Source organism: Synechococcus sp. W70.1, from assembly GCF_047461515.1.
Lineage (GTDB): Bacteria > Cyanobacteriota > Cyanobacteriia > Thermostichales > Thermostichaceae > Thermostichus.
Genome location: NZ_JANSHH010000032.1, coordinates 110597 through 202408 on the forward strand (window position 1 = coordinate 110597; position 91812 = coordinate 202408).

Sequence of the window (91812 nt, forward strand, 5' to 3'; positions counted from 1 at the left end):
CCCCCTCGCCCAGGCCGTAGGCTTCCAGCTCCTCGATCACTTGGGTGGCTGTGGAGTGCAGCCGGGAGAGGATCCAGCGATCGGCCAGCTCCAGCGCTTCCGGGGTAGGGGATCCCAGTTGGGCGGGGGTCTGTCCCTCCAAGTTCATCAACACAAAGCGGGAGGCGTTCCAGATCTTGTTGGCAAAGTTGCGGGCTGCCTCCACGCTGGCACTCTCGCCGGTCTTGCGGTCGTAAGCCAAGCGGATATCCTGCCCGGCCCCCACCACTTCCCTGACCAGAGCGTAGCGCAGGGCATCGGTGCCGTACTTGTCCAAGAGCTCGATGGGATCGATGCCGTTGCCCTTGGACTTGGACATCTTCGCCCCGTGCTCGTCCCGCACCAGGCCGTTGATGTAGACATCTTTGAAGGGGATCTGGCCGGTAAACTGCACCCCCATCATGGCCATGCGGGCCACCCAGAAAAAGATGATGTCGAAGCCCGTAGACATGAGGGAGGTGGGGTAGTAGCGCTTGAAGTCCTCCGTCTCCTCTGGCCAGCCCAGCGTGGAAAAGGGCCACAGAGCCGAGCTAAACCAGGTGTCCAAAACATCGGGATCCCGCTCCAGCCGCTCAACTTCTGGACCAAACTTCTCCCGCGCCTTGATCCAGGCTTCTTCGGCATTGCGAGCCACCACAAAAACCTGGGGATCCTCAGGGATCTGGCCGTTGATGACCGGATACCAGGCTGGGATCTGGTGCCCCCACCACAGTTGTCGCGAGATGCACCAGGGGCGCAGCTTCTCCAGCCAGCCCGTGTAAACCTTGGTCCAGCGCTCCGGAATAAAGCGGGGGTTGTGGTGTTCCCGCTCCTCCTGCAAGCAACGAGCTGCCATCCCCGAGACATCGCAAAACCACTGGATGGAGAGCAAAGGCTCAATGGGCACACCCCCCCGGTCGCTATAGGGCACGGTGTGGGTGTACTCTTCCACCTTCTCCAGCAGGCCGTGCTCGGCAAACCACTGCACCACCTTCTCGCGGGCCACAAAGCGATCCAGGCCGGTGAAGGGATCCCCGTTCTCGTTGAGGGTGCCGTCCTTGTTGAGGATGTTGATCAAGGGCAACTGGTGGCGCTGGCCCATCTCAAAGTCGTTGGGGTCGTGGGCTGGGGTAACCTTGACGCATCCAGACCCAAAGGTGGGATCCACATACTCGTCGGCAATGATGGGGATAAGGCGATCCTTGATGGGCAGCCGGACAAACTGGCCGATGAGATGGCGGTAGCGCTCGTCTTGGGGGTTAACCGCCACGGCTGTATCCCCCAGCATTGTCTCAGGGCGGGTGGTGGCCACCACCAGGTACTGGCTGGGGTCGGCGGCCAAGGGGTAGCGGAAATGCCAGAGGTGGCCCTTGACCTCTTTGTTGTCCACCTCGATGTCGGAGACCGCCGACTGGGTGGCCGGACACCAGTTGACCAGATACTCGCCCCGATAGATGAGCCCTGCTTCGTAGAGGCGGACAAAGGCTTCCGTAACGGCCCGGCTCAGCCCCTCATCGAGGGTAAAGCGATCCCGTGTCCAGTCCAGCGACAAGCCCAGCCGCCGCAGTTGGCTTTTGATGGTGCCCTGCGACTTCTCCTTCCAAGCCCAGGCCCGCTTCAGAAAAGCCTCGCGGCCCAGGTCAAAGCGGCTCTTGCCCTCCTGGCGCAGTTGGTTTTCCAGAATGGTGTGCACGGCAATGCTGGCATGATCCGTGCCCGGCAGCCAGAGGACGTTGTAGCCGCGCATGCGCTTGTAGCGCACCACCACATCCGGCAGGGTAAAGGCAAAGGCATGGCCCATGTGCAGGCTGCCCGTAACATTGGGCGGGGGCAGGACCATGCTGAAGGCTTCCCCCGGCGCCTTGGGATCCGCCACGTAAAACCCCTTTTCCTCCCAAAAGCGCTGCCACTTGGGCTCGGTCTCAAAGGGGTTGTACTGGCTAGGCAGGTTGGCGAGGGAAGGTGCAGCAGTCATGCGGGGGCTGGGTTGCTCAAAGGACTACCCTAACTAGGTTAGCAAGCTTACTCCCAGCCGTCGGGCTCTTTTGGGGAGGTGGGCTTTCTGGGGATCCCTCTTGACCTTGTAGTTAGCTACAGGGTTTAGACTAAGAGAGCTTCTGGAGAGAGGGTAGAGAACCCGGCATGTCTGAGCTGCTGCGGGTGGGTCAGGTAGCCGAGAAGTTGGGCATCAGCCCCCAAACCCTCTACTTCTACGAGCGCCTGGGGCTCATCCCCAAGCCCCGTAGGACAGAGGGGGGCTACCGCCTCTACGGAGAAGCTGAGCTGGAGCGGCTAGCTTTCATTGCCCGCGCTAAGGCTTTGGGACTTACCCTGGCCGAGATCAAAGAATTGCTCCTGCTTCAGGAGAACGGGCAAGCCCTGCCCTGTTGGCAGGTGTACGTAAAGCTAACCGAAAAACTAAGACAAATCGACAAGTCAATTGCCCATCTCCAGGAACTTAGAGGGGAGTTATCGACACTCATTGAAAAGTGTCAACAAAAATTTTCTGAGCAGGAGAAAAGTTCCTCTTGCGCTATCTTTCAACAGCAACAGCTTAATAACCCATGACAAGAGAACCCTTTTTCCCATTTTCTGCTAAAGCTTGGCAGCCCTTGTGTCCAAAGAGCGGGGAGCAAGGGATCCCGGTTCAACTGATTACGCTGAAGAGCCTTCTGTCTTGTCAGGCTTTGGAGCAACTTAATGCTAACGCCAGCTATGCGTTTTGTCGGGATCCCCTTTGCCCCGTCGTCTATTTTTCTGAGGAAGGTCAGAGCTTTGGGGTTGACGACCTCAAGGTTCCCGTCTTTCAAAAAGAAAGTGGCGAGGACGTGCCTGTCTGCTACTGTTTTGGATGGACGCGCCGGCGCATTTGGCAAGAGCTCCAGGGATCCAAAACGCCCCAGGCTATCCTCAAGGGGATTGCCAACCGCATCAAAGCCAGGGGCTGTGGCTGTCAGGTGAACAACCCGCAGGGATTTTGCTGTCTGGAAAACGTCAGACAAGTCATCTTGGAGATGCAGCAAAGGAAGGCTGAGGAACAAAACCCGATTATTGGCTGAAATAGGCGTTGAGCCATTCCAGACATTCCATAAAGTAAAACACCAGCGGCCCGGTAAAGACGTAGCTATCGCCCCGATCCAAAATGCCGCCGTGGCCGGGAATGAGATCCCCGGAGTCTTTTACTCCCGCATCCCGTTTCATGAGGGACTCGGTGAGATCCCCCAGCAGGCTAGTTAACCCAATCAAAAACCCCAGCACGCTGCCGCTCAGCCAGCTCCAGGGCCAGTTTAGGTAGTGGGCTCCCAGCATAGCCAGGGCCATGCTGGCTGCGATCCCGGCCACTGCCCCTTCCACCGTCTTTTTCGGGCTGAGGATGGAGAGCTTGGTGCGCCCAAAGGCCCGACCACACAGGTAGGCCGCTACATCGGCAGCGATCACGCAGCCAATGGCCAGCAGCGTAATCCATAGCCCTTCGCCCAGCCCTTGCGCAAAAGACAAGGCCCTGACCCGAATCCAGAAGCTGGGCAGCAACGCACAGTAGAACAACCCCAAAATCGAGGTGGCAATATCGGCAATGGTGGCCACCTTGGGCTTAAAGAGCAAATAAAAACAGATGATCGATCCCGCCACGATAAAGGCAGGGCTGGTCCACTCGGGCTTGACCTGCTGCAAAATCACCAGCACCTGGCTGGAAAACATGGTGGTGCGCATGGCCGGCGCATTGCCCTTAGCCCGCACCAGACGAAAGAACTCCAGTTGGGCCAGAAAAATAATCAGCCCAAGGGCTGCCGTGAAGTACCAGCCCCCTAGCAGGGTAACCGTCAGGGCAAACAGCACCGCCACGAAACCGCTAACCCAACGGGCTCCCATAGGCGCACCCCGCTATGTTGGCCAGCCGTTCCGGTTCGGGGGAGAGATCCCAGCCGCCCGAGACCCTTGCCAGGATGCCTGCTCTTGCGGCCTTCGCCTCAGCGGGACGGAGTTTTGACTTCGACGTGGCTGCTGCAACGGCAATGCCTCCTGCCTTAATCTTCCAGTCTACCGCTGGGATCCCCCGCGATCTCCAGTTGGCGGGATCGCAGGTGTTCCTGAGCGTGGGATAATTGAAAAACTGCAAGAACGGGTTACCCTCAATTGGATTTCAGAATGGTTCAGGAACTTACCCCTCCCGTGGCTAGTCCCCGCATCTCCGCCGAAGAGGCTCGAATGCTCTACGAAGACATGGTGCTGGGCCGCCTGTTTGAGGACAAGTGCGCCGAGATGTACTACAAGGGCAAGATGTTCGGCTTTGTGCACCTCTACAACGGGCAGGAGGCTGTGTCCACGGGGGTGATCAAGGCGCTTAAGCCCACCGACTATATCTGCAGCACCTACCGGGATCACGTGCATGCCCTCAGCGCTGGGATCCCGCCGCGAGCGGTGATGGCGGAGCTCTTCGGCAAGGCCACTGGCTGCAGCAAGGGTCGGGGCGGCTCCATGCATCTGTTTTCGGTAGAGCACAACTTTTTGGGAGGCTATGCCTTTGTGGCCGAAGGGATCCCTGTGGCTACAGGGGCAGCGTTTTCAGCCAAGTACCGCGGCACTGACCAGGTAACCGTCTGCTTTTTTGGGGATGGGGCCTGCAACAACGGCCAATTTTACGAATGTCTCAACATGGCCGCCCTCTGGAAGTTGCCTATCGTCTACGTGGTGGAGAACAACTTTTGGGCTATTGGCATGGCCCACAGGCGTGCCACTTCGGTAACCGACATCTACCTCAAGGGCCCAGCCTTTGGCATGCCTGGCTACCAAGTAGACGGCATGGACGTGCTGGCGGTGCGGGAAGCAGCTCAGCAGGCCATCGCCCGCGCCCGTGCCGGAGAAGGCCCCACTCTCCTGGAGTGCCTCACTTACCGCTTCCGCGGCCATTCTTTGGCTGACCCCGACGAGCTGCGCAGCCCCGAAGAAAAGGAATTTTGGCGGCAGCGGGATCCCATCAAACGCCTGGAGCGCTACGCCTTGGAACACAACTTGATGACTGAGGCGGACTTCCAGGCCATTCACGAGAAAGTGAGCGCCGTAGTGGAAGACGCAGTCCTTTTTGCCCTGGAAAGCCCAGAGCCCACGCTGGACGAGTTGCACCGCTTTGTTTTTGCCGAAGATGAGTAGCTAGGCATTGGGGCAGTGCAGCTTGCCCTCGGGCCGCCATTGCCGCCCTCTTGCCAAGCCTTGATGCTTACCATCAGAGAAACCTTGTCCAGGTCTGCGCTCTTGCGCAGATTTTTTTGTAAAGGTCGCTTTCCATTTGTTTACATAGCTTCATATCATTGAGATGTTGAGTATAAGTACCTATTCTCAATCATGAGCAGTCCTCTTGAGTTTCCTTGGCTGTCGGCCCTGGTGCTGCTGCCACTGCTGGGTGCCTTTGGGATCCCCCTGCTTCCCCAGAGCCGCTGGGCGCGTTGGTATGCCCTTGCCGTGGGGGCTTTGGATTTGGGCCTGATGGCCTACATCTTTGGGTGGCACTACGACCTGCGGGATTTTTCGCTGCAACTGGCCGAGCGTTACGCCTGGGTGCCCCAGATCGGGTTCCACTGGTCGCTGGCGGTGGACGGCCTGTCCTTCCCGCTGGTGCTGCTGTCGGGCTTGATTACGACTTTGGCGATTGTGGCAGCTTGGGAGGTGGCCTACAAGCCGCGTCTATTTTTCTTTTTGCTGCTGCTCCTGTACGGCGCCCAGGTGGGTGTGTTCTTGGCGCAGGATCTGCTCCTCTTTTTCTTGATGTGGGAGATTGAGCTAGTGCCTGTTTATCTCCTCATCGCCATCTGGGGCGGGCCGCAGCGCCAGTATGCTGCCACTAAGTTCATCCTCTACACCGCCGCTGCTTCGATCTTTATCTTGGTGGGATCCCTGACAATGGCCTTTGCTGGCGAGGGCTTTAGCCTGGAGATGGCAGAGCTAGGTGCTAAGTCCTACCCGCTGGCCCTGCAGATCTTGGCGTATACGGCTTTCCTCATGGCCTTCGGGGTCAAGCTCCCGATTTTTCCCCTCCACACTTGGCTGCCCGATGCCCACAGCGAAGCCTCGGCGCCCATCTCTATGATCCTGGCCGGGGTACTGCTCAAGATGGGGGGCTATGGCCTCATCCGCCTAAACGCGAATCTCCTAGCGGAGGCCCACGTGTACTTTGCCCCGGTGCTGGCGGTGCTGGGGGCAGTGAACATCATCTATGGGGCGCTGGCGGCCTTGGGACAAAACCACCTCAAGCGGCGGCTGGCCTACTCCTCCATTGCCCACATGGGCTTTGTGTTGATTGGCATGGCAACTTTTACGGAGCTGGGGCTTAATGGCGCTCTGCTGCAGATGATCTCCCACGGGCTGATCGCGGCGGTGCTCTTCTTCTTGACAGGGATCACCTATGAGCGCACCCACACCCTTTTTCTGGAGAAGTTGGGAGGATTGGCCAAGCAACTGCCCAAGACCTTTGCCCTGTTTACGGCAGGAGCTTTGGCCTCTTTGGCGCTGCCGGGGATGAGCGGCTTTGTGGCCGAGCTGACGGTATTTTTGGGCTTGACCACCAGCGATGCCTATGCACCAGCCTTCAAAGCAGGGGTGGCGCTGCTGGCGGCAGTGGGTCTTATCTTGACGCCTGTCTACTTGCTTTCTCTGCTGCGGCAGACTTTCTATGGCCCTTCGGATCCCAGCCTGGTGCTGGAAGAGTACCTGGGCGATCTGCGCCCGCGGGAAATGGCAGTGGCCCTCTGCCTGCTCTTGCCAATTCTTGGCATTGGCTTCTACCCACGTTTGGCTATCCAGAGCTATGATGTGACAACGGTGGCGGTGGCAGCCCACTTGCGCAGTGCCCTGGCAACGGAAATTGTCCAGCGGCCCCTTTTGCCAGCGCAACCAGCTCAGGTAGCAGCGCTGCCCACCCGTAACTGAGAACTTTGCGGCTTGCTTAACAGGAAGAGCTGGTACTTTTCAGCTCTTCTTTTGCTTTTTTTAATGTTTGAGCTTGGACTTGAGGGGGAGGATGTCTTCAACCCTGCTGGGGGTGTTAACTCTAGCGAGGATCGGAAGGAATAGAGTTGTGTTCCATCAGGTTGAGTTGCACCACCAGCCACCATAGGGTGATGTCGGAGTAGGTTCCCCGCTGCTTCAGACGGGAGATAGAGTGAACCGGGTTTTGGCTGTCGATCATCCACTCCGAAGCAATGATTCGGCTACGTTCGCGGGCTTCCATTTTTTCTCTCCCCTCGCCAACTCTCAAAGCTTGAGATAGCTCCTATTTTCAGGATGGCGAATTTGGCGGGGAGCGTGTGAAAAAATATATTACGCGAGGATCCCAAGGAGAGCTAACTTTCTTAGCAATTGCAATCCCAGGGGCCAGTTAGTTGGGCGCTTGCCGACTGCGAGGGCTAGAGAAGCTTGACAAAGGGTCGAAATTTTTGCCAGGGGGGTAGGGATACCCTGACGGTGAGCCGATCCAAAATCTCATCGTGGGAGAGGCCTTTGCGAACCCATCCTTCACAGCTGTGCAGCCGCTGGGCGGCGCCGAGGAGAAAGCGGTTGAGAGGTGGCCTGCGCACAGACTGGATCCGGTCCTGAGAGCACCAAGAAGAAGCCCGCCAGTATCCCCCCTCCAGATCCATTTTGGTTCCCCAGAGCTTGCAGGCTATGGCCAACGCTATCGGCTTGGATGGCAACGACCCTCTGCCCCACTGGTGGCCGCCAAGCTTGGCGGTGATTAGGCAATCTGGCTAGGAAGAAAGTCAAGGGTGTAGGCTTGCTGGACGTCCAAGCCAGCTTCGACGACTCCCAGGGCAACCATTTCCTGAAAATAGGTCTGCCAGCGCTGGTGGGTCATGGCGCCGATCCCCAGGGTAGCCGCGTCGCCGGCAGTGAGGAGGCCGTAGTCTTTTAGGGCCTGGTGGGCGTAGGCCAAGAGGGCCTCGCTCATGTTGGGGTTGTCCTCGCGGATGAGGCGGTTGCCGGGGCGGGGATCCTCTAGGTAGCTTTGCCACCCTTCAATGGAGGCGGCCACAAACTTGCGCACTTCCTCAGGGTGCTGTTCGGCAAAGGGGCGGGTGGTCTCCAAGGTAGTGGCATAAGGGGAATAGCCGTAGTCGGCCAAGAGAAAGACAACGGGATCAAAACCGCCCTCCTGGCGCACGCGGAAGGGCTCGGAGGTGACATAGCCCTGTTGGGCGGAATACTTGTCGAGCAGGAAGGGGGTGAGGCTGAAGTTGTAGGGGCGCTTTTGGTCGTCGGTGAAGCCAAATTTGGCCCGCAAGAAAGGCCAGTAGGTGAGGTTGGCCCCTGGCGAGACCCAAATGGGCTTGCCCCGCAAGTCCTCTAGGCGCTCGATGCCCACCCCCGGATGGGCCAAGAGACACTGGGGATCCTTTTGGAAAAAGGCAGCCACGGTGAGCACTGGAATCCCAGATTGCAGGGCGGCCAGGGCGTCAGGGCTGCCGCCGAGGACGAAGTCTGCTGCCCCCCCCGCCAGGAGTTGCAGCACGTTGACCGCCGTTCCCCCCATGCGGATTTCCACCTGCAGGCCGTAGTCGGCGTAGATGCCCAGGGCCAGGGCTTGGTAGAAGCCGCCGTGTTCGGCTTGGGCATACCAGTTGGTTACTAGCCGCAGAGGCCGGGATTGGCGGGATCCCGCTCCCACCGCCAGTAGAGCAGCTCCAGCAGCCAGAAACTGCCGGCGCGGCCAAGGCTTTGCAACGGCGTTAGCCATGGGCTTCCACGCTTTTCCGTCTAGGGGCAGGGCTCTTCTTAGCCTAGCTGGAAGATTGGAGAGAGGGGGCTAAGATCCTGCTTTTGCGGCAGGATGGGATAGTTGAGACCAAAGACAGCAGCACATCCCCATGGGCAAGGTGTATCTGGTGGGAGCGGGGCTGGGCGGGCGGGCGGGTCTGACGCAAGGGGCGCTGGAGATCCTGCGGCAGGCCGAGGCGGTTTGGGTGGATGAGCTGGTGGACGAGCGCTTGTTGGCGGAGTTGTCCCCGCAGGCCCAGGTGTGGCGACGTTCCGGAGAAGCGGGTTTGCAGGAGGGCATTCGCTGGCTCATCCAGCGCTGCCGAGAAGGCAAGCAGGTGGTTCACCTCAAGTCGGGGGATCCCTTGATCTTTGGCCGCGCCCGTGAGGAAGTGCAGGCCCTGCGGGAGGCAGGCTGTCCGTTTGAGATCTGGCCAGGCTTGTCGTCGGCCCTAGCCGGCCCTTTGTGGGCTGGGATCCCGTTGACCGATAAACACCTGAGCCGCGCCTTTGCCGTGCTGACTGCCCATGAGCTGGAAGCTCTGCCCTGGGGCGCTCTGGCCCAGTTGGATACGCTGGTGATTTTGATGGGATCCCGGCAGCGGCAATCCATTGGCACCCGGTTGCTGGAGTCTGGGATCCCGGCAGACCGCCCAGTGGCCCTGATCTGGGGGGCGGGGCAGGCGGAGCAGCGGGTTTGGGTGGGCACCTTGACGGAGCTGCAGCAGGGGGAAGGGGTAGAGCCGGAGGCTGGGGAAAGGTTGCCGGGGCTATTGATAGTGGGCGAGGTGGTGCGGCTGCGGCAGGAATTTTTGCCGGGGATCCCACCGTTGCCGCCACCGGCTCCTTTGGCAGGCAAGACGGTGCTGGTCACCCGTGCTGAGGGGCAGTCGCCGGCTTTTCGCGAGCTGCTGCGGGCTCAGGGGGCGCGGGTGGTGGAGATGCCTGCCCTGGTGATCCAGCCTCCTAGCAGTTGGGATCCCCTGGACACCGCCATTGCCAACTTGCAACAGTTCAACTGGCTGCTGCTGACTTCGGCCAATGGGGTGCAGGCTTTTTTCGAGCGGCTGCAGCGGCAGGGGCAAGATAGCCGGGCGCTCCACTCCCTGCAAGTGGCGGTGGTGGGATCCAAAACGGCGGCGGTGCTGGCTCAGTATGGCATCCGCCCAGATTTGATGCCCTCCGCGTTTGTGGCCGAAGCCTTGCTGCCCATTTGGCCAGAGCCGGTGCAGGGGCAGCGCATCCTCTTTCCCCGCGTCGAATCCGGAGGACGGGAGGAGCTGGTGCAGGGGCTGCGGCAACGCGGAGCTGAGGTGGTGGAGGTGGCTGCTTATCAATCGACCTGTCCGGCAGCGGCGGATCCCCAAGTCCTGGAAGCCCTGAAGACCCGCCAGGTGGATATTCTCACCTTTGCCAGCTCCAAAACGGTGCAGCATTTTGCCCACCTCCTGCGCCAGGCAGGGCTAGGCCCTGAAGTCTGGGATCCGCCGGTCCAGATTGCTGCCATCGGCCCCAAAACGGCGGAAACCTGCAAGAAGGTCTTAGGGCGGGTAGATGTGGTGGCTCAGGAGTACACCCTGGAAGGGCTGTTGGGATCCCTCCTCCGGGCCACCCCCTAGCGGGATAATGGGAGGGCAGTCGGGACTCTGGACACCATGTGGCAGACGGCCAAGCTCTACGAAGACATCCTCTACGAGAAGACGGACGGCATCGCCAAGATCACCATCAACCGGCCCCACAAGCGCAATGCCTTCCGCCCCAAGACCATCGTCGAAATGATTGATGCCTTTCTGGATGCGCGGGAGGATCCCAGTATTGGAGTCGTGCTCTTGACGGGCGCCGGGCCCCATACGGATGGAAAGTATGCTTTCTGCGCCGGCGGGGATCAGAGCGTGCGGGGAGAGGCCGGCTACCTGGATGAGGCCGGGGTTCCCCGTCTTAACGTCTTGGATCTCCAGCGCATCATCCGCTCCCTGCCCAAGGTGGTGATTGCCCTAGTGGCTGGCTACGCCATTGGTGGGGGCAATGTTTTGCATCTCATCTGCGACCTGACCATCGCTGCTGACAACGCCATCTTTGGCCAGGCCGGGCCAAGGGTGGGCAGCTTTGACGGCGGCTTTGGGGCCAGCTACCTGGCGCGGGTGGTGGGACAAAAAAAAGCGCGCGAAATCTGGTTTCTTTGCCGCCAGTACACCGCAGCGCAAGCCCTGGAGATGGGCCTGGTCAATGCGGTGGTGCCGGTGGAGGAACTGGAAGCCGAAGGGATCCGCTGGGCGCGGGAGATCCTCCAACACAGTCCTCTGGCCATCCGCTGCCTCAAGGCTGCTTTCAACGCCGATTGCGACGGCCAGATGGGACTGCAGGAGCTGGCGGGAGACGCGACGCTCTTGTATTACATGACCGAGGAAGCTGCCGAGGGCAGACGCGCTTTTTTGGAGAAGCGTCCTCCCAACTTTCGCCAGTTTCCCTGGCGGCCCTAGGGGGCAGCAAACGATAGGCTGGACTCAGTTGTTGGTCTTGGCCGATGGCTTCCCACCCTCCGAGGCTGCTTTTGGTCGATGGCCACTCCCTGGCCTACCGCTCTTTTTACGCCTTTGCCCATAGCCGCGAGGGGGGCTTGCGCACCTCCACCGGGATCCCGACCAGTGTCAGCTTTGGCTTTTTGAAATCGCTACTGGAGGTCTTGGAGAAATACCCCCCCACCCACATAGCTGTTGCCTTTGATACCCGGCAGCCCACCTTTCGCCACGAGGCCGATGAAACCTACAAAGCAGGCCGTCCGGAAACGCCGCCGGAGTTTATTGAGGATGTGGAAAACCTCAGGCAGGTGTTGGCGGCGCTGCGCATTCCAATTTTGGCAGTGCCCGGCTTTGAGGCTGACGACGTTCTGGGTACGCTCTGCAGGCTTGCCCCCCAAGAGTATCGGGTGCAGATCTTAAGCGGCGACCAGGATCTCTTTCAATTGATTGACCGCGAGGGAAGAATTCGGGTTCTGCACCTCAACAGCAAAGATCGCGTCAGCGAATTTGGCCCCCAAGAGGTCAAAGAGAAATTGGGCATCTGGCCTTGGCAGGTGGTCGACTACAAAGCCCTCTGTGGTGACCCCTCCGACAACATTCCCGGCGTCAAGGGGATCGGCCCCAAGCGAGCGGCAGAGCTCTTACAGCGCTACGGCAGCTTGGAGGAGATTTTCAACCATCTGGAGGAGATCCCTGGCAAAGTCCAGCAGTACCTCAAGGAAGGGATCACCGCAGCCCAGCACTCCCAATTTCTGGCTCGGATTCACTGTGATGTCCCCCTTTTGCCCGACTGGGAGAGCATGAGGCTGACCGGGTTTGACCCGGCGGAAGTGCTGCCGCTTTTGGAGAAACTAGAGTTTCGCAGTTTCATTGCTCAAGTGCGCAAGCTGCAAGCCACTTTGGGCGGGATCCCAGCCCAAGCCTCTGAAGCCAGGACAGGTTCAAAGAATGGCTCTGCCGACGACGAGGCCCTTTGGTTTGATTTTGCTGCACATCCCCCCCCTTCTCTGCCGCCGGTACGCATTGTGGATACCCCTGAGCAGTTGGAGCGGTTGCGGCAGGAGCTGTTGGCCTGCTCCGGGATCGTAGCCTGGGACACGGAAACCACGAGTCTAGATCCCCGCGACGCCCAACTGGTGGGGATTGGCTGCTGTTGGTCGGAGCGGGATGTTGCCTATTTGCCCATTGGCCACCGCCAGGGATCCAACTTGGACTGGAACCTAGTCAAACAGAGCCTACAGCCCATTTGGGAGGATCCCAGTCGCCCCAAAAGCCTGCAAAACTGCAAGTATGATCTCAGTATTTTTCGCGCTCATGGCATTCGCCTACAAGGGATCCAATTTGATCCCATGTTGGCTAGCTATGTGCTCAATCCAGAAGCTAGCCACAACTTGGCTGATTTGGCAGCTACCTATCTAAATTTACCCACCACCAGCTATGAAAAGCTGCTGGGCAAAGCAGACTCCATTGCCGATCTGCCTATCCCCAAAGTGGCAGAATATTGCGGAACCGACGCCTACTGCGCCTATCGTTTGGTGCCCATCCTCACCGAAAAGCTACAGCAAACTGACCCACGCCTCTGGAATCTTTTTATCCAGGTGGAGCTGCCCTTGGCTCACGTTTTGGAAGAAATGGAGTGGGTCGGCATCCGCATTGACACTGAGTTTCTCAAGCAGTTTTCTCAGGAACTGGAGAAAGAGCTGCAGACTCTGGAGCAGAAAGCCTACGCCCAAGCAGGCGAGGTTTTTAACCTCAACTCTCCCAAGCAACTGGGATCCCTGCTTTTTGAAAAGCTAAAGCTAGATATCCGAAAAACTCGCAAGACAGCCACCGGCTACTCCACCGATGCTTCGGTTTTGGAGAAGCTGGAAGGAGATCACCCAGTTGTTGAAACGATTCTCCAGTACCGCACTCTGGCCAAGCTCAAATCCACCTATGTGGACGCGCTGCCAGCTCTGGTAAGACGCGATACGGGCAGGGTGCACACCAACTTCAACCAGACTGTTACCGCTACTGGCCGACTCAGCTCCTCTAACCCCAACCTGCAAAACATCCCCATCCGCAGCGAGTTCAGCCGCCGCATTCGCCAGGCCTTCATTCCCCAGGAGGGGTGGTTGTTGGCCTCAGCTGACTACTCACAAATTGAGCTGCGCATCTTGGCCCACCTCAGCCAAGAGCTGACGCTCATCGAGGGCTTTCGCTCAGGGGAAGATGTGCACACCCTTACCGCTCGCTTGCTCTTTGAAAAACAAGAGGTAACTAGCGAAGAACGCCGCCTTGCCAAGACAATCAATTACGGAGTTATTTACGGCATGGGGGCGCAGCGTTTTGCCCGCACTGCCGGCGTGTCTCTGGCAGAAGCCAAGGAATTTTTGCGGCGATTTAACGAGCGCTATGCTGGTGTTTTTGCCTATCTCCGCGCCACCGAAGCCTTTGTGGAAGAACATGGCTATGTGGAAACCATCTTGGGCCGCCGTCGCTATTTCCCCAATTTGTCTCAGCTGTCGGGCCATCGCAAGCAAGCTGAGCTGCGGGCTGCCGTGAACGCCCCCATTCAGGGATCCGCTTCAGACATCATCAAAGTGGCCATGGTTCGCCTGCAGGAAAAGCTGCAGAACTTTCGCTCGCGTTTGCTTTTGCAAGTTCACGACGAGCTGGTGTTTGAAGTAGAGCCCTCAGAATGGCAGGACTTACAGCCACTCATTCAAAGAGAAATGGAAGGGGCAGTGCCCCTCTCCATACCGCTGGTGGTGGATATCCAAATCGGCCACAACTGGAAGGAGGCCAACTGAAATGTTAAGCTATGTGAAAGCGTTCGTTCTCTCCCTATGGCTGTTGAGATCTACACATGGCGTTTTTGTCCCTTCTGCATTCGCGCCAAGCAACTGCTAGACCGTAAGGGAGTCAAGTACATCGAATACGCCATCGATGGGGACGAGGCAGCGCGAGCGGAGATGGCCAAGCGGGCCAACGGGCGCCGGTCAGTGCCCCAGATTTTCATCAACAACCAGCACATCGGCGGCTGCGACGACCTCTACGCCCTTGAGGCCCAGGGCAAGCTAGATCTGCTCCTGCAGCAGGCTACCTAGACCCGTCCCTTGCTCGGGGCCTCGGCTAGCTACTTGAGGCAGACGGATGCACGGGCAAGGAGACTCAGCCTAGACACTGCCCTGCTTAACCCGAGCGCGTGCTTGTTTCAACATGGCAATCAGGGTGTGGTGGGCATCTTCGGAATCCTTGAGAGGGTGATCAAAGGGAATGCGCAGCGTTTGTACGGCTCCGTCAACCTCTACCTGCAAGTCCATCCCTTCCGAGTCGATAGCCTGCATGCGGGCCTGGGTCACCCCTTCCACCTGACCGAAGACTCTGGCATAGAGCGCTAGGGCATCGGCGTGGTCTTCGTTCATGTGCTTGCAGATGCGCTCGCTAACCTGAGGGGTGAGAGGGTCGGCCATAGAAGTGAGAGTTGCAAAAGGGATGTCCAGGTTTTAGTCTAGCGGACTCTTGGCTCAAACGAATCTTTTCACAGGCAAGGCCCAGCAGCTGAAACCAGACGGGGGTGGACATGCAGCTTTACGAGCGTGACTTCTATGCCTGGACCCAGGAGCAGGCGACGCTGCTGCGCACGGGCCGACTGGAGCAGCTAGATACTGAGCACTTGGCAGAGGAAATCGAGGCTTTGGGCAGACAGGAGCGCCGCGAATTGGTCAATCGACTGGGGATCCTGCTGGGACACCTCCTCAAGTGGCAGTTTCAGCCCCAGCTTCGCGGTAAAAGCTGGCAGGCTACGATCATCGAACAGCGGCAGGATATCCAGGAACTCATTGCGGAGAGTCCCAGCCTCAAATCTTATCTAGCTGAAGCGATGGAGAAGGCCTATCGCAAAGGACTGCTCCTGGTGGTGAGAGAAACGCCCCTCTCTCTACAGGATTTGCCTGATCAGTGTCCCTACACGTTTGAGCAAGTGATGGATCCCAGCTTTTACCCTGAAAAATAGGAGTGAGTATGCAGCTTTACGAGCGCGACTTCTATGCCTGGACCCAGGAGCAGGCGGCACTGCTGAGGTCGGGGCAGTTGGAGCGACTGGACAGAGTTCATTTGGCAGAGGAAATTGAGGCTTTGGGCAGGCAGGAGCGCCGGGAACTGGTCAATCGACTGGGGATCCTGCTAGGCCATTTGCTGAAATGGCAGTTCCAACCTCACTTGCGAGGTAAAAGCTGGCGAGCAACCCTTAGCGAGCAACGCCGCCAAATTCAGCGACTCCTCAAAGAGAGTCCTAGCCTCAAACCGGAGCTGGCGGCAGCTCTGGCAGAGGCTTACCAAGACGGGATCCTGCTCGTAGTAAAGGAAACACCGCTTGCTGAAGACGACCTGCCCGCCGAGTGCCCCTACACTCTTGAGCAAGTGGTAAATCTCGGCTTTTATCCGGGATGAGAACAGCTCAAAGGGCTTTGCTCGCCCTCGAGAAATGCCGCCTCTTGCAACCTGACAGAGAAAGCTGGGTTGTCCAGACCAATCTGTCCCCCAAGAGCTGCAACCAGAGCTTTGGGAGGGCCGACACCAGCAGGCCGAGAAGCTTATCACTGCTCATGCCAACACACTGAGAATCTTAATAACAACGGCAGGCCTCAAGGCTCACGAAAGCTGAAGTGAATTCCTCCTCGTGCTAGCGGGACAGGGTTCCTCTAGGGGGCAAGTGCTGCTAGGCTTTGCGCTCCGCGCCGCTAACGCGAGCAAGACTGAGCTCAGGCTCAACAACAAACAGCGGACACTGACAGCCCAACATGCCGGTGTAGCCCGCCGTGCCTACAACTAGGGCCTGGCCATCTGCCAACAGGCCATTGAGGCCAAGCCGAAACTACCCACGGCCAAAGTGCTCCGCACCGCTGTCGCGAACGACCTGCACAAGCGGCTGGTGGTGGGGGTCAAGAAGGCCAACCCCTGGTACTACCAAGTCTCCAAGTGCGCCCCGCAGCAGGCACTCCGCAGCTTAGAGCAAGCCTGCGCGCTACGCGCCGCTGACGCGAACAAACGCTGGCGGAGTGGACTGGGCCGGTTTCCCCGCTTCAAGCGCAAGGGGGTACGGGACAGCTTTTATCTCGAAGGCAACATCCACATCTCCGGCAACCGCATCAAGGTACCTATCTAAGGCCTCCGGCCCGCTTGGTGAGTGGCTGGTTACGCTGTGCGGAGATCCCCCCTACTGCCACCCCCCAGAACGTCGTGATCAGCCTGCGGGCTGGGCGGTGGTACATCTCTTAAGTGCTACGCACCGCTGAAGCGAACAAGTACGAGGCCCTGTCTCCGCAGGTTGAGGAGACGGGGGATGGGGTGGGGGTGGGCTCGGGCGTGAACCAGCTGGCCACCTGCGCCAGTGGGGAAATGTTTGATAACCCCAAGCCCTACCGCAAAGCCCAGAAGCGCTTGGTGAGGCTGCATCGGCGGCTGAGTCGCAAGCAAAAGGGATCCGCCAGCCGCAAGAAGGCAGTGGTGCAGCTTGCTAGGGCCCACAAACGGGTGGCGGACATACGACTAGACAACTTGCACAAGCTGACCAGCTACTTGGCCAAGAAGTACCGGGTGGTGGTGATTGAGGACTTGCAGGTAAAAAACCTCCTCAAGAATCACCGCCTGGCCGGATCTTTAGCCGATTGTGGCTTCTATGAGTTAAGGACTCCGTCCCGCTATCGCGAACGGCGACAGCTAGAGTACAAGGCCCAACTCTACGGCTGTCAGTTGGTGGTGGTGAATAGGTTTTATCCATCCAGCCAACTGTGTTCACGGTGTGGGCACCGACAGAAGATGCCACTTTGCCAGCGGGTGTTTCGGTGTGAAAGGTGCGGCCTGGAGATCGACAGGGATCTGAATGCTGCTCGAAAGCTACATGCTGCGGCACCTAAGCCGCTGCAAAGATCAAGCCAGGAGAGCTGAATAGGATAGAGATCCGCAGGAGCTAGTTAGCCAGCAGGTGCGCTATTTCCAGCGGCTTTATGTTTGGCGCCTGCCGAGGCAGAGTTGACCTGGCTGCAAGCCCCAGCGCGCTTGACCGATGAAGAAATTCTCACGCTGGTTCGAGAGGTGTTTTTGCCCTTGGGGATCGATGGTTTTCGCCTCACCAACGGCGAACCTCTGCTCAGGCTGGGCTCAGATGTGGCCCTCACACCAACAGCTTCAACCTCAGTCAAAAAGCCCAACTTCTCTATGGGGCGGGGCTACGCTGCATCAATGATCACAGATTGGGATCGCTGGCAGCAGATCTAGGCCAGAATCCAAGTTGCCCACCAAGTGGGGTTCGATGTTTCAGATTAGCGACTAGCCAGGATAGGGGATCCGCAGAAGCTGGTTAACAGGGGGGTTGACCACTTGCACTTCTTTCCCGTCCGGCCACTGGATCTGGATTTCCTTGACCACCGTCTCGGATCCTAGGCCAAAGTGGGCCACCGGCTCCATTTGGCAGAGGTAGCCGCTGCCGGCATCGATGGGCCGAATCTGCAGGCGGCCAGGAGTTACTAGCCGCACCAGAGCGCCGCGGGCTGGGGATCCCTGGCGAGTTAGAGGCAAGACCCTCAGCCAGTTATTGGCATTAGCCAGGGGCCGGTAAAAGCTTAGAGGCTGGGCGCCCGATTCCCCGTGGGCAATGAGCAGCTCCAGGCGCCCATCCCCATCCACATCCGCCACCGCCGCGCCTGTCCCCAGTCCCTGGGGCTCAGCCGCCTCCCCAATATCGATGGCCTGCCAGGAGCCAGAGCGCCAGCCAAACAGGCGGTTGGGCTCGCCGATGTTGTTAAAAAACAGCTCCGGGTAGCCGTCGTTGTCGAAGTCGGCAGCGATGACCGTGCGGATGCGGGAGGGCCTGGCCAGCTCGGGGGGAGCCACGTTTTTGAAAATGCCACTGGGGGTTTGGATCCAGAGGCGATGCGGCCCTTCCCAATTGCCGTACACCAAGTCCAGCCGCCCGTCCTCATCCAGATCCACTGCTGCCACGCCGCGCCCGTGCTCGTTGGGATCCGCCAGCCCCACCTCGGCGGCGATTTCCTCAAAGGTGCCATCCCCGCGGTTGCGGAACAAAAAATTGGGCCCCTGCTCGTTGACGGCGAAAATATCCATCCGCTGGGAGACCAGAGGCACGGCCACCAGCCCTCGCCCACCTGTAATCCGGTTCACCCCCGCCTCGGGCGCTACATCAGCGATCATCTGGTTGGAGCCCAGCTCGTAAAGCCGCATGGGGCCGCCGTAGTTGGCGACGAAGAACCCGTACTGTCCGCGGCCCAGGCGATCCACACAGGCCACCGAGCGTCCGGCAGTGAGGTTGAGGGCATCTTGGTTGTGGGGCAGCGAGAACAGATCCACCCAGCGGGAGCCCTGCCAGTCGAAGAGGCGATCCCCAAAGCGCTTGCGCCCGCCGAAAGTATCGGTATTCAAAACGTAGAGTTCTTCTTGGCCGTCACCGTCAAAGTCGCCAGCAGCTACCCCAATGGCCATGCGCCCCGCATCGGCCAGGGTGTCGTCCACCAGATCCACCAGCGCCTGCCCGTTCCACTTCAAAACCCGGTTCGGGCCGCGGAAGCCGCACACAAATAGCTCAAAAGCCCCGTCCCGATCCAAGTCGCAAACGGCAACCCCATAGAAAAGGGCAGGCGGGTTGAACTGGATGAGGGAGCTGCAATCGCAAAACATGGGGAGCCCGTCCGACGGCTGGGGGAGGAACTCGTGGGACTCTAGGCTCTGATGGTATGCTAGATCCTCGCTGTTCTTACCTTTCAACCATGCCACGTACCAAATCCGCTATCAAGCGCCTCAAGATTGCCGAGCGAAACCGACTGCGCAACAAGGCTACCAAGGCCATGGTGCGCGCGCTCATGAAGAAGGTGATCTCTCTCTCTTCTGCCTACGCGGCCAACCCTCAGCCGGAAACCCTGCAGGAGATCCAGGCGGCAATGAGCGCTGCCTTTAGCCGCATCGACAAGGCGGCCCAAAAAGGTGTGCTGCACAAAAACACCGCCGCTCGTCGTAAGGCTCGTCTGTCCCGGATTGTGCAACGCTCGATAGCTGCTGCTCCTAGCTCCTCCTAGGTCAGCATCTGGGAGGCCTTGCCAGCCGGGATGCCTTCTGTTAGCGGGGATCCAGGGTGCACACCAGCCAGCGCCGCAGAGGGTGCCAGGCAGGCAAAGACAGGATCCAGCGGGACTGTTGCTCGAGCATCTGGCGCTCGAAGGGGTAAAGCCCAAACAGCTCGTAGCGGCTTTGGGCAACTAGGATCCCTACGGTGAAACTGACGCAAAGCAACAGGCCAAAGGTGGGCCAGCTAGGGCGGTAAAAGAGGGCATAGCGCAGGCCCGTCCAGGTAAAGTGTTGCCAGAGGCGGAGGAAATCTGCCCGCAGCGCCCAAAGACTAGGGATCCCGACCAACAGCCACAGCAGGCCCAAAAAGACGAAACTGCCGCCGTGGTAGAGCCGCAGCAAGCGTCTAGCCGCCGGCGAGAGGGATTCCAGGCCGGGAGGGACGCGAACGGCTTTCTTCTCCTCAACGAAGCTAGGATCAGGGGGCAGTGGCATAGGGATCCCTCCTGTAGGCGTAGAAAGCACCTGTTGAAAGCAGGCCTTTGTCATCATAGGGCTAAAGGTTCTTTGACGATCCTTGGGGCAACCGACCTTCCGGTAGGCAAGCTTCCCAAGGCTATAATGACTCTGGATTCTGCCTTGCTAGCTCAATGGATAGAGCACCGACCTTCTAAGTCGATGGTTGCAGGTTCGAGTCCTGCGCAAGGCGCTAGGCAAAGTTCTCCACAAGCTGGAGCTGGCCTCTAGCCGTATTTGAAGAACGAGGGCTGGAGCAACGGTGCCTCCCAGGGGCAGTGGCCTCTGCCTAGGGCACCCCTATGCACTCCCTGTAGCTTGCCAAGAGGAAGGACTCCTACCCTCCAAGGCTGGGAAGAGCGTTAAGCCGCCTCCAGGGAAGAACCTGGCTCTGGTCTCCCCAATCCAACGCTGCTCAGAGCGGATGCGGAAGCCGAGGTGGCCTACAGGCTGCACCTCCTGGAACTAAAGGGCCCGCAGCACCTCTCGCGCTGCCTCCAGGGTTCTTTCCACATCCGCCTCCGTGTGGGCCAGGGAAGTAAAGCCCGCCTCAAACTGCGAGGGCGCCAGATACACCCCCCGCTCCAGCATGCCGCGGTGAAAACGGGCAAACTTTTGCAAGTCTGACTGCCTGGCTTCCTCGTAGTTGCGCACTGGGCCGGCAGTGAAAAAGAAGCCGAACATGCCCGGCAGATAACCTCCGCACATTTCGTGCCCAGTCTCCCGGGCAATCTCCAGCAGCCCTGTCAGCAGCTTCTCAGTAATGCGCTCCAGATACTCATAGGTGCCTGGGCGGCGCAAAATCTCGAGCGTCTTGATGCCGGCAGTCATGGCTAGAGGGTTGCCGGACAGCGTACCCGCCTGGTACATTGGCCCCGCAGGCGCTACCATCTCCATGATTTCCCGCCGACCGCCATAGGCGCCTACCGGCAGGCCACCGCCAATGACCTTACCCAGGGTGGTCAGGTCAGGGATGACGCCAAACTTGCCCTGGGCGCCACCGTAGCTGATGCGAAAGCCGGTCATCACCTCGTCAAACACCAGCAGAGCGCCATACTTTCGGGTGAGCTCGCGCAAGCCTTCCAAAAAGCCTGGCTGCGGTGGAATAAAGCCAGCATTGCCCACCACCGGCTCGAGGATCACGCCGGCAATCGAATCAGGATACTGCTCGAACAGCGCCTTGACCGCCTCTAGGTCGTTGTAGGGAGCCGTCAGCGTAGCACTAGTAGCCGCCTTGGGCACCCCTGGCGAGTCCGGTAGGCCCAGAGTAGCCACTCCCGAGCCAGCCTTGACCAAGAACATGTCCGCATGGCCGTGGTAGCAGCCCTCGAACTTGATCACCTTTTCCCGGCCCGTGTAGGCTCGCATCAGGCGCAGCGCTGCCATACAGGCTTCGGTGCCGGAGTTCACAAAGCGCACCATCTCCACGCTGGGCACCGCTTCGATCACCCGCTCCGCCAGCTCGTTTTCCAGAACAGAAGGAGCGCCAAAGCTGGTGCCTTTCTCCAGAGCCTGCCGCAATGCCTCAATGACTTCAGGATGAGCGTGGCCCACAATGGCTGGCCCCCAACTGCCGATGTAGTCGATGTACTGGTTGCCGTCCACATCCCAGGCGTAGGCCCCTGAGACTCGGTCAAACACGACGGGATCCCCGCCCACGGACTTGAAGGCGCGCACCGGTGAGCTAACCCCGCCGGGCATCAACTGCTGGGCGCGGGCGAAGATCTCTCTGGAGCGGGTGGTATTAAAAGTGGGACGAAGAGTGCTGGTCATAGTAGGGCGGCTACTCGAGGTACTTCCTAGGCTAACAGGAAGGGGAGCTGGCTAATTGTTGGGACTTCCAGGCGGATCCACCCAGCGACCATCGGCTTTGATGAGCTCGAGCAAAGCCTGGACAGCCTCCGATTCCGGTACTCTTTTCACTTCTTCTTTGCCGCGGTAGAGGGAAATTACTCCTGGCGTCCTGCCCACATAGCCGTAGTCGGCGTCGGCCATTTCCCCAGGCCCGTTGACAATGCAGCCCATGACGGCAATGTCGAGGCCCACCAGATGCTGGGTTGCCGCCCGCACCTTCTGCAGCACTTCCTCCAGGTTGAAGAGGGTACGCCCACAGGAAGGACAGGCCACGTATTCCACCATGGTCTTGCGCAGGTTGAGAGCCTGCAAAATACCGTAGGCCACCGGGATCTCTTTTTCCGGCGCTTCCGTGAGAGAGACGCGGATGGTGTCGCCAATCCCTTCGGCCAAGAGCGTCCCGATCCCTACCGCTGACTTGATGCGGCCGTACTCTCCATCCCCAGCCTCGGTTACACCCAGATGGAAGGGATAGTTTAGCCCTAGGGCGTCGAAGCGGCGAGCTGCCAAGCGGTAGGCGGCCAACATCACCTGGGGACGGGAAGCCTTGAACGAGAGAACCACATTGTGGAAGTCTTGCTCAGCGCAGATCTCGGCATACTCCAGGGCCGATTCCACCATCCCCTCAGGCGTGTCACCGTAGAGAAAGAGCATCCGCTCCGCAAGGGATCCGTGGTTGACGCCAATGCGCAGGGCTTTGTTCTGGGCCTTGAGGGCTTGTACAAGGGGGACAAAAGCCTCGCGGATCTCGCTGCGGATGGCCTCTAGTTCAGCTTTTGTGTACTCCGTGCGCCCCGGCTGCGGCTTCTCCACAACGAACAAGCCAGGATTGATGCGCACTTTGTCAACGTACTTGGCCACTTCCAGGGCCACCTTGAGACCGTTGTGGTGGACGTCAGCCACCAGCGGCACTGGCTTGTAGGTTTGAATCAGCCTCTCCCGAATGACCTCCATGGCCTTGGCGTGGGCCAGGCTAGGAACGGCAACCCGCACGATTTCCGAGCCCGCTTCGTGCAGCCGGCGAATTGCAGCCACCGCCGCGTCGATATTGAGCACGTCTTCGTTGATCATCGACTGCACCACCACTGGGTGCTGGCTGCCGATCAACACCTCGCCAACTGCCACCGTGCGGGTGGGGCGACGGGGGTAGACCGGTTCTGGGTAGGGCTGCTGGGGGTTGGGCCGCTCCAGAGTTGGCATAGCTTGCTCAAAAGGGCTGCTCTAGCTTGATTGTAGGCGGAAACGTCCCCCTAGCGGCTACCCTTAGAAAGGCTTTCCAGGCAGCCCACCGCCTGCCCTACCCAGCTCAACTCCAGCAGACGGAGGAAGAAAGACAGTGACTTAGCTGTCTGCCTCTGTGGGGGAATCCGTCGGGTAGTCTGGGAGGGGTCGGTTGCGAATAAAGTCTCTGGGCGTTACGTTTTCCACAAACTTGCGGAAGGCCTCCCGCTCCGCTTCATCGGCATCCTGATTCATGGGGATCGAGGCTTCGGCAATGACCTCCTCTACCGTCCAGATGGGGGCGTGGGCTCGCAGAGCCAGGGCAATACCATCGCTGGGACGGCAGTCGATCTCCTGCTTTTTGTCACCGCTAACGGTAACCAGCACCGCATAAAAAGTGTTGTCCAGCAAGGCGTGGATAATGACCCGCTCCAGCTTGATTCCCCAGGCCTTCCAGGAGTTGAGGATAAGATCGTGGGTCATGGGACGGAGCGGCTTCTGATCATCCAACGCTTGCAAAATGGCATTGGCTTCTGCTTTTCCTACCCAGATAGGCAGAGCACGACGCCCATGGGTATCGCGCAGGATGACAATGGGGCTCTGGTTAACGGCATCAACCGCAATCCCAGCCACCTCCATCTCAATCATGGTCAACTGCCTCCAGCCTTTGGATCTCGATCGTATCTACGGGCAGAAAACTTTGGCAACACGGCATGAGCTTAATCGGGAAATCAAGGGCGGTAGCTCTCCTTGGCGGCACCCGTGAAAGCCGCTGCCTAGCCCTGGCCCTTAGCCAAGAAGGGATCCCCTGGATAGCCACGGTTACCACGGAAAGGGGCAGCCGGCTCTACCAGGGTTTGCCGGGTCAGGTGATGGTCACCCGCTTCTCGGCTGCATCTTTGGAACAATTCCTGCGAGAGTACCGGATTGGCGTGCTGGTGGATGCCTCTCATCCCTTTGCCCAGCAGATCTCGCAACTGGCCATTCAGGTAACAGCCCAAGTGGGGATCCCCTACCTGCGCTACGAACGCCCTTCGGAAAATCTAGAGCCCTGGGTGCAGGTAGTGCCGGACTGGCAGGCAGTCCTAGCCGAGAGCGTGCTGGCGGGACGGCGGGTGCTCTTGACGGTGGGAGTGAAGCCGTTGCCCTTGTTTGTCCCCTGGCAGAATCGCTGCCAGTTGTACGCGCGGGTGCTGCCGGAGTCAGTTTCCCAGGCAGTGCAGGCTGGGATTGCTGCTGAGCGGGTGATTGGCAGGCGTTTGCCCCTTAGCTTTGAGGAGGAACTGCAGCTTTGGCGGAAGCTAGAGCCCCAAGTGGTTATCAGTAAGAACTCTGGAGAAGCCGGCGGTCTTCTCATTAAGCAGGCCGTGGCCAAAACCCTGGAGATCCCCCTCTTGGTGATCCAGCGGCCTTCCTTAAGCTACCCCTGGTGTAGCCAGGATTTGGCTGAGGTGGTGCGGGAGTGCAAGCGTCGGTTGGAGAGGACTTAGAACGGCTCCTCTACTGGTAGGTCAGGCTCACAATCCTGACGGGATCCCAGCAGCTCCAGCCGCTCCACGGCAATAACGGGCCGCTGGCGCTCCTCACCTGTGGATCTATCTTTCCAGCGCTCAAACTTAAGACTGCCCGTCACCCCGACGAGGCTGCCTTTACGCACATACTCTCCGGCCACTTCAGCGGTGCGCCCCCACAGCTCCAGGTTAAACCAATCGGGCTTGTCTTCACCTTTGCGGAAGCGGTTTACCGCCAGGCTAAAGGTACACATCACCTTGCCCGACTCGAAGTAGCGCACTTCCGGATCCATACCCGCCCGGCCCACTAGGGTCACCAGGTTTAGGCTCATGGGCTTTTCTCCAGACCACTGACCGCCTTTGGCTCTAGTTGTAGCGCCTGCAAGGGCATCTTGTTGCAGGAGAGGCGTTGATTGTGTTGCAAAGATTTACAATGTCAGAAGCCCCAGAGCAACTGCCAGCCTCTATCCCGTAGGCAGATGCTCACCGGCCAGCAGGGAGGGTTTACTCCGGCAAGAGGACGCATTCAGCACCGTTGGCTATGGAATTTATCTACGCATACGCCTGGTTGATCCCTGTCTATCCCTTGGTGGCAGCTTTTCTACTTGGCTTGGGCATTTTGGTGTTCAACGCCTGGACAAGGGCCAACCGGGCTCTGGCTGCCTTTTTGAGTGTATTTGCGACGGGGACGGCAATGGTCCACGCCTTTGCCCTCTTGGCCAGCCAACTCCAAGGCCATGAGACTGTCCTCAAGACCATTAGCTGGGCTCAGGCGGGCTCCTTCTCCCTCGACATGGGCTTTGTGGTGGATCACCTGAGCGCCATGATGCTGGTGGTGGTGACCACGGTGGCCTTCTTGGTGCAGATCTACTCCGACGGCTACATGGCTCAGGATCCCGGCTATGTGCGTTTCTACGCCTACCTGAGCCTATTTGCTTCCTCGATGCTGGGTCTGGTTCTTAGCCCCAACCTGGTGCAGATCTACATTTTCTGGGAGCTGGTGGGGATGTGCTCCTACCTGCTGATTGGGTTTTGGTACGACCGGCAGACGGCAGCGGAGGCAGCCCAGAAGGCATTTGTCGTCAACCGGGTGGGGGACTTTGGACTGCTGCTAGGCATTTTGGGCTTTTACTGGGTCTCCGGCACTTTTGGGTTTGAGGAGCTGGCCCACAATCTAGAACAGAGGGTGGCCAGTGGAGCGGTAAGCAGCAGCCTAGTGGCCCTCTTTGCCGTGTTGGTGTTCTTGGGGCCGGTGGCCAAGTCGGCTCAGTTTCCGCTGCACGTGTGGCTGCCGGATGCCATGGAAGGTCCCACGCCCATTTCCGCCCTCATCCACGCGGCCACGATGGTGGCAGCAGGGGTATTCCTGTTGGCGCGCATGTTCCCAGTGCTGGAAGGGATCCCGCTGGCCATGGATCTCATTGCCTGGACGGGGGCAGGCACGGCTTTCTTGGGGGCCAGCATTGCCATCACCCAAAACGACATCAAAAAGGGCCTGGCCTACTCCACCATTTCCCAACTGGGCTACATGGTCATGGCCATGGGATCCGGTGCCTATGGGGCTAGCTTGTTTCACCTAGTGACCCACGCCTACTTCAAGGCGCTGCTCTTTCTGTGCTCTGGCTCGGTCATCCACGGCATGGAGGCAGTGGTGGGCCACGACCCGGTTTTGGCCCAGGACATGCGTTTGATGGGGGGCCTGCGCAAATACATGCCGGTTACGGCCATTACGTTCTTAATTGGCACGCTGGCCATCTGTGGGATCCCGCCCTTTGCCGGCTTTTGGTCTAAGGATGAGATCTTGGCTTCAGTTTTTGAGCACAACCCGGCCCTCTGGGGGGTGGGCTTCCTCACGGCAGGGATCACTGCCTTCTACATGTTCCGCATCTACTTCCTCACCTTTGAAGGGGAGTTCCGCGGCACCAACCTGAGACTGCGGCAGGAGGTAGCCGTCAGCCAAGGTCGACCGGTGCCAGCTTTTGCCTATGCGTTTGCCGGGAAGGAGGCAGCCTTTGGGCCTGGAGCCATGAACATCCACGAAAAGCCCCAGCCCAGCAGCCACCCTGAAGCTGTGGAAGACGGACACGATAGGCACGATCACGCCACCAAGCCGCATGAGTCTCCTCTGTCGATGACGATTCCGCTGGTGGCGCTGGCTGTTCCCTCGGTGCTGATTGGCTTGGTGGGTACTCCCTTTGCCAACTTCTTCGAGGCGTTCATCCATCCGCCCAGCGAGTCGGCAACAGAGGTCAGCTCCCCCTGGGCCCAGGTGGCAGCCGAGTGGCAGGGGGTGCTCGGCGGTCACTTCAACTGGACGGAGTTTGCCATCATGGCGGGCAGCTCGGTGGGCGTTGGGCTAATCGGCATCGCCCTGGCCGGTCTCATCTACTGGCAGAAGCGCCTTGATCCCAGCACTTTCCCCCGCAGCCTGCAGCCGCTGTACTACTTCTCCCTCAACAAGTGGTACCTCGACGACCTCTACGAGCGCGTCTTTGTGCGGGGCACCCGCTTTGTGGCACGGGAGGCGCTGGAAGTGGACAGCCGCATTGTGGACGGGGTGGTCAACCTGACGGGACTGGTGGCGATGGTCGGCGGCGAGGTGATGAAATACCTGGAGAATGGTAAGGCCCAGTTCTATGCCTTGATCATCTTCGCGGCGGTGGTGGTGATGGTGGTACTTGCTGGGGTTGGAATTTAGGCTGGGGCAGCGCTGCCCACACTAAAAGGATCCCCTGGCCGGGGATCCTAGCTGGGGAAGAGATCACAGCCTCCAGCAAAGAAGGGATCCCTTCCTGCCAAGTGGGTTGGACTTACTTATTGGGCTGAGGGGTGACCCGCAAGTAGGGTTTGAGCTCCTTGTAGCCCTTCGGGAACTTTTCTTTCAGCACCTCTGGATCTTGCAGGGAAGGCGGGATGATGACGTCGTCGCCATCTTTCCAGTCAGCAGGCGTAACGACGTTGTACTTATCCGACAACTGCAGAGCATCAATGACCCGCAAGATCTCATCAAAATTGCGGCCTGTGCTGGCTGGGTAGGTGATGATTAGGCGTATCTTCTTGTTGGGATCGATGATAAATACCGACCGGACGGTTAGGGGCAGCCCCTCTTGGTTAAGGTTGGTCTGATCCAGCATGCCGTAGAGCTGGGAGACCTTGCGGTCGGCATCCGCCAAAATGGGATAGGTCACCTGGGCATTCTGGGTTTCCTCAATGTCTTTCACCCAGCCAACGTGGGAGTCCACGTCGTCCACACTGAGGCCCAGCACTTTCACGCCCCGCTTCTCAAATTCGGGCATTAGCTTGGCAACCCTGCCCAGTTCGGTGGTGCAGACCGGCGTGTAGTCGGCAGGGTGCGAGAACAACACCACCCAGCTATCCCCAGCCCAAGAATAGAAGTCGATGTCGCCATGGGTGGACTTTTGCGTAAAGTTAGGGGCAGTGTCCCCAAGTCGGAGAGACATACGCTCTATCCTCCCTAAGATGCAGTGCGGTAAGACAGGGATCCGAAACCCTTCAATCCCATTTCTTTTGATCTTGCCACACAAACCCCACTTTTCCGAGCGGATTTAGGTAATTTTAAGATCGTCGTCACCTTGCCGGCAGCAGGAAGGGCTCTTTGCTGCTAGGTTGCGTTTCAAACAGAACGCGCGGATCTTGACGTCCCCTTAAGTTCTTTTAAGTTCTTCGCGGGCTGCAACGAGAAGGGGTAGCATTCTAAACAAGTAAAGCAGTGGCATTCCAGGAGTATGCTGGATAACCTAGTTCCCCCCAGTAGGAGAACTAATGGAAAACGCGGAGACAGGCACAATCTATAGCTTGGCCACTCTGTGGGCCCAAAAATATGTAGACAAGCTGAGGGCGCAGGTGGCTGGGGGTGGGCCGCTAGGCCTGCAACTAGCCGACAAGGTGAAGGGATCCCTGCGCTTTGCCAGCTCCCAGGCCTGGGCGAAAACGGAAAAGCTCTTGGCTTCCGAAATACCACGGCAGGGACTGGATCCGGACTTAATCGATCCCTGGAAAATTGCGGAGGACTCTCAAAGTCTCTTTGAGCAGGCAGCCCAGAGCTGCGAGGAGGGCATCCCTCCCTCCCGCTTTTCGGTGAAGATCGCGCCCCTCTGCGGTCAACTGCGGGCTCGTTACAGCGAGCGGGATCCGCGAGTGCTCGGCTTCTTGAGCATGCAGTTCCACTACACCGGACAAATGCTGCTGCAGGCCCTGTTGCCTGAGGAGCGCAGCCTCTTCTACCCCTACTTGAAGGTGATGGACGACCACCTGTACATGCCGCTGCAGAAGATGGTCAAGGCTGCTGCCGACCAGGCGGGGGACAGTCCTTCTGTTTCTCTAGTGGCCATTCAGGAACTGTTACCCATTGTTACCAGCGTAGCTGAGTTCATCTGTGCCGAGGTGGCAGAACGTTTCAGCGGCTACTGCTGCGAGAGTGGCCCCCTGACAGATCTTGGAGTGCGGGCTTCCAGCATCCGTGATGTGGAGATGTTTCAGGTGTACCTGGGCCTCTGTGCTCTAGAAGGCAGCCTCGCCTCTGTGCAGCAGGAGCTGTTTCCCCTTTGCGTAATGCTTTATCCCCCTCTGAAGGTGGGCTGGGAGCTGGTGCGGCAGATGTTGGAGCTGCTGGACAAGTCTCTGCAATCTCGTCTGACCCCGCCTAGCTATGCCGTCTTGTTGCCTTACCTGAAAGCTGTGCAGGGCATGTTCTCGCTGGAGGTTTTCCCTGAAAACGACCCCATCTGGAGCTATCACCCCGACGTGGTGCGCTTTCTGGAGCCGGCGCGGCAGCTCTTGCAAGAACTTCTGAATCAAAAGGCCGGCTGAGTATTCCCTACTTCCCCGAGAAGCGGCTAGGCTCCACCAGCTCGGCCACAAATTGGTGCAAAAGGGGCAGGTAGCGCTCTCCGGCCACCTGCAGCAGGTTGTTGTGATCTGCTCCCTTAATGGCCACTAAGCGCTTGGGATCCCGTGCTGCTTGGTAAAGAGCTTCGGCATGCCAGAAGGGGATCAGGCGATCCTGGGTGCCGTGCAAGATCAGCAGCGGACAGTTGATGTGGGCAATGCGGCTGAGGTTGTCGAAGCGATCAAAGGGCAGCAGCGGGATGCGGGTCAAGACGCGAAAGGCGCTTACAAAGGTCGATTCCAGGATCAGGCCCCCCACCGGCTTTTGGGTTGCCAAGTAAACCGAGGGCCCGCCTCCCACCGAGCGCCCGTAGACCAAAATTCGCTCCGGCGGGATCCCTTGGGCAATGAGATAGGCGTAGGCTGCCTCAATGTCCCTATAGGCGCCGGCCTCGGAAGGGATCCCTTCGCTGGTGCCGTAGCCCCGGTAGTCGTAGGCTAGGACGGCAAATCCTCCCTGCTGCAGGCCCACTAGGCGAGGCAAGATATCTCCCAAGTCCTCAGCGTTGCCGTGGCTGTAGAGAAGGGTATAGGTGGCCTGGGGATTGGGCAGGTACACCGCCGAAATCTGCAGGCCATCAGAGGTGGTGAGCTTGAGAATGGCATCCCCATCCTGGTAGCTGGCGGGGCGGGGCAGAAAGATCAGCCGCTCTGACTGAAACCAGCCCAGCCAGAGCAGGTAGCCGTACACCACTAAGCCAACAAGCAGCAGGGATCGCCCCAGCCGCAGCCACGGGAAGAACCCGAAACTCAAAGGCTTGCCCATCGCTCGACTTGGCCTCCAGACCATTCCCCTCACCCTCAGACCCTCTAGGAGAGGGGGGACGGGTGGCGTGCCGGCAGCGGCGACGTCGGGCACTTCAGGATTCGGCTGGCAGGGCAGAACATTTCCAGAGGCAAACCCCAATCCAGTTGACCAGGGTGTGGGCGACGATGGTTACCAACAAGTTTCCCGACAGCCACACCCCCATCCCCAGCAGAATGCCCACGGCGCTGGCCCAGAGGGCATAGGGCCAACCCTGCCACTCTAGCCAATGCAAAACCCCAAACAAGAAGCCGCTCAAGAGGATTCCACCCGTCCACCCCAAGGGGCTGGCCGCTAGGGCTGCCATCAGCACGCCGCGAAATAGCCATTCCTCGCTCCAGCCCGGCAGCACCCCCACCCAGAAGATATCCCGCCACTGCAAGGGATCCGCCACGAGGTGCAAGTAGCTAGAGGCCGCCCGGCGATAGGCTGGCCAAAGCCAGTAAGCCCCGCCGCTAAGCAGCGCCACCCCCAGACCCAGGGCTGCCCCCCAGGCCAAAGCCAGGGGATCCCAGCGAAAGGGTACCGATAGGGATCCTAGCCAGATCCAGAGGCCAGCGATGAGCGCCAGGAGCAGGCTGGTGAGACCCATCCCCATCAAGATCTGTTGGCGCGTGCAGGGCTGAATCTCGGCACTCATGGGAAGAGACTTGCTCGGGCACCCTATTCCCAGCGTAGAGCGAATCCCGACGAGAACGGCTATGCTCTCCCCAACCCTCGAGGGCGGAGCTTGGGATTCCCCCTTTTTTCAAGACAAGTGCTGCCTTAGCAACTGGGCGTGCTGGGCCGATCGCTCTACCCAAACGGCCACCTGGTCAGGGCTGAGGGCTGGCCCGTCGGCATAGCAGGCTAGCCAAGCCTGGTGCAGCGCCTTGGGATCTTCCGGGATCTCCTCTAGATCCCAGCCGGGCATGCCCAATTCCTCAAGCAGCGTTTTCACTTTGGGATCGTAGCTGAGGCCAAAGCAGGCACAGCCCTCGGCTGCCGCCATCACCAAGCCGTGGTAGCGCATAACAATGGCCAATCTCACCCCCCGAAAGACCCCCTTTAAGAGATAGGGATCCCGGATTTCCACCACCTGGCTGTGGTGGGGCAGGCGATGGTAAAGCTGCTGGGCCAAGTGGTAGTCTGGCCCTAGGTCAAGGGATCCGGGAGGAGCTAGCTGAAAGGGCACGAAAAGAAGATAGGCCCCCGTGGCAGCCTGGAGGCGTCGCAAGGCTTCCGCCAAAGTTTCCAGTCGCGCTGGAGTAAGCTGGGGATGCTGCCGCAGGACCACAGCAATGCGGGGCTGAGGCCACGTCTCCCATTCGGGCAAAGTTTTGGCAGGCAGGCCCCAAACCGGATCCGGGGCTACTTGGTGGGGGATCCCCCACTCCTGGAGGTAGCGGGAGGCCACTCCGTCACGCACGCTGATGGCTGTACAGCTTGCTAGAGAGTGGCGGGCCAGCTTGCGGATCCAGCGCCGCTCCAAGGGGCCGATCCCCTGCGCCCAAGCCAAGGTTTTCAGCCCCCGCCGCTGGGCCCAGAGCATCAGTCCCAGGTAGTAGAGGGGGCTGCGCCAACTGGTGCGATCCTGCAGCAGGCTACCCCCGCCCCAGATGAAAGCCTGAGCCTGGGCCAAACAGCGCTGCAAAGCCCAGGCATCAAAGCGTGGACAGGCCAGCACCCCATAGGTGGCAGCGGTTGCTGCAGGGGAGGGAGAAAGCACCACCGGCTGTACAGGGTTGGGCAACTGCCGGAGCTGCTGCAGCAGAGCCAACAACAAGGCCTCGTCGCCGGCATTGCCGTAGCCGTAGTAGCCACAGATCAAAACCTGTGGCCGTTTCATCGCGCCTTTGCCCCAGACGGAATCCTCTCTCTTGGGAACAAAAGAGTTTGCTGGAGAGCCCTGGGGATCCCAGCAGCCAGCGGGCAAGGGACTCGGGAAACTGCTCTACCCACTATCAGCCGTAGTAGCCTTGGTTGATGCGGTTTTCCAGCTGGCTAGCCCCTTCGCGGTACTCTCCAAACACAAAGTTCTCCGCATTGGCCCTAATCAGCGCCTTTTGCTGCTCTGTCAGCTCCGGGATCTTCAGCATGTCCTCTAGGCTCTTATAGGGAGCGTTTTTCACCAGGATGCGAGCCAGAGTAGGGTAGAAGCCAGGCAACTGGCGGTAGTTGCGCAGGATGGTGTTGTTGACGTCAATGGGAGTGTCAAGGTGTCTTACCGGCGGCAGCTCCGCCGCCACGGCAGGGATCCCCAAGGAGGCCAAGCCCAGGCAAAGCAGCAAGAGGAAGGGCAACCAAGTCGACAGCAGCCGGCGCATAGCACCACCTCTCCAGACAGGGTTGAAAGCAGCCATACCAACGCTCACGGGATAGATTTTAGTGTCTCATCCTCGCTACCTTGCATCGAGCCTCAAACTCGGATTTGTATACCGGCGGAAATAATTTTTAACAACTATGATCAGGAAACAGCCCGCTTGCAGCTGGCTGACTTCCTCTTGCCCTTGGCTTGTCCTATGTCCAACTCCACACAGCTCCACCCCCATCCCCTTGGCTCCTCTGGGCAGCACGCTCTTCAACCTCCCCTTGCCCCCGATCCTGAGCTAGAGCTGCTAGAGCAGCGGGAACTCTTCGTCTGGCGGCACCTCGGGCCGGATGCCGGGCAGATCCGCCAGATGCTGCAGGCCCTGGGGCTGAGCTCCCTCCGCGAGCTGGTGGAAAAGGCAGTGCCAGCAACCCTTCGCAGCAGCCGGCCCTTGCAGTTGGGATCCCCCTGCAGCGAGCAGGAGGTGTTGGCGGAGCTGAGGGCAATGGCGGCCCAGAACCAGGTGTGGCGCTCTTTTTTGGGCATGGGCTATTCCAACTGCCTGACGCCGCCGGTAATTCAGCGCAACATCCTGGAAAACCCTGCCTGGTACACGCCCTACACTCCCTACCAGGCGGAGATCGCCCAGGGGCGGCTAGAAGCCCTGCTCAACTTCCAGACGATGGTTGTGGATCTAACAGGAATGGAGATCGCCAACGCCTCTCTACTGGACGAGGCGACTGCGGCTGCCGAAGCCATGAGCCTGGCCTACACCTTGGCGGGCAAGCGATCTCCAGTTTTTTGGGTGGACTGTGGCTGCCATCCCCAGACCATTGCCGTAGTGCAGACACGGGCAGAGCCCTTGGGGATCCAGGTGCGCGTGGCGGATCCTTTGCAGTTTGAGCTTGAGCATGGCTTTGGCGTGCTCTTACAGTATCCCAACACCTACGGGGAGATCCGGGATTACCGCGACCTGGTGGAGCGGGCCCACCAAAGAGAGATGGTGGTAACGGTAGCCGCCGACTTGCTCAGCCTAACTCTCTTGCAACCGCCAGGAGAATGGGGGGCGGACGTTGTGGTGGGAACCACCCAGCGCTTCGGGGTGCCCCTGGGCTACGGCGGCCCCCATGCGGCTTACTTTGCCACCCGTGAGGCCCACAAACGGCTGCTGCCGGGGCGCCTGGTGGGGATCTCCCAAGATGCCCAGGGAAGGCCGGCCCTACGCTTGGCCTTGCAAACCCGAGAGCAGCACATCCGTCGCGACAAGGCCACCAGCAACATCTGCACCGCCCAGGTGCTCTTGGCCGTGGTAGCCTCCATGTATGCCGTCTACCACGGCCCGCGCGGCCTGCGGCAAATTGCCGAACGCATCCACCGCCAGGCCCATCAGCTAGCCGCCGCAATCCGCCAGTTGGGCTACAAGGTGGGGCCAGAGTATTTCTTTGACACCTTCTGGGTAAGGGCAGCCTCCCCAGAGCAGGTGCAGCAGCTCCAGGAGCGGGCCGCCCAGAAGCGCATTAACCTGCGGCGGATTAACGACGTCACCCTGGGGATCAGCTTGGACGAGGCCACCACCGATCAGGACCTGCGCGATCTCTGGCAGATCTTTGCCGGTTCTGAAGAGCCAGGCTGGGATCCCGAGGGCCTGGGTTTGGATCCCAACCAAAGCCTGCCGCCTCAGCTCTTGCGCTCCACTCCCTACCTCACCCATCCGGTGTTCAACCGCTACCACTCGGAAACAGAGCTGCAGCGCTATATCCACCGTCTGCAGAGCCGGGATCTCTCCCTCGTCCACGCGATGATCCCCCTCGGCTCCTGCACCATGAAGCTCAATGCCGCAGCAGAGATGCTGCCCATAACCTGGCCGGAGTTTGCCCAGCTCCACCCCTTTGTGCCCCTGGAGCAGGCGCGGGGCTATCAAACCCTCTTTGCCCAGCTGGAGCGGATGCTGGCGGAGATCACGGGCTTTGCCGGTGTCTCCCTGCAGCCCAACGCCGGCTCCCAGGGGGAATATGCCGGCTTGCTGGCCATTCGCCGCTATCACCAAGCCCGCGGGGAAAGCCAGCGCCAGGTGTGCCTGATCCCTACTTCCGCCCATGGCACCAACCCCGCTAGCGCCGTCATGGCGGGGATGCAGGTAGTGAGCGTGGCCTGCGACAGGGCCGGCAACATCGACCTCGAAGACCTGCGGGCCAAGGTGGAGCAGCATCGGGAACGCCTGGCAGCTTTGATGATCACCTACCCTTCCACCCATGGGGTGTTTGAGGAGGGGATCCGCGAGATTTGCCAGATGATCCACGAGGCGGGGGGTCAGGTGTACATGGATGGGGCCAACCTCAATGCCCAGGTGGGCCTCTGCCGTCCTGCGGAGCTGGGAGCCGATGTCTGCCACCTTAACCTGCACAAGACCTTCTGCATCCCCCACGGCGGGGGCGGGCCAGGGGTGGGGCCCATTGCGGTTGCCCATCATCTACTGCCCTATTTGCCTGGCCATCCCTTTTTGCGCGGCTGCAACGGCCCGGTCAGCGCCGCCCCTTGGGGCAGTGCCAGCATCCTGCCCATTGCCTGGGCCTACATCCGCCTCATGGGATCCGCTGGCCTCACCCTGGCCACCCAGGTGGCCATCCTCAACGCCAATTACATTGCCAGGCGGCTGGATCCCTACTACCCAGTGCTCTACAAAGGGCCGGGGGGGTGGGTGGCCCACGAGTGCATCTTGGACTTGCGCCCCCTCAAGAAAAGCGCCGGCATTGAGGTAGAAGATGTAGCCAAGCGGCTGATGGACTACGGCTTCCATGCCCCCACCATCTCTTGGCCGGTGCCGGGGACAATGATGGTGGAGCCCACCGAGAGCGAATCCCTGGAGGAACTGGATCGCTTCTGCGAGGCGATGATTGCCATTCGCCAAGAGATTGCTGCCATTGAGCGGGGCGAGATGGATCCCGTGCGCAATCCCCTTAAACTTGCCCCCCACACCGCCGAGGTGGTGGCCGCTGACTACTGGGATCGCCCCTACCCCCGCTCCCTGGCTGCCTACCCCCTTCCGTGGGTGAAAAGCCGAAAGTTTTGGCCCAGTGTCAGCCGCATCGACAACGCCTACGGGGATCGCCACCTAGTGTGCAGTTGTCAACCCTGGCTAGAAGGCTAACTCTGAATCAAGCCGCCTGCGGCTCCATCTGGGCCAGCTCTGAGCAAGAGGAGAGGAGTTGCTCGGCCTCTGGCACAAGGCGCTCATTCTCTTGCAGCGAGGCCAGCACCAGCGGCAGCACCTCCCTATCGGCCTCAACGGCCTTCTCTGTTTCTTGCAGGAGGTTTACCGAGTCCTCGGTAAGCAGGTCAGCCACCTGAGACAGCTGCGCCTTCAGCAAGGCATTCTCTTGCTCCAATTGAGCCAGCCGCTCCTGCAGGCTATCAATTTGCCGATCCCGCTCTCCCAGGGCTGCTTCTAGCTCACGGTTGCGGGCCTCCAACCCTTGGCGGGCTGCCTCTAGGTGGTTCAGCCGTTCTGTCAAGCTTGCTAGTTCACCCTCCAAGTTGGTGAGGCCACTCACTTGTTCCAGAAGTTGGGCATTCTCCGCCTTCAGTTTCTCAGTCAACGCCTGAGCGCTCACCAGATCTGCTTTGGTGGACTCCAGCTCGTGACAGACTTGGTCATGTCTGGCAATCAGCTCGCCCAGCCGAGCTTCTTTCTCCTGCAGGTCTCCTTGCAGGGAACGAATCAAGCGATCCCTCTGTTCGACACACTGCTGTAACTGTTCGATGTGCTGTTGTAAGATGGGCAGTTTAACCAAAGCCTTCTGGGCCGTGCCAAGAAGTTTCCTGAAGCTCTCCTGCAGGCGGCTGTGGGATTGATCCAGTTTGTCGAAAGCTTCGTTAAGGGAAAGGTAGGCCTCGCATAGTTTCATATAGCGCTGGGCCAGAGAAGGAGAGTAATCCATGGTGGGGGCTCCAGGTGGGACATTGCCTCTATTTTATCGATCCTTTTTTAAAAGCATTGTTTGCTACAAACACCTTGGGATTAATCTTGCTTTAACGTTTTCGCCTCAGTCTTCACCGGGATAAACTCCATGGCACTGCCTTCGGGCCAGCTTTGGATTCCAGGCTGACATGGGTTTAGGCCCTAGGAATCTGCCTGGGTCAGAAATCCTCCCCGGCTGGCAACAACTGCAAGAGAGGACTGACGCAACCCCCGTCGGCTAGAGAGTAGCGGCCAGCGCTGCGTCTTGGGAGGGCTAGCAGCGTTCAGGGGACAAGACAGGGCGGGTTACCGCTTGTCGCTCCCACTCCTCCATTTTGGTGCGACGGCTGTTGGCGGAACTTTGGAAGGTAGTGCTAGCCTGCAGCCGTTTGCGGAACAGGCGCAGTTGCTGCTCTTCCGCCTCGAGAGAAACATGTTGGGCAAAGAGCGGCTGTACAACTTTCTCCTCCTGCATAAACTGAGCCCGCAATTGCTGGTACAGATGCAGGGCTGCCCCCAGATCCAACCGCTGCGGGTCACGCTCCGCCTGGTGCAAAAAGCAAGTCAACTCCGGGATCTGATCCCGCATCTGCTGCTCCAACCCATCGAGCTGGCTGAGGCGGTCAGGATCCGCCCCTAGAGCCGCCCTAAGCAGGGGGTAGAGGGCGTGGCGCTCCAATTGAATGTGGCGGGAGAGGCGCTGCCGCAACTTTTGGACAAAGAGGCGCTGCTGCTCCAGATCCACCTGAGAAGCTCGGGACAGGTTCAGAAAGGCCTGCAGGATGACCCGGTGCTGATTGGCCCAAAGACCAACCAATGTACCGCCAGCGGGGGAGGAAGCCACGGCTACCTCAGGAAATCGCTCTCTTCATCGTAACTTTACTTCATCAAGACAAGATTAGGAAGCGAGGCAGTAGACTCCCGCCTCTTTCCTCCTGAATTAGGTTTGGCCAAGCCAGCGGCGTTTCCAGGCAGAAGTGGGCTCAAGGGGTGAAGTTTGCTGTTCTCGCTGGCGCTGCAGCCGGATTTGGGCTCTGTCTCCCCTCAAGGTGGGATCCCGGTAGGGCACAGCGGCGCGGGTTTTCAGGTGCTCCCACTCCATAGGCGAGAGAGGCGGTAGGTAGTCTGGCTGAGGTGAGGCCACCGTGCCCGGCCAGGGGCGGCCCAGCGGGGGCGTAGAGCCGATAAACAGCCCCGCCTCCAGGAGAGCTGCCCGCACTGCCGCTGCACAGGAATAGGTGGCCAAGATGCCGCTGGGGCGCATTCGCTCAGCCACCGCCCGCAAGAAGTCCACCGTCCACAACTCCGGGCAAACGGCAGGAGAAAAGGGATCCAAAAACACCGCGTCCGCCCATCCCCGCGGCACCTGGAATAGGGTTTGGCGGGCATCTCCCCACAGCAGAGTTCCGCGCCAGCGGGGTGATTGCCAGGATCCCTTCTCGATAAAGTGTTGCCACTCCTGGCTAAAGCTCCAAGTGGATCCCACCCCCACCTGCCAGGCCTGGCGGGGCACCTCTGGGGATCGCTCTAGGCCAATGACTTCCACGCGGCAGTCGGGCCGCACCTGCCAAATTGTCTCCAAGGCGAGGCCGGAGTTGTAGCCAAGGCCAAAGCAGATATCCAAAAGGCAGATGGGCTCCTTGGGGTCCCGCTCCAGGGGCAGCCGATCCAGCCGGCAAGGGCGGACGAACTTCTCCAGCGCCTCCTGGGCAGCGCCGCTGACGTTGTGGAAAGCCTGCCCGAACTCCTGAGAGAAAAAAGTCAGGGAACCATCCCCTGTGGTCAGTACCTGCCACTGGGTCTCTGGAGTCATGGTCTCTATCCAGTTTGGCGATTGCCTGAGGGCTTGAAGACGTTAAGATAAATTTCAAGGCTTACCAGCAGGGCCTGAGGATCTCAGCGCTTGCTATCCTCAGCCATGGGAGGAACCATGTCTCTACTGGATTGGTTTGCCGAGCGGCGCAAGCAGACTTCCCTTAACTTAACTGGCAGTAGCCCCTTTGACAAAGAGCGGCAAGTGCGGGAGATTGCCGACGGCCTCTGGCAGAAGTGTCCAGCTTGCGACGCCCTCACCTACACCAAGGATCTGCAGCAGAACTGGCAGGTTTGCCCGAGCTGCGGCCACCACTATCGCATTACCGCCCCAGAGCGGCTGCAACAGCTTTTGGATCCCGGCTCCTGGCAGCCCCTCGACGACCACCTGGCGCCTACCGATCCGCTCCACTTTTTTGACCAAAAGCCTTACAGCGAGCGTTTGGCCTCTTACCAAGAGCGCACCCAGCTCAAGGATGCCGTCCTGACCGGGCTGGGCACTTTGGAAGGCAGGAGGGTGGCCATTGGGGTCATGGATTTCCGCTTCATGGGCGGCAGCATGGGCTCGGTAGTCGGCGAGAAGATCACCCGCCTTACCGAACGGGCCACCTGCGATCACCTGCCCCTGATCATTTTCTCGGCCTCGGGGGGAGCCCGCATGCAGGAAGGGATCCTCAGCCTCATGCAGATGGCCAAGACAGCAGCCGCCCTGCAGAGGCACCGCGAAGCCGGGCAGTTGTTTATTTCGGTACTTACCCATCCCACCTACGGGGGAGTAACAGCCAGCTTTGCCATGTTGGGGGATTTGATCCTAGCTGAGCCTGGTGCCCAGGTGGGGTTTGCCGGGCCCAATGTTATCGAGCAAACCATCGGCAAGGGCAAGCTTCCAGAGGGTTTCCAGACTGCCGAATACCTGCTGGCTCACGGGCTTATCGACGCAATTGTGCCGCGGACCGAGCTGCGCAAGCGCTTGGCCCAGTTGCTGGCTATGCACCGCCCTCGCTTGCCCAGGTCCCTTCCCGCGTTCGATTCGACTTACGCCCTCGATCCGGCCAAAGTCTGAATAAAGTCCCATTGGAGAGGTGGATGACTGGGGAAGCCAGATCTAGCTAGCTCCCGTCTTCCCTTTTGGCTGCAAAAGAAGTTTCCAGCGCAAGCTGTATAGCGGAGTTTTCGCGGGATTTTCTGCAACCGAGGGTGCTAAGGTGGGGCATGAGGTTTTGACGGGAAACGATGAATTTTAAGCTGCGCATCCGTACCGCTGAAACTCCGCAAGGGCAAAAGCTAGCCATTGTGCCCCTGGAGGGTCGTTTTGATGCCAAGGCCGCTTCCGAAGCCCGGCAGTTGCTGCAGCAGGTTTTGGATTTTGGCTACACCAACCTGTTGATCGACATGTCAGCGGTTACTTTTATGGATAGCTCCGGCCTGGGGGTGCTGATCTCAGCCTTGCGCAAGTGCCGGGCTGCCGGTGGCAATCTCGGCCTCTGTGGCGTTCCCGAAAGCGTCGCCCTTGTCCTCCGCCTGACCTCAATGGAAAAGGTCTTGACCTGTTTTGACGACCTGGAAACGGGCATCGCCAACTTCCCCACCGCTTCCTCCGACCGCTAGCCGATACTTTTTCTATGCCTCTGACCTTGAGGCTCAGCCATGCAGCCGGCCTCGACACCTTGGGATCCGCTCGCTGGCCTGCACGTGGGCAAAGACCTGCACCTCGGTGCTCATTTTGCGAAGCTGGCGGGCCAACTTAATGGCCTTGTCGCGGGGGAGAGGGGGACTCACTACTGCCGGCAGACAGCGCAACAGTGGCTTCAGGGCCGTTTTGGGCAGCCGCGCATAAAACGCCAAGGTGGAGAGGATCTCGTCTTCAAAGTAGGGGTTGCGATATTCCAGGAGCCGCACTTGATAGAGCTCCGGCGGCAGGGGCCACCCCTGGGCCAGGCGAATCAGGGATCCCACCGTCCCCATCACGTACAAGCGATCCCCCCGTTTCAACACAGTCTCCCCCTCTTTCTGCCAGATCTTGGGAAAAACACAGGGCCGGTCCGGTCGGGAGTGATGCAGCAGGATCGCCAGGTCGTAATCCTGGGCCAGTTGTCGCAAGGATAGCCCCAGGTAAGGGTCATGGGCCGAGACCTCCAGCAGCGTCACCAGCAGCGTTTCCCCCTCCCAAGTCAAGGTGCCGTAAACGGCTCCCGCCAGCGCTGCAGTAGCAAAAGCGCGCGCCCCCAGGGCGGTGGGGCTGTAGCTGATCCCCAGGGCCTGCAGATGCCGCTGCATTCGCGCCGCCACCTCGGCATCGGTAACCCGTAAAATGGTGCGGATGCCGGGGTGTAGGCTGTGGGCAGTTAGGGCAGTCTCGAGGTTGGTGAGATCGTCAGGAGTCGTGCAGATCAGGCAGCGGCTGCTTTGGATGCGGGCCTGTTGCAGGGTGCTTGCTAGAGCGTAGTTGCCCCGGATCACCACCGCCCCCTCCCGTTCTGCCGCCCCCAGCAGGGGATTGTCGGCGTCGGGCTCCACCGCCACCACCTCATAGCCCATCTGCCGCAACAACTGCAGCACCAAGTAGCTCAGCCGTCCCAACCCCGCAATCACCCCATGATCCCCTTTGGGCATATGGGCAGCTCGGCCCAAGCCGAAGCGGCTGCTTACCAACTTGTCGGTCACCAACCCATAGAGCAACCCCACCAGAGCAGCCCCCACCAAGGTCATGACCACCGCCACTACCTTCACTCCTAGGGGAGTCTCCGCCTGCTGAAAAGCCTCGATGTCGCCATACCCCCCCGTCAACACCACGATGGTTAGCAACAGAGCGTCGAAGACCGGCTTGCCGATCGCCCTGAAATTGATCACCCCCAGCACCAGCATGGCCCCCAAGGTGAAGGCGAGGGTGCGCACGATGGGCTTGACCTGCAGCAGTCCTTGCAGGCTTCTGCGCAGCCAAGATAGGAGCCGGCCGAACGACTTGCCGCGCCGTCGTTGTCGTTTGTCTTGCACCTGTCCACTGGCCCAGCGTTGCGCCCGCGAAGAGCCGCGCCTTCCGTTGCGCTCCAACAGTTGCAGGTAGGCCCGGGGGTCACAGATAACCAAAATGCGATCCCCCTCCAGCAGCTTTGCTTCGTGGTCGAAGTCATCAAAAATCCGAGACTCGGAAAAGTTGGACAGCCCGTCCACCGGGTAGTGAAACAGCACCCGCGCCCGAAAGGTCTCCTCCAGTTCCGAGAGGGGCATGTGCAGCAGACGGGAGTTGTAGCCAATGGTCAGCTCCACCACGTTCCAGAGGGTGGTCTCTTGGGGGGCGCCAAAATAAAGCGGATCCGCCAGCTCCGGCGGCAGCGTGGCCGGCTGCGCCTCCAGCTGAGGCAGCTCGAAGTAGCCGACAAATTCGTCCGAGACAGCCTTGAGGGCAAAGGCCGGAGCCGCCAAGCCCGCAACCGACAGGGAAAAATGCTGCGGCAAAATCGAGTCCAGGTAGCGGGCAAGGCCAGTGTTAAACAGACGAGAGACAATGCGCGCCTGCGGGTTGAGATCTCGAATCAAGAGGGCCAGCTCGAAGTTGGCTTGGTCATTGTCCTCCAAAAGCAGCGCCACCTTGATCCGCTCAATCCCAGCCCGGCGCAACACCTCCGCCTGCTGGGGATCCCCCTCTAGGTATTGCCATTCCCCTTTCCGAGAAGGCGGCAGGCAGGGAGCCACCACCACTGCCCGCTGTCCAAACTCTTCCAGAATCTCGAGCGTCGACTCCGCTAAATCGTTGTAGCCACAGACCAGAATGGAAGCACCTGGGTTGCGGCCATTGTCCTGCAGTTGCCCAGCCAGCTCTTAGGAAAGGGAGTCCGCCATACCCTGTCACCTGCTCCGCTCCCTTTATACCCAGGACGGCAGGATCCCCCTCTTATCTGGCCGAGCTTGGGAAAGAGGCTGCTGCTAGTCCCGGCTCCCGACCAGAAAAAAAGGCAGCGCAAGCCCCGGCATTCATGGCAAGCACTCTGCGCCGCTGCCGCGAGGGGGATTAGGGCATGGCGTCCCCCACAGGCTCGTGGTATATCTGGCGCTGTGTAGCCCCCCAGCGAGTAGAAACCTAGCCGCTACAAGCCGTGAAAAAATCTCTATCCTCTAGAGCTGGGGAGAACGTCCAAGGAGAGCTGTAGGGGGTGTTTCATGGAATCTGTAGCCGACACTTGGTCCACTTCTAGGCTCTGCAGCCTAGCGGCCGTTGCTACCTCGGCAAGGGGTAGCGGAGCTTTGGTGCGGGTTATGGATGGCACTTCTAACTTGTAGTTCCGCCGCTGTAGGGTCTTGTCCTTTAGCCCACTCCCAAGATAAAACGGTGGTTCGCACTGCCTCCCTTAGCCGTATGCCTTCCCCCAAGGACGCTGTTTCTGTTGCCCCCGTCAAACAGCCTGCCGCCCAAGCCAGCTCTACCGCGGGCGACTCCTTTCTCCAAGGGTATGGAGACTTTCCCGCCCACCTCATCCCCCAGGGATCGCTGCAGCTCTACACCCAGCCCGGCCGGGGCATGTTCACTCCTGTGATGGTCCAGGCCCTGCGCTTGGCTGGTCAGGGAACGCGGGTGTTGATTGTGCAATTCCTCAAAGGCGGGATTAAGCAAGGGCCGGAGAACCGGGTTTTGCTGGGCAGTTCCCTGGAGTGGGTTCGCTGCCGTCTACACCGCTGCATTGATACGCCGCATCTGGAGCCAGAGGAGCGCGTAGCTCTAGACGAGTTGTGGCAATTTACCCAGGAGGCCGTTAGGAGTGGCCGGTATGGCTTGGTGGTGCTGGATGAGCTGAGCTTGGCCATCAAGCTGGGCTTGATCCCGGAAGAACAGGTGCTGGATTTGGTCGATCAGCGGCCGGTCTGGATGGATATGATCATCACCGGGCCCGAAATGCCGGCTTCCCTTTTGGAACGCGCTGATCTCATCACCCAGCTACGCCCCCGGCAGGAGTCCTCGCGGGCTCTGGGCAGGCGCCGGGATCCCTCGCAAGTCAGTAGTCCCTAGTACCTTCTGGTCTTGCCATCCTCTAGCCATGCTAAAGAGCGACCGCTGGATCCGTGAGCAAGCGCAGCGGGGGATGATTGAGCCGTTTTGCCCCGAATTGGTGCGGGCCGTGGAGTGGAATGGACAAATGCGCCCTGTTTTGAGCTATGGGCTTTCCTCCTATGGCTACGACATTCGTCTTTCCCCCGTGGAGTTTAAGATCTTCCGCCATGTGCCTGGTACTGTGGTAGATCCCAAGCGGTTTAACCCCAAGAACCTCGAGCCGGTGGAGCTCCACCACGACGAGATGGGGGACTACTTCATCATCCCTGCCCATTCCTACGGGCTGGGGGTGTCCCTCGAGCGGCTGCAGGTGCCCGACAACATCACTGTCCTCTGCATCGGCAAGTCTTCCTACGCCCGGGTGGGGCTAATTGCCAACCTGACTCCAGCGGAAGCGGGGTGGCGCGGCTACCTGACGCTAGAGTTTTCCAACGCCTCCAGCGCTGACTGCCGGGTGTATGCCAACGAAGGGGTGGTACAGCTGCTGTTTTTTGAGGGGGATCCCTGTCAAATTACCTATGCCGACCGTCAAGGCAAGTACCAGGATCAGCCGCAGCGGGTGGTGGTGGCTAGGGTTTAGCTGTCTGCACCAGTCTATCGTTCAGACTGGCCGCCCAGCAGGTGTTGGGCAATGAAATCCGTATGCACCTCACCCCGCAAAAAAGCCTCGTGGCGCAGGATCTGCTGGTGAAAAGGGATCGTGGTGGGCACGCCCGTGATGGCGCACTCTCCCAAAGCCCGCTGCATGCGGCGGATGGCCGCTGCTCGGTTGGGCCCCCAGACAATCAACTTGCCCAATAGCGAGTCGTAGTAAGGGGGAATGGTGTAGTCGGTGTAGATGTGGGAGTCCATGCGCACCCCTGGCCCACCGGGGGGCAAGTAGGCAGTGATGGTGCCCGTGCAAGGGCGAAACTGTTGCTTGGGATCCTCGGCATTGATGCGGCACTCAATGGCATGGCCTCGCAGTTGCACATCCTTCTGGCGAAAGGTGAGGGGCTGACCTTGGGCAATGCGAATTTGCTCGGCAATGAGATCCAGCCCCGTCACCATCTCGGTTACGGGGTGCTCTACCTGGATGCGGGTGTTCATCTCGATGAAGTAGAACTGGCCGTTTTTGTCCAGCAAAAACTCCACTGTGCCCGCCCCCACGTAGTTCACCGCCTTGGCTGCTTTCACTGCCGCAGCCCCCATGCGGGCGCGCAAGCTCGGGGTTAGAGCAGGGCTGGGGGCCTCCTCCAACAGCTTTTGGTGCCGCCGCTGGATAGAACAATCCCGTTCGTAGAGGTGCACCACATTGCCATGGCTGTCAGCCAAAATCTGAAACTCCACGTGGCGGGGGCGCTCGAGGTATTTCTCCAAATAGATGCCCCCATTGCCAAAGGCAGCCTGCGCCTCCCCCTGGGCGGTGCGCATCATCTTCCGCAATTCTTGGGGATCTCGGGCCACCCGCATACCCCGCCCCCCACCGCCGGCCGTGGCTTTGAGGATCACGGGGTAGCCGATTTTCTCAGCTAGCCGCAGCGCCTCCTCTTCAGAGGTGATCAACCCGCGGCTGCCGGGGACAGTCGGCACCCCCACCGCTTGCATGGTCTCCCGCGCGGTAGCCTTGTCACCCATCTTGCGCATGGCCTCTGGGGAAGGGCCAATGAAAATTAGGTTGTGGTCGGCACACATCTCGGCAAACTTGGCATTCTCCGCCAAGAAGCCGTAGCCCGGGTGAATGGCATTGGCCCCGCGGGTAAGGGCTGCCGAGATGATGTTGGGGATGTTGAGGTAACTTTTGGCCACAGGGGCTTCCCCGACACAGACTGCCTCATCCGCCAGTTGGACATGGAGCGAGTTCTGATCCGCAGTGGAGTAGACAGCCACTGTGCGGATCCCCATTTCCTGACAGGTGCGGATAATGCGCAGAGCAATCTCGCCCCGGTTGGCAATCAGGATCTTGGTGATGGGCGGCATAAACCCTGAGAGCCAGCAGCCTCAAGCCGACGGATACCACGATGCTAACGTACCCCAGAACGACGCCGGGCAAGAGGTTCTTGCGCCCCCCTACTTACCAATTGGGAGGTTGCTGCCCTGCCAGGCGTTCCATCTCACAGGCCGACGATCTGGGTATTTTCAAAGGTGGAGAGAATCCTGTCCAGATCGCAAGCCTGCCGCAAATAGGTGGCGGTGGCGTCGCTGCCCAACTGGATTTCGTCTCCATCTTCGAGTTCTCGAAACTCTACCCGCTCCCCCCGAACGTAGAGGCCGTTAGTGCTGGGGTTGCCGTGGATGTCTCCGTCGATGATCTGGTAGGTAAACCCGTCGGGAGAGGTGGGAGATTCAGTCTTCACCAAAAGGGCGTGGTGGCGGGAGACGTACTGGGAGTCGATGCGAATGCTGTTGCTTGGATCCCGCCCCAGGGAATAGAGCTCAGCTGTTAGCCAGTAAGCTTTAGGCCCTTGGCGATCCTTGACGATGAGCAGGTGATTGAGAGTAAGTTGACGAGGGGACGGAGTCATGGGGGAACAACCACTGGCATAACACGAAACGTAGCACGGGATCCCCGGCTAGGATCCCCTGACCGGTTGGGGGGCAACGCCAGCTCCCAAGCGGGCTAGACGTGTACAAAAGCATTGCGGAGAAAGCAAGTAGATTTTTGTAACAGATCCTCTCATAATAGGATCGAACAACGCAGGCCCTTCCTCAATCAATCCATGAATAGCGCCCCCTCGCCTCTTGTCGACCCGTCCAAAGCCACCAAGGCACCCAAGCTAATCGAGCTGCCGGAGGATGAAACCGAGGCTCAGCTTGGCGATCCCCAGAGCCTGCAGCGGTACGAATGCCGCGCTTGTGGCTATGTCTACGAGCCAACCCAGGGGGATCAGCTCAATCGCATCCCGGCAGGCGTGCCCTTTGAGGAGCTGCCCCCTACCTGGAGATGTCCAGTGTGCCGAGCCGATAAGCGCCTGTTCCAAGCGGTGGGCGCCAAGGGCAAGCCTTCCGGCTTTCAGGAAAACCTGCGCTACGGTTTTGGGGTTAACGTGATGACCCCTGCGCAAAAAAACCTCCTCATCTTCCTGGGGTTGGCGCTGGGGTTTCTGTTTTTGATGAGTTTTTATTTCGTCGAGTAACAAAATGGTGAAGCTCCTGAGACTAGTGCTGTTGGCTGCCTTCTCGCTCCTGCTGATGGCAGCGGGAATGCCAGAGATGAAGGTGGTGCCCTGGGAACAGGTGGAGGTGCCCACGCAGAGCATCCTGCTGGATATTGCCTTCACCGGCACTAACCCTTCTCATGGCTGGCTGGTGGGCGACAAGGCAACCCTGCTGGAGTCTCAAGATGGCGGTCTGCACTGGCAAGTGCGCCAGTTGTCGGCTCTAGAGCCCGAGGCTTACTTGAGATCGATTAGCTTTGCCGGGGCAGAAGGGTGGGTAGTGGGGCAGCCGAAGATCCTGCTGCACACCTTGAATGAGGGAGCGGACTGGACGTTGATTCGCCTTAGCAAGCAACTGCCAGGAGAGCCCCTCTTGATCCACGCCCTCGGCCCTGGCGCTGCCGAAATGGTAACCAATGTGGGAGCCATCTACCGCACAGAAGATGGGGGACAGACCTGGCACGCCCAGGTGGAGGAGCCGATTGGGGCAATCAAAAACATTGCCCGCGGTCCTGGAGGGGAGTACCTAGCCGTTTCCTCGCGCGGCAGCTTCTACTTTTTGTACACGCCTGCAACCCAAGCTTGGAAGCCCTATCTGCGGGAGAGCTCTCGCCGCATCCAGAACATGGGCTTTGGCCCCAACGGCAGTGCCTGGAAACTGAATCAGGGGGCAGAAATTGCCTTTACCGACGACTTTACCTCTGGCAAATGGTCTAAGCCTCTGCGACCCGGGCGAGCCCTTAGCTTTGGCTATCTCGATGCAGCCTACCAAAACGACCACGACCTCTGGGTGGTGGGGGGCGGCGGCACGCTGATCCACAGCCCTGATGGTGGCAAAACCTGGGAGGAGGCCAAAAAGTTGAGCAGCATTCCCGCCAATTTCTACAGCATCGAGTTTTTCGGCCCCGACCGAGGGTTTATCCTGGGGCAGCGAGGCACGCTTCTGCGCTACGTCGGCTACGGCAGCTCCTGATCCCAGGGCAAGGGTGAAGAGAACCGGCAGGGATCCCGCTTCCCCACCGCGGCTGCTGGTGGCAGCCAGTGGCACCGGAGGTCACATCTTTCCAGCCCTAGCTGTTGCTGAGCAGTTGCCCACCTGGCAGATCGAATGGCTGGGAGTGCCGCAGCGGCTGGAGGAGAAACTGGTGCCAGAGTGCTACCCGCTGCATCGGGTCACCATGTGGGGCTGGCAGGGATCCCCTTTGCAAAAGCTGGGCTCCCTAATCCAGTTGGCCCGAGCAACGCGGCAGGTGCAGCAGATCCTCCGGGAGGGACGGTTTGACGCTGTGTTGACCACCGGTGGCTACATCGCTGCCCCGGCCATCTTGGCAGCTCGCTCGCTGGGAGTGCCGGTGCTGCTGCACGAGTCTAACCGTATCCCGGGCAAGGTAACCCGCTGGCTGGGAAGGTTTTGCCAGGTAGTAGCCTTGGGCCTGGCGGAAGCAGCGGAGCATTTGCCAGGAGTAGCTACCCGGGTGGTTGGCACGCCGGTGCGGCCAGAGTTCTATCAGCCTCAGCCCTTGCCTGCAGATCTGCCCATTCCAGAGGGGGATCCTTTGATTGTGGTGATGGGGGGGAGCCAGGGAGCGCAGGGCCTGAACCGCCTGGTGGCCGCCTGTGCCCCGGCCTGGTTGGAGGCAGGGGCCTGGATTGTGCATTTGACCGGCGGCAGTGAGGTCGGGATCCCTTCCCACCCCCGCTACCGCGCTTTTCCTTTCCGCACCGATGTGGCCGCTCTGCTGCAGCGGGCAACTTTTGCCATCAGCCGAGCTGGCGCCCTCAGCCTGGCAGAGTTGTGGGCCACCGCCACCCCCGCCATCTTGATCCCCTATCCGTTTGCCGCCGAAGACCATCAGTATCACAACGCCCTGGCTTTTGTGGAGCGAGGTGGGGGAGTGGTCCTGCGAGAGTCTGAAGAGAATTTGGACTTGCTGCGGCAAACGGCGCTGAGCTGGCTGGATCAGCCCCAGGTGGTTGCCCAAATGGCCGCTAACTTGAAGGCGACAGCTCCTCCCCCTGCCAGCAAGGCAGTTGCCGGCCTGCTTCAGGAGATCTGCCGAGATTCCGCCCGTTAACTTTCCCAGGAGGCCAGCCGTGGTACAGCCGAGATGGGATCGGGACCCTTCTGCCGCAGCCGTCGACACCTCAGCCCAGCTGGAGCCTCGTCCTCCCAGCACCATCGCGGTGGAATTGCTGTTGGCGCGCCTGGAACAGTGCTTTGGCGTCCCCCAACGTCCTTGCAGCCCCGACGGCCTGCCTCTCTATCCCGACCTCTTGGACGAATTGGTGGGCACAATCCTCTCCCAAAACACCACCGACCACAACAGCAGCCGCGCCTTTCGCGCCCTCAAAGCCGCTTTTCCCTCCTGGGAAGCTGTCTTGGCTGCCAACCCGGCCGAGGTGGCCCAGGTGATCCGTCCTGGCGGCCTGGCCCAACTCAAAGCAGCCCGCATTCGGGAGATTCTGGCTGCCATTGTCCAGCGCCAGGGATCCCTGAGCCTCGACTTTTTGCGGGATCTCGACGACGCGGACGCTCTGGCCTATCTCCTCTCCCTGAAGGGGGTGGGACTGAAGACAGCCGCCTGTGTGCTGTTGTTTGGCCTGGGCCGAGATCTCTGCCCGGTGGATACCCATGTGCATCGGGTGGCCAACCGTCTTGACTTGGTGCGGGCCAGACATCCCGACGACACCTTTGCCCAACTGTTGCCGCGGATCCCGACAGGCAAGGCTTATTCCCTACACGTCAACCTCATCCGGCTGGGCAAACGCCTCTGTAAGGCGCGCCTGCCCGACTGCGGTCACTGCCCCCTGCACCACGAATGCCCCTCCGCCCTGCTGCAGCAGCGCTGATCCCTACTCTGCCGGCCTAGGGGAAGAAGGGATCCCGTTTTCGCTCCCCTCTGAGGCAGGAACTTCCGGCTCGAGGACTTGCCGCACAGATTCAATCTCTTGGGAGAGCAACACCCGCTCCCGATCCAGGAGGCCAACCACATGCTCCGGATCCTCCCGCGAAACCACCGGCAACTGGCGCAGATCGTACTCGTACATCGGCTCGGCAGCCACCGCCACCGCCTCGTCGGGGAAAGTGGTGAGCACAGGCGACTGGCTGACCTGCTCTACCGTCAGTTCGGCCACTTCTCCAGCTCCCCTGTGGGCTAAGGCCCGCTCGAGGTCTTCCAGGGTGAGGATGCCCCGCAGCCGATCTTGCCTGTCCACCACCAAAGCGCTGTGGCACTTTTGCTGCAGCAAACGCTCCAGGGCCTCTCGCAGAGGCGTATCCTGTTGCAGCAGCAGAGAAGGAGGCACCATGACCTCTTGAACTGTTAGGCCCTTGGGCTCCTGCCTGCGGCGGGCGGAAGGGTAAACAACTGGCGGGTGCAAATGCTCCGTTAGCCAAATGCTCAAGCCCACCGCCGCCATCACCGGCAGGGCAATGTGGTAGTCCCGCGTCATCTCAAACAGCAGCAGAATTGCCGTCAGGGGAGCCCGCACGCTGGCTGCCAGTACCGCCCCCATGCCCACCATGGCGTAGGCGGCAGGGGGAGAGAGGGCAAAAGCAGGCAAGACCCTTCCCACCACCTGGCCATAGCCTGCTCCCAACACCGCCCCCAGGAACAGAGCCGGGGCAAAGGTGCCCCCGACAAAGCCGCTGCCCAAGCTCACCGCGCTGAGGAATACCTTGCCCAACAACAGCAAGCCCAACTGGCCAAGGGAAAAGGGCACCCCTTGCAAGATCGACTCAATGGTCTCGTAGCCCACCCCCAGCGCTAACGGGATCCAGAGGCCAACACCGCCGAGGATAGCACCGCCCAGAATGGGCTTGCTCCAGGTTGGCCAGGCCGCCATGCGGCTAAATAGCTGCTTGCCCCCCTCCAGGGCATAGCTAAAGGCCAGGGAGACCAAGCTGGCCAAAAAGCCCAAGCCCAAATAAAGCGGCACCTCCAGCAGACTGTGAAGCTCGTAGGCAGGCAAGACAAAAGCCGGCTGCGTAATGGTTGGCAGCAGAAAGGCCGGCTGCGCTCCCAGCCCCACTTGAGCAATTAGAGCGGAGACCACTGCCGCCAGAACCACCACGCTGACCGCAGAGGTGGTAAAAGAGCGGGCCAGGGCCAGCTCCAAAGCCAAGAACACCCCTGCAATCGGTGCGTTAAACCCCGCCGCCAAGCCCGCTGCCGCCCCGGCAGCCATCAATAGCTGCACCCGCTCCCGCGCAAGACGGAGGTTCTGCCCTACCAGGGATCCCAGCAGGGCGCCGCTTTCCACACTAGGAGCCTCCGGACCCAGAGAGGCTCCCGCCCCCAAGGAGATGGCAGCAGCCACGAGCTTAAGAGGGATCCAGCTTGGCCGAGGGCGGAAGGCTTGGCTAGGACTTACCAAGCTGGAGAGGCTGAAGTTGGGAAGAGGCAGAGCCACCTTCAGCACGCCAATCAAGAGGCCTCCCAAGAGCGGTGCCAAAGCCGGGACCCAGGATCCCAACTGCTCCAGGCCATAGGGTTGGACAGCCTTGGCAAGGTTGCCGAGCAGAAGCTCTTGGAAGAGATGGCGACACCAGCCAATCAAATAGCGAAACCCAACCACCCCTAGGCCCGTGCCCAGGCCCACGGCTGCTGCCAACAGCAGCACCAGATTCTCAGAGGAGAGGCGCAGGCGGGGATCCGCACTCATAGGGAGCCTAACTGGAGGAAGGCAACGTCAGGATCTCCACGCCGGTTTCAGTGACAGCAACAGTATGCTCAAACTGGGCAGAAAGCTTGCCGTCTGCCGTTACCACTGTCCACCCGTCGGAGAGCACCCTCACCTCCCAAGTGCCCTCGTTGATCATTGGCTCAATGGTAAACACCATGCCCGGGCGGAGCTTTTCCCCCTTTCCTCGCTCGCCGTAGTGAGGGATCTGGGGGGCGGTGTGGAACTGCCGTCCCACCCCGTGGCCGACAAAGTCCCGCACCACGCTGTAGCCCTGGGACTCGGCGTACTCCTGGATGGCTGCTCCAATGTCCCCCACGCGGCCCCCGGGTCTTACCGCAGCAATGCCTCGCCGCAGGCATTCTTCGGCCACCTCCACCAGGCGCCGGGCTCGCTCGGAGGGCTTGCCCACAAAGAAGGTTTTGGAGGCATCGCCGTGGTAGCCATCCAAAACGGGAGTGACATCGATATTAATAATGTCCCCTTCGCGCAGGATTTGCTTGGGGCTAGGAATGCCGTGGCAGACAACGTGGTTGACACTGGTGCAGATGGACTTGGGAAAGCCGTGGTAGCCCAGTGGGGCGCTTCTAGCACCCTGGGCCCGCGTCCAGCGCTCGGCCTCGTCGTTGAGCTCTTGCGTGGTTACTCCCGGCTGCACCATCGGCTCCAGGTGCTTGAGCAAATCCGCCGCCAGGCGGCAGGCCCGCCGCATCTTCTCCAGCTCCCGCGGCGAGAGCAATACAATTGGCTGTGCAGCTTGGGCAAGCTGGCTCATGCCTGTCTGGAGGGCAGATCCCAACTGTTGCCTCCAGCGCTGAGAGCGGCGGCCCAGGTTGGTTAACAGCGACCGCATATCTTCCATCGTCAAACCCTTCCCTTCTCTAACACTCCCTCAATTCCTAGGCTGGGACAGGCAGGGATCTCTGCCTGACTTAGCATTGACCGCCTTCTAGCCCCTCACAGACTCTGCCCCCATCGGCTTATTCTCCGCCGCTGGCGGATCCGGCGTACCAGCCACAGCCCAAGAAAATAGCTGGCCAAAGCTCCCCAAAACCCAACAAAGGCGCAGCCAACAAAAAGCGTGCCCGACACCTCCAGGCCCCACTGCATCCAGTTTTGGGGTGCCGCCAGTTCCGCAGGGGCAAAGGCCGTCGTGGATCCCAGTAGCCATTGCCCAACCCGGTAGTTAAACGCATAGATGGGCACATAGGTAAGAGGGTTGCTCACCCAGGTTCCTGCAGCCGCTACCAGCTTGTTGCCCCGCAGGGGAACTGCCAGCAGCAGGGCAGCTAGGGTTTGGAAGCCGAAGATGGGAAAACAACCGGCAAAGACCCCTGCCGCCAGGCCCCGGGCAATTTCTTCGGGAGAAGATTGCATCCGCAGCAGGCGCAAATACAGGTAGCGCAACCAGCGCCTCCAGCCCGCCTCTTGGCGGGGCAAAGTCAGCCTAGGGGGAGATTCCAGATAGGGCATGGCGGATCCCGCTGAACTGGCAAACCAAAAAGGGGGGCTCATGGACAGTCACTGAGAAAAGGTGTTAAGCCTTGTAAATCCAGTGTATCTTTCCCAGTGCCCAAGACAAAAGGCTCTTGGAGAGTCTGCTAGCTGAGCTTGCTCACCAAAGCCAGGAGGAAGTTAAGGCTTAAGTAGGAAACCAGCACCAACAAAAAGAAAAACAGGGCAAGGTTCAACGCAGCTCGCAGGGATCCCAAGTTAGGCTTTTCAGGCGGAGGGGTCATGTCAGCTTAAGGTGTAGGGGTTGGTGTAGCTGCTTGGGGGGAAGCTGAGGATCTTTTTTGTTGGAGGAGCTCTTGCAGGCGCACCCGCACTCGCTGATTTAGGGTGGGATCCTCGTTGGCCAAGGTCATCAGCTCACGGTATTTGGCCACCGTCAGCCCCTGCTTCTCGACAATGCGGCTGGCCTGGGCCTCAGTACGCTGCATAATCTTCTCATACTCAGCTTCGTTTTGGGTTTCTCGCAGCTGGGCGCTAGCTTCGCGAATCAGAGGATCCAGCTCCAACAAAATGCGCGCCAACTGCTCCACCTGCGCGTCAGTGACCTGAGCTGCAGTCAAAGAGGGAGAAACCTGCGGGCTGGGAGCCGCTCCTCTAGCCGGGGTAGCTGTTGCAGTAGGACTGGGGATCGGGGTAGAGCCTTTGGATCCCTGGGCCCAAACGGTCAGGGCACCAAAGCTGAGTCCCAAACCCACTAGAAACGTCAATTTCCTCATGGCCAAAATTCCTTAGTAACTAAAGACAGCCCGAAACCCTACTGGCACAGTCCTGCCTGGAGACAGGGTAGCAGGAGGTTTGGTCTCTGCACTAAGGGTTTAGCGCAAGGCAGGAGACCTGGACTAGTATCTTGTATAAAGTAGGGGATTGGTTGTAGAATCGTGAGGAAGTCCGCCAAGGATTACTCCTTTCGGCGAAGCTAGGTTTGCCGGTCTACAGTCAGCTGCTCCCCTTCTAAGCTGGGGAGTTGCCCATAGTGGGGCTTGGCTATTTGCTCTGCTGGGGTTGTTCTTTGCATTTTAGGGCTCTTGGGCAGCAATGAAGGTAGGTTGCTGTACAAGACCTCTTAGTGCAAGCTTTTTGCCTCTGCAAAAGATGACGGCAAAAAACGGCGAGGACTATTGATTTTCTTAAGCAATCTTGATATATTCTTTGCGACTGTTTCGTAATCTTTCTGTGGGAGGCTTACATTGGTCAGGAAAAGAAAGCGTAAGAGCCGCCGCCGCTTGGAAGGGCGCAAAATTTTAGATCTTGTTCCTCAGTATAAGCTAGACAGTGGTGAAGAAAAGTCTGTTACTGCCGCTCGAAGGTACATTCAGGAAAACTCTATTCAGCCGCCAGCGCTTATCTTGGTTCGACGAAATGAACATACCGTTGACCGCTTCTTTTGGGCAGAGAAAGGACTATTTGGTGCCCAGTACGTTGAAGAAAATCACTTTCTTTTTCCCAGCTTGCGCTCTCTCTTAGCAAAAGTTGCAGCGGAGAAACCAGAGAGGAAGTCTTCTAAAGCTCTAGCCGCTGCCCCTCAGTAGCCTCTCTAGAAGCTGAGATCCCCCTTTTGGGGGGTTTGTTTTTCAGATCCCTTCTGTTCCTGGCCTGGCAAGGTCTCAAGGTTCTGCAGCGTTAACCTTTTTTGCGGCAGGGCAGCCAAGTGTTTTCTTGATTGAGCTAGCAGTAGACCTTTGCCCAACTAACTTTGAAGATCTGGGCGGCTACGGTGGGGCTGCTCGGCAGAGCTGACAACCTTGAGCTGGAGCGCCGTCTCATTGTGAGAATAGGAGCTAGAGGGCTAGTCTCGCCTCTCACCTAGAAAGCCAATCCTGGGGTAGTAAAGTCAGAACACGGGAACCCGGAGGAGGGACAAAGGCATGAAAGCCATGATCCTGGCAGCCGGCAAGGGAACGCGGGTACGGCCCATTACCTACATGATGCCGAAGCCGATGATTCCCATTTTGCACAAGCCTGTCATGGAGTTTTTGGTGGAGCTGCTGCGGGAACATGGCTTTGACCAGATCATGATCAACACTAGCCACCTCGCCCACCAAATTGAGGACTACTTCCGGGATGGCCAGCAGTGGGGAGTACACATTGGCTTTTCCTTCGAGGGCCATTTTGAGAACGGCCAGCCGGTGGCCGAGCCTCTAGGATCCGCTGGCGGTATGCGCAAGATCCAGGATTTCTCCGGCTTTTTCGACAGCACCTTCGTGGTGCTCTGCGGCGATGCCTTGATTGACCTCAACCTGACCGAGGTGGTCAATTTCCACAAGTCCAAGGGGGCGCTGGCCACGGTAGTGCTGCGGGAGGTGGATCCCAGCCAGGTCTCCAGCTATGGGGTGGTGGTTACTGATGAAACGGGTCGGGTTACGGCTTTCCAGGAAAAGCCAAGGCGAGAAGAGGCCCTTAGCAACACCATCAACACGGGCATCTATGTTTTTGAGCCAGAGGTGTTTGACTATATTCCTCCTGGCCGTCCCTACGACATCGGCAGCGATCTCTTCCCTACTTTGGTTAAAGTCGGTGCCCCCTTCTACGGCGTCAAGGCTGACTTCCAATGGGTGGACATTGGCCGTACCCACGATTACTGGCTGGCTGTGCAAAAGGTGCTGCGCGGGGAGATCAAGGGCGTCAAGGTACCGGGGATCCAGATTCGGCCCGGCGTCTGGACAGGGATCAACATCCGTGCCAACTGGGATCGCATCCACATCGAGCCGCCAGTCTACATCGGGGCCAGCACCTACCTGGCAGACGGGGTAAAGCTCATCGGCCCCACGGCCATTGGCTACGGCTGTGTCTTAAACGAGGGGTGTACGCTGGATGCCAGCCTCATCTTCAACTACACCCAAATTGCTGCAGGGGTAACCCTGCGCCACCAGATGGTGATGGGCCGCTACTGCATTTCCTCAGACGGCAATGCCATCGACACGGAGGAGTCCAATCTTACCTGGCTCATTGGAGATGCCCGCAGCCATGGCAACGGCAAGTCCCAACCCCGCTAGCGCCCTCTACCTCTACGGGATCGTTGCCGCCCCTGGCCCGCGCCACCTGAATGTAGTCGGCTTGGACGGGCAGCCGGTGCGGGTTCACGTGCTCGGATCCCTGGCCTTCCTCTATTCCCAAACCTGCCAGGAGCGTTACCTGGCTAGCCGGGCCAACCTGCTGGCTCATGAGGCCGTTTTGGAAAGCGTCATGAATGAGGGCCATCGCACCCTACTGCCACTGCAGTTTGGCCTAGTAGTGAGCAGTTGGGATCAGGTGGAGCAGGATCTGGTCAAGCCACGCCTGGCCGAGCTCTTGGCCTTGCTGCAGCGCCTAGAGGGCAAGCGGGAGGTGGGGGTAAAAGTCTTCTGGGATCCCGAGCGAGAGCTCCAGTTGGGGTTAGAAGAAAACCCCGCCCTGAAAGCCCGCCGCGACGAGCTGGCTGGCACTCCGCTGGGACTGGAGGCCGTCGTGGAAATGGGACGGGCTTTGGAGCAACTTTTGGAGCAGCGACGCCAGCATATTGCCCACACCTTCACGGCTGCCCTTGCTCCCCTTGCCAGCGATTGTGTGGAAGGAAAGCTGCTTACCGAGAACATGGCCTACAACAGCGCTTTTCTCATTAACTGGGAAGATGAGCCGGCTTTTGCCCAAAAAGTGGAGGAGCTGGATCAAGCTTTTCAGGGACGGCTGCGCATCCGCTACAACAATTTCACTGCTCCCTACAATTTCGTCAAGCTTTGACCGGCCTGTATTCCTCCCCAGGATTGATAACATGGGCTTGCAATTTAGGGCGGAGCCATTTCAGGCCAGATTCATATCGGCATCTGGGGAAGGCTATTCAACATCGTTGCCCAGAGTGATCACTCCCAAGGAGTCTTTCGATGGCCGCAGTAACCGAAGCCAAAAAAGAAGTCCAACAGGAAAAAAAGGTTTGGGCTGATGAGGAACTCATGGCGCTGCCTAAAGATGGGCACCGCTATGAGGTTGTCAATGGAAAACTGGTAGACATGGGAAGTGCAGGGGCACTGCATGGAAATCTTACTATCACTCTAAGTTCAGCTCTTTTTGCAGTTGTCAAGGCCAAGAAGCTAGGCGCCCTGTTCGATTCCAGCACCGCTTTCAGGATGAAGAGTGGAAATCTGCGATCGCCCGATATTTCCTTCTTTGCCAGGGAACGCTTACAAGGGATGGCCGAGCTGCCCACTGGCTTTTTGGAAGGGGCTCCGGATCTGGCCGTTGAAGTGCTATCTCCTAGCAACACCGTAGAGGAAATCGAGGGGAAAATTGCCGACTATTTCGAGAACGGTGCCCGCTTGGTCTGGGTCATCAGCCCAACTCAGCGCTACGTGTTGGTCTATCGCTCTGCTCACGAGCCAGATCGCCTGCTAAAGTCCGCAGATATCCTCGATGGGGAGGAGGTGATCCCTGGCTTCCAGTTGCCGCTTGCCGAGCTCTTCCAGAAGCTGTCTTTCTAGCCTGCCCTTAGATTGTCCCAAAATTAAGAGGTGGCGATGGCCACCCCAAGAAAAAGACTTTCCCAGCAATGTCAAACCAGCGCTGGCACCCGCGCGCCAGCCAGAGCCTCCTTGAGCGCCCGCACCTGGGCCACCATGGCCACCTCGTCCTGGAGGCGGCTGACAGCTTTGCCCACCCCCACCGCCGAGGCCCCAGCAGCGATGGCTAGGGGCACCGTTACCGTCGAGAGGCCGGAGGCGCAGATGACCGGCACGGAAACTACTCGGCTAATCTCATAGGTGGCAGCTAGGGTGGGGGCAGCCTTCTCAATGAGGCCCAGGGATCCGCTATGGCGCGGCTCAGCGCTGGTGCTGCCCTCGGTTTGGATGAAGTCAGCTCCCAGGTCTTCCAGTTTCTCCGCCAGCTCCGCCTGCTGATCCAAAGGCAGCGTGTGGGGAACGGTTACCGATAGGAGGGTGCGCGGCAGGAGGGAGCGGGTTTGGCGAGTGAGCTCCAAAACCTCTTCTGCGGAGAAGACGCGGCCTGAGGGGTAAAAGCTGTCGTAGTTGCCAATTTCGGCCATGTCAGCCCCTGCTTGCACCGCAACAGCCAACTGCTGCGGATTCACTGCCGACACGCAGATGGGCAGATCTACTTGAGCCCGCACCGCCTGCACCAACTCGGGACTGGCAGCAATATCTACCCAGGTGGCCCCTCCCTGCTGGGCAGCACGGGCAATTTTCAGCACGGACTCCAGGTCAAAGTTCTGCAGGCCGCTGATGATCTTGAGGGCACGGCGCTGGGCAAGAGCGTCAAAAAGAGCAGCTTGAGAGGCAGGTGTCATAGAAGCGTCAGGTCAGTTTGTCCAAAGAGACAGAATGGAGAGAGAGCCAAGGAGCCGCTGTCTAGCCACTAGTGTAGGGGTTTTGTCTTCATCCCACAAGGGATCTTCGTTCAATACAATAGGAATCCCTTCCTGTACCTTTGCTATGTATCGCTCCCCCCTGCCTTTTCTGGGCCTGCCCGAGTCGGATCCAGAGGTAGCCCACGCCATTCTCTTGCCTGTCCCCTACGAGGCCACCACCTCCTACGGAAAAGGCACCGCCAAGGGCCCCCAAGCGCTCCTAGAGGCTTCGGCCTACGTGGAGATCTACGACGAGCTGAGGGACTGCCAGCCGGCCCTCCGCCCCGACTGTCGCGAAGAGATCTCCCGCTACTGGACGGCGCCGCCGGTAGAGTTCGAGGGGCTGGATACCCACGAGCTGGCCATGGCCGAAATTCAGCGCCGCGCTGCCGAGTGGGTTAGGCCGGGGCGGTTTTTGCTCTCCATTGGCGGCGAGCACTCCATCACTGGCCCCTTGATTGCTGCCCACTTGGTGCATTACCCCGAGCTGCACGTGCTGCAGATCGACGCCCACTGCGACCTTAGAGATAGCTACGAGGGATCCCGCTACTCCCACGCCTCGGCCATGGCTCGGGTAGTCGAGCAAGTGGGCAGCCGCCTTACCCAGGTGGGGATCCGTTCTATCTGCGCCGAAGACCGCCAGGCCATCCGCAAGTACCGCCTGCACACCTTCTTTGCCCACAGCCTGCACAGCAAGCCAGCTCAGGAGTGGATCCCAGAGGTGATTGCCACGCTGGGAGCCCAGGTTTACCTGACGGTGGATGTAGACGGCCTCGATCCCGCGGTCGTGCCGGCCACCGGCACCCCTGAGCCCGGTGGGCTGAGCTGGTGGGAAACCGTGGAGCTGATCCGGGCGCTGGGGCAGCAGCGGCAGATTGTTGGCGCCGACGTGGTGGAGCTGGCCGTTACCGGGGAGCGAGAAACCGACCGCCGCAGCGCTTTTACTGTCGCCAAGCTGGCCTATCAGATCCTAGCCGCCGCTTTGGGTTAAGCTCCCCTAAAGACTGGACTCTCGGTGTTGCCAGCTTCCTAATGCCCCCAGCCATGTCCTCGCCTTCTTTGCCGCCGCCCCTAGTTGACGAGGAGCTCATCCACAGCCGCATTCAGGCTGTCCGAGCCCAGATCCCAGAGCAGGTGGAGATCATGGCGGTGAGCAAGGGCTACAGCGTCAACCACATCCGCGCCGCCTATCGAGCCGGGATCCGCCACTTCGGCGAGAGTCGGGTGCAAGAGGCAGCCGTCAAACAGGCGCAGCTGCAGGATTTGACCGACATTGTCTGGCACCTGATTGGACACCTCCAGACCAATAAAGTAAAGCCAGCCCTCAAGCAATTTGCCTGGATTGACAGCGTCGACAGCCTGCGCCTGGCCAAGCTGATTGACCAAAAAGCGGGGGAGCTCCACCTCACCCCCAAGCTTTGCCTGCAAGTGAAATTGGCACCGGATCCCAACAAATTCGGCTGGCTTGTCCCCGACCTGCTGCAGAGCCTGCCTCAGCTCAATCAGCTGCTGCAGGTGGAAATTGTGGGCCTGATGACCATTCTGCCGCTCGGCCTTAGCTCAGAGGCCGCCTTGGAACTGTTTCGTAAACTCGCTGAGCTTGCTGAGTCCATTCGGCAAAGCGGCTACGAGCGCCTGCAGCTACGCACCCTCTCCATGGGGATGTCCGACGACTACCTGCTGGCAGTGGCGGCAGGCTCCAACTTGATTCGGCTGGGACGCGCTCTGTTTGCCAATGCCGAGCGTCGGTAGATGCAAACTTTATGAAGCCCTTGAGTTGTGATTAAATTTTTCTGAAGCTGTGCCCCTCTAGGATTGCTCTGCAGGGCTCTTTAGAGGGGGAGACCTGCGTTACTTGGCTGGCGTTGGCAGCTTCTTGCCCAAAGGCCTCCTTAGTCTCTTGAAAGAGAATATGAAGGACGTTTCCTAGCTTGGGCCTCTGCTCAACAAGATCGCGGGTCTAAACGCCGAGCTTGCTGTAGATGTAGGGTAGGTAGTGAGGATGCAAGGGATGAATGTCAGTGGAATCTGGAGCAGGGTAAAGGACTTTGTGGGCTTAAATGATCCCGCGGATAACCTGGAGGAGTACTCTGAATCGGAGATGGATGGGCAGGACGACTACCAACTTCTCTACGAAAGACACCGTTCTGCATCGGCCACCTCTAGTGAGGAGGAGGTAGAGCACCCCTGGCGGGGACGGCGGCAGCGCTCAGTAGAAGCTGGCGAAGGGCCTGTCCATCGGGAAGAGTCGCGTGGCCATCGGCGCAGTCAGCCTCCTCGGGAGCGCTCAGGAGGGAGTGGTATGGGGAGCAAGGTGATTGGATTGCCTGGCGTCAGCCAGCCGACCAATGAAGTAGTGGTGCTGGAGCCGCGCAGCTTTGATGAAATGGCCCAGGTTATCCAATACCTGCGCGAGCGCAAAACGGTGATCATGAACTTAAGCCTGATGGATCCCGCCGAGGCGCAGCGTTCGGTGGACTTTGTTGCCGGCGGCACCTACGCTATTGACGGCCATCAGGAGCGTATTGGGGAGAATATTTTTTTATTCACCCCCAGCACCGTCACCATCTCCACCCCCAGTAGCCAAGTTATGCAGCCGCTGCAGCGCCCTTTGCAAAGCCCTACCCCTCTCTGGCCCAGCGGCTATGAGCACCTGCAGGCGGTAGGCCAGCACTAGCTGCGATGGAGCAACCGCTGCTGAGTGTCATTGGGGGCGGAGCTATGGGATCTGCCCTGCTGCGCCGCTGGGTGGCGGCAGGGGTTTATTCTCCAAAGCAGATGGCGCTGCGGGAGGTCGATAAGGACAGGGCCACCGCTCTCCAGCAAGAGCTTGGCATTCGTCTATTGGCCGATCCCTCGGAGGCGGGGGAGGCCGAGATTTTATTTTTGGCCGTCAAGCCCCAGGTCTTTCCGCAGGTAGTGGCAGAGATAGGGCAGCCGGCGGCCACAGAGTTGGTCATTTCTATTATGGCCGGGATCCCTTTGCAGCAGTTGCAGCAGGCTTTTCCCCGGCAAAAGGTGGTGCGCACCATGCCCAACACACCGGCACTGGTGGGGGCAGGGATCACGGCTATCTGCTACGGGCCAGGGGTGACGCCTCAGCAAAGGGATCTGGTGGAAAGGTTGTTTCGGGCTGTAGGCCAGGTGGTGACGGTGCCGGAGAGCCAGATGGATGCGGTAACCGCCCTGTCAGGATCGGGGCCAGGGTATTTGGCAGTGATCCTGGAAGCGCTCATCGACGGCGGCGTAGGGGTGGGCCTACCGCGCCCCATCGCCACCCAACTGGCGGTGCAGACCCTGGCAGGCACTGCTGCCCTCCTGCAGCAGGAGCAGCTGCACCCCGCCCTGCTCAAAGACCAGGTCACTAGCCCCGGCGGCACCACCATTGCCGGCCTCCAAGTCCTGGAACAGGCAGGGGTGCGAGGGGCCCTAATGCAGGCGGTGCGGGCGGCCTACGAGCGCTCCCGTCAGCTCCAGGGATCCTAGCGCCTGCCACAGCGGGCGGGTCATCCAGCTCCACCCCACCCTGAGCTGGTGCTCTAGAGTGGGCAGGCGGAAGAGGTAGGCAACTCGCCGCGCTAGGTAGCCCAGGGGGCCGGTTAGGGTAAGGCCGCCCAAGGCCGAGACTACTGCCGTATCCGCCCCTAGGCTGAGCATCTCCCCCAGCGAAAAGTAGCGAAACGGCAACAGCGGCCGCTCCTGGGTGAGCAGAGCCCACAGGTTCCAAGCGCAGTAGCCCGCTTCTTGGAAAGCTGCCTGTGCAGTTGCAGGTACGGGCTGTCCTGTGGCATCCACCACCGCTGCTCCGTCGCCCAGGGCAAATACTTCGGGAAAGGTGGGCGTTTGGAGAGTGGGCAGAACCTGCAGGCGGCCCCGCTCGTTTTTGGGCAAATCCAAGTTAGCAATGGCCGCCGCTGGTTGGGTGCCGACTGTCCAAAGCACAGCATCGACCAAGTCAACAGCCATCTCCTGAGTTGCCAGGCGCTGCCGCTGCAGACGAAAGGGAGGAGCGCCGTTTTCTCCCGTAGCCTCGATCCCAAGTACCTTGGTCTGCAGCTCCACCTGCACCCGCCGTTGGGCCAGCGCCGCCTGGGCTGCCTTCCGGCTTGAGGGAGCAAAACCCGGCAAAATCTGGGATCCCACCTCAATAAGACGGATCTGGCCGCGCGATCCCAGCCGGTCAGCCAATTTGCAGGCTAGCTCTACGCCGCTGGCCCCTGCCCCCACAATAGCTAGGTAAATGGCCTGAGCCGGATCCCGCGCTTCTAGGGTCTGCAAGTGGGCCCGCAGCCGTTGGGCATCGGCTAGGGTGCGGAAGGGAAAGACAAACTCCGCTGCTCCCGGCACGCCCTGCAGGGGAGTTTCCCCTCCCAGCGCCAGCACCAGGGCGTCGTACTCCAAGGTCTGCCCCTCTGCCAGGAAGACGCGGTGCTCTTGGAGGTCAACCGACTGCACCGCGCCGCGGCAAAACGCTACCCCTTCCGGCAGCAGATCCTGGAAACGGGGGGCCACCTCCCACTCTTCCATCTCGCCGGTGAGCAACTCGTAGAGCAAAGGAGCAAAAACAAAGCGCTCCTGACGATCCACCAGGGTAATCTGCGGCGGCTCCGGCCAAGGCCGGCGGATGAGCTCCAGGGCTGTATACAGCCCGCCAAAGCCGCCCCCAAGGATGCAAATGCGACGCATGCTTCGAGGGTTGAAGGTAACATCAGCTTAACAAACCGACCGGGATCCAGCCTCAGGGCTCTGCGTTGTGTAGGGGAACAGCCGCTGGCGGCGGAGAGACCGTTGCCGCATTGACTCTGCAGGGTAGGATGCTGTCCAAAAAGCTAAGGATTCCCCAAACTAGGCCGACGCTGGCCACCCAAAAGAGCCACAGCCCACCCGCCCAAGGAGGTGGCAGATCCAGAGCCACCCCCCCGATTAGCGGCCCAACGGCAAAGCCTGCTGCCCAGCAGAGGGAGTTGATCGATAGATAAACCCCCCGCAGATGCTCTGGGGCCAAATCTGCCACCAGCGCCGAAGCTGAGGGGTTGTAGCTCGCCAGGGCCAAGGAGAGCACCGCCAAGGCCAAGGCCGCCATCCCTATGGCCGGCATCGCTCCCAACTGTGCTGCTGGGCCGCTGAGCCAAACCAACCCAAATCCCAGCCCCCACATCAGGGCGGATCCCTGTAAACCCTGGATGCGGGTGAGGCGGTTCAGCCGGCGGGCCACTGGTATCTGCAGCAGGGCAACGATGGCTCCGTGCAGAGCAAACAACGGGCCAATCTGCACCTCAGGGATCCCAGCTCCCTTGCGCAAGTAAAGGGGCAAGCTGCTGCTGAGTTGGGCAATGTAGGTGGTGAAGAAAATGTTGGCCAGGGCGAACACCCATAGGGGGCGATCCCGCAGGGCAACTTTCCAGCCTGCCAACAGAGGCTCTGCCGCCGGCTGAGCTACTCGAGTCTCCTGAACGCAAAGCCAGAGCAGGGCTAGAAAAGCCAAGTACGTGAGGCCCTCGATAACAAACAGGAGGCGGTAGTTCTTCGTCAGAGCTACCAGGACGCTGGCCATGGCGGCGCCAAGGCTCAGGCCCAAGTTATCCCCCAGGCGGTTTAGGGCATAGGCTTCGTTGCGCTGCTCGCGCGTGGTTAGATCCGCTACCACTGCCTCCACCGGCGGCCAATAGAGGCCCTGCCCAAACCCTGCCGCCAGGTTGGCCAGGGCAAAGCTCCAGAAGCCATGGGAAAGGGCAAAGCCAAAGGAGCCCAGAGCGGAAATGGCCAGCGAGAGGATCAAAGTGGAGCGGCGGCCCCAAGCTCCGTCTGCCATGGATCCCCCGAGGAGGCGGCCAAGCACGCCAGCAAAGGCCATCATGCCCCGGCCCAAACCTACCTGAGTGGCCGTTAGCCCTACCTGGTTGACGAAAAAGAGGGTGGTGTAGAACAGAGTAAAACCGGTTCCAGTTTGGGAGAGCAGCCGACCAATAAAGATCAGCCAGAACTGAAAGCCGAGCTGTGGCCACCAGTAAGGGATCCGCATAGGGGAGGCAACGGGAGACAGGTTACCTAGCCTAGGGGATCCCGGTCGCTGACGCCAGATCCGGTTCAGCAGGCAGAAAACTGAGTGGGAGCCAGCGGCTCCTCTTCCAGGGATCCGGTGGAAACCGCAACCAACTCCCCCAAATTCAGGTATTCGCTCAGCAGCCGCGCCAGCCGGTACACCCAGTAGTCGAGCTGGGCCAAGTCATTTCCCATCGCCTTCGTCACCACCAAACACCTGCTTTCCCAAACTGCCCGGCAGCCCTCTCTCGACCTAAACCCCGCCGGCTCGCCTTTTCTTTTGGTCGGCCCACCCATCGGCACTGAGACAGACCTTGGGGGCCAGGGCTTGGAGGGCTGGCTGCAACAAACTGTAGCAAAAATTAAACAAGCATTGAGAACCAAGACCCGCCGGCCAGCAAGGCGGCTTGCCAACCCCTAGCATCCGTGGGCCAGCAGGAGAGGATCCAACTGGCTGTTACCTGACAGCCACTGGCGACTTGGCTGCCACAGCGCGCTCTTCCTCTTCTTCCTCAGGAGGAACAGCCACAAACTCGATGTGGTTGAGCAATGTTGTCACGAAGGCAAAGAGCAGAAAAGGCAGGGAGATGACCAAGATCAACGCGATGGTGAGGAAGGCGTAGAGAGGGCTATTCATCAGAGAGAGGGCGGCGCCCAGGCCAGCAAAAATCACGATTAGCCAAACAATGATCTGGCCGTAGATATCCCCAAAGGAGAGGGTACAGATAAAGCGGTAGCGGGTGTGGGTGTTCATGGCGATTCCTCGGGATAGCCTGGCTGGCTTGATCCTGACCGGGAACCAAGCCTTAGCCTTACGGGTGGATATGAGTATCTTGAGATTTTAGACGAGAGAAGGGGAGACGCCTCTCTTTCCTAAGAAATGTCTCAAGAATCGGCTGAGGAAGCCGGATCCTCCGTCTTCCCGAAGACAGGATGCTATCGTCGAGATCGCAGACGCTTTCTGGTAGGCAGCAGCCATGTGTATTTGTATTCACTGCTACTACGTGGATCGCTGCACCACCTATCACGCCGTGGAAGCGCAGCACCAACAGCCCCACCTCACCCTGACGCCAGATTTTGAGCCGCAAGGACCCCAGATCAACGTCAACATCCGCAACGGCGGCACTGAGATGGAGTGGGATGTGGTGGCCTGCCAGAGCTTTCGTGAGGAGCGGAACAAGTGGGCAAGGCTCCGCCCCCACGAGGTCGTTCCCACTTAAAATCTAGAGATGGCCTAGATGCCAAAAGGGTTCTCCGCGCCTGGGGGCTTGAGACTTAGGTCTGCTGCAGGCAAAAGCCTTAGTTCGTCTATTTCGAGAGATTGGGAAGACTACGATGCTAACCGCAAGCCCGACAGCACCACCAACGGATGCTCGTCAACGGGTAGGCCAGTTTATGCGGTATCTCCAGGACGAGATCTGTGCTCGTCTGGAAGCGCTGGATGGCAAAGCCAAGTTTCGGGAAGACAGCTGGGAACGCCCTGGAGGGGGAGGCGGTCGCTCGCGGGTCATCCAGCAAGGAGGCGTGTTCGAGCAAGGAGGGGTCAATTTTTCCGAGGTATTTGGCTCCCAGCTGCCCCCTTCGATTTTGAAACATCGCCCCGAGGCAGCGGGGCATCCCTTTTACGCCACCGGTACCTCCATGGTGTTGCATCCCCGCAACCCCTATGTGCCGACGGTTCACCTCAACTACCGCTATTTCGAGGCGGGGCCGGTTTGGTGGTTTGGCGGCGGCATGGATCTCACCCCCTACTACTTGTTTGAGGAGGATGCGGCTCATTTTCACCGCACCGCCAAAGCGGCCTGCGACCGTCTGGATCCGGTCTACTACCCAACTTTCAAGATCTGGTGCGACCGCTACTTCTTCTTGCCCCATCGGGGCGAGGCCCGCGGCGTTGGCGGCATTTTCTTTGACTATCAAGACGACCGGCCCGGGCTGCTCTACCGCCCTGAGGGTGAGGCAGAGGCGGATCCCGAACAGCTTGTGGCTGAGCCGCTGCCACTCCAGGCGCGGGTGGGATCCCGCAGTTGGGAGCATCTCTTTGAGCTGGTGCAAGCCTGTGCCGAGGCGTTCTTGCCTGCCTATGTGCCGATTGTGGAGCGGCGGCAGGGGATGGAATGGGGGGAACGGGAGCGACAGTTCCAACTCTACCGGCGCGGGCGCTATGTGGAGTTTAACCTCGTCTACGACCGGGGCACGGTCTTTGGTCTCCAGACCCAAGGTCGTGCCGAGTCGATCCTGATGTCGTTGCCGCCATTGGTGTGCTGGGAATACGGCTACGAGCCGCCGCCCGATAGCTGGGAAGCCAAGCTCTACGAAGTGCTGCGCCAGCCTCGGGATTGGGCCTAGGCGGTATTGGTCTCAATTTTTGAGGATCGCGTTGTCTTCCCCTCTGCCCCTTGTCTACCGCCTTCAACCGCCCCGCCAGGCCGGGCCGGGATCTGCTCCTGTGTTGGTGATGCTGCACGGGATCGGCAGCCATGAGGGGGATCTCCTCCAGTTGGCCCCTTACTTGGATCCCCGCCTAGCGGTGATTAGCCTAAGGGCGCCGCTTCCCTGGGGGGCGGGTGGCTTTGCCTGGTTTGAAATGGCCTGGACGCCGGAAGGGCTGGCGGGGGATCCCGAGCAAGCCCGCCGCAGCCGGGAGCTTGTCAGCCACTTTCTGGAGCAGGTTCTGTCCCAGGGGATGGCCGACATTTCTCTAGATCCGGCCCGGGTCTATTTGCTGGGGTTTAGCCAGGGGGCGATCATGAGCCTATATCTGGCTCTAACCCGGCCGGAGAAGCTGGCTGGCGTAGTGGCCATAAGCGGTCGCCTTTCACCGGAGATCCTAGCCGAGGCGGTGGAGCCAGCCCGGATGCAACACTTGAGCGTCCTCGTGGTTCACGGCACCGCCGATACCGTTTTGCCTGTGGCTTTCGGCCGCCAGATCCGCGACTACTTTGCCTTGCTGCCCCTGCGCTTGACCTATCGGGAGTACGAAATGGGCCACGAGGTTTCCCCAGAAAGTTTGCGGGATATCCAAGGGTGGTTGCAAAGTCAGCTGGACAAAAGCTGTGGCCCTCCTTGGAGTTGAACCCTGGGCAAGGGCTGGGAGCCGTTGGGATCCCCTACAATAGCGGCAAAGTTTTTGCCCCCTGAGGGTCTCAGTGAACGGCGGCCAGCCTCCCTACGACATCCTCATCCTCTCCAACGGCCCCGGCGAGCTGCTCACCTGGGTGCGGCCAGTTGTCCTAGAGTTGCGTCAGCAACTGCCCCAGGCGCGTCTTTCCCTGGTGCTCTCTCCTTGTCCGCACGCTTCTGGGCAAGAGGTGAAGATAGCAGAGGAATTTATCCAGGTCGATCGGGTTCAGGATCCCGATTTTTTTCTAGCTTTTTTGCTCACGGGTCAGACCGAAGAAGCCTGGGATTGGGCCAAGCGGGGGGTGGTGCTGTTCCTAGGAGGGGATCAGTTTTTTGCACTCTGGATTGCCCGCCGTCTGCGCTACCGTCTGGTGGTGTATGCGGAGCGTCGGCCCCGCTGGCGACCCTGGGTAGACGTTTTTGCGGTGCGGACGGAGGAGATCAAACGCCGCTACGACGGGGGACGCCTCTTGGGCCACCGCTGGGCTGCCAAGATGCAGGTGGTCGGGGATCTGATGGCCGATGGAGTGGCCAGTGCTGTCTACTTGCCGGGGATCCCTCTTCCCGGCTGGCTCAGCAGTCGCTTTCTCCCCCCGCCGGCTTCTAGCGTTGCTCCTGAAGCGACGGCAGGCTTTTCCACCCTCCTCCAGCCCCTCCCCGATCCCATCGAGGAGCCGGAATCGGGGCAAACGGCACCGGAAAGGGTGGAACCCCCCCCTGCCGACGAAGCCTTGCTGCCGCGTGGCTGGCAACGTCTTGGCGACCGCAACCGCACCCACTACCAGGTGGGGCTGCTCCCCGGCTCCAAGCCAGCCAAGCTCTCCCTGGGAGTGCCGCTGGTGCTGGCGGTGGCCGATGAGTTGCGCCAGTTGTTGCCCAACGTCCGCTTCGTGATCCCAGTGGCTCCTGGCCAGACCCCTCAGTCGCTGGCGGCTTACGCCCATCCCAAGCTCAACCCCGATATGGCCGTGATCTACGGCACCTCCGCCACCCTGGAACAAACCAACCTAGGCTCCCACTTCGTCACTCCCTTTGGCACCACGGTACAGCTGTGGACCCGTTTCCCCGCCTATTCTGTGCTAGCCAATTGCGACCTCTGCCTGACTACAGTTGGAGCCAACACCGCTGAACTGGCCTATCTGGGGGTGCCCATGGTGGTGGCGATCCCCACCAACAAGCTGGAGGCGATGCGCGCCTGGGACGGGATCCCTGGCCTGTTGGCCCGCTTGCCTGGCCTGGGCACTTGGATAGCTCGCCTCATCAACACAATTGCCCTGCGGTGGCTGGGTTACCTGGCTTGGCCAAACATCTGGGCAGGACGGGAGGTGGTGCCGGAGCTGCGAGGCCATTTGCGCCCGATCCAGGTAGCCGAACAGATGCGAACCTTGCTGGCAGACCCCCAACGGCGCCAGCGGATGCAGAGGGAATTGCAACAGCTAGGGGGCAGACCGGGTGCGGCCCAGGCCATCGTGCAACTCGTGGCCCAGCAGTTGAGCAAAAGCTAAATGAGGCGACCGAGGCGCTCCCGCAGCTCGGCGGCAGCCTGCTCTAGATGCTCGGGAGTATAGCCGGTGGTCTCTACCCGGACGGCAAGGTGGGTGCCCTGGCTCTCGTGCAGATGGATCCACAGAATGTGGCGGCCATCTTCGGTTTTGCGGTTGGCGGCTTTGACGCCGTTTTTGGGGGCAGCGTAGGCGTTTGGGTCGTAGCGAACCAGATCCACCCAGGGAAGGTCGCGCAGGAGCTTTTCCACCTTGGCCCAGCTGCGAGGGCGGTGGTGGCTACTCTCGCTTCGCAATTGGATGACCTCGGCGCGATCGCGGCCAGAATCTGGCAAGCTTGCCCGCGGGATCCGAGGCTGGACTGGCGGTTGCAGATGGGGCAGATACACCAAAGACTTGTATTGCTCGTGGATGTAGCAGACCGGGATCCCCAGTTGGCTGCCCACCACGGCCATAACCATGGCCTGGGCTTTGAACCCCCCAGTGGCGGCGAAGGTGACGAGCCCTCTAGCGCTCTCCGCCAACTGTTTCAACAGCTCGGCCATCCGCTCTAGGGAGGATTCCTCCAGCTCGTAGTTGATGCCGGGGAGGGGCACCAGGGAAACCCCTTGTTGGCCCAGGGCTTCCTCAAAAAAGAGCTTCAAAATCTGGGCACACTCTTGGCCTTCAGGAGTTTCTGAGTAAAGCAAAATCAAGGCATCCTGGGGGGTGGGGTCCAGCCGGTAGTAGGTGTTGGTTTCGGCGCTGATCAGTTCCAGGTCGGTCTTTCTCATCCAGGCTAAGGCCCGTTCTGGATCCCCAATGGTCTTTTGCCCTAGCCACGGCCGCGGCGGCTGTAGGTTTTTGTCCGGGTTGGTGAGCAAAGAGGTGCCCACGGTCATGATGATGGTCTGCATGAGTTCCCCGCAAATGAAGCCCAAAGCTATAGCTCTTAGCGCCGGCGGGAGTAGGGACGAGGATAGGGCTGACGCATTTGCCGAGCCAGGTACACCTGAAAGGTCTGCGCCACTGCACCCGCCCGCCGCAGAGGGATCTCGGCCACCGGTTCAATGTGTTCAAAATAGTTGCCGTAGGTGGCTGGGATCCCTGCTTTTGGCTGGAACAGCGTGGAGGTGACTAGCAGTCCGTCTTTTCCCAGCCAGTCTTCCGGCTGAGACCAAAAGGCAAAGCCCCGCGGATCTTCATCTAGGCAGGTGAGGGGCTTCTCCGTCAGCGGTGCCAAGGCCATGCCGATCTGCCCGCCCAGGAAGTAGGTATTGGTGAAGATGAAGTCTACTGCCTCCAGGGCCTGAGTCAGGCGGGGATCCGTCTGAAACTGGCGGCGCAACTGCTCAATTTCAATGAGCTGAGTGGAGGGATCCCGTTCCACTGGCCACAGGCCCAAGCCGCCGGGCGCCTGCAGCAACCCGTAGCGCACATGGGCTAGCCCCACCCCCACCAACAGACCCACCGCCACCGCCGTCCCCGCCAAGAGCCGCTTTGCTCCTGGCCATCCTTCCCAGCGGGATCCTAAAAGCAGGCTCAGCACCCAAAACCCCGGCATGGGCCAGGTGGGGAGGATGGGGCGGTAGCCCCCCATCAAGGTAAAAGCCAGCACTAGCGGCAGCCCACAGGCCAGGATTAAAAGGTGCCTCAGCTCCTGATCCGCGAGGCGTCTTCTCTGGAAGAGAGCTAGCCCCAGCCGCCCGCCCTCAGCCAAGCTCAGCCCCAGCAGAGGGATCCCCAAGGTTGGGAAAAGATAAAAAACTTCCTGCAGCACCGTCAGAGCCAGATCCTGCAGGCGGTAGCCTGTCTCCGGCACCGCTCGCCCCCCTTGGAAGCGAAAGGAGATCCAATCCTGCTGGGCGTTCCAGAGCAACACTGGGCTAAAGACTGCCAAGAACCCCAGCGCCGCCAAAAGCGCCCAGCCGGATCTAAAGGCACAGCGGTGGGCTGGGCTGAGCAGGCAAAAGAGCGCCAGGCCAAACCCCAACGCCAGGCCGTGGTATTTGCCCAGAGAGGCCAGCCCCACCAAAAGGCCCATTAGCGCCAGCCGCGGCCCTGGACGGTAGCGAGCCGACCCGTAGACCCCCGGTTTGGGAGCCGGAAAAAACTCCTGGGCAGCCACCCACAGCGTTGCCGCCGTAAACAACGTCAGCGGGCTGTCCGGCAGGGTTAGCACCCCAAACCCAATCCAGAAAATGGGTGCGATGCTAACGGTTGCCAGGCTAATCAGCCCCGCCTGCACCGAAAAGAGCCGCGCTCCGGTGAGGTAAAGCAACAGCGAAGAGCCGCTGTAGGCCAATAGGGATCCCAGTCGGATGGAAAAAGCCGACACCTGACCTGTCAAAACAGGCCCCAAACCCGTCGTCCAGGCCACCAGCGGCGGATGGTCAAAATAGCTCCAGTCCAGATGACGAGTGTAGAGGTAGTAGTAGGCTTCGTCAAAGCCTGGCGGCAACAGAGCCGCGACCAGACAGCGCAGAAGCAGGCTCAGCCCCAGAATCCACAGAACAGCCCGCGGCAGCACAGGGGATCGCTTTGAGCGCGTGGGCAGATGCCATTATCTCAGCTTTGGCAAATCTTGCCTCCCCCACCTTCCCCAAAAACCAAGGGGGGTCTAGTCTAGGCCTAAGGCGTTGTCTCCGGCAGCCTTACTGGACACCTCAAAAGCTGGCCCAATTGTTCTGCTTCCGCCCTTGCCTTGCTATCGTCAGTACCAAAACTCAGGTACAACAAGGGTTCTCCTGCTTGCAACTGCACCTCCACCGAAAAAAGGTATCGCCATCAGAGTCTGTTGTGCTCTGAACCACAACTTGCTGCACGTCTCTGAAGGAGTAAGTTTTCCTCCTCCTTATCCCAAAGGGAGTGAGGTACTCCTCCAAGATCTGGTCTAGGGAGCGGTCAAAGGTCAGCCGGCATCTCGGCAGCGCAACTGTTCGCAATAGACCTAAAAGAAATAACATTCCTGAGAGAAAAAGCACAATCAGAAGTACAGACAAACTTCCTAAGTTGAGAGTATTGCCGTCCACCAATAGCTGACTCTCTGCACTCACCCGAAACGATTGGATCTTTGTTGCCAGTTGTCGGGCTTTGCTCTCGCTGGCGGTTGACTAGGCTTCCTTTTCTCCTGCAGAAGTTATGAGAGTGACGTAGTAATAGGTTCTCTTGTCTCCCTCAAAGTCTATTTGAACTTCAGTTTTGGTTCTGGCCCCTCTTACGTTATAGTAAGACCTGACCCATTTTGGTAAGAGCAGTGGCTGGAAGACCACTTCGCAGTTGACCATATCCTGATCAAGGCGATAGCAGGTGAAGCTGCGATCTACCAGAAAACGCCAAGTCAGGGAACAAAGACACAGCACCAAAAAGAGAGCAAAGATAGCACTAACCGACAAAACTCCAAGCCCCCTTAGATAAACACGCTTGCTGGGGGTCTGCTCCACACACCTCATCCCCATAGGCTTACCTCCGTCGGGATCCTAGGCTTTGCCCTCATTATTGCTTGCTGCCGTGATACCTGACCGTTTCCCACAATTTTGAGAGCGGAGTTTGGTTTTTTATGCCCAAATTAGACTGAGATCCAGGGCAAAGCCAGGGAGGAGAGGATCCCCCTGCAGGTAAGCTGGGCGCTCCAGGACTTGTAATGGCTGGCTAGGACGATAGACACGGGTCAATTAGCCAGCCCAGTTAGTGCAGCTTGACTTGCAAAGCAACTAGATCGCTCGGAGGGATCGCAACTCCAAAACAAAGCTCCCTAAGCGCTCCCGGCAGCATCCAGCAAGAGGTGAAGGGTCGAAGACCAAGCGATTTTCCTTTTCAGCTTTTGGGGATCAGCCGCTTCGGACAGGCGGCGCGGATATGGGACTTGCTCAGGTCAGGCATGAGGGCCAAGGCTCGTTCGGCATCAATTTGTGCTTCGCACACTGCCTCCAGCACCTGCTCTGCCAGCAGGGAAAGGGGCATGTCAGCAGTCTCCTCTGGATTGGTTTTTTCAGAGATTTGCCGAACTCCCTGGGGCGGAGGGGGTAAGGTCGGCTCTGCTCGGGGAGGCAAGGTAGTGGAGGTGCCCACTGTCAGTTGGGTTTCGGCAAAGGTTGCGCCAATCCTCCCCAGCAGTAGGGATCCCAGCAGCAACACCAGCCCAGCCATCCCCTGTGCTGGCCAACGCCTTGGTCTCTGGGCAAGGCTACGGCTGCCCACCCCCTTGTCCAAGCTCCTACCGAGCCCCCGGCTGCTCATTTCACCCCTCCAAGACCACCTTCTTCCTCAAGCCTCAGGATATCCAACAGACTCAGAATTTGCAGTAGGCTAGGCCTTGGTCAACCTTTCCTGCTATGGCACGTCTATCCCAAGAGCTAGCCCGCTTAGCCGGCCTTGCTAACAGCTCGGAGCAGGCCGAGGGATCCCCACCAGAGGCGATCCGCATTGAAGAGATTCTCAAACTGGCGCGCGAGCGCAGCTTTGGCTTGTTTTTGGCAGTGCTGTCTTTTCCCTCGGCTTTGCCTCTGCCCGCTCCTGGCTATTCCACTCCCTTTGGCGTGGTTATTCTGCTGCTGGCCCTACAAATGCTGTCAGGGCGAGCTACTCCCTGGCTGCCGCCATGGGTGCTGCAGACATCCATTGAACGGAAGCAATTTCAAAAATGGGTGCAGGTCGGGATCCCTTGGTTGCAGCGCCTTGAACAAGTCGCCCGCCCCCGTTGGAACCCAGTCTGCACCAGTCGCCTGGGCCAGGTCTGGCTAGGCACCTGGATTGGTTTGATGGGCATTTCCATGATCATCCCTGTGCCCGGCACCAACACCCTGCCAGCGATGGGGGTATTCGTCACCGCCTTCGGCCTCCTGGAAGAAGATGGGATCCTCTGCAGCTTGGGATCCCTGATCTGTGTGGCAGCGGGGCTGCTGACCACTTCCATTTTGGTAGGCTTGGGGCTGGGGGGAACGACCTTGTTGAATTGGCTGCGAAGATAGCGCCCTACCAGCCTCTCTCTCAGAGGGAGTTGGGGATCCCAGCTTCACTGACAAGCTGTATCGCCTACACCTTGCTGCAATCTAGAGCTCCGCGCCGCTAGCGGGAGATCCTGGCTGAGGTGTTCAACACCCCTACCTCTGGCGGCGTGACATTGCCGCAGCCCCCAGCACTGCTTCTGTAGCAATGGGGCGGGATTGAGGGATCCAAAAAGCTCGGCCTGGAGCGCCTCGGCAGGCGGCATGGGTTAAATGACCTCGCCCTCGGACGTGATTCTCCCCTTGAGTTTGCCGGCTCGTTTTTCAGCTTCCTCAAGAACAAGAGGCAGTTGCTCCAACACCTCGCCAGGGTACTTCTCCAACACTCTCAAGGAGAGGGCGACCCGCCCCTTGGTCTCATCCACATCGATGACCACGGCTTTGAGGGGCTGCCCAGGCTGGAACAAGTCGGAGAGAGAGGCAACAAAGCGTTGGCTGACCTGCTTGATGGGCAACAGCCCGCTGGCCCCTTCCTCCAGCTCTACAAAGACGCCAAAGGGCTTGAGGGCGCTGACCTTGCCCCGCACCACTTGGCCGGTGGTATAGCTCCCCAAGCTCTCCACTTGTCGGGCCACTCGCTGGGAGAGCACCAGCTTGTTGGCTGCGGGGTTGACCTCCAGCAAACTGGCAGTGAGGAATTGGCCCACTAGCTCCTCCAGAGCTTCCCGCTGGATGAGATGGGAGCGCGGAATGAAGCCGCGCAGGCCCTGCACATCCACCACCACCCCGCCCTTGTTGATGCCAATCACCGGCGCTGTGACCACCTCGCCTCTGGCTTGCTTTTCGGCCAGCTCTTCCCAGAGCCGCTTCAGCCGCAGCCGCCGCACCGAGAGCAGGATCTGCCCTTCTGCGTCTTCTCGCAAGATGAGAAACTCGGCTTCGCTTTTGAGGGGAAACACCTGGCTTAAGTCTTCCTCTGAGCCAATCCCAGCTTCCTTGAGAGGCAAAAAGGCTGGCGACTTGGCGCCAATATCCACCAAAACGCCGTCGCTCTGGTGCTGGAAGATGCGACCTCGCACTACCTGGCCCGGTCGGAAGTCAAGGCTTTGGGCCGCTAGAGCCTGGGCAAAGTCTTCTGCGGAAAAGATCTCGGCAGCGGGCGGGCGGGGGGAGTGCAAGGTCATGGCCAGGGTAGCGATGTGAAGCAGTGCGCTCTAGAATAACCCAAAACAGAGTCAGGATCCCAGCCCTTCCCGCCCACCGTGGACTTTGCTGGCTGCAGCTTAGATGTAGTACATCAGCCTGGCCTGTTGCCCTTGGTTCTGCCGGTCACAGAGATCTTGCAAGGTTGTCTTTTGGAGAATGTCCACTGCCGCTGCTTGGGCCTCTTGCCAAGCCTGCAGAAGCACCTGGCGCTCTGGAGTGAGATCGCTGCTGGGCAAGGTGCGGGAGCGGCTCAGCTCCTCGCCCTCGATGGCCTGAATGACGTCTAATAGGGAAATCTGCCAGGGCGGTCGAGCCAGAAAATAACCCCCTTTGGCCCCCCGCTGGCTGCGCACCAGCCCCTGCCGGCGCAAGGTGGCCAACAGTTGCTCCAGGTAGCGGTCGGGAATGGACTGATGGGCTGCAATCTCCCTAATCTGCAACACCCGGCCGTCGTTGTAGTGCTGGGCCAATTCCAGCAGCGCCAGGAGCGCGTACTCGCTTTTGCAGGACAGCTCCAAAATACCCATCCTTAGCTGTAGGGATGAGATCTATGATATTCCGGTTTTCCGCCGGGGTTTTGTGGGATCCTGCTCTGGGCTGGGATTGGGCTTGTATGGTGGAATAGGCCTCTTTGGATCGATCTATGGTGGGTGCGGGCACCCGGATCCCGGCGGAGCGACTGCAAACTTTGCAGCAGCAGATCGGCAGGCTGATGGCCAACGTCGAATCGGTATTCCAGGGCAAGTCGCAGGTGGTGCAGGCGGTGGTGACAGCCCTGGTGGCAGAAGGTCATGTCCTGCTAGAGGATGTGCCGGGAGTGGGCAAGACCACGTTGGCGCGGGCCATAGCCCGCAGTTTGGGGGCCAAGTTTCAGCGAATTCAATTTACCAGCGACCTCTTGCCGACTGACATTCTTGGCCTCACTCTTTTCAACAAGGAAAAAGGGGAGTTTGAGTTTCGCCCCGGCCCTATTTTTGCCCATGTCATCCTAGCCGACGAGATTAACCGCACCTCGCCCCGCACCCAGAGCGCCCTGCTAGAGGCGATGGCGGAAAAGCAGGTTTCGCTGGACGACCGCACCTACCCGCTGCCCCGCCCCTTCATCGTGCTAGCCACCCAAAACCCTTTGGAGTACCACGGCACCTATCCCCTGCCAGAAAGCCAGTTGGATCGGTTCTTGGTGCGGCTGTCGATTGGCTACCCCAGCCCTGAAGTTGAGCGATCCCTCCTGTTGCATCGGCAACAGGCGGATCCCGTGGAGGCTCTGCAGCCCGTGCTTTCACTGGCCGAGTTACGGGAGATTCAGGCGGCGGTGGATCAGGTGTACTTGGAGGGATCCCTGGCCGACTACCTTCTCCAGGTAGTCCAGGCTACACGCACCTCCAAGCTGCTGCGGGCTGGGGTCTCCACTCGAGGAGCGTTGGCTTTGGCAAGGGCAGCGCGAGCCAGGGCCCTCGTAAAGGGACGCGGCTTCTGCCTGCCCGAGGATCTACAGGCCTTGTTCGTGCCGGTGCTGGCCCATCGTGTTTCCCTAGCTGGAGGGGGAGAGATGGCAAGTAACCGCCGGCAGGAAGCCGAAGCCATCATCCGCGACATTGTGGCCACGGTCGAGCCCCCGGTTTGATATTCCAGAAGACAGTCGAGGGGGTTGCCCTGCCTGAGGCTTGCGCTTCTCTGGCCCAGGGGCTGGCTAAATTGGGGGCTGGCAGAGCTAGGGGGCCTTTGCGCCGCTTTTCCGGTAATGGAGAATAGGGGATAGATTCTCACGGCTTCAGGATGAGCCAGCTACCTCAGACCACTGCCCATGTGCAGATTACCCGCCGCTCCTGGCAGGAGGGTGCCATTGAAGGGGAAGTCAGCGCTAACGGCTGGGTTTGGCACTTTTGCTGGCGCTTTCGAGGTGGAGGGCTTAGGGTGGAGCCCTCAGTGGGGCGAGCCTTGATTTGCGATCCCTTGAGCCGTTTTTTGGAGAAGTCGGATTACCTGCTAGAGCCCGGCAGCAACTACTCATTTGTTATTCGTAGCCGCCTCTAAATAGCCGTTTGGAATCCTCACGCGGGAGAGGCTGGCGCTGAGCAGACCTCCCTTTCCTCGTCATGTCGGCTACCTCTGTGCTGCCGGCGGACAGGTTCTAATATTGGGATGGTCGTTCTAGGAGCTGCCTTCATGACCTCTTCCTCCCACCTAACGGCTGCAGAGCAGGCCAGTGGTTCTGCTAACGGCCTGAAGGAGACCTCTCTCCTGGCGCAACGGGATTCCTTGGACCGGGCCCTCCCTAGGGACGAGGTGCTCGATCGCCGGAACACCTTGTTGAACCAGCGCCTGCAACTTGTTGAAGAACTTTGGGAATCGGTAATCCTGCGGGAGTGTGGGCAGCCGTTGGTGGATCTGCTGCGGCGGCTGCGTTCCCTGTGTTCTCCTGAAGGGCAGACTCTAGAATATCCAATCCCAGAAGTCTTCCAAATTGTTGAGAACCTTAGCCTTGAGGAAGCCATTCAAGCAGCGCGCGCCTTTGCCTTGTTCTTTCAGCTCATCAACATTGTTGAACAAAATTACGAGCGAGCAGAAGACTCGGATATGCGCATGGTGGACAGCCAACAGCGCACCGTGCGGGAAAACGAAAAATTTGAACGGCTCTTCCCCTACCTCCGGGCTCAGGGAGTGCCGCCTGGCTTGCTGCGCCGCCTGCTGGAGCGGCTGCACATCCGCTTGGTGTTTACCGCCCACCCCACTGAGATTGTCCGCCACACCATCCGCGAAAAACAACGGGTCTTCTCCCGTCTGCTCAGCCAACTGGACTGGGCAGAGCAGTTCGACCCTCTGCAAGCTCAGATGTTGAGAGAACAGCTGGCAGAGGAAGTTTTGCTCTGGTGGCGCACCGACGAGTTGCACCAAACCAAGCCGACGGTGCTCAACGAAGTCGATTACACCCTGCACTATTTTGAAGAGGTACTGTTTCAGGCTATCCCTCTACTGCACGAGCGCCTCAGGCGCAGCCTGAAAAAGTCCTTTCCCACCGTCGAGCCGCCCCCTGCAGGATTTTGCAACTTCGGCTCCTGGGTGGGCGGGGATCGCGACGGCAACCCTTCAGTGACTGCCGACGTAACCTGGCAAACAGCCCGCTACCAGCGCAACCTCATTTTGGGCAAATACATTGAGTCGGTGAAAGCGCTCACCAAAACCCTAAGCGTCTCTTTGCACTGGGGAGATGTGGACAGCCAACTGCTGGACGCCCTCGAGCAGGATCGCCGCCTCATGCCTGAGGTTTACGAGACCTTTTCCTTGCAATACCGCCAGGAGCCCTACCGACTGAAGCTCAGCTACATCCTGCGGCGGCTAGAGTTGACGCGGGAGCGCAACCGCAACTTGGCTGATTCCGCCTGTCTGCCCGCTCCTCCTTCCTTGGGCAACGCTTACGCCAGCGCCGAGGAGTTTTTGGCCGACTTGCAACTCATCCAAAGAAGCTTGAAAAACAGCGGCCTTTCCTGCCGCCAGTTGGACTACCTCATCGAACAGGTACAGGTCTTTGGCTTTCACCTGGCTCACCTAGATATCCGCCAAGACAGCAGCTACCACGAGGCCGCGCTCACGGAGATCTGCGAGTACTTGCGCATCTTGCCGCGGCCTTATAGCCAGATGACGGAGGAGGAAAAAACGGCTTTTCTCCTGCAGGAGCTGCAAACCCGGCGGCCCCTGATTCCGCTGGAGGCTCCTTTTTCTGAGAAAACGGCGGAGCTGATTGCCACCTTGCGTACCCTGCGCCGCCTGCAGCAGGAGTTTGGTCGAGACATCTGCCAGACCTACATCATCAGCATGAGCCGCCAGCTGAGCGATCTGCTAGAAGTTTTACTGCTGGCCAAGGAGGTGGGCCTTTATGATCCCATTAGCGGGCGCGGGTCTCTAGCGGTAGTGCCGCTGTTTGAGACGGTGGAAGACCTGCAGCGGGCGCCGGAGATCTTGCGGCAGTTGCTGGAGATCCCCTTCTATCGCCAGTACCTGGCCCAGCAGGAGAATTTACAGGAGGTGATGCTGGGCTACTCCGATAGCAACAAGGATGCCGGCTTTTTGAGCAGCAACTGGGAGATCTACAAAGCCCAGCAGCGGCTCCAGGCGGTGGCCGAGGCGTGTGGGGTAAAGTTGCAGATCTTCCATGGGCGGGGTGGCTCGGTGGGTCGCGGCGGCGGGCCGGCTTACGAGGCCATCTTGGCCCAGCCTGGGCGCAGCGTGGGGGGCCGCATCAAGATTACCGAACAGGGAGAGGTGCTGGCTTCTAAGTATTCCCTCCAGGATCTGGCCCTTTTCAACCTAGAGACGGTTACTAGCGCTGTCATTGAGGCCAGCCTGCTGCGCACTTACCCCAATGACCTGCACGAGTGGTCGCGCCTGATGGAGTCCCTAGCGGAGCGCTCGCGGCAGGTGTACCGCAACCTGGTCTACGAGCAGGAGGGCTTTGAGGAGTTTTTCCACGAGGTCACTCCTATCGAAGAGATTAGCCAACTGCAGATTAGCTCTCGCCCAGCCCGCCGTAGCGATGGCTCAAAGGATATCCGATCCCTGCGGGCCATCCCTTGGGTATTTAGCTGGACGCAAAGCCGTTTTCTCCTGCCAGCCTGGTATGGAGTGGGCACTGCCCTCCAGGAATACGCCGCCCAAGGCGAGCACCATCTCACCCACCTGCAACACCTCTACCGCGAGTGGCCCTTCTTCCGCATGGTGATCTCCAAGGTGGAGATGACTCTGGCTAAAGCGGATTTGCAGATTGCTCGCCACTATGTCCAGGAAATGAGCTCCCCCGAGCGTTTGCTGCGGGCAATGGAGCTGTTTGAGCTCATTGCCCAAGAAATGCACCGCACCCGCGAGATGGTTTTAAAAATTACCGGCCATAGGGAGCTGTTGGAAAGTGACCCCTACCTAAGACGCTCAATCCAGTTGCGCAACCGCTCCATTGTGCCCCTGGGCTTTATTCAGATCTCGCTGCTCAAGCGCCTGCGCGGCAAGCAAAGACCCCCCCTTCACCCCAGCCAGCACAGCCGCGCTGAGCTGCTGCGCGGAGCCCTTCTCACCATCAATGGCATTGCCGCTGGCATGCGCAATACCGGCTAAAGGCTTCTAGGGGTCTGCTGGGTCAGCTAAAACAAGTCATCCTCGGATTCGTCCGGATCTACCTCCTGAACCTCCACTGACTCCACCTCGACGACGCGGCGAGAGGAAGGGCGAGGCTTTTCTTCAGCGTAGCTCTCCTCTTGAGTTTGGGGTAGACGGGGAGGGCGACGTCGGCTACCGACGTCAGTGCTTTGCTCCTCCTGGGTATCGTCCCGATACTCCTCAGGGGTTGGGCGACGAGGGCGACGGGCGGAAGGCGGAGGGGAAGACTCAGCCTCCTGCTGCAAGGTTGTCTCTAGCTCTTCCTCGTCATCTTCCGAACGACGACGCGGGCGCACCTGCGTACTGCTGGTCAACTGTGGCCGCGGGCGGCGCGCTGGTTCCTCGCTGCGCTCAGGAATGGAGCGGCTAGAGGAGGAGGCATCGCGAATGCGGGATCCGCTGGCCGCGCTGGCAACGGCACGTCCTTGGCCATAGCCATCGGGCGGATAGGTGCGGCTAAAGCCTTGGCGCCGCATAGCTGGACGAACTCCAGTTATCTGGCGCACCTTCTCGTTTAGGAGAATGCGCAGGCGGAAGGTCTGGATGGCAAACCAGCCCGCCATCACCGCCAACAGCACCTGGGCAAAAAACAGCAAGGGGATTAGGCGCTGACCTTCCAGGAGCAGAGAGATGGAGTAGATCAGGCCCATCGTAGCGAAGATTACATCTGACTCTTCCGAGGCTTCGGGCTTGACAAAGCGGACGGCAAAGATGGCTCCACTGGCAATTGCCACCAGGGCTGCCATCAAAAAGTAGGGGCTTTGGGTGAGAAACATGCCAGGGATCCCCAAACGATAGGAGCGGGAAAGCTGTAAGCTTTACCCCTTTCAGAGCCGATCCTAACACCAATCCTTCTGCTGGCACGGCCCAGGATCGGGATGCTTTGGTAGGGAGGGGTTGGTGCTAGAATCGACGGCAGCTCCCAGTAGGCTCCATGCTGTACCTGGCACGGGTAGACAAGAAAAGTCTTTTTGGCCCAGCGGAGTTACAGCTTCTAGCCCAACAGGGCGAGAAGGGGATTTGGACACCGCTGCCTCAGCCGGAGCGGATTACTCTCAAGGAGGCAGCCCCTTACAACGTTGGGGTGTTGCTGCTGGTCGAGCTGGGAGAAAACCGGCAGGTGCAGCAGGTGGAAGAGGCGGCGATGAAGCTGGTGGAGATGCTGCACAGTCTCTCCCAAGCCTACAGCCTAGTTGACTGGACGGAGATTGAAAACTGGCGTTTTTCCCTAACTCGGCAAAGCCAAGAGTTAAGCCGTCGCGAAGCGGAGATAGCTGCCCGTCAGGAGCAGCTGCAACAGTGGGAAGCTCAACTGCGGCAAAAGCAATCTTCCTAGACGGGGCTGAGATCGGGCCGTAACTCGCGAGCGCCTCTTAGATAAACGTGGTGCATCTCCGCCTGGGTCAGGGGAGTGTTCAGTTGGATTAAAACACGGATGCAGCGGGGCAAAGCGCCATTGACCTCCATCTGTTGCACGTCCAGCAGAGGCACTGCCTCCCAGCCAGGACGGCGGCGGGCAAATTGGGCAGGAAAGGCGGCATCTAGGTCAGGGGTAACGGAGAAAATGACGCTCACTACCTCTGCCGGATCAATGGCGTTGCGATGTTCTAGGGCATCCAGCAGCTCGTTGACTGCCGCACCAATGGCCTCGGCAGTGTTGGCCGGCACGGTGATGGCTCCTCGAATTGCTCTCACCCGCCACCCCAATGGCTTGGCCCTCGTGCCCTTGAGCTCGTCTTGCTTTCACAAGATTATACAGTTTGTCTCTTTGGGATCCCACCCCCTCCTTGCAAGCTAGGGGGCAGGCTGCAACACCTTCTCTAGGATCTGCTCGTGGCTAAGGCCCGCGTCCACCCAGGTTTCTGCCTCCTTGAGGCGGTTGGCAGCCGTCAAGATAAACAAGTTGCTTTTTGCCCCCAGAGCCTCGCTGGTGGTTTGCACGCAGGCCAAGTCCTGGCCAGTCAATTGGCTAAACCAAGTGGCCAATAGCCCTGCCTCCAAGAAGCCCATTGGGCGCTTAAAGTGGGAAGGCGTGGCAGCGGCGAAGGGAGAGTTGCGAATCGACACCACCACTACCCCCTGGTCTTTGTAGGTCCAGTCGAGGTCGATCAACCCCCAGCCGTGGGTTTTCCAAGCCTGTTTGAGATTCTGGAGAAAAAGGCCCATCTCCAGCTCAGCTAGGGGCTTTTGGTAGTAGTCGGAGAGCTCCTGGGCAAAGCGGCGGAAAAACTCCTTGCCCCACATGCGGCCACAGTGGCGCAGCACCAGACGGGCCGCTTGTCCTGTCTCGTATTCCAGGCCAGTGTAGATGGCTCGCAATAAGGTTTCTGGAAGGGCTAGGAGACGGTCGCCGTGGCGACTCTCTAGCAAACCCGACTCCAGATCGCTTTGCAGGTAGAGGCTGGGCGCGTAGTAGTTGGCCAAAACCGGCGTGTAGGGATCAAAGCCGGCAGAGCTGTTGGCAAGGGAAACGGTGTCAGCCATAGGGGATCCCTGGGTTGGCGAATGGAAGCCACCGCTAGGCGGCTGGGAGGCCGCTTAAAGCTAGCAAAGCTGCCTGCACGCGGGTAATCAAGGGACGGATGAACTCCAGTTCGCCAGGTTGTAGGCAGTCTTTGAGCTCCTGCTGGAAAAGCCGATGGGCAACTTCGTAGACGTTCTGCAGCCCATACAGGCGCACTTCCTCTTCCATCCAGTCGATGAGCCGCTCTTTGAGGAGGTTTTCGTCCTGCAGCAACATGGCCAGGGCGCTGTGCCGCAGCAACAGCGACAGGTGCCGACGGCACAGATCCACGACCTGGGGGGAGAGGTTGGGCATCTCCTTCTGCAGAGCCTCCAAGGTGCGGCCCACCATCTGAGCCTCCCCCTCCCGCAGAGCCCGGTACACGTGCTGCCGTTTTGGCCAGCCGAGGACATAGGCTTTAAGCTGATCCAGCTGCTCCGAGGTGAGGTAGCGAGCCTCTGCCTCGATTAGCATTTGCTCCAAGGGGCTGACCATCTCGCTTCTCCTAGAAGGCTGGCGTTCAAAACAGGCTGAATAGGTTGTCCAAGGTGATCTGCTCTTCCTCTGGCCCAGCTTCCGGTACCGACCCCAGGGATTGCCAAGAACGGGCCGCCAAGGCCAGGGGATCCCCGGGCCAGGGGATGGAGTTAAGGTACTCCCGCACTTGTAAGAAGGGCATTGGCAGCAAGCGGCTTTGCCGTGGACGGTTATCCCAGTTCAAGCGGGCAAAAAAGCTCTGCACCGACTCCCCTAGAAAGCTCTCTGGCGTCATGCCTTGGCCACCCCTTGACCAGAGCGCAACTTTTGGGCAATTTCACTAGCCGTGGCCCCCTCGTTGAGCCAAAAGGCAGCCGCGTCAATGCGCTCCTTGCTGCCGAGCAAAAACTTGCAGTAGCTTTCCCCCATGGAGTAGCACTGGATCTCGATGCAGTTGAGCTGTCGCTCTACCATCGTGCTGAAAAAACCGGCAAATAAGCCGGCGTAGAGGTGGCAAACGGGTTTGCCCACATCCCCCAAGGTGCGGGCCACAGCCGAGTCGAACAGGTTGATGAAAATAAATCCCTGCCGCCGGCTTTCGAGCTCGACTTCCCAGCGCCCCCAGCCTTGCGAGGTCAGAGGCCACCACCAGGTTTCCAGGAGAAACATGAGGTGGGTCTGCTTGGGCTTGCGCCGGTACTCCTCCTCGAACCAGCGGGAGAAGTGGAGAGCATCGTTGCGCCCCCACTCGCGGCCAATGGTATACATCAAAGAAGCAGAGGCATCCCCCACCTCTTCTTCCAGCCCCTGCTGCAAGCCGAGGATAAAGTCTTCGCTGACCAAGACATTGCGCGCGCCCGTCCAGTCCACTAGAGATCCCCGCGAGGGGTCGAAGCGGTAGAAGTCCTCACGGCTGTAGTGGTTGTGTCGCTGGGCAGCGGGCTGCAGGGCGAGCTCTAGGGTGCCGGTTGTCATGGCTGGAGGCGAGGAAGGTCAAGTTTTTCACTCTTCTTGTTGCTGAATCATAACCTTTCTGCTAGGAGCTTTGGCTAGAGCTGTCGATGGATGCGCCAAAAGGCCCCTGCCGCTGGGAAGCCAGCGACAACAAAGAGGCTAGGGGGATTTGGGTTTAGGGGTGAGGTCGGACTTTGACAAAGGCGATAGCGGAGCGCCACAGCAGCGACTCTTGCCCCTCCGCATCTGCTAGGCAGAGACAGTCGGGATCCTGCCAGCGTAGCTGGCCGATGAAGACATCTCCCGTATTGAGCTTAACCTCCAGGATTTCTCCATCCCGAATCACCTGCTGTAGGCGACGCACACTCGGGATCCCAGTGTCAAAGTCGGTCACGGCAGTCCTCTTGGCCAGTGAACGGACGGCGTATCGGCAGGCGCACTGCTCTCAGTATAGGGGATCCCTGCCGGCCCGCACCTTGGCTTAGCCAACGCTAAAAAGCGCTCTCGCCCTTTGACCCACTTTTTCTGCCAGCGGCTACTATGTAGGGGGGTGCGCTTAGAGAAGACGGCAAGCCTTGTCGACCTGCCGTGTTCTTCTGTTCTCCCCGGAAAAAGCTAGCGGAATAGCGCTGGGGTGGCAGAACGTGCACCTGTCGCCCTAGAGAGGGCCAATCCCGTTTGGGATCCCTTCTATCTACCGCTTTGCCACCGAATTGTTGTCCTTTTCAACCATCATCCTTGCAGGAGAGAGGCTATGGCAGTTGAGAAAGTGAACTCTTCTTCGAGCTTGGCCGAGGTGATCGATCGCATCTTGGACAAGGGCATTGTGGTCGATGCCTGGGTGCGGGTTTCGCTGGTGGGGATCGAGCTGTTGGCCATTGAAGCGCGCGTCGTCGTGGCTTCGGTGGAGACCTACCTGAAGTACGCCGAGGCTGTGGGCCTAACGGCTACTGCTGCCGCTCCCGCTGTCCAAACCTCCTAATCGACTTCCCAGCTCCCAACAAAGCCTCAGCCTTTAACTAAGAGAAATGCAGTCGGCAAGTGAGGCAGGGGTTCAAAAGAATCTCTGCCTCCTCCCCCTTCAAGCGATTGGCTTGCGGTTTGAGGGGAAGTAAAAAACTGCCAAGGAGAGAACGCCATGAGTTTGCAGGAGCAGTGGGCCGAAGCCCGCAGCCGACGGGTGGCTCAAAACCTAAGTTTGTTGAGCGGATCCCGGCAGCAGCGCCTGGAGCAGCACCGCGCTCTGATGGCCGAGCTGAGACAACGTCGCCAGGAACGCCAAGAGGCAGTACGGCAGCGGAGGGAGCAAACCCGCAGCCAACTGCGCAGCCTGGAGCAGAACCGAGCGGCGCAGCGGGCTTTGGACAAACATGCCCGTTTAGAGGCTGCAGCGCAGCGGGCCCAAGGAGTGGCGGTGCTTCTCTCTCGCCTGGCCCAAGAACGGGCCGCCCAATCGCAGGCGCAGCGGCAGGAGCTAGAGACTTTTCAAGCCGACTTGACAGCGATGGTGAAGAGCTTGCTAGCCACCTATGCCCAGGCGCGGCAGGCCATGGCCAACCAAACCCGACAAGTGCGGCAGGCTTTCTATGCCGACTTGCGGCAACGGGTACGGCAGGAGCTGGCTCGGATTGCCCAAGAACAGCGGGCAGAAGCCCAAGCGCTCCGCCAGGCTTTGGCAGCTTTCCGCAGGGCGTTGCGCGAGCAGGTGTGGGGGGATGGGATCCCTGTCCTCCTACCTGAAGATTCTGGGGCTGTTGAGAAGCAGTTTGAGTGTTGGGACAAACCCCCAGAAATAGCTCCAGGCGAAGCTCCTCAGCCAGAGGCTACAAGCAAGAGCGAACCCCCAGGGGATACTCCTGTAGCGCCGCCACCCCCTGAGCCCTCTCAAGATCGAGTTGCACCCCCACTTGCTGGCGAGGAGCAGCCGGATCCAATCCTGAACTACGTCAACAACTATGTGGTAGCCCTGCAGGCGCAGGATCCCAACCTAACCTTGCTGCAGGTGATTGGCGATCGGGAGCGGGTGCGGGATCTGCTGGCCCGCGGTGCCGTGGATCTGGGGGTGGATCCCTCGGAAATCTTGGCCACCTTGCGGCGTATGGTGTCAGCGACGGCTGTGATCTCAGCTCCGCCCCCGTCTCCGTAAGCGCAAGAAGACGGTTACGGCTTACGGCTATAGTCCAGGCAAGTTAAGCGTTGGGTATTGAATATGGCTACGGTTTTGCAAGCGCGTCCCCGCCAGTTTGTAAGCACTCCCTACATTGAGCGGATTACCCGCCGCGCCTTGCGCTATCTGCAATCCGGTTTTGCCGTGCATCTGCGGGGGCCTTCGGGCACAGGCAAGACCACCCTGGCAATGCATTTGGCCAGCCTTCTAGGTCGCCCCATCATGCTGATCTACGGCGACGATCGCTTTGATTCTTCCGACCTCATCGGGGGGCGCACTGGCTTTACCCATCGGCGGGTGGTGGATAACTTCATCCATTCAGTGGTGAAGGTAGAGGAAGATGTGCAGCAGCGCTGGGTAGATGCCCGCCTCACCTTGGCCTGCCGGGAGGGGTTTACCCTCATCTACGACGAGTTCAACCGCTCCCGCCCCGAGGCCAACAACGCCCTCCTAAGTGCCTTGGAAGAAAGGCTGCTGGTTTTGCCGCCGGGCAGCCACCGCTCCGAATATCTGCGGGTGCATCCCCAGTTTCGGGCCATCTTCACCTCCAACCCCGAGGAATACACGGGGGTTCACAGGGCTCAGGATGCGCTGTTGGATCGGATGATTACCATCGATATTGGGGAGCCCGACATCGAGACGGAAAAGGAGATCCTCATTTCCCGCATTGGCCTATCGGCTTCCGACGCGCTTAAGATTGTCCACCTTGTCCGTACCTTCCGCCGCAGGTTGGATCTGACTCGCCAACCCAGCCTGCGCAGTTGTCTGATGATTGGACGCATCGTCAGGGAGCACGAGCTGGCGGTGAGTAAGAACGATGCCGATTTTCGTGCTCTGTGTGCCGACGTGCTGTTGCCTAGGGCCGGCAAGCGCTACGAGGAAGGAGCCCAGGTGCTCAACTACTTGCTGGATCAACTGCCCAACTGATATTGGTTTGCACGCTTTGGAGGAGAATTCCCAGTGCCCATTGCCTCTCAACCCCTGGCCACGGCAACGCATGGCTCTTCTCTGGCCGATGTCCTGGAGCGGGTTCTGGACAAGGGCATTGTCATCGCCGGAGATATCACCGTTTCCGTGGGCAATGTGGAGCTGCTCAGGGTGCGCATTCGGCTGCTGATCTCTTCGGTGGACAAGGCCAAGGAGATTGGGATCAACTGGTGGGAATCGGATCCCTATCTCAGCAGCCAGGCGCGGGAGCTGCTGGAGACCAACCGCCAGTTGCTGCAGCGGGTTAGCGAGTTGGAAAAGCAACTGGCTCAAGTCCTGCCCAGGGGAGGGGATGGCAAGGGCTAACAGGCTGCCCCAGCAGCGGGATCAGGGATCCCAGGCTAGACTGGCTGCTGGAGTGGTTTAACCAGGGGAGGGAATGGCGAGGGGGATCGACCTTGACCAAAGGAGCTTGGGCCGCCAGAGGAAGGTGGGTTGGGCGGTGGGCATAGGGTTGGCCCTTGCGATCCCCGGCCCAGCGTGGGGGCAAAATCCACGCGCCATCAGCATTAGCGCCGATGTTCAGGAGGCCAACGCCAATACAGGGGTGTTCGTAGCCACTGGCAATGTTACCCTCCGCTTCCCTGCTGAGCGCCTCACGGCCCGCGCTCACAAGGCGGTCTACTACAGCCAAGAGCAGCGGATTGAGCTGGAAGGCCGGGTCACCGTCCGCCAAGGAGAAAATCAACTCCAGGCCGAGAAAGTCATCTATCACATTGGAAAAGGGATCATTCAAGCTGTCCCCTCGCCAGGCCAGCAGGTGGAGTCTATCTACGTGTTGCCAGCGCCCACCGCCAGCCCTTGACCCAATCCCGACTAACGCCCACGAAAGGATTCGAACCTCCGACCCCTGGGACCGGAACCCAGTGCTCTAGTCCGCTGAGCTACGTGGGCAGCCTTCAGACCTTATCCTACCCTCCCACTGGCCTGCTTGCAAGTCCCGAACGGGGGCAAAGCTATGGCGATGCTGGGGGCTTGGCCCCAAGCGCTGCAGCGCTAGCCAGTGCTCCCGTGTCCCATAGCCGACGTTGGTGCGCCAGCCGTAGCCGGGGTACTGGGAGTCCCAGCTCTGCATCAGGGCATCCCGCCAGACCTTGGCCACGATGGAGGCAGCGGCGATGGAGAGGCAGAGCTGATCCCCTTTGACCAGCGCCGTCTGCTGGGATCCCAGCTCCGCCAGCGGCAGTCCATCCAGCAGGATGTGCTCCACTTCCCCCACTTGGGCCAGAGCTCGCTGCATGGCTAGCAACGTCGCCTGTCGAATGTTGAGTTGGTCAATTTCGGCAGCAGAAGCACTGCCAATGCCTACAGCCAGGGCCACTTGGCAAATCCGCTCTGCCCATTGGGCACGCTGCCGTGGGCGCAGTTGCTTGCCATCCTTCACCCCTGCCAGCACCTCGGGATCAAGGTGGGGTGGCAGGATGACTGCCGCTGCCACTACCGGCCCCGCCAAGGCTCCTCGCCCCACTTCATCCACGCCTGCTACCCGCAGGATCCCCTCTTGCCACAGGGATCCCTCGCACCTTAAGCTTGGCTTCGTTGCTCTGTCCATACGGCCTCAGCGCTGTCTCAAGCAAGAGCGCTAACCGGCTTGGCTAGCTGCTGCGAGAGCGCCGTCGTCTGGAGGCTGCTGGAGACTGGTGAGAGGGATCAATGACCACTTCTGGCGGCGCCCCTGTTGCCGGTGGCTCTGCTATTGATTCTGTAGGCAACCGTTCAGGCTGGGTAACTTCCGCCGAAGGCGCGCCGTTGGCAGAAGTGGTGTCGGTTTTTGCCTCCACCGGGCTGTCCACCTTGGCCGTGCCTGGCAAAATGACCCTAACCACCGTGTCTCGGCCCGCCGGCGGCGGCTGATCCAGAAGCAACAGGGGTGACAGCCCCAGCTCCGAATAGACCCGCTGCTGGAGAGGAGTCATCTCCACAGTGATGGTTTGTCGAGCTGGCTGGCTCTCTGGGGACTCTATCCCACTGGCGCGCCCAGCATCCTCCCCCCGGCCAGGGCGATGGACTTCCTTGCGCTTCTGCTCTGCCCCTGCCACTGGCAGTGGCTGCGGGCTTTCCTCTTCTACTGCTCCCTCTTCGCGAGGCCGTTTGCGCACCGGCTCAGCCCTGGCTTCCTCTGGCTCCAGTCGCTCTCCTTGAGCCAGCCGAGAGCGGTCTAGACTTGGTGGCAATGCCCCATTGCTTCCTAGCTGCAGGCGCGCCCGCTGGGAATCACCATTCCGGGGCAGAATTGGGCTAGCGCTCTCCTCTTCGCCCTCCTCAACCTCGCCAGGCAGCGTTACCGGTCGTCCACTTTCGACAGTTAACAGCCGCCCCGGCTCGGATCCCGGCAGTCGGGCCAGGATCCCTAGCCCCTCACAGGTGGGGCAGGGGTGGCCAAAGATCTCATAGAGGCTCTGCCCCTGCCGCTTGCGGGTGAGTTCCACTAGCCCCAACTCTGAGAGCTGAACCACCTGGGGTCGGGCCTTGTCATGGGCAAGGGCTTTGTTGAAGTGTTCCAAGACCAGCAGCTGATCCTGGCGGGAGTCCATGTCGATGAAATCCACCACGATCACGCCGGCAATGTTGCGCAGCCTCAGTTGGCGGGCAATCTCGGTGGCAGCCTCGCAGTTGGTCCACAGCACCGTCTCGCGGGAAGTGGCCGACTGGGTGAAAGAGCCAGAGTTGACATCGATCACGGTCAGGGCCTCCGTGGGCTCGATGACGATATAGCCCCCGGAGGGTAGATCCACCCGCGGCCGCAGCGCCTGGCGAATAACCGCATTGACCCGGAAATACTCCAAGATGGGGGTGGGCTCACGGTGAACCTCGACCACAACGCCGGGCGGCATTTTTCCTTTGTTCCAGCCTTGCAGATAGCTGCGCACCCGCTTCGCACCGGCCGCCGAGTCAGTAACGATGCGGTTGACATCGTCTGAGTAGACGTCCCGCAGCACCCGCTGGATAAAATCCTCGTCTCGTCTCAGTAGACCCGGCCCCCGTGCCGCCTGGTACTGCTGTTGAATCTCTTCCCAGAGCTTTTTCAATTGCTCCAGGTCATCGATCATCGCCTCTTCAGCGACTCCCTCGGCCTCAGTGCGCACCAACAGGCCCATTTGGGGGGGCTTAATCAAGATGGCTAGCGATTTCAGGCGATTGCGTTCTTCTCGATCCTCGATGCGGCGAGACAAATACACCCCTTTGCCGTAAGGTCGCAGCACCAGGTAGCGCCCTGGAAGAGCCAGGTCTCCCGTAAGACGCGGCCCTTTGTTGCCAGTGGGCTCTTTCATGACCTGCACCAGCACTTTCTGTTGCGGCAGGACCAGTTCGGAAATGGGAGCCTGGTTGCGTTTGAGGCGCAGCGGGCCTAGGTCACTGACGTGAATAAACCCGTTGCGTTCTCCAGAGCCGATGTTGACAAAGGCGGCATCGATGCTGGGCAGGACGTTCTCGATGACACCCACGTAGATATCCCCCACCTGGTGGGTGCCACTGGCGATGATCAGCTCTTGGACTTGGTCTTCGGCAAAGACAGCGGCAATGCGGTGTTGCTCAGCAATAACGATCTGCCTAGGCATGCATTTCCCTCCCCGCCCCCACGGCCTGCGGTTTTGGATTTGCCCTCGTCTCGGAGAAGTGGTGTTCTAGGATTGGCTCGATTTGACAACAAAATTGACTCATCGTGCAGCTGTCCATTACCCTAAGCTCTGCTCCAATGGCCAACGACGAACTTTATAGACAGGCAGCAGGAAAAAAGTAGCCCAGCAGAGGAGCCTGTGGCAGCCTAGCCACCTCTTGCCCGTAACTTGCCTGCAGGAAAGAAGCCTGTCCTCGGGAGAAATGAAAAGCTAGGCCTAACTGGAAGAGGCACACCTCTCTGTAGCACCTGGCGCCTGGGCCCTGTTGCGGCTGCTGCCTGCTCTGGATAGTGAGCTCAAATTTGGCCCGACTTTTGCTGGCTGCTCATCTTGCCTTGGGTTAGGTTGAGGGCTAGCAAGGGTGGCAGCGGCAGAAGCCAGGGGTAGCAAAATTATAGCGCTTGCGGGATCCCTCAGCCCAGCTAACCCTGATACCGCAGCCTGACTGGGGATTTGTCCAGGGGATCCTGCCACCCGTCCTCAGTCGGAATTCAAGGTGCCGTCCTCCCACAACAAGCGCAGCCGTTTGGCCGCCTGCAGCGTCCAGCGAGGCAAGCCCAGGGCCTCGGCCATTTGCAGCAGTTGGTTGGGCCGCAGGTAGGCGCCGTTGTTGCGGCAACTGCCACAGTAGAGGAGGCAGGCGCTGCCGTCGGGGGCCAAGCCCTGAAACTCCAGGTAGTATAGCAGGGGACGGGCATTGAAGAGAGAAGCTTTGCCCGACTTGGAGACTTTTTCAATCCAGATCTCGCGCGCATCCAGGATCTGGGTGACCCAGGCTGGCCAGTCGGCAGTGGGCGACTCGCAACTTACAGTGAGCTGATACTCAGCGGCATAGACGGCTTCGGTAGCCGAGGGATCTCGTAGGCCAATCTCTTGGATGGCCCGGATGGAGATTTCTGGCGGCAGTTGTTCGACAAGCAGGGCGCGCAGTTCGTCAGGGGTAACGGGCCCCTCGGGGCGCTTTAGCAACTCCAGATCGAGGACTTCGCCGTAGCCTTCCTGGCCGATGGGTAGGGCGTTGGCGTTGGCTAGTCGAGGCATGGGGTGGTAGCCGCCGCTGAAGGCTAGGGGCAAGCCGGCGCGCCGACAGGCCCGCTCCCATAGGCGCATGAGATCCAGGTGGCCTAGCCAACGCAGATCCCCGGCTTTGCTGTAGGTGATGCGGAAACGCTGGGCAGGCGGCTCTGGCTCGAGAGGATCGGGGGTGGGGGTGGGGCGGCGTTGCAAGG

97 protein-coding genes and 2 tRNA genes (1 of these 99 running past the window's edge) are annotated in these 91812 nt (G+C 59.7%); 50 read left to right on the top strand and 49 right to left on the bottom strand.

Annotated features, from left to right (window positions below):
- A protein-coding gene (locus tag NW808_RS08530) for a valine--tRNA ligase (protein WP_414420912.1) crosses the window boundary here: on the bottom strand, nucleotides 1–1993 show its 5' portion. The gene continues 746 nt to the left of window position 1, outside the view; the window shows 1993 of its 2739 coding nt (coding positions 1–1993); it begins with the start codon at nucleotides 1991–1993; its stop codon lies beyond the left edge, outside the window.
- 167 nt (nucleotides 1994–2160) lie between these two features.
- On the opposite strand from NW808_RS08530, the gene NW808_RS08535 reads away from it, so the two are divergent.
- Complete coding sequence (locus tag NW808_RS08535) at nucleotides 2161–2586, top strand: heavy metal-responsive transcriptional regulator (protein ID WP_414401614.1); 426 nt, start codon at nucleotides 2161–2163, stop codon at nucleotides 2584–2586.
- A gap of 44 nt (nucleotides 2587–2630) precedes the next feature.
- Nucleotides 2631–3077 (top strand): putative iron-sulfur cluster-binding metallochaperone, encoded by a 447-nt coding sequence (locus tag NW808_RS08540; RefSeq protein WP_414420913.1) that lies wholly within the window; start codon nucleotides 2631–2633, stop codon nucleotides 3075–3077.
- Here the strand turns inward: NW808_RS08540 and NW808_RS08545 are convergent.
- Nucleotides 3067–3888: a phosphatidate cytidylyltransferase gene (locus tag NW808_RS08545; protein ID WP_414420914.1), complete on the bottom strand. Its 822-nt coding sequence runs from the start codon at nucleotides 3886–3888 to the stop codon at nucleotides 3067–3069. The two genes, NW808_RS08540 and NW808_RS08545, sit on opposite strands and share 11 nt — an antisense overlap.
- A 74-nt stretch (nucleotides 3889–3962) precedes the next feature.
- Here NW808_RS08545 and NW808_RS08550 point away from each other — a divergent pair, with 74 nt between their 5' ends.
- From NW808_RS08550 to NW808_RS08560, 3 genes are all read left to right on the top strand, one after another.
- Complete coding sequence (locus NW808_RS08550) at nucleotides 3963–4121, top strand: hypothetical protein (RefSeq protein ID WP_414420915.1); 159 nt, start codon at nucleotides 3963–3965, stop codon at nucleotides 4119–4121.
- 43 nt (nucleotides 4122–4164) lie between these two features.
- A complete protein-coding gene (gene pdhA, locus NW808_RS08555; RefSeq protein ID WP_414420916.1) occupies nucleotides 4165–5166 on the top strand; it encodes a pyruvate dehydrogenase (acetyl-transferring) E1 component subunit alpha in 1002 nt (333 codons plus the stop codon).
- A 192-nt stretch (nucleotides 5167–5358) separates the two neighbouring features.
- Entirely contained in the window at nucleotides 5359–6939 is a 1581-nt protein-coding gene (locus NW808_RS08560; RefSeq protein WP_414420917.1) for an NAD(P)H-quinone oxidoreductase subunit 4, read from the top strand.
- A gap of 121 nt (nucleotides 6940–7060) precedes the next feature.
- On the opposite strand, the gene NW808_RS08565 is transcribed toward NW808_RS08560, so the two are convergent.
- The 3 genes from NW808_RS08565 to NW808_RS08575 all read right to left on the bottom strand — a co-directional run bounded on the left by NW808_RS08565 (nucleotide 7061) and on the right by NW808_RS08575 (nucleotide 8743).
- Entirely contained in the window at nucleotides 7061–7240 is a 180-nt protein-coding gene (locus tag NW808_RS08565; protein ID WP_414420918.1) for a hypothetical protein, read from the bottom strand.
- 175 nt (nucleotides 7241–7415) lie between these two features.
- Nucleotides 7416–7586 carry a hypothetical protein gene (locus NW808_RS08570; protein ID WP_414420919.1) on the bottom strand — a complete coding sequence of 57 codons (171 nt, stop codon included), beginning with the start codon at nucleotides 7584–7586 and terminating at the stop codon, nucleotides 7416–7418.
- 158 nt (nucleotides 7587–7744) lie between these two features.
- A complete protein-coding gene (locus NW808_RS08575; RefSeq protein WP_414420920.1) occupies nucleotides 7745–8743 on the bottom strand; it encodes an ABC transporter substrate-binding protein in 999 nt (332 codons plus the stop codon).
- A gap of 130 nt (nucleotides 8744–8873) precedes the next feature.
- Between NW808_RS08575 and cobA the strand changes: the two genes are divergently transcribed.
- The 4 genes from cobA to grxC are packed head-to-tail and all read left to right on the top strand — an operon-like array spanning nucleotide 8874 to nucleotide 14371.
- Nucleotides 8874–10382 carry a uroporphyrinogen-III C-methyltransferase gene (gene cobA, locus NW808_RS08580; protein ID WP_414420921.1) on the top strand — a complete coding sequence of 503 codons (1509 nt, stop codon included), beginning with the start codon at nucleotides 8874–8876 and terminating at the stop codon, nucleotides 10380–10382.
- Nucleotides 10383–10418: 36 nt separating this feature from the next.
- The gene (gene menB, locus NW808_RS08585; protein WP_414395320.1) at nucleotides 10419–11243 is read left to right on the top strand and encodes a 1,4-dihydroxy-2-naphthoyl-CoA synthase; all 825 of its coding nucleotides are present in this window, start codon (nucleotides 10419–10421) and stop codon (nucleotides 11241–11243) included.
- A gap of 44 nt (nucleotides 11244–11287) precedes the next feature.
- Entirely contained in the window at nucleotides 11288–14074 is a 2787-nt protein-coding gene (gene polA / locus NW808_RS08590) for a DNA polymerase I (RefSeq protein WP_414420922.1), read from the top strand.
- A gap of 36 nt (nucleotides 14075–14110) precedes the next feature.
- Nucleotides 14111–14371 carry a glutaredoxin 3 gene (gene grxC, locus NW808_RS08595; protein ID WP_099884243.1) on the top strand — a complete coding sequence of 87 codons (261 nt, stop codon included), beginning with the start codon at nucleotides 14111–14113 and terminating at the stop codon, nucleotides 14369–14371.
- Nucleotides 14372–14440: 69 nt separating this feature from the next.
- Here grxC and NW808_RS08600 read toward each other — a convergent pair whose 3' ends face one another.
- Nucleotides 14441–14737, bottom strand: a complete 297-nt coding sequence (locus NW808_RS08600; RefSeq protein WP_414420923.1) for a DUF2470 domain-containing protein — start codon at nucleotides 14735–14737, stop codon at nucleotides 14441–14443.
- Nucleotides 14738–14847: 110 nt separating this feature from the next.
- On the opposite strand from NW808_RS08600, the gene NW808_RS08605 reads away from it, so the two are divergent.
- The 5 genes from NW808_RS08605 (at nucleotide 14848) to NW808_RS08625 (ending at nucleotide 17543) form a co-directional block, all read left to right on the top strand.
- Nucleotides 14848–15279, top strand: a complete 432-nt coding sequence (locus NW808_RS08605; RefSeq protein ID WP_414395310.1) for a DUF29 domain-containing protein — start codon at nucleotides 14848–14850, stop codon at nucleotides 15277–15279.
- Between the two features lie 8 nt (nucleotides 15280–15287).
- Nucleotides 15288–15716 carry a DUF29 domain-containing protein gene (locus NW808_RS08610; RefSeq protein WP_414405077.1) on the top strand — a complete coding sequence of 143 codons (429 nt, stop codon included), beginning with the start codon at nucleotides 15288–15290 and terminating at the stop codon, nucleotides 15714–15716.
- Nucleotides 15717–16155: 439 nt separating this feature from the next.
- On the top strand, nucleotides 16156–16431 hold the full coding sequence (locus tag NW808_RS08615) for a hypothetical protein (protein ID WP_414395304.1): 276 nt from the start codon (nucleotides 16156–16158) through the stop codon (nucleotides 16429–16431).
- A 113-nt stretch (nucleotides 16432–16544) separates the two neighbouring features.
- On the top strand, nucleotides 16545–17213 hold the full coding sequence (locus NW808_RS08620) for an RNA-guided endonuclease InsQ/TnpB family protein (RefSeq protein ID WP_414420924.1): 669 nt from the start codon (nucleotides 16545–16547) through the stop codon (nucleotides 17211–17213).
- Nucleotides 17214–17276: 63 nt separating this feature from the next.
- The gene (locus NW808_RS08625; RefSeq protein WP_414405075.1) at nucleotides 17277–17543 is read left to right on the top strand and encodes a hypothetical protein; all 267 of its coding nucleotides are present in this window, start codon (nucleotides 17277–17279) and stop codon (nucleotides 17541–17543) included.
- 51 nt (nucleotides 17544–17594) lie between these two features.
- Here the strand turns inward: NW808_RS08625 and NW808_RS08630 are convergent, their stop codons facing one another.
- On the bottom strand, nucleotides 17595–18959 hold the full coding sequence (locus NW808_RS08630) for a CRTAC1 family protein (protein ID WP_414420925.1): 1365 nt from the start codon (nucleotides 18957–18959) through the stop codon (nucleotides 17595–17597).
- An 89-nt stretch (nucleotides 18960–19048) separates the two neighbouring features.
- Here NW808_RS08630 and rpsT point away from each other — a divergent pair, with 89 nt between their 5' ends.
- Nucleotides 19049–19354, top strand: coding sequence for a 30S ribosomal protein S20 (gene rpsT / locus NW808_RS08635; RefSeq protein ID WP_414395296.1), 306 nt, complete (start codon nucleotides 19049–19051; stop codon nucleotides 19352–19354).
- Between the two features lie 40 nt (nucleotides 19355–19394).
- Here the strand turns inward: rpsT and NW808_RS08640 are convergent, their stop codons facing one another.
- Complete coding sequence (locus NW808_RS08640) at nucleotides 19395–19838, bottom strand: hypothetical protein (RefSeq protein ID WP_414420926.1); 444 nt, start codon at nucleotides 19836–19838, stop codon at nucleotides 19395–19397.
- A gap of 141 nt (nucleotides 19839–19979) precedes the next feature.
- On the opposite strand from NW808_RS08640, the gene NW808_RS08645 reads away from it, so the two are divergent.
- Nucleotides 19980–20052: transfer RNA gene (locus NW808_RS08645), tRNA-Arg, on the top strand.
- 272 nt (nucleotides 20053–20324) lie between these two features.
- Here NW808_RS08645 and hemL read toward each other — a convergent pair.
- The 3 genes from hemL to NW808_RS08660 form a co-directional block, all read right to left on the bottom strand.
- The gene (gene hemL / locus NW808_RS08650; RefSeq protein WP_414420927.1) at nucleotides 20325–21632 is read right to left on the bottom strand and encodes a glutamate-1-semialdehyde 2,1-aminomutase; all 1308 of its coding nucleotides are present in this window, start codon (nucleotides 21630–21632) and stop codon (nucleotides 20325–20327) included.
- Nucleotides 21633–21683: 51 nt separating this feature from the next.
- Entirely contained in the window at nucleotides 21684–22913 is a 1230-nt protein-coding gene (ispG, locus tag NW808_RS08655; RefSeq protein ID WP_414420928.1) for a (E)-4-hydroxy-3-methylbut-2-enyl-diphosphate synthase, read from the bottom strand.
- A 141-nt stretch (nucleotides 22914–23054) separates the two neighbouring features.
- Nucleotides 23055–23582: a bifunctional nuclease family protein gene (locus tag NW808_RS08660; RefSeq protein ID WP_414395286.1), complete on the bottom strand. Its 528-nt coding sequence runs from the start codon at nucleotides 23580–23582 to the stop codon at nucleotides 23055–23057.
- Nucleotides 23583–23647: 65 nt separating this feature from the next.
- Here NW808_RS08660 and NW808_RS08665 point away from each other — a divergent pair, with 65 nt between their 5' ends.
- A complete protein-coding gene (locus NW808_RS08665) occupies nucleotides 23648–24424 on the top strand; it encodes a cobalt-precorrin-6A reductase (RefSeq protein WP_414420929.1) in 777 nt (258 codons plus the stop codon).
- Here the strand turns inward: NW808_RS08665 and NW808_RS08670 are convergent.
- The gene (locus NW808_RS08670; RefSeq protein WP_414420930.1) at nucleotides 24421–24777 is read right to left on the bottom strand and encodes a single-stranded DNA-binding protein; all 357 of its coding nucleotides are present in this window, start codon (nucleotides 24775–24777) and stop codon (nucleotides 24421–24423) included. The two genes, NW808_RS08665 and NW808_RS08670, sit on opposite strands and share 4 nt — an antisense overlap.
- 209 nt (nucleotides 24778–24986) lie before the next feature.
- On the opposite strand from NW808_RS08670, the gene NW808_RS08675 reads away from it, so the two are divergent.
- The gene (locus NW808_RS08675; RefSeq protein WP_414420931.1) at nucleotides 24987–27143 is read left to right on the top strand and encodes an NAD(P)H-quinone oxidoreductase subunit 5; all 2157 of its coding nucleotides are present in this window, start codon (nucleotides 24987–24989) and stop codon (nucleotides 27141–27143) included.
- A 112-nt stretch (nucleotides 27144–27255) separates the two neighbouring features.
- On the opposite strand, the gene NW808_RS08680 is transcribed toward NW808_RS08675, so the two are convergent.
- Nucleotides 27256–27906 (bottom strand): peroxiredoxin, encoded by a 651-nt coding sequence (locus tag NW808_RS08680; protein ID WP_414395276.1) that lies wholly within the window; start codon nucleotides 27904–27906, stop codon nucleotides 27256–27258.
- A gap of 322 nt (nucleotides 27907–28228) precedes the next feature.
- Here NW808_RS08680 and NW808_RS08685 point away from each other — a divergent pair, with 322 nt between their 5' ends.
- Nucleotides 28229–29275: a hypothetical protein gene (locus NW808_RS08685; RefSeq protein WP_414420932.1), complete on the top strand. Its 1047-nt coding sequence runs from the start codon at nucleotides 28229–28231 to the stop codon at nucleotides 29273–29275.
- Between the two features lie 7 nt (nucleotides 29276–29282).
- On the opposite strand, the gene NW808_RS08690 is transcribed toward NW808_RS08685, so the two are convergent.
- The 4 genes from NW808_RS08690 to psbU all read right to left on the bottom strand — a co-directional run bounded on the left by NW808_RS08690 (nucleotide 29283) and on the right by psbU (nucleotide 32464).
- Nucleotides 29283–30119, bottom strand: coding sequence for an alpha/beta hydrolase (locus tag NW808_RS08690; protein ID WP_414420933.1), 837 nt, complete (start codon nucleotides 30117–30119; stop codon nucleotides 29283–29285).
- A gap of 94 nt (nucleotides 30120–30213) precedes the next feature.
- Nucleotides 30214–30798: a type II CAAX prenyl endopeptidase Rce1 family protein gene (locus NW808_RS08695; RefSeq protein ID WP_414410120.1), complete on the bottom strand. Its 585-nt coding sequence runs from the start codon at nucleotides 30796–30798 to the stop codon at nucleotides 30214–30216.
- A gap of 108 nt (nucleotides 30799–30906) precedes the next feature.
- Nucleotides 30907–31986, bottom strand: coding sequence for a polysaccharide pyruvyl transferase CsaB (csaB, locus tag NW808_RS08700; RefSeq protein WP_414420934.1), 1080 nt, complete (start codon nucleotides 31984–31986; stop codon nucleotides 30907–30909).
- A gap of 115 nt (nucleotides 31987–32101) precedes the next feature.
- A complete protein-coding gene (gene psbU, locus NW808_RS08705) occupies nucleotides 32102–32464 on the bottom strand; it encodes a photosystem II complex extrinsic protein PsbU (RefSeq protein WP_414395262.1) in 363 nt (120 codons plus the stop codon).
- Between the two features lie 195 nt (nucleotides 32465–32659).
- On the opposite strand from psbU, the gene gcvP reads away from it, so the two are divergent.
- Complete coding sequence (gene gcvP / locus NW808_RS08710; protein WP_414420935.1) at nucleotides 32660–35596, top strand: aminomethyl-transferring glycine dehydrogenase; 2937 nt, start codon at nucleotides 32660–32662, stop codon at nucleotides 35594–35596.
- A gap of 7 nt (nucleotides 35597–35603) precedes the next feature.
- Here the strand turns inward: gcvP and NW808_RS08715 are convergent, their stop codons facing one another.
- From NW808_RS08715 to NW808_RS08725, 3 genes are all read right to left on the bottom strand, one after another.
- Complete coding sequence (locus NW808_RS08715) at nucleotides 35604–36386, bottom strand: hypothetical protein (RefSeq protein ID WP_414395257.1); 783 nt, start codon at nucleotides 36384–36386, stop codon at nucleotides 35604–35606.
- A 294-nt stretch (nucleotides 36387–36680) separates the two neighbouring features.
- Nucleotides 36681–37250 carry a hemerythrin domain-containing protein gene (locus NW808_RS08720; protein WP_414420936.1) on the bottom strand — a complete coding sequence of 190 codons (570 nt, stop codon included), beginning with the start codon at nucleotides 37248–37250 and terminating at the stop codon, nucleotides 36681–36683.
- A 96-nt stretch (nucleotides 37251–37346) separates the two neighbouring features.
- A complete protein-coding gene (locus NW808_RS08725) occupies nucleotides 37347–38219 on the bottom strand; it encodes a tRNA (5-methylaminomethyl-2-thiouridine)(34)-methyltransferase MnmD (RefSeq protein ID WP_414405773.1) in 873 nt (290 codons plus the stop codon).
- 117 nt (nucleotides 38220–38336) lie between these two features.
- Here NW808_RS08725 and accD point away from each other — a divergent pair, with 117 nt between their 5' ends.
- Together accD and NW808_RS08735 are read left to right on the top strand one after the other, a co-directional pair.
- Nucleotides 38337–39281 (top strand): acetyl-CoA carboxylase, carboxyltransferase subunit beta, encoded by a 945-nt coding sequence (gene accD / locus NW808_RS08730; protein ID WP_414420937.1) that lies wholly within the window; start codon nucleotides 38337–38339, stop codon nucleotides 39279–39281.
- A 170-nt stretch (nucleotides 39282–39451) separates the two neighbouring features.
- The gene (locus NW808_RS08735) at nucleotides 39452–39826 is read left to right on the top strand and encodes an STAS domain-containing protein (RefSeq protein WP_414410125.1); all 375 of its coding nucleotides are present in this window, start codon (nucleotides 39452–39454) and stop codon (nucleotides 39824–39826) included.
- 33 nt (nucleotides 39827–39859) lie between these two features.
- Here NW808_RS08735 and NW808_RS08740 read toward each other — a convergent pair whose 3' ends face one another.
- Nucleotides 39860–42034, bottom strand: a complete 2175-nt coding sequence (locus tag NW808_RS08740) for an NAD-binding protein (RefSeq protein WP_414420964.1) — start codon at nucleotides 42032–42034, stop codon at nucleotides 39860–39862.
- 538 nt (nucleotides 42035–42572) lie between these two features.
- Between NW808_RS08740 and NW808_RS08745 the strand changes: the two genes are divergently transcribed.
- Both NW808_RS08745 and dcd read left to right on the top strand, forming a co-directional pair.
- A complete protein-coding gene (locus tag NW808_RS08745; protein WP_414420938.1) occupies nucleotides 42573–43220 on the top strand; it encodes a cob(I)yrinic acid a,c-diamide adenosyltransferase in 648 nt (215 codons plus the stop codon).
- A gap of 28 nt (nucleotides 43221–43248) precedes the next feature.
- Entirely contained in the window at nucleotides 43249–43842 is a 594-nt protein-coding gene (dcd, locus tag NW808_RS08750) for a dCTP deaminase (protein WP_414395239.1), read from the top strand.
- 14 nt (nucleotides 43843–43856) lie between these two features.
- On the opposite strand, the gene accC is transcribed toward dcd, so the two are convergent.
- On the bottom strand, nucleotides 43857–45221 hold the full coding sequence (accC, locus tag NW808_RS08755) for an acetyl-CoA carboxylase biotin carboxylase subunit (protein WP_414420939.1): 1365 nt from the start codon (nucleotides 45219–45221) through the stop codon (nucleotides 43857–43859).
- Nucleotides 45222–45355: 134 nt separating this feature from the next.
- Nucleotides 45356–45766 carry an FHA domain-containing protein gene (locus NW808_RS08760; RefSeq protein ID WP_414395235.1) on the bottom strand — a complete coding sequence of 137 codons (411 nt, stop codon included), beginning with the start codon at nucleotides 45764–45766 and terminating at the stop codon, nucleotides 45356–45358.
- 195 nt (nucleotides 45767–45961) lie between these two features.
- Between NW808_RS08760 and NW808_RS08765 the strand changes: the two genes are divergently transcribed.
- Genes NW808_RS08765 through NW808_RS08780 form a run of 4 tightly spaced genes read left to right on the top strand, consistent with a single transcriptional unit; the run spans nucleotide 45962 to nucleotide 49249 of the window.
- The gene (locus tag NW808_RS08765) at nucleotides 45962–46378 is read left to right on the top strand and encodes a rubredoxin (RefSeq protein ID WP_414420940.1); all 417 of its coding nucleotides are present in this window, start codon (nucleotides 45962–45964) and stop codon (nucleotides 46376–46378) included.
- 4 nt (nucleotides 46379–46382) lie between these two features.
- Nucleotides 46383–47372, top strand: a complete 990-nt coding sequence (locus tag NW808_RS08770; protein WP_414405768.1) for a photosynthesis system II assembly factor Ycf48 — start codon at nucleotides 46383–46385, stop codon at nucleotides 47370–47372.
- A gap of 13 nt (nucleotides 47373–47385) precedes the next feature.
- Nucleotides 47386–48474: an undecaprenyldiphospho-muramoylpentapeptide beta-N-acetylglucosaminyltransferase gene (murG, locus tag NW808_RS08775; RefSeq protein WP_414420941.1), complete on the top strand. Its 1089-nt coding sequence runs from the start codon at nucleotides 47386–47388 to the stop codon at nucleotides 48472–48474.
- A gap of 19 nt (nucleotides 48475–48493) precedes the next feature.
- Nucleotides 48494–49249 (top strand): endonuclease III domain-containing protein, encoded by a 756-nt coding sequence (locus NW808_RS08780; RefSeq protein ID WP_414420942.1) that lies wholly within the window; start codon nucleotides 48494–48496, stop codon nucleotides 49247–49249.
- 3 nt (nucleotides 49250–49252) lie between these two features.
- On the opposite strand, the gene NW808_RS08785 is transcribed toward NW808_RS08780, so the two are convergent.
- The 5 genes from NW808_RS08785 to NW808_RS08805 all read right to left on the bottom strand — a co-directional run bounded on the left by NW808_RS08785 (nucleotide 49253) and on the right by NW808_RS08805 (nucleotide 53313).
- Nucleotides 49253–51064: a chloride channel protein gene (locus NW808_RS08785; protein WP_414420943.1), complete on the bottom strand. Its 1812-nt coding sequence runs from the start codon at nucleotides 51062–51064 to the stop codon at nucleotides 49253–49255.
- Nucleotides 51065–51071: 7 nt separating this feature from the next.
- Nucleotides 51072–51857 carry a type I methionyl aminopeptidase gene (gene map, locus NW808_RS08790; protein WP_414395566.1) on the bottom strand — a complete coding sequence of 262 codons (786 nt, stop codon included), beginning with the start codon at nucleotides 51855–51857 and terminating at the stop codon, nucleotides 51072–51074.
- Nucleotides 51858–52039: 182 nt separating this feature from the next.
- On the bottom strand, nucleotides 52040–52555 hold the full coding sequence (locus tag NW808_RS08795; protein ID WP_414405764.1) for a DUF2062 domain-containing protein: 516 nt from the start codon (nucleotides 52553–52555) through the stop codon (nucleotides 52040–52042).
- A 128-nt stretch (nucleotides 52556–52683) separates the two neighbouring features.
- Nucleotides 52684–52821, bottom strand: a complete 138-nt coding sequence (locus NW808_RS08800; protein WP_414410136.1) for a hypothetical protein — start codon at nucleotides 52819–52821, stop codon at nucleotides 52684–52686.
- Between the two features lie 6 nt (nucleotides 52822–52827).
- Nucleotides 52828–53313, bottom strand: a complete 486-nt coding sequence (locus NW808_RS08805; protein ID WP_414410137.1) for a DUF4168 domain-containing protein — start codon at nucleotides 53311–53313, stop codon at nucleotides 52828–52830.
- Nucleotides 53314–53784: 471 nt separating this feature from the next.
- On the opposite strand from NW808_RS08805, the gene NW808_RS08810 reads away from it, so the two are divergent.
- From NW808_RS08810 to NW808_RS08825, 4 genes are all read left to right on the top strand, one after another.
- Nucleotides 53785–54126, top strand: coding sequence for a DUF3155 domain-containing protein (locus NW808_RS08810; protein ID WP_414405762.1), 342 nt, complete (start codon nucleotides 53785–53787; stop codon nucleotides 54124–54126).
- 336 nt (nucleotides 54127–54462) lie between these two features.
- Nucleotides 54463–55590 carry a sugar phosphate nucleotidyltransferase gene (locus tag NW808_RS08815; protein ID WP_414410138.1) on the top strand — a complete coding sequence of 376 codons (1128 nt, stop codon included), beginning with the start codon at nucleotides 54463–54465 and terminating at the stop codon, nucleotides 55588–55590.
- On the top strand, nucleotides 55562–56314 hold the full coding sequence (locus tag NW808_RS08820) for a GvpL/GvpF family gas vesicle protein (protein ID WP_414420944.1): 753 nt from the start codon (nucleotides 55562–55564) through the stop codon (nucleotides 56312–56314). Before NW808_RS08815 ends, NW808_RS08820 begins: the two co-directional genes overlap by 29 nt.
- Nucleotides 56315–56523: 209 nt before the next feature.
- Nucleotides 56524–57048: a Uma2 family endonuclease gene (locus tag NW808_RS08825; protein WP_414420965.1), complete on the top strand. Its 525-nt coding sequence runs from the start codon at nucleotides 56524–56526 to the stop codon at nucleotides 57046–57048.
- 71 nt (nucleotides 57049–57119) lie between these two features.
- On the opposite strand, the gene NW808_RS08830 is transcribed toward NW808_RS08825, so the two are convergent.
- A complete protein-coding gene (locus NW808_RS08830) occupies nucleotides 57120–57872 on the bottom strand; it encodes a DUF561 domain-containing protein (protein WP_414410140.1) in 753 nt (250 codons plus the stop codon).
- Nucleotides 57873–58017: 145 nt separating this feature from the next.
- On the opposite strand from NW808_RS08830, the gene speB reads away from it, so the two are divergent.
- From speB to proC, 4 genes are all read left to right on the top strand, one after another.
- The gene (gene speB / locus NW808_RS08835; RefSeq protein WP_414410141.1) at nucleotides 58018–58923 is read left to right on the top strand and encodes an agmatinase; all 906 of its coding nucleotides are present in this window, start codon (nucleotides 58018–58020) and stop codon (nucleotides 58921–58923) included.
- A gap of 53 nt (nucleotides 58924–58976) precedes the next feature.
- Nucleotides 58977–59684 carry a YggS family pyridoxal phosphate-dependent enzyme gene (locus NW808_RS08840; RefSeq protein WP_414405757.1) on the top strand — a complete coding sequence of 236 codons (708 nt, stop codon included), beginning with the start codon at nucleotides 58977–58979 and terminating at the stop codon, nucleotides 59682–59684.
- A gap of 349 nt (nucleotides 59685–60033) precedes the next feature.
- Nucleotides 60034–60609, top strand: coding sequence for a cell division protein SepF (locus NW808_RS08845; protein ID WP_414410172.1), 576 nt, complete (start codon nucleotides 60034–60036; stop codon nucleotides 60607–60609).
- Between the two features lie 5 nt (nucleotides 60610–60614).
- Nucleotides 60615–61418 carry a pyrroline-5-carboxylate reductase gene (proC, locus tag NW808_RS08850; RefSeq protein ID WP_414411525.1) on the top strand — a complete coding sequence of 268 codons (804 nt, stop codon included), beginning with the start codon at nucleotides 60615–60617 and terminating at the stop codon, nucleotides 61416–61418.
- On the opposite strand, the gene NW808_RS08855 is transcribed toward proC, so the two are convergent.
- From NW808_RS08855 to NW808_RS08870, 4 genes are all read right to left on the bottom strand, one after another.
- The gene (locus tag NW808_RS08855) at nucleotides 61362–62618 is read right to left on the bottom strand and encodes an NAD(P)/FAD-dependent oxidoreductase (RefSeq protein WP_414420945.1); all 1257 of its coding nucleotides are present in this window, start codon (nucleotides 62616–62618) and stop codon (nucleotides 61362–61364) included. The two genes, proC and NW808_RS08855, sit on opposite strands and share 57 nt — an antisense overlap.
- Nucleotides 62619–62670: 52 nt before the next feature.
- Nucleotides 62671–63954: an MDR family MFS transporter gene (locus NW808_RS08860; protein ID WP_414420946.1), complete on the bottom strand. Its 1284-nt coding sequence runs from the start codon at nucleotides 63952–63954 to the stop codon at nucleotides 62671–62673.
- A 65-nt stretch (nucleotides 63955–64019) separates the two neighbouring features.
- On the bottom strand, nucleotides 64020–64169 hold the full coding sequence (locus NW808_RS08865) for a hypothetical protein (protein ID WP_414420947.1): 150 nt from the start codon (nucleotides 64167–64169) through the stop codon (nucleotides 64020–64022).
- 262 nt (nucleotides 64170–64431) lie between these two features.
- Nucleotides 64432–64728: a hypothetical protein gene (locus NW808_RS08870; RefSeq protein ID WP_414395562.1), complete on the bottom strand. Its 297-nt coding sequence runs from the start codon at nucleotides 64726–64728 to the stop codon at nucleotides 64432–64434.
- Between the two features lie 223 nt (nucleotides 64729–64951).
- Here NW808_RS08870 and NW808_RS08875 point away from each other — a divergent pair, with 223 nt between their 5' ends.
- The 4 genes from NW808_RS08875 to NW808_RS08890 all read left to right on the top strand — a co-directional run bounded on the left by NW808_RS08875 (nucleotide 64952) and on the right by NW808_RS08890 (nucleotide 68602).
- Nucleotides 64952–65194 (top strand): Ycf34 family protein, encoded by a 243-nt coding sequence (locus NW808_RS08875; protein WP_414395204.1) that lies wholly within the window; start codon nucleotides 64952–64954, stop codon nucleotides 65192–65194.
- A 115-nt stretch (nucleotides 65195–65309) separates the two neighbouring features.
- Complete coding sequence (gene hemF, locus NW808_RS08880) at nucleotides 65310–66323, top strand: oxygen-dependent coproporphyrinogen oxidase (RefSeq protein WP_414420948.1); 1014 nt, start codon at nucleotides 65310–65312, stop codon at nucleotides 66321–66323.
- Between the two features lie 31 nt (nucleotides 66324–66354).
- Entirely contained in the window at nucleotides 66355–67050 is a 696-nt protein-coding gene (locus NW808_RS08885) for an alpha/beta hydrolase (RefSeq protein WP_414420949.1), read from the top strand.
- A 73-nt stretch (nucleotides 67051–67123) separates the two neighbouring features.
- Nucleotides 67124–68602: a hypothetical protein gene (locus NW808_RS08890; protein WP_414420950.1), complete on the top strand. Its 1479-nt coding sequence runs from the start codon at nucleotides 67124–67126 to the stop codon at nucleotides 68600–68602.
- Here NW808_RS08890 and NW808_RS08895 read toward each other — a convergent pair.
- The 3 genes from NW808_RS08895 to NW808_RS08905 form a co-directional block, all read right to left on the bottom strand.
- A complete protein-coding gene (locus NW808_RS08895; protein ID WP_414420951.1) occupies nucleotides 68599–69495 on the bottom strand; it encodes a putative CRISPR-associated protein in 897 nt (298 codons plus the stop codon). The genes NW808_RS08890 and NW808_RS08895 overlap by 4 nt on opposite strands.
- A 35-nt stretch (nucleotides 69496–69530) precedes the next feature.
- Nucleotides 69531–71108 carry an ArnT family glycosyltransferase gene (locus tag NW808_RS08900; protein ID WP_414420952.1) on the bottom strand — a complete coding sequence of 526 codons (1578 nt, stop codon included), beginning with the start codon at nucleotides 71106–71108 and terminating at the stop codon, nucleotides 69531–69533.
- 1286 nt (nucleotides 71109–72394) lie between these two features.
- A complete protein-coding gene (locus NW808_RS08905; protein WP_414420953.1) occupies nucleotides 72395–72727 on the bottom strand; it encodes a hypothetical protein in 333 nt (110 codons plus the stop codon).
- Nucleotides 72728–72912: 185 nt separating this feature from the next.
- On the opposite strand from NW808_RS08905, the gene NW808_RS08910 reads away from it, so the two are divergent.
- Nucleotides 72913–73548, top strand: coding sequence for an exopolysaccharide biosynthesis protein (locus NW808_RS08910; RefSeq protein ID WP_414420954.1), 636 nt, complete (start codon nucleotides 72913–72915; stop codon nucleotides 73546–73548).
- A 245-nt stretch (nucleotides 73549–73793) separates the two neighbouring features.
- On the opposite strand, the gene NW808_RS08915 is transcribed toward NW808_RS08910, so the two are convergent.
- Nucleotides 73794–74708 (bottom strand): S1 RNA-binding domain-containing protein, encoded by a 915-nt coding sequence (locus NW808_RS08915; RefSeq protein WP_414420955.1) that lies wholly within the window; start codon nucleotides 74706–74708, stop codon nucleotides 73794–73796.
- 99 nt (nucleotides 74709–74807) lie between these two features.
- Nucleotides 74808–75248, bottom strand: coding sequence for an RrF2 family transcriptional regulator (locus NW808_RS08920; RefSeq protein ID WP_414420966.1), 441 nt, complete (start codon nucleotides 75246–75248; stop codon nucleotides 74808–74810).
- 125 nt (nucleotides 75249–75373) lie between these two features.
- On the opposite strand from NW808_RS08920, the gene NW808_RS08925 reads away from it, so the two are divergent.
- The 3 genes from NW808_RS08925 to ppc all read left to right on the top strand — a co-directional run bounded on the left by NW808_RS08925 (nucleotide 75374) and on the right by ppc (nucleotide 79833).
- Nucleotides 75374–76354, top strand: a complete 981-nt coding sequence (locus NW808_RS08925) for an AAA family ATPase (RefSeq protein WP_414405744.1) — start codon at nucleotides 75374–75376, stop codon at nucleotides 76352–76354.
- A gap of 152 nt (nucleotides 76355–76506) precedes the next feature.
- Nucleotides 76507–76764: a DUF3146 family protein gene (locus NW808_RS08930; protein WP_414395189.1), complete on the top strand. Its 258-nt coding sequence runs from the start codon at nucleotides 76507–76509 to the stop codon at nucleotides 76762–76764.
- Between the two features lie 132 nt (nucleotides 76765–76896).
- Nucleotides 76897–79833 (top strand): phosphoenolpyruvate carboxylase, encoded by a 2937-nt coding sequence (ppc, locus tag NW808_RS08935; RefSeq protein ID WP_414420956.1) that lies wholly within the window; start codon nucleotides 76897–76899, stop codon nucleotides 79831–79833.
- Nucleotides 79834–79859: 26 nt separating this feature from the next.
- On the opposite strand, the gene NW808_RS08940 is transcribed toward ppc, so the two are convergent.
- Entirely contained in the window at nucleotides 79860–80651 is a 792-nt protein-coding gene (locus NW808_RS08940; protein ID WP_414420957.1) for a Ycf66 family protein, read from the bottom strand.
- 158 nt (nucleotides 80652–80809) lie between these two features.
- Here NW808_RS08940 and NW808_RS08945 point away from each other — a divergent pair, with 158 nt between their 5' ends.
- On the top strand, nucleotides 80810–81211 hold the full coding sequence (locus tag NW808_RS08945; protein WP_414395183.1) for a hypothetical protein: 402 nt from the start codon (nucleotides 80810–80812) through the stop codon (nucleotides 81209–81211).
- On the opposite strand, the gene aroH is transcribed toward NW808_RS08945, so the two are convergent.
- The 6 genes from aroH to NW808_RS08975 all read right to left on the bottom strand — a co-directional run bounded on the left by aroH (nucleotide 81208) and on the right by NW808_RS08975 (nucleotide 84203).
- The gene (gene aroH, locus NW808_RS08950) at nucleotides 81208–81582 is read right to left on the bottom strand and encodes a chorismate mutase (RefSeq protein ID WP_414395182.1); all 375 of its coding nucleotides are present in this window, start codon (nucleotides 81580–81582) and stop codon (nucleotides 81208–81210) included. The two genes, NW808_RS08945 and aroH, sit on opposite strands and share 4 nt — an antisense overlap.
- Before the next feature lie 87 nt (nucleotides 81583–81669).
- Complete coding sequence (locus NW808_RS08955) at nucleotides 81670–82359, bottom strand: V4R domain-containing protein (protein WP_414410157.1); 690 nt, start codon at nucleotides 82357–82359, stop codon at nucleotides 81670–81672.
- Between the two features lie 34 nt (nucleotides 82360–82393).
- Nucleotides 82394–82873 carry a hypothetical protein gene (locus NW808_RS08960; RefSeq protein ID WP_414410158.1) on the bottom strand — a complete coding sequence of 160 codons (480 nt, stop codon included), beginning with the start codon at nucleotides 82871–82873 and terminating at the stop codon, nucleotides 82394–82396.
- Nucleotides 82874–82898: 25 nt separating this feature from the next.
- A complete protein-coding gene (locus NW808_RS08965) occupies nucleotides 82899–83150 on the bottom strand; it encodes a hypothetical protein (RefSeq protein WP_414420958.1) in 252 nt (83 codons plus the stop codon).
- Nucleotides 83147–83830, bottom strand: a complete 684-nt coding sequence (locus NW808_RS08970) for a V4R domain-containing protein (RefSeq protein ID WP_414405737.1) — start codon at nucleotides 83828–83830, stop codon at nucleotides 83147–83149. The genes NW808_RS08965 and NW808_RS08970 overlap by 4 nt, the downstream gene beginning before the upstream one ends.
- A gap of 154 nt (nucleotides 83831–83984) precedes the next feature.
- On the bottom strand, nucleotides 83985–84203 hold the full coding sequence (locus tag NW808_RS08975) for an Hfq-related RNA-binding protein (protein WP_414420959.1): 219 nt from the start codon (nucleotides 84201–84203) through the stop codon (nucleotides 83985–83987).
- Nucleotides 84204–84563: 360 nt separating this feature from the next.
- On the opposite strand from NW808_RS08975, the gene gvpA reads away from it, so the two are divergent.
- The 5 genes from gvpA (at nucleotide 84564) to NW808_RS09000 (ending at nucleotide 87768) form a co-directional block, all read left to right on the top strand.
- Entirely contained in the window at nucleotides 84564–84791 is a 228-nt protein-coding gene (gvpA, locus tag NW808_RS08980) for a gas vesicle structural protein GvpA (protein ID WP_414404485.1), read from the top strand.
- A gap of 156 nt (nucleotides 84792–84947) precedes the next feature.
- On the top strand, nucleotides 84948–85955 hold the full coding sequence (gene gvpC, locus NW808_RS08985) for a gas vesicle protein GvpC (protein WP_414420960.1): 1008 nt from the start codon (nucleotides 84948–84950) through the stop codon (nucleotides 85953–85955).
- Between the two features lie 63 nt (nucleotides 85956–86018).
- On the top strand, nucleotides 86019–86903 hold the full coding sequence (gvpN, locus tag NW808_RS08990; RefSeq protein WP_414405735.1) for a gas vesicle protein GvpN: 885 nt from the start codon (nucleotides 86019–86021) through the stop codon (nucleotides 86901–86903).
- A 33-nt stretch (nucleotides 86904–86936) separates the two neighbouring features.
- Nucleotides 86937–87269, top strand: a complete 333-nt coding sequence (locus tag NW808_RS08995) for a gas vesicle protein (RefSeq protein WP_414395170.1) — start codon at nucleotides 86937–86939, stop codon at nucleotides 87267–87269.
- A 73-nt stretch (nucleotides 87270–87342) separates the two neighbouring features.
- The gene (locus NW808_RS09000; RefSeq protein WP_414410163.1) at nucleotides 87343–87768 is read left to right on the top strand and encodes an LptA/OstA family protein; all 426 of its coding nucleotides are present in this window, start codon (nucleotides 87343–87345) and stop codon (nucleotides 87766–87768) included.
- 15 nt (nucleotides 87769–87783) lie between these two features.
- Here NW808_RS09000 and NW808_RS09005 read toward each other — a convergent pair.
- The 4 genes from NW808_RS09005 to NW808_RS09020 all read right to left on the bottom strand — a co-directional run.
- Nucleotides 87784–87857, bottom strand: a tRNA-Arg gene (locus tag NW808_RS09005).
- Entirely contained in the window at nucleotides 87835–88515 is a 681-nt protein-coding gene (locus NW808_RS09010; protein WP_414410164.1) for a ribonuclease HII, read from the bottom strand. The genes NW808_RS09005 and NW808_RS09010 overlap by 23 nt, the downstream gene beginning before the upstream one ends.
- A gap of 43 nt (nucleotides 88516–88558) precedes the next feature.
- A complete protein-coding gene (locus NW808_RS09015) occupies nucleotides 88559–90523 on the bottom strand; it encodes an Rne/Rng family ribonuclease (RefSeq protein WP_414420961.1) in 1965 nt (654 codons plus the stop codon).
- A gap of 540 nt (nucleotides 90524–91063) precedes the next feature.
- The coding region (locus tag NW808_RS09020) for a TIGR03936 family radical SAM-associated protein (RefSeq protein WP_414420962.1) at nucleotides 91064–91812 on the bottom strand (749 nt) is incomplete at its 5' end.

Coding starts and splice junctions, on each gene's coding strand:
- NW808_RS08535 (WP_414401614.1), top strand. CDS start 2,161: ATGTCTGAGCTGCTGCGGGTGGGTCAGGTAGCCGAGAAGTTGGGCATC.
- NW808_RS08545 (WP_414420914.1), bottom strand. CDS start 3,888: ATGGGAGCCCGTTGGGTTAGCGGTTTCGTGGCGGTGCTGTTTGCCCTG.
- NW808_RS08550 (WP_414420915.1), top strand. CDS start 3,963: ATGCCTGCTCTTGCGGCCTTCGCCTCAGCGGGACGGAGTTTTGACTTC.
- pdhA (WP_414420916.1), top strand. CDS start 4,165: ATGGTTCAGGAACTTACCCCTCCCGTGGCTAGTCCCCGCATCTCCGCC.
- NW808_RS08560 (WP_414420917.1), top strand. CDS start 5,359: ATGAGCAGTCCTCTTGAGTTTCCTTGGCTGTCGGCCCTGGTGCTGCTG.
- NW808_RS08565 (WP_414420918.1), bottom strand. CDS start 7,240: ATGGAAGCCCGCGAACGTAGCCGAATCATTGCTTCGGAGTGGATGATC.
- NW808_RS08575 (WP_414420920.1), bottom strand. CDS start 8,743: ATGGCTAACGCCGTTGCAAAGCCTTGGCCGCGCCGGCAGTTTCTGGCT.
- cobA (WP_414420921.1), top strand. CDS start 8,874: ATGGGCAAGGTGTATCTGGTGGGAGCGGGGCTGGGCGGGCGGGCGGGT.
- menB (WP_414395320.1), top strand. CDS start 10,419: ATGTGGCAGACGGCCAAGCTCTACGAAGACATCCTCTACGAGAAGACG.
- polA (WP_414420922.1), top strand. CDS start 11,288: ATGGCTTCCCACCCTCCGAGGCTGCTTTTGGTCGATGGCCACTCCCTG.
- grxC (WP_099884243.1), top strand. CDS start 14,111: ATGGCTGTTGAGATCTACACATGGCGTTTTTGTCCCTTCTGCATTCGC.
- NW808_RS08600 (WP_414420923.1), bottom strand. CDS start 14,737: ATGGCCGACCCTCTCACCCCTCAGGTTAGCGAGCGCATCTGCAAGCAC.
- NW808_RS08605 (WP_414395310.1), top strand. CDS start 14,848: ATGCAGCTTTACGAGCGTGACTTCTATGCCTGGACCCAGGAGCAGGCG.
- NW808_RS08610 (WP_414405077.1), top strand. CDS start 15,288: ATGCAGCTTTACGAGCGCGACTTCTATGCCTGGACCCAGGAGCAGGCG.
- NW808_RS08630 (WP_414420925.1), bottom strand. CDS start 18,959: ATGTTTTGCGATTGCAGCTCCCTCATCCAGTTCAACCCGCCTGCCCTT.
- rpsT (WP_414395296.1), top strand. CDS start 19,049: ATGCCACGTACCAAATCCGCTATCAAGCGCCTCAAGATTGCCGAGCGA.
- NW808_RS08640 (WP_414420926.1), bottom strand. CDS start 19,838: ATGCCACTGCCCCCTGATCCTAGCTTCGTTGAGGAGAAGAAAGCCGTT.
- hemL (WP_414420927.1), bottom strand. CDS start 21,632: ATGACCAGCACTCTTCGTCCCACTTTTAATACCACCCGCTCCAGAGAG.
- ispG (WP_414420928.1), bottom strand. CDS start 22,913: ATGCCAACTCTGGAGCGGCCCAACCCCCAGCAGCCCTACCCAGAACCG.
- NW808_RS08660 (WP_414395286.1), bottom strand. CDS start 23,582: ATGATTGAGATGGAGGTGGCTGGGATTGCGGTTGATGCCGTTAACCAG.
- NW808_RS08665 (WP_414420929.1), top strand. CDS start 23,648: ATGAGCTTAATCGGGAAATCAAGGGCGGTAGCTCTCCTTGGCGGCACC.
- NW808_RS08670 (WP_414420930.1), bottom strand. CDS start 24,777: ATGAGCCTAAACCTGGTGACCCTAGTGGGCCGGGCGGGTATGGATCCG.
- NW808_RS08675 (WP_414420931.1), top strand. CDS start 24,987: ATGGAATTTATCTACGCATACGCCTGGTTGATCCCTGTCTATCCCTTG.
- NW808_RS08680 (WP_414395276.1), bottom strand. CDS start 27,906: ATGTCTCTCCGACTTGGGGACACTGCCCCTAACTTTACGCAAAAGTCC.
- NW808_RS08685 (WP_414420932.1), top strand. CDS start 28,229: ATGGAAAACGCGGAGACAGGCACAATCTATAGCTTGGCCACTCTGTGG.
- NW808_RS08690 (WP_414420933.1), bottom strand. CDS start 30,119: ATGGGCAAGCCTTTGAGTTTCGGGTTCTTCCCGTGGCTGCGGCTGGGG.
- NW808_RS08695 (WP_414410120.1), bottom strand. CDS start 30,798: ATGAGTGCCGAGATTCAGCCCTGCACGCGCCAACAGATCTTGATGGGG.
- csaB (WP_414420934.1), bottom strand. CDS start 31,986: ATGAAACGGCCACAGGTTTTGATCTGTGGCTACTACGGCTACGGCAAT.
- psbU (WP_414395262.1), bottom strand. CDS start 32,464: ATGCGCCGGCTGCTGTCGACTTGGTTGCCCTTCCTCTTGCTGCTTTGC.
- gcvP (WP_414420935.1), top strand. CDS start 32,660: ATGTCCAACTCCACACAGCTCCACCCCCATCCCCTTGGCTCCTCTGGG.
- NW808_RS08715 (WP_414395257.1), bottom strand. CDS start 36,386: ATGGATTACTCTCCTTCTCTGGCCCAGCGCTATATGAAACTATGCGAG.
- NW808_RS08725 (WP_414405773.1), bottom strand. CDS start 38,219: ATGACTCCAGAGACCCAGTGGCAGGTACTGACCACAGGGGATGGTTCC.
- accD (WP_414420937.1), top strand. CDS start 38,337: ATGTCTCTACTGGATTGGTTTGCCGAGCGGCGCAAGCAGACTTCCCTT.
- NW808_RS08735 (WP_414410125.1), top strand. CDS start 39,452: ATGAATTTTAAGCTGCGCATCCGTACCGCTGAAACTCCGCAAGGGCAA.
- NW808_RS08745 (WP_414420938.1), top strand. CDS start 42,573: ATGCCTTCCCCCAAGGACGCTGTTTCTGTTGCCCCCGTCAAACAGCCT.
- dcd (WP_414395239.1), top strand. CDS start 43,249: ATGCTAAAGAGCGACCGCTGGATCCGTGAGCAAGCGCAGCGGGGGATG.
- accC (WP_414420939.1), bottom strand. CDS start 45,221: ATGCCGCCCATCACCAAGATCCTGATTGCCAACCGGGGCGAGATTGCT.
- NW808_RS08760 (WP_414395235.1), bottom strand. CDS start 45,766: ATGACTCCGTCCCCTCGTCAACTTACTCTCAATCACCTGCTCATCGTC.
- NW808_RS08765 (WP_414420940.1), top strand. CDS start 45,962: ATGAATAGCGCCCCCTCGCCTCTTGTCGACCCGTCCAAAGCCACCAAG.
- NW808_RS08770 (WP_414405768.1), top strand. CDS start 46,383: ATGGTGAAGCTCCTGAGACTAGTGCTGTTGGCTGCCTTCTCGCTCCTG.
- NW808_RS08785 (WP_414420943.1), bottom strand. CDS start 51,064: ATGAGTGCGGATCCCCGCCTGCGCCTCTCCTCTGAGAATCTGGTGCTG.
- map (WP_414395566.1), bottom strand. CDS start 51,857: ATGAGCCAGCTTGCCCAAGCTGCACAGCCAATTGTATTGCTCTCGCCG.
- NW808_RS08795 (WP_414405764.1), bottom strand. CDS start 52,555: ATGCCCTATCTGGAATCTCCCCCTAGGCTGACTTTGCCCCGCCAAGAG.
- NW808_RS08800 (WP_414410136.1), bottom strand. CDS start 52,821: ATGACCCCTCCGCCTGAAAAGCCTAACTTGGGATCCCTGCGAGCTGCG.
- NW808_RS08805 (WP_414410137.1), bottom strand. CDS start 53,313: ATGAGGAAATTGACGTTTCTAGTGGGTTTGGGACTCAGCTTTGGTGCC.
- NW808_RS08815 (WP_414410138.1), top strand. CDS start 54,463: ATGAAAGCCATGATCCTGGCAGCCGGCAAGGGAACGCGGGTACGGCCC.
- NW808_RS08820 (WP_414420944.1), top strand. CDS start 55,562: ATGGCAACGGCAAGTCCCAACCCCGCTAGCGCCCTCTACCTCTACGGG.
- NW808_RS08825 (WP_414420965.1), top strand. CDS start 56,524: ATGGCGCTGCCTAAAGATGGGCACCGCTATGAGGTTGTCAATGGAAAA.
- NW808_RS08830 (WP_414410140.1), bottom strand. CDS start 57,872: ATGACACCTGCCTCTCAAGCTGCTCTTTTTGACGCTCTTGCCCAGCGC.
- speB (WP_414410141.1), top strand. CDS start 58,018: ATGTATCGCTCCCCCCTGCCTTTTCTGGGCCTGCCCGAGTCGGATCCA.
- NW808_RS08840 (WP_414405757.1), top strand. CDS start 58,977: ATGTCCTCGCCTTCTTTGCCGCCGCCCCTAGTTGACGAGGAGCTCATC.
- NW808_RS08845 (WP_414410172.1), top strand. CDS start 60,034: ATGGATGGGCAGGACGACTACCAACTTCTCTACGAAAGACACCGTTCT.
- proC (WP_414411525.1), top strand. CDS start 60,615: ATGGAGCAACCGCTGCTGAGTGTCATTGGGGGCGGAGCTATGGGATCT.
- NW808_RS08855 (WP_414420945.1), bottom strand. CDS start 62,618: ATGCGTCGCATTTGCATCCTTGGGGGCGGCTTTGGCGGGCTGTATACA.
- NW808_RS08860 (WP_414420946.1), bottom strand. CDS start 63,954: ATGCGGATCCCTTACTGGTGGCCACAGCTCGGCTTTCAGTTCTGGCTG.
- NW808_RS08865 (WP_414420947.1), bottom strand. CDS start 64,169: ATGGGAAATGACTTGGCCCAGCTCGACTACTGGGTGTACCGGCTGGCG.
- NW808_RS08870 (WP_414395562.1), bottom strand. CDS start 64,728: ATGAACACCCACACCCGCTACCGCTTTATCTGTACCCTCTCCTTTGGG.
- NW808_RS08875 (WP_414395204.1), top strand. CDS start 64,952: ATGTGTATTTGTATTCACTGCTACTACGTGGATCGCTGCACCACCTAT.
- hemF (WP_414420948.1), top strand. CDS start 65,310: ATGCTAACCGCAAGCCCGACAGCACCACCAACGGATGCTCGTCAACGG.
- NW808_RS08895 (WP_414420951.1), bottom strand. CDS start 69,495: ATGCAGACCATCATCATGACCGTGGGCACCTCTTTGCTCACCAACCCG.
- NW808_RS08905 (WP_414420953.1), bottom strand. CDS start 72,727: ATGGCTGGGCTGGTGTTGCTGCTGGGATCCCTACTGCTGGGGAGGATT.
- NW808_RS08910 (WP_414420954.1), top strand. CDS start 72,913: ATGGCACGTCTATCCCAAGAGCTAGCCCGCTTAGCCGGCCTTGCTAAC.
- NW808_RS08915 (WP_414420955.1), bottom strand. CDS start 74,708: ATGACCTTGCACTCCCCCCGCCCGCCCGCTGCCGAGATCTTTTCCGCA.
- NW808_RS08925 (WP_414405744.1), top strand. CDS start 75,374: ATGGTGGGTGCGGGCACCCGGATCCCGGCGGAGCGACTGCAAACTTTG.
- NW808_RS08930 (WP_414395189.1), top strand. CDS start 76,507: ATGAGCCAGCTACCTCAGACCACTGCCCATGTGCAGATTACCCGCCGC.
- ppc (WP_414420956.1), top strand. CDS start 76,897: ATGACCTCTTCCTCCCACCTAACGGCTGCAGAGCAGGCCAGTGGTTCT.
- NW808_RS08940 (WP_414420957.1), bottom strand. CDS start 80,651: ATGTTTCTCACCCAAAGCCCCTACTTTTTGATGGCAGCCCTGGTGGCA.
- NW808_RS08945 (WP_414395183.1), top strand. CDS start 80,810: ATGCTGTACCTGGCACGGGTAGACAAGAAAAGTCTTTTTGGCCCAGCG.
- NW808_RS08955 (WP_414410157.1), bottom strand. CDS start 82,359: ATGGCTGACACCGTTTCCCTTGCCAACAGCTCTGCCGGCTTTGATCCC.
- NW808_RS08960 (WP_414410158.1), bottom strand. CDS start 82,873: ATGGTCAGCCCCTTGGAGCAAATGCTAATCGAGGCAGAGGCTCGCTAC.
- NW808_RS08965 (WP_414420958.1), bottom strand. CDS start 83,150: ATGACGCCAGAGAGCTTTCTAGGGGAGTCGGTGCAGAGCTTTTTTGCC.
- NW808_RS08970 (WP_414405737.1), bottom strand. CDS start 83,830: ATGACAACCGGCACCCTAGAGCTCGCCCTGCAGCCCGCTGCCCAGCGA.
- gvpA (WP_414404485.1), top strand. CDS start 84,564: ATGGCAGTTGAGAAAGTGAACTCTTCTTCGAGCTTGGCCGAGGTGATC.
- gvpC (WP_414420960.1), top strand. CDS start 84,948: ATGAGTTTGCAGGAGCAGTGGGCCGAAGCCCGCAGCCGACGGGTGGCT.
- gvpN (WP_414405735.1), top strand. CDS start 86,019: ATGGCTACGGTTTTGCAAGCGCGTCCCCGCCAGTTTGTAAGCACTCCC.
- NW808_RS09000 (WP_414410163.1), top strand. CDS start 87,343: ATGGCGAGGGGGATCGACCTTGACCAAAGGAGCTTGGGCCGCCAGAGG.
- NW808_RS09010 (WP_414410164.1), bottom strand. CDS start 88,515: ATGGACAGAGCAACGAAGCCAAGCTTAAGGTGCGAGGGATCCCTGTGG.
- NW808_RS09015 (WP_414420961.1), bottom strand. CDS start 90,523: ATGCCTAGGCAGATCGTTATTGCTGAGCAACACCGCATTGCCGCTGTC.